The following is a 99,153-nucleotide window of genomic DNA, read 5'->3' as shown; positions in this document are numbered from 1 at the left end:
CCCCTGGGGGCCTCGGGGGTGTGGGGGGGGGTGGGATGGCATTTGACGGGGGTCCTCTTTACTGGGGGGGTGGGTTCACCCGGGGGGGGGGGCCCCGGCCCCCCCCCGACGGCGGAGCGCTGGTGTTCCCCCAGGACGAACGTCCCGGGGGAACACCGCTGGTCTGTAGGCCGAGCGCATCAAGAACGGCGTCGGCTGCCCGGATCAGGGGCTGCAGCCGCAGAGGCTGCCGTATGCCCCCTCCGTGCACGCTCTGCGTGTCGAGGACCACCAGGCTCGGGTCGGCTCATCGCTTCTCCGAATCGTCCTGGCCGGCGAGCACCCGGCGTCGTGCGGGTAGCGCCGGGCGGTTCGTCGGTCAGGCTCCGGCCGCGTACCGCACGAAGTACGTCCAGCCGGTGCGGTCGAGCGTCAGGTGGGGAAGGGATGCGTCTTTCGAGTCGCGGATGAGGACCGCCTGTCCGGCGGTGGCGACCTCGATGCACTCGCCGCCCTCGTTGGAGCTGTAGCTGCTCTTGAACCACGAGTTGTCTGCCGGGTTCTGAACGCGGACGTCGGGCTTCATTGGTCTTTCAGCAACCTTTCGATCAGAGCCGAGGACTCACGCGGAGTGAGTGCCTGAGACCGGATGCATCCATATCGTGCAGCCAGGATACGGACCTCCTCCGGGTCGGTGATCAAACGGCTGATGTTTTGCACCTCAAGGTATCCGACCTGGGGCTTGCGCGTGGGTGTGAGGAGGATGAACGGACCGGCCAGGCCCGCATGTTCAGGACGGTCGAGCGGCATGACCTGGAGCTCCACGTTGCGCAGCCTGCCGAGTCTGATCAGCTCTTCGAGCTGCTCCTTGTGGACGTCCCATTCGCCGACCGGGCGTCGGAGGACTGCCTCCTCGATGACGCAGTTCACCATCGGGGCCGGTCGGTTCGTCAGAACCGCCTGTCTGGCCAGGCGCGCCGCCACGCGCTGCTCGATGAGTTCGTCGTCCAGCAGCGGCTTGCGCATGGCATACAGGGCGCGGGTGTGTGCCTCGGCCTGGAAGAGGCCGGGCACCGTGTGGTTGCTGTAGTAGGAGAGTTCGACGGCATCCGCTTCCAGCTTCGCGTAATCCTTGAACCACGCCGGATGCTTCACCCGCGCCCGTGCCTTCGCCCGCGAAATGTCCTCCTTCGCCGTCCGCAGCAGCCCGCCTGCCTCCAGCAGGTCGTCCGCCGTGTCCAGGAACTCCGGCTGCGGTGTCCTGCGCCCCCGTTCCAGCGACCGGATCAGGTCCTCGCTGTAGCCGAGCTGGTCACCCAACTCCCGCTGGGTGAGGCCGGCCCGCTCCCGCAGCAGCCGGACCTGTCGGCCGATCACCCGGAACAGGTCCGCGGCCTCCTCCGAGTCGTCGTCGCCACCGATCGCACCGTCCAGCTCCATTGCTGCCCGCTTTCGTTCCATGGGCCGACCGCGTGCGCCGTCACGTCACGGCGGACAACCGGTACCAGTTGCCGTGCGTACCGGTACGTGCACGCTACGTACCGCTGTCGTTGCTGGTCAGCGTACGGTCGCTTGGCCACTCTGAGTGGCGTGACGAGTGAATCCGTAGAGATCGAAATTCCGCAACCGGCGACTGCCGCCCCGCAGTTCACACAGCTGTTCAGTGCCACCCGCCGAGGAGCCCGCCTGGCTCGCCTGCTCGCCGTGGAGCAACTGGTGGCGTGGGGGTGGCCGCGTGACGGCGAGCGGACTGACGCAGCCGCGCTCGTCGTCGCCGAACTGGCGGCGAACGCGGTCACGCACGGGCGGTTGGACGGGCGGGGATTCCGGCTCGGGCTCGCCCTCCTCCCGACCGCACGGTTGCGGATCGAGGTCACGGACCAGCGCGGCGAGCGCCTCCCTGTCGCGCCCCGGGAAGCGGTTGAAGGCGGCCGGGGGCTGGTCATCGTCGATGCCCTTGCCGCGGAATGGGGCGTACATCCGTACCCACCGTCCGGAAAGACGATCTGGGCGGAGGTTTCCGAGACGCACCAGGGCGTTCGTCAGGGCGCGTATCGGAAGTGGATCTCGGGCGTGGAATGATCTCGATTCGGGCTCGGCTGGAGCCGCTGTTGCCCAAGGGCAGGAAGCCAGGCCGGCCGCTGGTATGGACCCGGCGGCAATTGATCGACGGCATACGTGGCGGACCCGGACCGGAGCACCGTGGCGGGATGTCCCGGAACGGTACGGGCCTGGGGCCGGGTCCTGCGCCGACGCGGGATCCGCTGCACCATCCCGGACAAGGCCGATCACGTCCGCAACCGCAAGAAGCTCGGCTCCCGCGGCGGCCGACCGCCAACGTTCGACGAGACCGACTACCGCGAGCGCCACGCCGTCGAATGTGGGATCAACCGGCTCAAGAGCCACCGGGCGGTGACCACACGCTACGAGAAATTCGCCGTCCGCTACGAGGCAACCGTCCTCGTCGCAGCCATCAACGAGTGGCTGTGACCAGCGCACGTGATACACGCCCAAAAGGACAAGGCTGGTGAACGAGGCAGCGGAGCTGCTGTGGAAGAGGTCTGTCACTCCAAGACATCCTCACCACAGGAGCTCCGCTGTTGGAACAGGCTGCCATAACGCGGTGCGGAGTTGCTGCGTCCTTCCTTCAAGCGCGAGAAGAAGCGCAGGGGCGAGAGCCTTCTGAAGTCGGTGCGGCAGCTGATCGAGTCGGTCAACGACACCCTCAAAGGCCAGCTCGACCTGGAACAGCACGGTGGCCGGACCTTCGAAGGTGTCGCCGTCCGCGTCGCCCAACGCATCCTCGCGATGGCCGCCGCAATCTGGCACAACCACAAGACCGGCCGGCCCGGTCCCTGCTGCGCCTACAGCCGGGGCAGCCTCTGCGGCAGCGGACGCGTGCGGCTGTCCCTCCGGATCCGACTGCTGCTGACGCTCCCGCCCGAGCCCGTACCGGTCGAAGCCACAGTGTGATGGTGACGTCGACCGATACTTGGGCCTCCGATCGACAGATGTGCGGCCGTCACTCACCGGATGGAATCAGTGAGGCAGGGTGCCCGGGTCGGTCGCCCAGCCGGTGTCGGCGCGGTCGCTCAGCTCGAACGACAGGGAGCCGCCTCGGCGCACGAACGAGCCGTCCACCCAGGAGGACTCGTGCTTCCTGTCGCCGAGGCTCACCGAGTCCACGTACAGGTTGGTGCGGGATGTCCGGGGAGCGTCGATCGTGATCTCCTCCCGGTCTCCGGCGCCCGCGATGACGGCGTGCGGGAAGACCGGAGCGCTCAGCAGCAGGTCGGCCGAGCCGGGCGCCTTCGGGTAGATGCCGAGCGCCGCGAAGACGTACCACGCCGACATGGTGCCGAGGTCGTCGTTGCCGGGGAGGCCGGCGGGACCCGTCCCGTATGCGGTTTCGAGGATCTGGCGGACGGTCTCCTGGGTCTTCCACGGCTTGCCGAGCGCGTTGTACAGCCACGGAGCGTGGATGCCCGGCTCATTGGTGGGGTCGTAGCGCAGCGCGTCGCCGCCGCGGACGGACCAGGAGCCGTCGGGCTTGTGGAAGAAGTCGTCCAGGCGGGCCGCCGCCTTGTCGCGTCCGCCCATGGCGGTGGCGAGCCCCTGGACGTCCTGCGGCACCATCCACACATAGGTGGCGGCACTGCCCTGGGCGAAGCCGAGTTGGGAGGCGGGGTTGAACGGGGTCACCCAGGAACCGTCGGCGTTGCGGGCCTGGATGTAGCCGGCGGTCGGGGTGGCCGCGGGGTTGAACACGTTCCGCCAGTAACCGCCGCGCTCGCTCAGCGTCCGGTACTCCTCGTCACGGCCCAACAGCTGGGCCCACTGCGCGAGAGCCGCGTCGGCGACGGAGTCCTCGAGTGTCTCGGCGGCGCCGCCCCAGCAGTGGCACTGATCCTGGGCAGCGTAGCCGGACTTCATGTACTGGGCGAGGTTGGGACGATTACCCTCGCACTGGCCCGGGCAGCCGGCGTCCGACAGCCCGGAGGGGTGCGGCACGGTGGCCTGTCGGTAGAGGGAGTCGAAAGCGCCCTGGACGTCGAAGTTGCGCACGCCCATGGCGTAGAAGGTCGCCAGGGTCGCCGCCGAGGGATCACCGGTCATCACATGGGTGGCGCCGCTGATGTGCACCCAGCGGTCCCAGACCCCGTCGTTCTGCTGCGCGAAGTTGTACAGCGACTGGGCGAAGTCGCCCGCGACGCGCGGTTCGAGCAGGGCGAGGAGCTGCACCTGGGCCCGGTACTGGTCCCAGCCGGAGAAGTTGCTGTACTGCGCCTTCTGGCCGCGTGCGAGCGCGTGGACCTTGCGGTCCATGCCCACATAGGTGCCGTCGCGGTCGCTGATCAGGTTGGGCTGCTGCAGAGCGTGGTAGAGGGCGGTGTAGAAAGCGGTACGGCGGTCCTCGTCGCCCCCGCTGATCTTCACGGACTTCAGCGCACGGTCCCAGGCACCCTTCCCGGCCTTCGCCACGTCCTCGACGCCCGCGGTCGGGGCGATCTCACCGCGCAGGTTCGCCTCCGCACCGGCCAGGGAGACGTACGAGATCCCGATGCGCATGCGGACATCGTTGTCATTCGCCGTGTCGAAGGAGACGTAACCGCCGGAGCCCCGGCCTGCCCGGGCCGCGCCGGTCAGGTAGCCCTCGCCGCCGTCGGCGCTGGTGGACCCGGGGGAGAGCCGGTCGTCGTGCCAGGTCCCCACGCCGGAGAAGCCGCGGTCGAAGGCGGCGGTGAAGTACAGGCGGTAGTAGCTCTTGCGGTTGTTGTTGGGGGTGCCGCCGTTGGCGCGCCGGCCGCAGAACGCGCCGGTCTCCACCCAACCGGTGACCTTGTTGTGCGCGGTGTCGATGTCGACGTGGGCGTCCTCGCTGCCGTTCAGGGAGTTGGAGACCCGGAACAGCAGGCTGGCAGGCTTGTCCGCGGGGAAGGTGAAGTCGGCCACGCCGGCCCGCTCGCTGACCGCCAGGTCGGTGGTGACACCCGAGTCGAGGCCCACCCGGTAGCGGCCCGGATCGGCCGTCTCGTTGGTGTGCGAGAAGTTCGCCGCGTACTTCGCGTCCTTGGTGTCGGCGGTGGGTGAGGAGTCGACAGCGCCGGCGAACGGCATGATGGGCACGTCACCGGCTGCTCCGGGGTGACACCCCGCACCGTTGACGTGAGTGAGGGAGAAGCCCCGCAGGCGGGTGGTGTTGTAGGAGTATCCGTTGGCGGCGGCGGTGTTGGTCTGGTCGCCCGCGGTGCTGGTGGGCGACCATGCGATCATCCCGAACGGCACATTGGCGCCGGGGTAGGTGTTGCCGCCGTTGCTGGTGCCGATGAGCGGGTCCACGTACTGAACGGGGTGAGGAACCGGGGCCGCCGCGGCGGAGTCGGCGATTGCTGCGGGACTTCCCAGGAGCGGGAGGAGCAGCCCGGCCGTGATCACGGCGACGCCGACGGCGGTGGCCGGACGACGGTCCCGTGTTCTCCGGAACTTTTGCATGATGAAGCACTTCCTTTTCGTGCGTACTTGGTATTCCGGGCTGCCCTTGTGAAGTCCAGTTCCCGGAACGATCATGAAGATAGAAAGGGCGCGCAAGTACGGCAAGGCCCCTGGTGCTACTTCGGATGAATTCGTCGTGAACCGTGGCATGTCGAGGTGCGAGGGGACTCGTTAAGGGGTTGCGTGAGCGAGTCCGGCCGTAGCGCGGAACACCTTTCCCTCTCCGCTGAGCCGGAGTGCGTCGCCTGCGGGAGCGTACACAGCGCGGCCGGGACCGAGCCCCACCGAGCGCTTTTCCGAGGCGACGGTCGCTTCACCTCGGACACACAGCACGATCTGGGGCGCGTCGACCGTGAGCGCGCGCGGCGCGTCTGTTCGTACGAGGTCGAACCGCGAGAGTCTGAAGTCGTCGACAGGGGCCGGGTACACGTGCTCCCCGGTCGCCGCGTCCCACCACGCAGCGACGGCTCGGACAGGGAACGCGGTGGAATGGACGATCTCAGCCAGCGAAGAGGACGTACCGGACGAGCTCCATCAGCGGGCTGTCCGGATGGTGTCTGACTTAGCTTTGGGTGCGTTTCGAAAGTGCTGGTCGCAGCCATCAACGAGTGGCTGTGACCAGCACTTTCGAAACGCACCCTAGAACCGTCCCGCTCGTACAACGCGTCCCTCAGCTTCAGCAGGTACATCAACAACGTCTAGTCTCATCCGGGTTACGCCGTTGACCAGGCGGGAAGAACGGGGAGTCACACCACCATGAGCGGTACGAACGGAGACGGACGCGACGAGCGGGACGACAGCGTCGACGGGGGTATCAAGCCGCTCGCGGTGAGCGACCCCGCGCGCATCGGGCCGTATCTGCTGCTCGGGCGGCTTGGTGCCGGTGGCATGGGGCGGGTGTTTCTCGCGCGGTCGGACAGCGGGCGGACCGTAGCCGTGAAGGTGGTGCACGAAGAGCACGTGTCCGACGAGCAGTTCAGGGCGCGGTTCCGGCGGGAGATCGAGGCGGCGCGGAGGGTCGATGAGCGGTACACGGCGCCGGTTCTCGACGCGGGTCCGGGCGACGAGCCGCCGTGGGTCGCCACGGGGTACGTTCCCGGGCTCTCGCTCGAGCAAGTCGTGCGGCTGTACGGGCCGTTGCCTGCCGCGTCCCTGCACGCCCTCGCCGACGGGTTGCTGAAGGCGCTCAAGGACATTCACGGCGCCGGGATCGTGCACCGTGACCTGAAGCCGTCCAACGTGATGCTCACCGTGGATGGCACGAAGGTCATCGACTTCGGGATCGCGCGGGCGCTCGAGACGTCCGTCGAGTCCTTGTTGACCAGTACAGGGATGGTCATCGGCTCTCCCGGGTTCATGTCGCCGGAGCAGGTGCGCGGGCAGCGCGCGGAGGGCAAGAGCGACGTGTTCACCCTCGGGTGCGTGCTGACGTATGCGGCGACCGGGCAGCTGCCGTTCGGACAGGGGGCAAGCAATCAGCACGCGGTGATGTTCCAGATCGTGGAGGGCGAGCCCGACCTGACGCGTGTCGAGGACGCCGCGCTGCGGGCGCTCATCGCCCGGTGTCTGACAAAGGACATCGACCAACGGCCGGACGTCGACGAGCTGTTGGAGGACCCCGAGCGGCCGCGTCCCCGCGCCGCGCGCGGCGCCTGGCTGCCTGCCGGTGTCGTCGCGCACCTCGCGCAGCAGTCCGCGCGGCTGCTCGACGCCGAGGCGGCGCCGCTGCGGGAGGAGCCCGTGGACCTGGCGACCGTCGGGCTGCGGCCGAAGGGCGAGCCTCCCGAAGTCGTCCCGGCGGACAGCGACACCACGACGCGACGGCGGGAGCACGAACAGCGGCCCCGCCGGCGCCGCAGGCTCATCGTTCTGCCCATCGTTGCCGTCATCACCGTCGGCGGCGGCACGGTCGTCGTGCTCCAGCCCTTGTTGGGTGGCGGCGGGGACGGAACGCACGCCCAGTCACCGGGCAGCAGCGCGAGTGCCACTCCTGGTGGCAGCAACTCGCCGAGCATGTCCAGCAGTTCACCTTCCAAGGGAGGGAAAGGGAAGGACGGGGACGACGGCAAGGGCGCGGACGGTGGCAAGGGCGCGGACGGCGGGAAGGGCGTGGACGGCGGGAAGGGGCAGGGCGACGAGGACGGGCCGGATGGGTCGAACGCCCCTGAGAGCGGCGGAAGTGCATCCGATGGCAACAGCGGCTCCGACAGCGGCGGCACCAGCACCAGCGCCGGGTCCGGCTCTACGGGGCCGTCTCGCTCCTCGGGCTCGGACGGCGGAGATTCATCCGGCTCCGGCGGTTCGTCCTCCGGCTCGCGGCCGCCCGCCATGAAGAGCTACAAGGCTGCGTACACCAACTCCTGTGTCGGCGCATGCGACATGCCGATCAAGGTGAGCTGGTCGGCGATCTCCCGAGCGACCAGGTACGACATCCACTACACCAACAAGGGCAGCAACTTCACCGAGAAGAACCTCGACACCACCTACTCAACCGGCAGCACCAGCTACACGATCAAGGGTCCGTACTCCGGTGACAAGATCTGCGTCACGGTGCGCGCGGCCAACAAGTACGGCGCCTCTGCCTGGGCGGAGACCTTGTGCGACACGGTGCCCTACTAACGCCGGCGGGCTCAAGCGGGCAGCGCATCACCCCTGTTCAGGAGGTCAGCGGAGACCTCTGCCGGAGCGCGGTAGCCATAGGTCTTGCGCGGACGGTGGTTGAGCTCGTGGGCGATGGCGTCCAGGTCGGCCTGGCTGAACATGCGGAGGTCCGCGCCCTTGGGGAGGGATCCTGCGGTCCTCGACCTCGGCGGGGCGGGCGCTCATGGACACCATGCCGGATCTCGGCGGCGCGGCCACCGAGATCTCCCGGGTCCGCACCTTCACCACCCCGCCGTACGCGTACTCCGCCGAACCCGCCCCGACCGTGGCCGCCTCGGTGACCGCGGGGGCGGGAGCCGGGAAGTTCTGAGGGAAGACCGGGGGTGCACGGCCTGCTGGAAGGCTGTGCACCCCCTGGCCGTCCTGCCGATGGATGCCAGAAGTTCGAGGGTTCCGCGGTGATCCGACGATTTTCGGCCTCGGTGGCGCGGTGGTGGATCGGGAGGGAGTCCTGGGGCCGGTGGGCAGCCGCGGTGTCCAGGAAGGGGGCTTTTGGCGCCGCCATGTGGCCCCGCGTACCGCACTCCGGGGCCGGTTGGTCGATCAGCCGGGCGGGATGGCGACCGGGTTGATCAGCTCGACCATCACCATGTGATATTAGGCAAAACAGGCCAACATCACCGGCGAACCGTGGGAATTAATTGGCGCATGATGTGCCATCGCGCAATGCGGTCAACTACTAGATTGGCCGACGGCACCACGAGACCGGCCGTAGCCTGCCCCGTGCCGTTCACCGGCCGGGAATGCGAAAGTTGGTCACTATGCCTGGAATTCCTGGTGAACACCCGGTCCACGCAAAATGTTCGGTCCGCACCACCGCGCCCGGCCGGGCCGAATATGCCGGACGGGCGCGCCATTCGCAGTATTTCCTGACCTGATCCGGTTGTCCGGGTACACCCCTGTGGCCGGCCGAGAGTATGAGGCACGTTCTGTGAAGGTTCGTACGAGGCGGTCGAGCACCCTGATCGCCGGGGGATTAGCAGTGGTGCTGCTGACGGGTTGCGGCTCCCAGGATCAGATCTGGCCGTTCGGGTCCGAGGAGAAGATGGTCGTCGGGATGTCCGACGACATCCTCGCGACGGATCCGGCGGCGGGGTACGACCCGGGGTCCTGGCTGCTGTTCAGCAACGTCTTCCAGTCCTTGTTGAGCTTCCCGCCCGGGAGTTCCACCCCTGTGCCGGAGGCCGCCGAGGAGTGCCATTTCTCGGACGGCAGCAAGACCTATACCTGCACCCTGCGTGACGGGCTGAAGTTCAGCAACGGCAACAGCCTCACATCGGAGGACGTCAAGTACTCCTTCGACCGGGCGATCGGAATCAACGACCCGGCGGGCCCGGCGCCGCTGCTTTCCACCATCTCGTCGATCACCACCCCGAGCGAGAAGACCGTCGTCTTCCATCTCAACGTGCCCGATGCGATATTTCCCAGCAAGATCGCATCGGGTGCCGGTTCCATCGTGGACCATCGCGTCTACCCCAAGAACAGGCTGCTCAAGGGCGGCAGGACGGTTGGCTCCGGTCCCTATCAACTGGACTCCTTCGACAAGTCGAAGGCCGTCTTCTCCGTCTACTCCGGCTACCACGGAAACGCCGAGGTGAAGAACTCCGGCGTGACGCTGGAACTCTTCCGCGGCGACCAGCAGGCCCTCGAAACTTCCCTGGAAAAGGGCAAGGTCGACATCGCCTACCGTGGCCTCACCGCCAAGGCGATAGCCGCCCTGGACACCTCGCCCACCGCGCAGAACGACGGCCTCGAGGTCGTCCAGGGAAGCAGCGCCGAAGTCCAGCACATGGTCTTCAACGTCGCCGACCCCGTGGTCGGCAAGCTCGCCGTGCGCAAGGCCATCGCCTATCTCGTCGACCGCAACTCCCTGGTCAGTCAGGTCTACCAGTCCACGGCGGCACCGCTCTACTCGATCGTCCCGGTCGGCATCACCGGCCACGGCACCTCGTTCTTCGACACGTACGGCGACAGCCCGCAACCGCAACGGGCGAGGGAGGTCCTGCGGGACTCCGGTATCACCGACAAGGTGAAACTCACCCTCTGGTCCACCCCGAGCCGTTACGGACCCGCCACCGACGACGAAATACGGACCATCGCCGGTCAGCTGAACAAGAGCGGACTCTTCGACGCCAGGATGAAGTCCGTCCCGTTCGAGCAATACGAGAAGGACATCGCCGACGGCAAATATGGCGTCTATGTCAAGGGCTGGGTGCCGGATTACCCCGACCCCGACAACTTCACCCAGCCGTTCTTCGGTAAGGGAAACGTCCTGTCGAACAATTACGAGAACAGCGAGATAACCAAGCAGATCATCCCGAAGACCTCGTCCATGACCGACCGCGCGGACACCCGGCAGGAGTTCATGAAGCTGCAGGACATCGTGGCGCGCCAGCTGCCGCTCCTGCCGCTCTGGCAGGGCAAGCAGTACGCGGTCGCCCACGAGAACGTCCGGGGCCTGCAGAACTGCCTGGACACCTCGACCGTCTTCCGGTTCTGGGAACTCAGCACGGCGGACTAGGTTCTGTCGTCACATGTCACGCCCGTGCCAGCGGACAGCGCGGCGTCCTGACACTTCACTCACCGCCCCGGCAGGCTGGCGGCTTGCTCATGCGATCATACGGGCGGCTCTCGATGGACCGGTGCACAGTCAACTGATCGGACGGTCGAGCGATCGAGCCATCGGGCATCGAGCAATCGAGCGGGAACGGGAGTGCGGTGTGAGCGGGGCTGGGGGGCAGGACGGGTCGTCCGTGTCCGAAGAGGAGTGGGAGCGGTTCCTCCGTGAATCGGTGACGGGTGCGGCCGGGGCCCCCGTGGAGCCGTCGGCGCGCGCCCGTGAGGTGGAGCGGCGGCTGCGGGAGCGCTCCGGGCAGCCGGAAGGCTGGCGTACGTACTCACCGGCCCGGCCCCGGCGCAGGACAGGCTGGTACGTGACCGGGCTGGTGGCGGTCGTGGCCCTCCTGGTCGTGGGGCTCTTCCCGCAGCAGGTCATCGGCTGGTTCGGTGGCAACGACGGCGGGCAGGACGGCGCGCCGCTGGCCGCCGAGTCGGAAAGCCCGCGGGAAGCCCCCGGCGCCGAGCCGGATCTGCACCCTACCCTCGCCGAACCCTTCCGGGGTTCGCCTGCCGCCCGCTGGGCCGACGGAGCGGCAGGGATCACGGTGCCGCCGGCCAAGGCGACCGGCTGGATGGACGCCGCCCAGGTCGAGCGGGCACTGCGGCAGAGCCGGGACTTCCTGGTGGCCGCAGGGCTCAACTCCCGCGTGCTGCGCGGTGAGCGGCCCACGAAGGCGATCGCGCTGCTGAACCCGCATCAGAAGGACGTCCAGGAGTATCTCCGTACCGCCCTGTCGTCGACGGCGCCCAAGGACAAGGCCGACCCGCTGCTGTTGTTCAGCCGCTTCCGGCCGGAGCAGTCCCGGCTGGTCGGTGACGTGGTCAAGACACGCGGTCGGCTCACGTACCAGGAGGGGAAACAGGGGGCGGTCGAGGTGACGGCGGACGTCACCTTCGTGTACCCGGTCACCCCGACGGGCGACGGCGGGCGGGACGCCGAGGTCGTCCGTACGATCGTGCGGCGCGAGGTGGTGATGAGCTGGGACGACCCGGCCAAGGTCATCACCGAACCGGGCACGATGTCCCTCGTCTCGTATGCGCTCGACATGACCAACGGCGGCTGCTCCGCCCCGACTGGCTACTTCGTGCCACCCTTCGGCACGGCCGACGAGCAGCGCGCCGACGAGGCCCGCCAGGTCGATCCGTACGACCGCAGCAAGCCGATCGACACGAGCAACGGCACGATTGCCACGGGCGACAGCTGCGCGACCGCCGCCCGCTCCTAGGAGTTGTCGTCGAATGGCGCGCCCACATCAGGAGTGAGGCGAGGGTGACGGCTGCTTCGTAGGACCGGGCGGTCTTGTCGCAGCGGGTGGCGATGCCGCGCCATTGCTTCAAGCGGTTGAAGCACCGTTCCACCACGTTGCGCTGCTTGTAGATGTTGCGGTCGAAGGCCGGTGGCCGGCCGCCGCAGCGGCCGCGCCTGAGTCGGTTGCGGGCCTGGTCGGCCCGCTCGGGGATGGTGTGCGGGATGCCCCGGTGGCGGAGCCAGGTGCGGATCGCCCTGGACCTGTAGCCCTTGTCGCCCGGGGCATGAGCGCGTCGGACCCCGGGCCGACCCGGTCCGATGCGGGAGACCCGGATCGCTTCCATCGCTGCGGTGAACTGGGTGCAGTCGTTGGTGTTCCCGCCCGTGACGACGAAGGCGAGCGGCCGGCCCAGGGCGTCTCAGGCGAGGTGGATCTTGCTGGTCAGCGCGGGCGGGTTGACGGGGTGCGTTTAGGGCTGGAAGTACTCCGACATCAGGCCGCTGACCCATTCCGGCTGCTTGATGTCCACCGCGCGGAACTCCGCCATCGTCGGCTTCAGGTCAATGACCGGGGTGCCGGAGACCGCGTCGAGGCCCACCACCGTCAGTTCGCGGCCGTGGACGGATTCGATGGCGCAGCACGTTACCCCGATGCGGTTCGGTCTGCGGGGGCCGCGGCCGGCGAAGACACCAACCGGCGGGAGGTCGGAGCGGCCGCGGTAGGGGCGGGGTTCGCGGTAGTCGTCGTGTTCCGGGAACTGGTCGAAGACGAAGAGGACCTCCACGTGGGAGAAGCCCTCCAGACCCTGGAGGCACGCCTCGCCGAAGCGCTCGTCGACGGTGATCGTGCTGCGGACGGTACCCCAGTTGTCCGTGTGCTGGACGTCCGTCCGGTTGTTCCGGACTGTACCTATCGGTGTGACCTCGAAGCTTGGCATGGCAAGGTTCCATCTCTTTGGTCAGCGTCGTGCCCGGATGAGGATGGCCGCGAGGTGGAGTGCGGCCTGGTAGGCGATGGCGAGTTTGTCGCACTGTATGGCTAGGCCGCGCCACTGCTTGAGGCGGTTGACGCAGCGTTCGACGGTGTTGCGCTCACCCGGACCTCGGTACCGTCCAGCCGCAGCTCGCCTCCCTCGGCCGTCGCGTAAGCGAAGACGCCCTTCAGCGTGCGAAGCCGCAGGCCGGCGTGACCTGGTACAGCGAAGCCACAGGCCGCCGGCAACGGGCGGATTTCGTGGACGGCCCGAGTGATCGTGGAACGGTCCACCCCGTAGAGCACGGCCACGGCCGCGTGCGGGAGCTGCAACTGCAGGACGACCAACGCGGCGATGACCCGGTCGGTGAACACCAACTGGTGGTTCGGTCCCGCCCCGGCCGCGCGCAGACGGTCATGACCTCGACGGTCGTACCGTCGAGGTCATGACCTCGACGGTCGTACCGTCGTCCTTCTTCGGCGGCCATCCACACCTGAGCCAACTCGCCGATCAGCGTGCCGAGCCGACGGTGTCGAAGGCCGGTGAAGATGCGATGGGACAAGGCCGCGCGACCAAGGTATTGCGTCACAACAACACCAACCCGCACAGCCCTCTTCACGTCACGTCGCGTCCAACGACCGTGGCCCAGCGGGATATCAACTCGCCCGCCGCCTCTTGCGATTGGGGCGACGTGGGCGGACGAAGGTGTCGAGCGCGCCCACGGCCGCACGGATATGGGCCGGGCCGCGCCGCAACCGCTCTCCCGCGCACCACCAGGACAGCTGCCCGTCCGCATCCCGCGGATGCATGCCGAGGCCGTGCTCGGCGCACAGAGGCCACGCCTGCCACAGACGCTCGGTGACGGTCTCCTGCGCGGCATCGGCGACGATCGCCGGCGCAGAGGCAGGATCGTCTGCCGAGTCCGGATGCAGGTAATCGCCCTGCCACTCGCCGTTAGCCGGAGCGACATGGACGTTCTCCGGCTCGTCCGCATCGTAGGGCGAAATGGCCAGCAGTTGCAGGGGTTCCTGCTCGGGAGGGGGTCACCGCCAGGTCCCGGTTGAGGAGGGCGAGAGACCGGTCCCACCTGGGGTACTCGCCTGGCGAGACGCGACGGGGCTCGGGGTGGTCGAAAGGAGCGCGCACGGACACCATCCTCCGCCACGTAAGGACAGCCCCAATCGTGCACCACGTCGTAAGAGACACGCCCTGGCCGTGGCGCGTCCGCAGGGCAGCGGGGCGCGTCCGCAGCCGGGGAATGGGAGAGTCCGCTCGCGCGTTGTGTGTGGGAGCGGAGGGTGGCTCCGCGTCGCCTGAGCTGTACGTACGGAACACGGAGAGAAGAAGAGACATGCGCGTCGAGATCTGGAGCGACATCGCCTGCCCCTGGTGCTACATCGGGAAGGCCCGCTTCGAGAAGGGGCTGGCAGGGTTTGCCCACCGCGACGACGTCGAGGTCGTGCACCGGTCCTTCGAGCTCGACCCCGCGTACCCCAAGGGCGACACCACGCAGGTGATCGACATGCTGGCGCAGAAGTACGGGCGCACCCGTGAAGAGGCGCGGGCCATGGAAGCGAACGTCGCGGCCAACGCGCAGTCCGAAGGGCTCGGCTACCTCACCGAGGGCCGTGACCACGGCAACACCTTCGACATCCACCGGCTGCTCCACCTGGCCAAGGCCCGGGGCCGCCAGGACGAGCTGCTGAGCCGCGCCTACCGGGCGAATTTCGCCGAGGAGCGTTCCGTCTTCGACGGTGACGTGCTGGTCGAGCTCGCCGTCGAGGCCGGTCTCGACGCCGACGAGGCGCGGGCCGTTCTCGCCGATCCGGAGGCGTACGCCGCCGAGGTGCGGGCCGACGAGCGGGAGGCGTCCGAGCTGGGGGCCAACGCCGTGCCGTTCTTCGTGCTCGACCGGCGGTACGGGATCTCCGGCGGCCAGCCCGCCGAGGTGTTCGCCCAGGCACTCGAACAGGCGTGGAAGGACCGGCCGCTCACCGCGATCGGCGGGGACGCCGCGGCGTGCGACGCCGACGGCGCCTGCGAGGTCCCGTCGGCCGGAGGCCATGCCTGAGCCCGTCGGCCGGAAGCTACGACTGAACCCGCCCGCCGGGCTTCGTGCCTGAGTTCGCGGGGCGGCTGCACCGCCTGAGCCCCCGGCACCGTTGGGGTGCGCCCCTTGACTCTTCGTAATTGACGAGGAGTCAACGGCGCCGCACGCTGGGCTCATGGAGACTACTTCGCTCAGCCGTACGGTGGACGACGAGTTCGCACCGGAGACCACGTACCTCAACACCTCCACCTGCGGGCTGCTGCCCCGGCGCACCGTGGCGGCGGTGAACGCGCTCGCCGGGGCGATCGCCACGGGCCGCAGCGCCGGCTCCGGCGACTTCGAGGCGGTGGAAGCGGCCCGGGCCGGCTTCGCCCGCCTCGCCGGTGTGGACGCCGACCGGGTCGCCACCGGCAGCTCGGTCTCCGTGCACGTCGGGCTGATCGCGGCCGCGCTGCCGCCGGGGGCCGAAGTCCTGGCGCCCGAGGGGGAGTTCAGCTCCGTCGTCAGCCCGTTCGCGGTCCGTGGCGATCTCAAGGTGCGCTATGTCCCGCTGGACGGACTGGCCGACGCGGTACGGCCCGGTACCGCGCTCGTCGCCTTCTCGGCCGTGCAGTCCGCCGACGGCCGGATCGCCGATCTCGACGCGGTACGCGCGGCCGCAGCCGCCCACGGCGCCCGGATTCTGCTCGACGCCACCCAGTCGGCCGGCTGGCTGCCGCTGGACGCCGGGGCGTACGACTACACCGTCACCGGCGGCTTCAAATTCCTGCTGTGCCCGCGGGGCGCGTCGTTCCTCACCGTCACCGAGGAGGCGCAACGCACCCTGCCGGCCGTCTTCGCCGCGTGGGTCGCCTCCGACGACCCGTGGAACAGCACGTACGGCCCGGTCGGGCAGCTCTCCCCGACCGCCCGCCGCTACGACGAACCGCCCGCCTTCCTCTCGTACCACGGCGCCGAGCGCTCCCTCGCGCTGCTCGGCGAGGTCGGCATCGACGCCCTCCACGCCCACGCCACCGGGCTCGCGGCCCGGATGCGGGCGGGGCTGGCCGGGCTGGGGCACGAGGTGGTGCCGGGGGAGTCGGCGATCGTCGTCGTGCCCGGACTCGGCGGGCGGGAGCCCGAGCTGGCGCGGGCCGGGGTGATGGTCTCGAACCGGGCGGGGAACCTGCGCGCGGCCTTCCACCTGTACAACACGGAGGCCGATGTGGACCGGGTGCTGGACGTGCTCTCCGGCTGAGGCCGCCCGGATGCCCGGCTGATCCCCCGGGCGCCGGGGATCAGCGGAGGCCGGGGCAGTTCTCGGTCTCGTGACAGAGGTTCTCCTCGACCTTGGCGAGCAGCCGGGCCAGCTCCTCGCGTTCGGCCGTGTCCAGCCCGGCGAGGGTGTGCTCCTCCAGGCTCGTCCAGGCACGCTGGACGTCGGAGTGCAGCGCGCAGCTGTCGTCGGTGGCCTCGACCAGGACGGCCCGGCGGTCGCCGGGGTCGGGGCAGCGGCGGACGTGCCCGGTCTGTTCGAGGCGCTGGAGCATCTTGGTCACCGTGGAGGGGTCGAGCTCCATCGCCTTGATCAGCTCGGACTGGCGCACCGCACCCGCGTCCCACAAGTACATCATCAGGAACTCCTGGCCGGGGTAGAGCCCGAGCCCCTTGAGCAGCTTGCCCGCGGCGATCCGGTGCAGCCGGGCGACCCGCGAGACGGCATGGCTGACGGGGCCGCCGAGCGCGGCGCTCGGCAGTCGCGTACAGGCGGGATCCGCGGAATCGGTCGATTCGGCGGGACCAGCCGGTGCGGCGGACTCGGTGGACTCGGCTCGTTCGGCCTTCATCGGGACTCCTCGGCATTCCTCGGCAGCGCTCCGGCCGGCTGCTCCGATGCCGGTCCGGCCGCCTTCCGACAACTTTACCTTGGTCGGCCAAGTAATGGGTTACAGTGGCCGAGGCAGAGATACTTGGCCGACCACATAATTCCCCCGGGAGCTTCCATGACCACCGCATTCGACCCGATCGACCTGTCCGGCGCCCAGCTCGCCAACCGCATCGCGATGGCCCCGATGACCCGCAGCCGGGCCGGTGAGGGCGGCACCGCCACCGATCTCGTCGCCGAGTACTACGCCCAGCGCGCCTCGGCGGGCCTCATCATCACGGAGGGCATCCAGCCGTCGGTGGTGGGCCAGGGCTACCCCAACACCCCGGGACTGCACAGCACGGAACAGGTCGCTGCCTGGCGCAAGGTCACCGACGCGGTGCACGCGGCGGGCGGCCGGATCTTCGCCCAGCTCATGCACGCGGGCCGGATCGGCCACCCGGTCCTGCTCCCGGACGGGCTCACCCCGGTCAGCGCCTCCCCCGTCAAGCCCGCCGGTCAGCTCTACACCGGCACCGGACTGGTGGACTTCACCGCACCGCGCGAACTGACCGGTGACGAAGTCCGCCGGACCATAGCCGACTTCGCGGCAGCCGCGCGCAACGCGGTCGACGCCGGCTTCGACGGGGTCGAGCTGCACGGTGCCAACGGCTACCTCATCCACCAGTTCCTCGCGCCCAACACCAACCTCCGCACGGACGAGTGGGGCGGCTCCGAGGAGGCCCGCATCCGGTTCGCCGTCGAGGTGGTCAAGGCCGTCGCCGCCGAGATCGGCGCGGCGCGAACCGGGCTGCGCATCTCGCCGGGAAACGCGTACAACGACATCGACGAGCCCGCGCCGGAAGCCGTCTACACCGCGCTGGTACGGGAGATCGGGCCGCTCGGCCTCGCCTACCTGCACGTCCTGGAGTCGGTGGAGATCCGCGAGCTGACGCTCGCGCTGCGCAAGCAGTTCTCCGGTACCTTCATTCTCAACGCGCTGACGGACGGGCCGACCGGACCGGACGACCACTCGGTGATCGACGACGGGATCGCCGACATCATCTCCTACGGTGCGCTGTTCATCGCCAACCCGGACCTGCCCGCCCGGCTGAAGGCCGGCGGCCCGTTCAACACCCCGGACCCGGCGACCTTCTTCGGCGGGGACGCAAAGGGGTACGTCGACTACCCGGCGCTGGACGCCGTGCGGTCCTGAGACCGTGAGGGTTGCCGGACCGCACGACCTCCGGCCGGTCGCGACGGCGGCTACGGCGAATCGCGGCGTACCGGCTCGGTGGGGAGCATCACCGGGGCCGGGTCCTCCCCACCGATCCGGGCCGGCCGTATCCGTACTGTCCTGGCGCCGATCCGGCCCCACGGCTGCGGATCGGCGTCGGAGCCGCCGCGCGGTCCCGCCCCCGAGCGAGCCCTGACCGCACGCACCTTCGACCTCGCGGTGCTACAAAGGGCACTGTGGTCAATCGTTTCGGCCGATTCCGGAGCGCGCAGGTCCGGTCACTCACGGGCAAGTATCCTCGGAGCGTCGCAGGCCAGGTCTTCGCCCTGCAGGTGGCTGTCGTCGTGCTCCTCGTGGCCGCCGCGGTGCTTGCGCTCGTAGTGCAGTCCCGGCACGACAGCAGCGCGGAGGCCAGAAGCCGTTCCATCGCCGTCGCGCAGACATTCGCGCACTCACCGGGCCTCCTGGCCGCGCTGAAGTCCCCCGATCCCTCCAAAGTGCTCCAGCCGCTCACCGAGGCGGGGCGGAAGGCGGCCGGCGTCGACTTCATCGTGGTGACGGACACAAAAGGGATCCGCTACACGCACCCCCGGCCGGACCTGATCGGGAAGAGGGTCGTCGGCACCATCGAACCGTCGCTGGCCGGCCGCGTGTACACCGAGAGCGTCAACGGCCCGCTCGGCCGCGAGGAGCAGGCGATCGTCCCCGTCCACGATCACGCGCGGGTCGTGGCCCTGGTGGCTACCGGCATGAAGGTCAAGCACGTGACAGGCGTGGTGGCACGGCAGATTCCGATCATCCTCGGTGCAGGAGCGGTTGCGCTCGGAGTGGCCACGAGCGGGACGGCGCTGGTGGCCAGGCGACTGCGGCGGCAGACCCACCGTCTGGGCCCTGCCGAGATGACTCGTATGTACGAGCATCACGACGCGGTGCTGCACGCCGTGCGCGAAGGCGTGCTCATCACCAGCGGAGACGGTCGACTGCTGCTGGCCAATGACGAGGCCAGACGGCTGCTGGATCTGCCGCTCGACGCCGAGGGGCGATACATCCCGGACTTGCCCAGCCTTGATCCCGGCATGGTGGAGCTGTTGACCTCGGGGCGCGCGGCCACGGACGAAGTGCTCCTCGCGGGGAGCCGACTGCTCGCGGTGAACCAGCGGTCCACGGACCGTCACGGTGGCCCCCAGGGAACAGTCGCGACCTTGCGTGACTCCACGGAGCTGCGGGCGCTGTCCGGCAGGGCGGAGAACGCCCGCGAGCGGCTGCGCCTCCTGTACGACGCCGGTCTCGGCATCGGTACCACCCTCGATGTGGTGGCTACGGCCGAGGAACTGACCGAGATCGCGGTACCCCGGCTCGCCGACTTCGTCACCGTCGATCTGGCCGACCCGGTCCTGCAAGGGGACGAGCCGACCGGTACCGACACGGCCATGCGCCGCACCGCTGTCCGCGGCATCCGGGACGACCATCCCCTCTACGAACTCGGGCAGCTGATCCGCTTTCTTCCCTCCACGCCGCAGGCACGGGCCTTCGCCACCGGCCGGCCGGAGCTGGTGCCCGACCTGTCCGCCGCACCCGGCTGGCTCGCCCAGGACCCGGAGCGGACGCGGATGATCGTCGGTTACGGCATCCATTCGCTCATCACGGTGCCCCTCCAGGCACGGGGCGTCATCCTGGGCATGGCCGAATTCTGGCGCTCCGAGAAACCCCAGCCGTTCGAGGAGGACGACCTGTCCCTGGCCGAAGAACTGGTCGCCCGGGCGGCCGTCTCCATCGACAACGCCCGCCGCTACACCCGTGAGCACGTCATGGCCGTGACCCTGCAACGCAGCCTGCTCCCGCGGGCCCTGCCCGAACAGAGCGCGCTCGACGTCGCCCATCGCTACCTGCCCGCACTCTCCGGGGTGAGCGGCGACTGGTTCGACGTGATCCCGCTCCCGGGCAGTCGGGTGGCGCTGGTCGTCGGGGATGTCGTCGGCCACGGCCTGCACGCGGCCGCCACGATGGGACGGCTGCGCACGGCCGTGCACAACTTCTCCACGCTCGACCTGCCGCCCGACGAGATCCTCAGCCACCTGGACGACCTGATCGGGCGCATCGACCAGGAGGAGGCGGAGAGCACCGCCGACGCGGGGATCATCGGAGCCACCTGCCTGTACGCGATCTACGATCCCGTCTCCCGCCACTGCGCCATGGCTCGGGCCGGGCATCCCCTGCCCGCACTGGTCCGGCCCGACGGCGGTGTGTCGTTCCCCGACCTGCCGGCCGGCCCGCCCCTGGGCCTGGGCGGTATGCCGTTCGAGACGGCGGAACTGGAAGTGGCGGAGGGCACGCAACTCGTCCTCTACACCGATGGGCTCATCGAGGACCGCACCCGGGACATCGACGTGGGGATCGAGCTGCTGCGTCAGGCCCTGGCGTGCCACCCCGACCGGTCGCCGGAGGAGAGCTGTCAGGCGGTGCTCGACGCGCTCCTGCCCAGCCGGCCGAAGGACGATGTGGCGCTGCTCATCGCCCGGACACAGGCGATCCCGCCCGACCGTGTCGCCGACTGGGACGTACCGTTCGATCCCGCCGCCGTGGCGGGGATACGTGCTGTCGTGGCCGAGAAGCTCGACGACTGGGGTCTGTCCGAACTCGCGTTCGCCACGGAACTGGTGCTCAGCGAGTTGATCACCAACGCGATCCGCTATGCCTCCGCGCCGGTCACCGTACGACTGCTGTACGACCGCACCCTGACCTGCGAGGTGGCCGACAGCAGCAGCACTTCGCCCCATCTGCGCCATGCCGCCGTGATGGATGAAGGAGGCCGCGGTCTGTTCCTCGTCGCACGACTGACCGAACGCTGGGGCACCCGTTACACCCCCCAGGGAAAGGTTCTCTGGGCGGAGATGTCGCTGCCCCGGTCCGGCGGGGGCGCGGACGCCGCGGCGTGGTCGGACATCCTCGACGCGGAACTCTGACCGCTGGATCGGCAAGCCCCGAGAGGGACACCTCCGCGGCCGTCCCGGCAGGGTGGACGGGACAAGGACCGTCGTGCGATCGACGCCGACGGTCTCATTCCAGAGCTTCTGCCGGACCGTGGGCCAGAAGCTTCTGCCGGACCGTGGGCCAGAGCTTCTGCCGGACCATGGGCCGGGCGTCCGGCGAAAAGTCCCCGCACACCCTCCTCCAGGATCTGCTGATGTTTCACAGCACCGATTCCGGCAGCGCCCCCGGCGCCCGCGCCCTCCCGCTACTCCTGGCCCGACTCCTCCAGCGGCGCACCGTGCCACTTCCACGAGGTGACCCGGGGCCGGCCGGGCAGCTCCGCGCGGCCGGTGGCCCAGAGCAGGACGGCCCACTGGTCGGCGTCCTTCGGGGCGTCCGGGAACAACCGGGCCAGCACCCGGTCGCAGAGACCGGCGGGCGGCGTCCAGGGGACGCCCAGGCCGGCGGCGAGGTCGTGGGTGTGGACCAGGGTCTCCACGATCCCCATGGCGGCGAAGCCCTCCGGGTCGGACACCCCGTAGGAGTGGTACGAGCGGACCTCGGGCGAGGCCGTCCGTACCATCGCGGCGAGCAGCGCGCCGCTCGCCTCCAGCGTCTGCAGCAGTCCTGCCGGACCGGCCGACCGGTCAGCGAAGACCGCGTTCGCCGGACCCTCCTGGTGTTCGGCGTTCCAGCGGTACGGGACATACGCGTCCAGCGGCGGCCGCTGCGGGCCCAACTGGGCCGCGTAGGAGAAGAGATCGTCGCTCAGGTGCTCCGTGGTCTCCCAGCAGTTCCACTCCAGCGCCCCGGCCGGGACCAGCCAGTCGTCCACCGGGGACTCGCGGAGCGCGGCAACCGCGAGACGGACCGCGGTGGTCACATCGTCCGCGGTGACCGGCAGCCGGGTCCCGGTCAGCGCGGCCCGTTCCGCCGCGCTGCACTCGACACAGAACTCGTTGCCCTCCGGATCGGCGAGCGTCGCCCAGCCCCGTCCGTTCGGCTTGCGGTGGTCGGCCACGAGGGTGGCGCCCAGGCCGAGCAGCCGCTCGACCTCCTCGTCCCGGGTGCGGTCCTGTGGCTGAATGTCCAGATGCAGACGGTTCTTGGTGCTCTTCGGCTCCGGCACCGAGATGAACAGCAGCGCGGCGCCGGGGGTTTCGACGAGCGCCTCGGGATCGCCGGGGGCGTCCTCGTCGGAGAGCGGCGCGCCGAGTACCCCGGACCAGAAGCCGGCGAGCTCGTAGGCGTCGGCGCAGTCGATCGTGATGTGACGTACGAGTGAGGTCATGGGCCACACTGTTGCTGGTGACGGCCTCGCGGTCCACCAATTTCGGGTTGAGGTGAGGGGGTGGGCGACGGACGTCGCCCACCCCCTCACCGGATCACCTCACCGGAGTGAAGTCCCGCGCGCCGATGAACTCCGGACGCCGTGCCGGTGCCGCGAACGGCTCCTCGGCGGCGTTCTCCACGCTGTTGAAGACGATGAAGACATTGCTGCGCGGGTACGGGGTGATGTTGTCCCCCGAGCCGTGCATGCAGTTGCAGTCGAACCAGGTCGCCGAACCCGCCCTGCCCGTGAAGAGCTTGATGCCGTGCCGGTCGGCCAGCTTCGTCAGCGCCTCGTCCGACGGGGTGCCGGCATCCTGCATCTTCAGGGACTTCTTGTAGTTGTCCTTCGGCGTCTCGCCCGCACAGCCGAGGAACGACTTGTGCGAACCGGGCATGATCATCAGCCCGCCGTTGGTGTCGTGGTTCTCGGTCAGCGCGATCGACACGGACACCGCCCGCATGTTCGGCAGGCCGTCCTCGGCGTGCCAGGTCTCGAAGTCCGAGTGCCAGTAGAACCCCGAAGCACCGAAGCCCGGCTTGACGTTGATCCTGGACTGGTGGACGTAGACGTCCGAACCGAGGATCTGACGGGCCCGGCCCACCACGCGCTCGTCACCGACCAGGCGGGCGAAGACCTCGCTGATCCGGTGGACCTCGAAGACCGAGCGCACCTTCTGCGACTTCGGCTCGATGATCGAGCGCTCGTCGGCCCGCACCGCCGGATCGGCGATCAGCCGGTCCAGTTCGGCGTGGTGGACGGCGACCTCGTCCGGGGTGATCAGCTGGTCGACGGTGAGGTAGCCGTCGCGCTCGAAGCCCTGCAGATCCTTCACGGCGGCCGGCCCCGGGGCACCGGGCGCCGACCAGATGACCGGGTCCTGGCGGGGAGTGATCATCTCGGCCGCGCCGCGGGTGGGGTACAGATCGGTGCGTACACCGGTGCGTACATCGGTGGTCATGGTTCAGTCCTCCTCGGTCAGCAGGGGGTAGACACCGTTCTCGTCGTGCTCCTCCCGTCCGGTGACCGGAGGGTTGAAGACGCAGACGCAGCGGAAGTCGGTCTTCGGCCGCATGGTGTGGTGCTCGTGGCCGTTCAGCAGGTACATCGTGCCGGGGGTGATCCAGTGCTTCTCGCCGGTCTCGTCATTGGTGAGCTCGGCCTCGCCCTCGACGCACAGGACGGCCTCGATGTGGTTCGCGTACCACATCGACGTCTCGGTACCCGCGTACATCGTGGTCTCGTGGAGCGAGAAGCCCACCTTCTCCTGGGCGAGCACGATGCGCTTGCTCTCCCAGGTTCCGGAGGCGGCCTTCACATGCCGGTCGGTGTTCTCGATGTCACTGAACGATCGGACGATCACGGTGGTTCGGTGCCTTTCTCTCTGCGGGGGTGTTCTCGTCGGACCCACGCCGGGGTGGTCCGGGTCCGGGGCGGGTTCAGGTGGTTTCGCGGACTGCGCGGGCTAGCGTCCGCAGGCCCTCGTCCAGTTCCTCGGGGGTGACGGTCAGCGGCGGCAGCAGCTTCACGACCTCGCTCCGCGGACCGGAGGTCTCGACGAGGAGGCCCAGTTCGAAGGCGCGGGTGCAGATCGCCGCGGCGCGCGCCTTGTCGGTGAACTCCATGCCCCAGACCAGTCCACGGCCCCGGAACTGCGCGCCGAGCCGGGCGTGTTCGTCGCAGATCGCCAGCAGCGCCTGCTCGATCTGCTCGCCGCGGGCCAGGGTCTGCTTCTCCATCTGGCCGTCCGCCCAGTAGGCGTCCAGCGCGGCCGCGGCCGTGACGAACGCCGGGTTGTTGCCGCGGAAGGTGCCGTTGTGCTCGCCCGGCCCCCAGATGTCCAGGTCCGGTGTGAACAGGCAGAGCGACATGGGCAGTCCGTAGCCGCTGATGGACTTGGACAGCGTCACGATGTCGGGGGTGATGCCGGCCTCCTCGAACGAGAAGAACGCGCCCGTGCGCCCGCAGCCCATCTGGATGTCGTCGACGATCAGCAGCATGTCGCGGCGGCGGCACAGATCGGCGAGCGCCCGCAGCCACTCGGGGCGCGCCACATTGATGCCGCCCTCGCCCTGCACCGTCTCGACGATCACGGCGGCGGGCTTGTTGAGACCGGAGCCCTGGTCCTCCAGGAGCCGTTCGAACCAGAGGAAGTCGGGCACCCGGCCGTCGAGGTAGTTGTCGAACGGCATCGGGGTGCCGTGCACCAGCGGGATGCCGGCCCCGGCCCGTTTGAAGGCGTTGCCGGTGACGGCGAGCGAGCCCAGCGACATGCCGTGGAAGGCGTTCGTGAAGGAGACGATCGACTCCCGCCCCTTCACCTTGCGGGCCAGCTTCAGCGCCGCCTCGACCGCGTTGGTGCCGGTCGGGCCGGGGAACATCACCTTGTACGGGAGGTCACGCGGGCGCAGCACGTTGTTCTGGAAGGACTCCAGGAAGGCCCGTTTCGCGGTGGTGGCCATGTCGAGGCCGTGGGTGATGCCGTCGCGCTCGATGTAGTCGATCAGCGCGCGTTTCAGCACCGGGTTGTTGTGGCCGTAGTTGAGGGATCCGGCGCCGGCGAAGAAGTCGAGGTAGCTGTGGCCGTCCTCGTCGGTCAGACGGGCGCCCTGCGCACGGTCGAACACGGCGGGCCAGCTGCGGCAGTAGCTCCGTACCTCCGACTCCAGGGTCTCGAAGACACTCAGCGCGGGCGGGGTGATGGTCACAGGGAATCTCCTGCTTGAGGGGGGTGTGTGGCGGTGCGGGTGTGCTCACGCGTGGAACGGGCCGATGCGGTACAGCACTTCGGGCAGGTGCGTTCCCTCCGGGAACAGCCCGCCGTCGAAGAGCACCTCGCGCTCCAGGGCCACGTCGTGGCGGAGCGCGTAGGAGGTGAACAGCCGGTCCGACGCGGTGTTGTCCGGGGTGACGGTCGTCTCGACCGAGGCCAGGCCCTGCTCGGCCGCGACCCGCGAGGTCAGCGCGTCCAGGAGCTTTCCCGCAAGGCCGGTCCCGCGGTGGGCGTGGTCGACGGCCACCTGCCAGACGACGAGCGTCTCGGGACGGTCCGGCCGGAGGTACCCCGTCACGAAGGCGACGGGCTCGCCGGTCTCGTCGCGGCCGACCACGGAGGTGGCCGCGAAGTCACGGCACCACAGCAGGTAGCTGTACGAGGAGTTGAGGTCCAGGACCTCGGAGTCGCGGGCGATGCGCCAGATCGCGGCTCCGTCCTCCACTCGTGGGGTGTCGATGGTGAGGAATTCGCTTCGGGCACGTGCAAAATCTGCGGGTGCGGCGGTCATGGGAATTGAATTTACCCAGCAAATTTCGAAATTGCATCGATGTGAGGGGTTGGGTGGAGTGATCCGCTGTGTTATCACGCGGGCGCGTGCCCCGGCGCGATCCGGCCGTGCTTTCCCCTGTTTTGGGTGCTATTTATCTGGCATAACGGGCGCGATGTGGAGTCGGTCACAAGGCCATAACTCTCGGATGGCGCACCGGAATTGTGTGGATCGAGCCCGGATCGAGGTCCTGGAAACTCGAGTGTTTAGGGTCCGGGAAAGCGGGCAGAAGAATGCGGGGAGCTGCTCTGAACAAAGCAGCTCCCCGCATTTATGAAATACCGGTGTTCCGCTGTGGATTTATTCGCTCGGCCAGGTTTCCGAAACGGCTTTGCGGGCAGTTTCGAAGTCGACCTGCCGGCCCGCATCGGCCAGCGCCGCCCCCAGAGCCGCGAGCGAGGACTGCACCGAGCCCCGCGTCGCATCCACACCGTAGTGATTGACCCGGATCATCTCCTTGGACAGCGCGCCCCCGCCCGCGATCAGCGGCAGCGACGGGTCGGCCGCGAGCGCCCGCGCGACCAGTTCGGCGGCATCGACGCCCTCGGGGGCGCGCAGCGTCGTCGCGACCGGCGCCGCGTCCCCCGCCTCGTGCACATACGGCGACAGGCCCCCGCCGAGCGCCACCGCGCCCGCACGCGTCGCCGCGGCGGCCGAGGCGTGGCGGGCCATGAGGGCGTCCAGGCCCTCGGTCTCGATCCGCTCCACGCAGGCCTCCAGCGCCAGCATCTCCAGCTGGGCGGGGGCGTGCAGCAGCATCTTGCGACCGCCGTCGATCCAGCGCTCCTTCCAGTCCAGGAGCGAGAGGTACGAGCGGCGCGGGGCCTGCGGGTTGGCCGCGATCCGCTCCCAGGCGCGCTCGCTCACCGACACCGCCGACACCCCGGCCGGGCCGCCCATCGCCTTCTGCGCGCCGATCACGCAGAGGTCGACGCCCCACACGTCCGGCAGCAGCGGCTCCGCGCCCACCGAGGCGACGGCGTCCAGCATGAACAGCGCCCCGTGCGAACGGACCACCTCGCCGATCTCGGCGACCGGATTGGTGTTCCCCGTCGCCGCCTCCGCGTGCACCAGGGAGACGAAGTCGATCTCCGGGTGCTCGGCCAGTGCCCGCGCCACCTGGTCGGCGGTGACCGCCGTGTGGAACGGAACCGCCAGATCGACGACATGGGCACCGCAGTCCCGCAGCCAGTTCCCGAAGGTCTGCCCGTACGGACCGGTGACCACGTTCAGCGCGGTCGAACCGGGCCGGGCGCCGCCCCGGATACAGCCTTCGAGGGGGAGCAGCGCCTCGCCCTGCATGATGACGACGTCCTGCTCGGTGGCGAGGAGGCCGGCCACCCGCTTCTCGATGGCCGCGAAACGCGCGGCGGTGAGCGGGGCGAGGTCGAGGAAGGGGTGCGTCACGGTGGTGCTCTCTTCGGATCGGGTCGGGTCGGTGCGCTGCGGTGCCGCGTACGGACGGTGCTTCCGTCGAAGCGTACCCAGGGCGCCGGACAGTGCCTCGTACAGTGCTGTTCATGAGCGATCACAGGGCACCGCAGGTGCTGCACGTGAAGGGGCGGGTGCTCGTCGGACCCGAGGAGGTCCGGGACGAGCTCTGGGCCGTCGACGGACGGATCTCGTACGCGAGGCCGCCCGGCGCGGACGAGGCGGTGACCGTCACCGGCTGGGTGCTGCCGGGGCTGGTCGACGCCCACTGCCACGTCGGGCTCGACCACCACGGCGCCGTCGACGAGGCGACCAGCGAGAAGCAGGCCCTCGCCGACCGGGAGGCGGGTGCGCTGCTGCTGCGGGACGCCGGTTCGCCGGCCGACACCCGGTGGATCGACGACCGCGAGGACCTCCCGAAGATCATCAGGGCCGGCCGTCACATCGCCAGGCCCCGCAGGTACACCCGGAACTACGCGTACGAGATCGAGCCCGACGAGCTGGTCGCGTACGTCGCGCAGGAGGCGCGCCGCGGCGACGGCTGGGTGAAGCTGGTCGGCGACTGGATCGACCGGGAGGTGGGCGATCTGACCGCCTGCTGGCCGCGTGAGGCGGTCGAAGCGGCCATCGCCGAGGCGCACCGGCTCGGCGCCCGGGTCACCGCGCACTGCTTCGCCGAAGACTCGCTGCGCGATCTCGTCGAGGCCGGGATCGACTGCATCGAGCACGCCACCGGGCTGACCGAGGAGACCATTCCGCTCTTCGCCGAGCGCGGTGTCGCGATCGTCCCCACGCTGGTCAACATCGCCACGTTCCCCTCGCTCGCCGCTGGCGGCGACGCCAGGTTCCCCCGTTGGTCGGACCATATGCGGCGGCTGCACGAGCGGCGTTACGACACCGTGCGCGCCGCGTACGACGCCGGCATTCCGGTCTTCGTCGGCACCGACGCGGGCGGGGTGCTCGCCCACGGGCTGGTGGCGGAGGAGGTCGCCGAACTGGTCAAGGCGGGCATCCCGGCCCTGGACGCGCTGTCGGCGACCACCTGGGGCGCGCGTCGGTGGCTGGGGCGGCCGGTGCTGGAGGAGGGCGCCCCGGCGGACCTGGTGGTGTACGACGAGGACCCGCGGGCGGACGTACGGGTGCTGGCGGCGCCGCGACGGGTGGTGCTGAACGGGCGGGTGATCGGCTGAGGGCGGCTCACGGGGCCGCCTTCCGGCCGGGGTGTGCCGTGTTGACAGGCAGTTACCGCATCGCTGCCCGGTCGTTGAAACACCATTGCGCGCACCCCGGCACAGTCGATGCCTGCGCCGTCCGCGCTCAGCGGATCGGGTGACTCCGAGGAACGAACGTACCGAGATATTCGAATACAGGAGCGGAAACCCCCCTTTGGGGTGAACTCACGTCAGGTGTCTGACGGTTCACCCTCTGTGCGTAAAGCTTTCGGGGTCGAGGTCACCGGTGCCAGCGATGTCCCCCATTGGACGGCGCCGGTGGCTCCATGTCTCTTGTGGGGGTTCCACCATCTTGAACAGCAACACCTTCCGCCTGGCCGCCCTGGCGGTCGCCGCCGCTCCCGTCGCCCTGCTGGTCGCCGTCCCGGCGCACGCCACCACCACGACCACCACGACCACCGGCGACGGGAAGGCGAGCGCGGTCGTGCTCCGTACCGCACTCGATGTCTCGCTCCTGAACAAGACGATCGATGTGCCGCTCAAGGCCACGCTCAATGAAGTACAGGCACCCGCCAGTGCTGAGAAGACCGCGCTGAGTGTGCGGCTCGACGGGGTGGACGGCGGACGGCCGTTCAGCGTCCTGAGCGCCGATGTGGCCACCGCGAAGGCCACCGTCGGCAAGCACCGGGCCGAGGGCTACAGCAATGTGGCGAAGGCCCGGGTCCATGTGCCCGGACTGCCGCTGCTCTCGCTGATCGAGGTCGAGAAGGTCACCTCCAAGGCGGTCTGCGAGGTGGGCAAAAAGCCGGTCGCCGAGTCGAACGTGCTGGGACATGTGTCGGTCCTCGGCAAGCGGATCACCCTCACCGCGGGCGGTACAACGCAGCTGAAGGTGCCGGGCGTCGGCGAGGTGACCCTCGACCTGTCGAAGACGCACACCACCTCGCGCACCGCAGCGGCGGCCGCGCTTCAGCTGAAGGTCTCGGTCAACCCGCTCAAACTGAATGTCGCCGATGTGCAGGGTGAGGTCACGCTTGCCGAGGCGACCTGCGAGACCCCGAAGGGGACCGGACCGGGCGGCGGCGACAACGGCGGTACGAGCAACGGAGGTTCCAGCAACGGTGGTACGAGCAACGGAGGTTCCGGCAACGGCGGCGCGACCGGCGGGAGCACCTCCGGCAGTACGTCGGGCAGCACCTCCGGTGCCACCGGTGGCGGTGACGGCGGCAATGTGAAGCCTCAGACCGGCACCGGCCACGCCCCGGCCGTCGACTCCAACCTCGCGGAGACGGGCGGCAGTTCAGCCACTCCGTACATCGCGGGCGGCGCCGCCCTGCTGCTGGCGGCGGGCGCGGGGGCGATGGTCGTGGCCAGGCGCCGCGCCCAGGGCTGACCCCGCACGGCTCAAGGCCCGAGGGGGGCAGACGTAGCCAGGAGGGGAGCGGGGAGCGGCGTTCGTGTGACGGAGCGCCGCTCCCCGTGGGCCGACCGGTCAGCGTATGACCGCGGTCAGCGTCTGCAGCGCCTGGTCGAGTGCCTGAAGGAAGCGGTTCGTCGTCGCCCGGTCGCGTACCGCCAGCCGCAGCCACTGCGGGCCCAGCCCCGGAAACGTATCTCCACGCCGTGCCGCGAACCCCAGCGCCCGCAACCGCTCCCGTACCTCGGCGGCCCCCTCCAGTCGCACCAGGACGAACGGCCCCTCGGCCGGCTCCGTCACCCGCACCTCGGTGAACTCCCGCAGCCCCGCGACCAGATGGTTCCGGTCCACCGCGATCCGCTCCGCCGCGGCCGCCGCCTCGCCCAGGGCCCGCGGCTCCGTGCACGCCTCGGCCGCCGCCAGCGCCGGGGACGACACCGGCCACAGCGGCTGCGCCCTCTCCAGCGCGCGGATCGTCTCCGGGGCGGCCAGCACGTAGCCGATCCGCAGCCCCGCGAGCCCCCAGGTCTTGGTGAGGCTGCGCAGCACCACGAGCCCCGGGACGTCCGTACGCCCGCACAGCGCCTCGCGCTCGCCCGGCACCGCGTCCATGAACGCCTCGTCGACCACCAACGTCCGCCCGGGACGCGCCAGTTTCTCCAGCACGGCCGCCGGATGCAGGACCGACGTGGGGTTGGTCGGATTGCCGACCACCACCAGATCCGCGTCCTCGGGCACGGCCGCCGGGTCCAGCCGGAAACCGTCCTCGGCCCGCAGCAGCACCCGCCGCACCTCGTGCCCGGCCGCGCGCAGCGCCGCCTCCGGCTCGGTGAACTGCGGATGGACGACGACCGGACGGCAGGCCGGCAGCGCCCGTGCGATCAGTACGAACGCCTCCGCCGCACCCGCCGTCAGCAGCACCCGCTCCACCGGCAGCCCGTGCCGGACCGCGACCGCCGCCCGCGCCGGACGGCCGTCCGGATAGGCGGCGAGCGAGCCCAGCGACGCGGCGATCCGCGTCCGCAGCCAGGCCGGGGGCGTACCCGTCCGTACGTTGACGGCGAGATCGGTCAGATCCCGGCCCCGTCCCCGTACTTCCGCGTCACCGTGGTGCCGCAGATCGTGCGTGCCCGCGCCTGCCGCGTCGGGGCTTTCAATGGGAGTGTGCATGACCGCCATGAGGGTGGTGGTGATGGTGGCCGTCGTCGTCGGGGTGGAAGTGCGGCTGCTGCGGCAGCCCCACCTTGTCCTCGAAGCCCGGCAGCGCGATTCGGTACACGCATGAGTCGCAGTTCATCCGCAGATCGCCCTCGACGGCCTCCCGGTAGCGCTCCATGACCAGGTCGTACAGTTCCTCGGCACCACCGATGACCTCGGCCGGGCGGACATCGAGCTCCGGGTGGGCGGCGGCCCACTCCTCGGTCTGATGACGCACCCGGTCCGGCAGGATGCCGGTGAAGAGGAAGTACGGCAGAACGACTATGCGCCCGGCACCCAGCTTCACGCAACGGTCGAGACCGGACGGTACGTTCGGCGCCGCGAGCGACACGAACGCCGTCTCCACCCCCGCGTAACCCCGGCCCTCCCAGAACAGCCGCGCCGCCTTGTACACCTCGGCGTTGGCGTCCGGGTCGGTCGAACCCCGCCCCACCAGCAGCACCGTCACCTCGGACCGGTCGGTGTCGCCCAGCACCTCGTCGACCCGGCGCTCCAGCACGTTCAGCAGCGCCGGGTGCGGGCCGAGCGGACGGCCGTAGGTGTACGAGATGCCGGGGTGGCGCTCCTTCTCACGGGTCAGCGCCGCCGGAATGTCCCCCTTGGCGTGCCCGGCCGACACCAGCATCAGCGGCACGGCGGCGAAACGCCGGACACCGCGCTCCACGAGCTCGGTCACGGCGTCACCGAGGGGCGGCGGGGACAGCTCGATGAAGCCGCCCGCGACGGGCAGTTCGGGGTGGCGCTCGCCCAGTTCCGTCACGAAGTCACGGAACGCAGCGGCCCCGCCCTCGTCCCTGGTGCCGTGGCCGGCGATGAGCAGTGCGGGCTGGGTGGCCGGGGTGGTCACAGGTTCTCCTCGGTGGTCGTGGGGGGTACGGGGTGGTACAGCAGGGCGTTGAGGGCGGCGGCCGCGACGGCCGAGCCGCCCTTCTCGGACACATTGCTCACGGCGGGCAGACCGCTCTCGCGCAGCGCCGCCTTCGACTCGGTCGCGCCGACGAAACCGACCGGCAGCCCGATGACGAGCGCGGGCGCGGCATCGAGGACGAGCAACTCCTCCAGCGCGGTCGGCGCGTTGCCGATCACCCAGATCGCGCCGGACCCGACCTGCTCGTACGCGAGCCGGATCGCATGGGCCGAACGGGTCAGCCCGGGGCCCGACCGGGCCTCCTTCAGCCGGCACACGGTCTCGCGGCGGGTGATGCCCGCCGCGACCATCTCCACATCGGTGACGACCGGCGCACCGGCGTGCAGCGCCGCGTGCGCGACGACGAGCGACGCCTCGTCGCAGACCAGATCGGTCGCGTACGCCGGATCCGCCGCGGAGTGGACGACCCGCTCCACGACGGCCCGGGTCAGCGGTGCGAAGTGCGAGGTGTCCAGCCGGGCGCGCAGCCGCCGGTACGACTCCTGCTCGATGGGGTGGACGGTCCGCTCCCAGGGCCGGTTCACTTCGCTCCTTCCCGCGCCGTGGTGGCCGACTGCCAGCGGTAGCCGCGCGGTGTCACCATGCGGCCCGCGATCTCCCGGGTGGCCGTGTTGCCGACCGTCACGACCGTCATCATGTCCACCGCCGCCGGGTCCAGAGCGGCCAGCGAGGTCACCCGGCTGCTCTCGTCCGGGCGCGAGGCGTTGCGTACGACACCGACCGGAGTCGCCGGTTCCCGGTGCTCGGACAGGATCGACAGGGCCTTCGGGAGCTGCCAGTCGCGGCCCCGGCTGCGCGGGTTGTAGAACGTCACGACGAGGTCGGCCTCGGCCGCGGCCCGGACCCGGCGCTCGATGACCTCCCACGGCGTGTGCAGATCGGAGAGGCTGATCGACACGTGGTCGTGGCCCAGCGGGGCGCCCAGGAGCGAGGCAGCCGCCAGCGCGGCCGTCACACCCGGCACGCCCACCACGTCGATATCTGCGCCGGCCTCGGCGAGCGCGGGCGACGCCATCGCGTACACGCCCGCGTCACCGCTGCCGATCAGCGCCACCGCATGCCCCTTGCGCGCCTCCGCGACCGCGGTGCGGGCCCGCGCCTCCTCGGCGCCGAGCCCCGACTCCAGGACGGTGGTGCCGGGCCGCAGCAGGTCCCTGATCTGGTCCACGTACTGATCGAGCCCGACCAGCACCGAGGCCCGCCGCAGCTCCTCGCGGGCCCGCGGCGTCAGCAGATCACGCGCACCCGGCCCGAGACCGACGACGGCCAGCCGCCCGCGCGGCCTGCGGCGCACCACCGCGCACGTCGCCATCGCGGCCCGCCCTTCAGGCCCAGGGGGTGGCCAGCCGGACAGGCCGGGCTCGCGTGCCCCGGGGCGCGCATCTGCGGCGTTGTCGTCGGTCTTCCCCAAGGTCTCGGCTTCGCTCGACCAGGGAGAGGCCCCATCCGCTCCGCGTCGACTCCCTCCTCCGCCTTGCAGCTGCACACCCCGGACCCCGCTCCCTGGTCCGGCCTGCCCGGCCGGCCACCCCCTCGACTTCCGCTTCGGCACGAGGAGTTCGCCCCCGGCGGCGAGTGCGGCGGCCTCCGCCACGGACGGCGTGCCGACGGCGGCGAGCGGCGCGCCCGACGGGTTGGGCACCTCGATACGGGCCAGCTCCTCGGCGGCGTACGTCCGCAGCGGTACGCCGAACCGCGCGGCCGCCGCGACGATGCCCGGCTCGGCCGCCTTCGCGTCGACCGTCACCAGCTCCGCGATGCTCAGCGGCGAGAGCCCGGCCTCGTCCAGGGTGTCGCGGATCAGCCCGACGACCTCCTCGACCGGTGCGCCCTTGGACGCACCGATCCCGACGGCGAGCGACGCGGGCCGCAACACGGCGGCCAGGGAACCGGGTTCGACGATCCGGTCGGTGACATGCAGCACCGCCCGGCCCCCGGCACCGGGGGACACGTTCGGCGGCAGCGGCGGCAACGGCCGCACCGCGTCCGCGCGCAGCTCCACCGGAGCCCCGTCCAGCATCGCGCGCGACACGCCCGCCACGTCCCCCTCCACGGGCAGGCCCAGCATGTCCAGCCCCAACACCCCCGTCGCGTCCGTCGCCGTCGTCACGACCGGTGCCGCGCCCAGCACCTCACCGACCGCCTCCGCCAGCGCGTTCGCCCCGCCACCGTGCCCGCCGAGCAGTGCCACCGCATGGCGGCCCGCCTCGTCGACGCAGACGACACCCGGGTCCGAGGACTTGTCCGACAGCAGCGGCGCGAGCAGCCGCACCACGGCCCCCGTCGCCAGGAAACACACCAGCTGCTCGCACTCGGCGAACGCCCGCTGCACGGCCTCGCGCACCGGTCCCTCGTAGACCGCGGTGCGGCCGGGCCACGCCGCGGCCAGCCGGTCGCGGGCGACGGTGCCCGCCGCCGTGGCGGAGATCAGGCCGATCACTGGGTTGCTCCTTCACTTGCACGAACCGCGGGGCGGGTGCCCCACAGCAGAAAGACCGGGTTGGCCGCGGCGAGCCGCGTCACCTCGCCCGGCAGCGGCCGCAGCCGGGAGGACTGCAGCAGCACGCCGTCGGGCACGAGCCCGGCACCGGCCAGCGCCGCCCGCACCTGCGGCGCCCGGTCCAGCGCCGCCAGCGCCACCACCACCGAGCGCCGCGCACGCCGGGCGCACGCCGTCACGATGGCGGGCAGCTCACGTCCGCCGCCCCCGATGAATACCGCGTCCGGCTCGCCCAGACCGTCGAGCACGGCGGGCGCCGAGCCGTGCACCGCACGGACGTACACCCCGTGCGCCGCCGCGTTCGCCCTGATCCGCCCGACCCCGTCCGGGGTCTTCTCCACGGCGACGACCGCCGCGCCGAGCCGCGCGCACTCCACCGCCACCGAACCCGAACCCGCGCCGATGTCCCACACCAGGTCACCGGTGCGCGGCCCCAGCCGGGCCAGCGCCAGTGCCCGCACCTCGAACTTGGTGATCATCGAGTCGCGGTGCTCGAACTCCGCCTCGTCCAGGGCCCATTGCCCCGGCCCGGCGGACGCTCCCGCGACGGTCCGTACGGGGGAGAGCACCCGGGACTCGTCCAGGCACAGCACCACACTCACCGGATCCGGCCAGTCACGGGCCAGCGCCTCGGCGGGAGTCAGCCGCTCGACGCGCTCCCGCTCCGGATCGCCGAGCGCCGTCGCGACGACCAGGGTGCGTCCCCCGGCTCCGTGCACCAGACCGGCCGCCAGCTCCGCGGGCCCGGCGCCGGGCCCGGTCAGGACGGCCACCTTCGGATGCGCCAGACACACGTTCACGGCGGTCCTCGGCTCGCGGCCGTGCGCGCTGACCACGACCGCGTCGTCCCACGCCAGCCCGAGCCGGGCGAACGCGACCGCGACGGACGGCGCACCCGGCCGCACATCGAGCGCATCCGGCCCGAAACGCTCCGTCAGCGCCCGTACGATCCCGAAGAACCCGGGGTCGCCGGAGGCCAGCACGACCACCCGCTCACCGGCCTCGGGCGCGCGCTCCGCGATCCGGTCGAGCGCGGGCGCCAGCGGACCGAGCACGACGCGCCGCACCCGCTCCGGCAGCCCCGCGGCTTCCAGATGGCGCCGGGCGCCGACCACCAGCGTGGCCGCGGCCAGCGCCTCCCGGGCCTCGCGGCCGAGCGGCTCGCCCGTCCCCGTACCGAAGACCCGGATCCGCACGGCGGTACCCGTACCGAAGTCCCCGGTCACGAGCCGGACCGCTGGGCGCGCAGCTCGGCCCGCGCCGCCTTGTCGGCCTTGCGGAAGCCGTGGAAGTGCCCCGGGTGGTAGAGGTGCGAACGCGTTCCCGACGCCGACAGCGCCGGACCGACCAGGAAGAGGGTGTGCTTCCAGAGCTTGTGCTCCTTGACCGTCTCCTCCAGGGTCCCGATCGTGCAGTGCAGGATCAGCTCCTCCGGCCAGGTCGCCTGGTACGCGATCACGACCGGCGTCGACGTCGGATAGCCGCCCTCCAACAGTTCCTGGGTGAGCTGTCCGGACCGGGCCGCCGACAGGAACAGCGCCATCGTCGTGCCGTGACGCGCGAACTCCCGTACCTCCTCGCCCGGCGGCATCGGCGTCTTGCCGCCACCGAGACGCGTCAGGATCACGGACTGCGCGACCTCCGGAATCGTCAGCTCCCGCTGAGCGATCGCCGCGACCGCCGAGAAGGACGACACCCCCGGCACGATCTCGACCGCCACCCCCAGCCCGGCACACCGGTCGACCTGCTCCTGCGTGCCGCCCCACAGCGCCGGGTCGCCGGAGTGGATACGCGCCACCTTCAGCCCCTCGGCCGCCGCACGTTCGTACACGGCGACGACCTGCTCCAGCGACATCTGCGCCGAGTCGAGGATCTCCGCGCCCTCCCGGGCGTGCTCCAGGACCTCCGCCTGCACCAGGCTCGCCGCCCAGATGACGATGTCGGCATCCGCGATGGCCCGCGCCGCCCGGAAGGTCAGCAGATCGGCGGCGCCGGGGCCGGCACCGACGAACGTCACTCTGCCGTGGGTGGGCGCGGCGACCGGGCCGGCTGCGTCGACTGCTTCGGACATGGGACGGGGTCCTTTCGGGAAAACGGGAAAACTGGACAGAAGGGTGGGACGGACGGCAGGGCGCGGTGAGATGCGCGCACCGGGGTCAATCGGCTAGCAAGAGCGCATGGCGGTGTTCGTGGCGCTCGGCGCGTTCCTGATGACCCTGGCCGGCGGCTGGGTCGCCCAACGCGTCACCGACCGCCGCCACCTGGTGCTCGGCTTCGCCGGCGGACTGATGCTCGGCGTGGTCGGACTGGACCTGCTGCCGGAAGCGGTCGACGCCGCGGGCGACCCCGTCTTCGGCGTCCCCGCCGCCCTGCTGCTCTTCGTGGGCGGCTTCCTCGTCGCGCACCTGGTGGAGCGTCTGCTCGCCGTACGCCAAGCGGCACACGGCGCGGGCGAGGAGCGGGTGCCGCAGGTCGGACTCACGGCAGCGGCCGCGATGGTCGGCCACAGCCTGATGGACGGCGTCGCGCTCGGCGCGGCCTTCCAGGTGGGCGCCGGCATGGGAGCCGCCGTCGCCCTCGCCGTCATCACGCACGACTTCGCCGACGGCTTCAACACCTACACGATCACCAGCCTCTACGGGAACGCCCGCCGCAAGGCCCTGCTCATGCTGTTCGCGGACGCCCTGGCACCGCTCGTGGGCGCGGCGACGACGCTGCTGTTCACCCTTCCGGAGGAACCGCTCGGCTGCTATCTCGGCTTCTTCGGCGGCGCACTGCTCTACCTCGCCGCCGCCGAGATCCTGCCCGAGGCACACCACGAACACCCGGCCCGCTCCACGCTGCTGTGCACGGTGGCCGGGGTGGGCTTCATCTGGCTGGTGGTGGGCATCGCGGACTGACCACCGGGCCGCACCCGGGCGCCTCACAATTTCCCGCCCCGCCCGCCGTCGCGCGGAGCGGGCGCGATCAGCGTCGACAGATACGGCAACGGCCCCTCGGCCAGCTCCGCCGCCGGCCGGATCGACTCCTCGGGCAGCCCGAGCGCCGAACCCCACACCGCGTCCTCGGTACGCCCCGTCTCCCGCAGCGCCGTGGCCACCTCCGCGGCCAGCCGCCCGAACTTGTACGCGACGACCGTCCCGGGACCTTCCAGAGCCTCCTTCAGCACCGCGGCCCCGGCGGTCACCGGCACCAGTGTCAAGGGCTCCGTGCCCTCCGTCAGCACCGCACCGCTGCGGGCGGCCAGATCCTGCATGGCCGTGATCCCCGGCACGGTCTCCACGGCCGTACCCGGCAGCAGCTCACCTATCGTGTGCGCGAGATACGTGAACGTCGAGTACACATTGGGGTCGCCGATCGTCGCGAACGCCACCGAACCATGCGTACGCAGCAGCTCCGCGACCCGCTCACCCGCCGCGTCCCACGCCGCCTCCCGGCGCGCCCGGTCGGTCCGCTCATTGAGCGCGAACACCACCCGTACGACCTTGTCGGCCGCCACGTAATGCAGCACGGTCGCCTCGGCCCGCCCCCGCTCACCGGTGTCCATCACCGGTACGACGACGACCGCGGCACCACGCAGCGCGTTCACACCCTTGACGGTCACCAGCTCCGGGTCACCGGGCCCGACACCGACGCCGACCAGCCTGCTCGTACCGTGATCGTGGTTCATCCCTTGCACCTCTCAACGAATCGGCGGGCCATACCGGGTGCCGAAGCCCCATGCGTATGCAGATAACTCGCGTGCACGCCCTGCTGTACGAACCCCTCCACGCGACGCTCCGGCTGATGCAGACCCCACGCCGGTTCGGCCCCGGCGCCCGGCTCCAGCACGGTCCGGTGGAACTCGTGCCCGCGCACCCGCGTCCCGGGCGCAGCCAGCACACTGTCGGAGACCGCCACGGCCTCCCGGTAGCCGAGCGTCAGCCGCTCGGACATCAGCCCCTCGGCATCGAGGACCCCGCACATCGGCAGCCCGTCGAGCGAACGCGCCAGATAGAGCAGCCCCGCACACTCGGCGGCCACCGGAGCCCCGGAGGCCGCCAGCTCCGCGACCGCCTTGCGCAACGGCTCGTTGGCCGACAACTCGGGGGCGTACACCTCCGGGAACCCGCCCCCGATGACGAGCCCCCGAGTCCCTTCGGGCAGCACCTCGTCCCGCAACGGATCGAACGGCACGACCTCGGCCCCGGCGGCGGCGAGCAACTCGGTCTGCTCGGCGTAGGAGAACGTGAACGCGGCCCCGGACGCGACGGCGACCACCCCGGAGCCCAGGTCCGGCTTCCCCGCCCCGCCTGCGCCCACCGCCTCCACCGCATCCCACGCCTCACCCGGCACCGCGGGCGCAGACCGCGCCAGCGCCATGACCGCATCCAGGTCACACCCCGCCCGCACCCGATCAGCCATCGCCGCGACAGCGCCCACCGCATCGCCCCGCCGCTCGGCCACCGGCACCAACCCCAGATGCCGCGCCGGCACAGCCACCTGTTCGGCCCGCCGCAACACCCCCAGCACCGGCACACCCGACTCGTCCAACGCCTCGCGCAACAGCACCTCGTGCCGCTGGGAGCCGACCTTGTTCAGAATCACGCCACCGATCCGCACCTGCGGATCCCACGAGGCGAAGCCGTGCACCAGCGCGGCCACGGACCGCGACTGCGACGACGCGTCGACCACCAGCACCACAGGCGCCCGCAGCAGCTTCGCGACCTGAGCGGTCGACGCCAGCTCGCCCTGCCCCGACGCCCCGTCGTACAGCCCCATCACGCCCTCGACGACCGCCAGATCGCAGTCGCGCGCCCCATGCGCGAACAGCGGAGCGACCAGCTCAGGACCGCACATGTACGCGTCGAGATTGCGCCCCGGCCGCCCCGTGGCCAGTGTGTGATAGCCGGGGTCGATGTAGTCGGGCCCGACCTTGTGCGCGGACACGGCAAGTCCCCGGCCCGCGAAGGCCGCCATCAGCCCCGTGGCCACGGTCGTCTTGCCGCTCCCCGACGAGGGCGCGGCGATCACCAGACGCGGAACGTTCACCGCGGACCCCTCACCATTCGATGCCCCGCTGACCCTTCTGACCGGCGTCCATCGGGTGCTTGACCTTCGACATGTCGGTCACCAGGTCGGCGGCCTCCACCAGTTCCTGAGGCGCGTTGCGCCCGGTGATGACCACATGCTGCGTACCGGGACGGCTCCGCAGCACCTCGATCACCTCGTCGGTGTCGACCCAGCCCCAGTGCATCGGGTACGCGAACTCGTCGAGGACGTACAGCCGGTACGTCTCGGCGGCCAGGTCGCGCTTGACCTGCTCCCAGCCCTCGCGCGCCGCCTCCTCGTTGTTCAGCTGCTTGTCGCGCTGCACCCACGACCAGCCCTCGCCCATCTTGTGCCAGGCGACGGACCCGCCCTCGCCACTGGCTCCGAGGACCTTCAGGGCGTTCTCCTCGCCGACCTTCCACTTCGCCGACTTGACGAACTGGAAGACCCCGATCGGCCACCCCTGATTCCAGGCGCGCAGCGCGAGCCCGAAGGCCGCCGTCGACTTCCCCTTCCCGATGCCGGTGTGCACCACCAGCAGCGGGCGGTTGCGGCGCTGACGGGTGGTGAGCCCGTCGTCCGGCACGGTGGTCGGCTGTCCCTGCGGCATTACGCGGCCCTCCTGCTGGTTCCCTGAACGTCCTTGACGAGCCCGGCGATCGACTCGGCCCGCAGCTCGTCGAGCGTGACGGCGGTGCCGCCCAGATCGCGCGCGAGGCTTCCCGCGAGACCGAGCCGTACGGGCCCCGACTCGCAGTCCACGACGACGGACGCGGTGCCCTCGACCTCGTGCAGCCGCGCCGCCCGCGCCGCCAGCGCCACCGGCTCGGGCCCCCCGGTCGCCCGCCCGTCGGTCACCACGACCAGCAACGGCCGCCGCGACGGATCACGCAGCCGCTCCACCCGCAGCACGTCATGGGCCTTCAACAGCCCCGCCGCGACGGGGGTACGCCCACCGGTCGGCAGCATCTCCAGCCGTGCCGCCGCGGCGTCCACCGACGAGGTCGGCGGCAGCACCACCTCGGCGTCCTTGCCCCGGAAGGTGATCAGCCCGACCTTGTCCCGCCGCTGATACGCATCCAGCAGCAGCGAAAGGACCGCACCCTTCACGGCACTCATACGCTGCCGGGCAGCCATCGATCCGGACGCATCCACCACGAAGAGAACGAGGTTTCCCTCCCGTCCCTCCCGGGTCGCCTGCCGCAGATCGTCCCGCCGGACCACCAGTCCCCGCCCCGTCCGCCCCCGCGCCCGCTGATGCGGGGCAGCGGCCTGCACGGTCGCGGCCAGATGCAGTTTGGTCAGGGCGCCCTGCGGGCGCCGCGCACCGGTCGTACGCCCGTGCTCGGTACGCGCCCGGGACCGCCGCCCCGCCGCGCCCTCGCCCAGACCCGGCACGCTCAGCATCTTCGTACGGAACGGCTCGGCGGCGCGTACGGGCTGTTGCTCGCCGCCCCCGGATGACTGCCCCTGTCCCTGCTCCTTGCCCTGCTCGGGCACGGACTGCGCGGGCGTGTCGTCGGCTCCGCCCTCGGGCTGCGGCGGTGTGTCGGGCCCGTCGCCCTGCGGGGGCCGGCCGCCGCCACCGGGGCCGTCCGGGTCCGGATCGTCGTCCTCGCCGCTGTTCTGCTCCAGCGTGTCGTCGAGCTTGTTCTCGTCCAGGCCCGGCGCGTCGAAGGGATTGCGCCGACGCCGGTGGGGGAGCGCGAGCAGGGCGGCCTGCCGCACATCCTCGGCGAGCACGTCGGTCCGCCCGGCCCACGCGGCGAGTGTGGTCGCTGTACGCGCCATCACGATGTCGGCCCGCATCCCGTCGACCTCGAAAGCCGCACAGGTGGCCGCGATCTGCCGCAACGCCCCATCCCCGAGCCGCACCGACGGCAGCAACGCCCGTGCCGCCATGATCCGTTGGCGTACGGCGTCCTCCTCGTCCGCCCACCGCGTGGCGAAACCGTCGGGATCGTCGTCGTACCCGAGCCGTCGTCGTACGACCTCCACTCGCTGTTCCGGTTGCCGTGAGGCCGCGACCTCCACGGTCAGCCCGAAACGATCGAGGAGCTGAGGCCTGAGCTCCCCCTCCTCTGGGTTCATGGTCCCGACCAGGAGGAATCGAGCCGCGTGCCGTACGGAGACCCCTTCGCGCTCGACATACGAGGCACCCATCGCGGCGGCGTCCAACAGGAGGTCGACCAAATGGTCGTGCAGCAGATTGACTTCGTCGACGTAGAGGATTCCGCGGTGCGAATCGGCGAGGAGGCCCGGTTCGAAGGACTTCACCCCTTCGGCGAGTGCTCGCTCGATGTCGAGCGCGCCGACGAGCCGGTCCTCCGAGGCACCCACGGGCAACTCGACCATACGGGCGCGGCGCAGCGTGCCCGGCCCCGGCTCGTGCGGCCCGTCCGGGCACGCCGGGTCGGGTCCGGCCGGGTCGCACGAGAAGCGGCACCCGGGGACGACGTCCACCTCTGGCATGAGCGCCGAAAGGGCGCGTACGGCGGTGCTCTTGGCGGTCCCTTTCTCACCCCGCACAAGAACGCCGCCCACCTGCGGTGACACTGCGTTGAGCAGCAGTGCCAACCGCAGATCGTCCTGTCCGACGATGGCAGTGAAGGGATAGGGCGTGCTCATGCGGTGATCACTCCTTCGGCTGATTCATGGCAGCGCGTTGCGGGCATAGGCTGTGAGTTCGCCATGGTGGAAGCCTGGTCCCCGCCCCAGTGGGGATGGTCCGCGGTCCAGCAATTGCGGACGCAGTTCGCCGTCGTGCTCCCCGCCGCCGCGGGGATTTCATGGGAGATCACTCCTCTCCCTCCAGATCACCCTCGAGCTCGAGGTAGGTCTGCCGGAGCCGGTCCAGGGTCTCCTGGTCCGGCTCCGCCCACAGCCCCCGCTCCGCCGCCTCCAGCAACCGCTCCGAAATCCCGCGCAGCGCCCAGGGGTTGGACTTCTGCATGAACTCCCGGTTCTCCGGGTCGAACACGTACTCCGCCGACAACTTCTCGTACATCCAGTCGTCCACGACCCCCGCCGTCGCGTCGTACCCGAAGAGGTAGTCCACGGTCGCGGCCATCTCGAAGGCGCCCTTGTAGCCATGCCGTCGCATCGCCGCCATCCACCGCGGGTTCACCACGCGCGCCCGGAACACCCGGTGCGTCTCCTCGCCCAGCGTCCGCGTCTTCACCTGGTCCGGCGTGGCGCTGTCGCCGACGTACGCCTCGGGCGATTCGCCGGTCAGATGCCGCACCATGGCGACCATCCCGCCGTGGTACTGGAAATAGTCGTCGGCATCGTGGATGTCGTGCTCTCTCGTATCCACGTTCTTCGCCGCCACCGCGATCCGCCGGAACGCCGTCTCCATGTCCCCGCGCGCCGCCCGCCCGTCGAGCCCGCGCCCGTACGCGTAACCGCCCCACACCGCGTACACCTCGGCCAGGTCCGCGTCCGACCGCCAGTTCCGCGCGTCGATCAGCGGCAGCAGCCCCGCACCGTACGCCCCCGGCTTCGAGCCGAAGACGCGTGCCGTGGCCCGACGCCGGTCGCCGTGGACCGCCGTGTCCTCGTCGGCGTGCGCCCGTACGTAGTTGGCCTCGGCCGGCTCGTCCAGCTCCGCCACCGCCCGTACCGCGTCGTCGATCAGCCCCACCACATGCGGGAACGCGTCCCGGAAGAACCCGGAGATCCGCACCGTCACATCGATGCGCGGCCGGCCCAGCTCGCTCACCGGCACGACCTCGAACCCGGTCACCCGCCGCGACGCGTCGTCCCACACAGGACGGCAGCCGAGCAGCGCCAGGATCTCCGCGATGTCGTCGCCCTGCGTGCGCATGGCCGAGGTGCCCCACACGGTCAGGCCGACCGACTTCGGGTAGTCGCCCGTGTCGGCGAGGTACCGGGCGATCAGCGAGTCCGCGAGGGACTGGCCGACCTCCCACGACAGCCGGGACGGAATCGCCTTCGGGTCCACCGAGTAGAAGTTGCGCCCGGTCGGCAGCACATTGACCAGACCGCGGGTGGGCGAACCCGACGGGCCGGCCGGTACGAAGCCGCCGTCCAGCGCCCGCAGAATGTGGTCGATCTCGTCCGTCGTCCGGGCCAGCCGCGGCACGACCTCCTCGCACGCGAAGCCCAGCACGGCCACGGCGTCCGGGAGTTCGAAGCCGAGAACGTCCCGTACCAGCCCCGCCACGGTCGCGAGGTCCCAGCCGCGCTCCTCCATGCCCTCCGCGAGCCGGCGGCACAGCTGCTCCAGCAGATCGATCGCGTCCGCACCGGTGCGCGCCGGTCCGTCGACCAGTTCGGTCAGCTCGGCCGGCACCTTCACCGCGGCGCCCGGCTCGGCCAGCAACTCCTTCTCGCTGAGCCCGAAGTGCTCGGCGATCGAGGCCCGCAGCCCCGGCAGCGCGTTCGCCGTGCCGCCCCACACCTGGGAGGCGCGCAGCACGGCCAGCACCAGGTTGACCCGCGCCTCGTCGACGGGACCGCCGCCCAGGATGTGCAGGCCGTCGCGGATCTGGACGTCCTTGATCTCGCAGAGGTAGCCGTCGATGTGCATGACGAACGAGTCGAAGTCGTCGTCGCCGGGCTGCTCGTCGACATGGAGGTCGTGGTGCAGCTCGGCGGCCTTCACCAGCGTCCAGATCTGCGCCCGCACCGACGGCGCCTTCGTCGGGTCGAGATCGCTGACCAGCGCGTACTCGTCGAGCAGCTGCTCCAGCTTGGCCAGGTCGCCATAGGTGTCGGCACGCGCCATCGGCGGCACCAGATGGTCCACCACGGTGGCGTGCCCACGCCGCTTGGCCTGGGTGCCCTCGCCCGGGTCGTTGACGATGAACGGGTAGATCAGCGGCAGTTCGCCGAGCACGGCATCGGGGCCGCACCCGGCGGACAGGCCGAGGCCCTTGCCCGGCAGCCACTCCATCGTGCCGTGCTTGCCCATGTGGACGACGGCATCCGCACCGAAGGAGTTCTCCAGCCAGCGGTACGTCGCCATGTAGTGATGCGACGGCGGCATGTCCGGGTCGTGGTAGATCGCGATCGGGTTCTCGCCGAAGCCGCGCGGCGGCTGGATCAGCACCACCACATTCCCGAACTGCAGCGAGGCGAGGACGATGTCGTCCCCGTCCACGTACAGCGAGCCCGGCGGCTCGCCCCAGTGCTCCAGCATCGAGTCGTGCAGCTCCGGTTCCAGCTTGTCGAACCAGGCCCGGTAGTCGGCGAGCGGGACGCGTGCGGGGGCAGCCGCGAGCTGCTCCTCGGTCAGCCACTCGACGTCGTGGCCACCGGCGTTGATGAGGCGGTGGATCAGCTCGTCGCCGTTGTCGGGGTGCCCGTCGACCCTGTAACCGGCGTCGCGCAGGGCGTCCAGGACCCGCACCGCCGACGCGGGCGTGTCCAGGCCGACGGCGTTGCCGACGCGGGAGTGCTTGGTCGGGTAGGCGGTGAAGACGAGGGCGAGCTTCTTCTCGGCGTTCGACTTGTGCTTGAGGACGGCGTGGCGCACCGCGATTCCGGCGACGCGCGCGGCGCGTTCGGGGTCGGCGCGGTAGACGGGCACGTCGTCCGGGCCCTGCTCCTTGAAGGAGAACGGGACGGTGATCAGACGGCCGTCGAATTCGGGGATCGCGACCTGCATCGCGGCATCCATGGGGGAGAGCGCGGCGTCGGAGGCGTCCCACGCGGCGCGCGAGGAGGTCAGGCACAGGCCCTGCAGCACGGGGACGTTGAGATCGGCGAGCGCGCCGATGTCCCAGGCCTCGTCGTCGCCCCCGGCGGAGGCGTCCGACGCGCGGGTGCCGCCCGCCGCGAGGACCGTGGCGACCAGGGCGTCCGCCCTGCCGAGCAGCTCGTAGAGACCGGCGTCCGCGCCGCGCAGCGAACCGCAGTACACGGGCAGGGCGTTGGCGCCGCGCGCCTCGACCGCGTCGCACAGGACGTCCACGAACGAGGTGTTCCCGGACAGCTGGTGCGCCCGGTAGAAGAGCACCCCGACGGTCGGGCGGCCCTCGACGAACGCGCGTCCGCCGTGCAGGCCCCACTCGGGCATCTGCTGCGGCTCGGCGAAGCCGTGACCGGTCAGCAGAACGGTGTCGGACAGGAAGCGGGCCAGCTCCACGAGGTTTCCGGGGCCGCCCTCCACGAGGTAGCGCAGCGCCTCCGCGACCACACCGGCCGGTACGGACGACTCGGCCATCAGCTCCGCGTCCGGCACGGCCTCGCCGCCCAGCAGCACGGTCGGGATGCCGGACGCCTTGAGGACGGCCAGCCCGTCCTCCCAGGCGCGCTTGCCGCCGAGGAGACGGACGACGGCGACGGAGGAGCCCTCGATCAGTGCGGGAAGTTCCTCGCGGGCGTCGATGCGGGTGGGGTTGCCGATCCGGTACGGCGCGCCGGAGCCGCGGGCGGCGAGGAGGTCCGTGTCGGCGGTCGACAACAACAGCACGGTGCTCGTAGAGGCGTTCATGCGCGTGCTCCAGGTGCTCCGGGGGCGATGAAGGGAAGTCCGGACGGTGCGCCCGACTCGATGAGCCGCAGCAGCGCGTCGGTGTCCGCGTGTTCTTCGATGAGGTCGCCGAGGCGGTCGAGTTGTTCCTCGCGCAGTTCGGCGAAGCAGGTGTCGGGGGCGGGGACGAAGCGCCGGCCGGCGGCCCGCGCGACCTCGGCCAGGTAGCGGCGGCGGAATTCGTCGCTCTCCAGCGAGCCGTGCCAGTGGGTGCCCCACACGGCGCCGACCCGGCAGCCGTCCAGGAACGGTTCGCCGCCGCGTACATCGGCGACGCCGTGGTGGATCTCGTACCCCTCGACAGATGCGCCGAGCGCCTCGCCGACGGGGCGGGCGAGGGTCTTCTCGCGGTTGAAGCGGATGCGTACGGGCAGCAGGCCGAGGCCGTCGATGTGCCCGGCCCTCGACTCGACGTCGTCCTCGATGTGTTCACCGAGGATCTGGAAGCCGCCGCAGATGCCGAGGACCGGCCGGTCCTCGGCGGCACGCCGCACCAGGGCGTCGGCGAGGCCGCGCTCGCGCAGCCAGGCCAGCGCGTTCACGGTGCCGCGGGTGCCCGGCACGATGACGAGGTCGGCGTCGGCCAGCTCCTCGGCGCGGTCCACGAACCGGACGACGACGCCCGGTTCGGCGGCCAGTGCGTCCACATCGGTGAAGTTCGACATCAGGGGTACGGCGCACACTGCGACGCGCAGCACGTCGTCGCCGAGCGGCGGCGCGACGACCGATTCGCGTACGGCTCCGCGCAGCGAGACCCTCAGACCGTCCTCTTCGTCGATGCCCAGGCCGTGGGTGAAGGGCAGCACCCCGTACGTCTGCCGCCCGGTGATGTCGCGCAGCATCTCCAGGCCGGGCTCCAGCAGCGAGACGTCGCCGCGGAACTTGTTGACGAGGTAGCCGGCGATCAGCGACTGGTCCTCGGCGTCGAGCAGCGCCGTCGTACCGAAGAACGAGGCGAAGACGCCGCCGCGGTCGATGTCACCGACGACCACCACCGGGAAGCGCGCCGCCCGTGCGATGCCCATGTTCACGATGTCCGTGCGCCGTAGATTGATCTCGGCCGGACTGCCCGCCCCCTCGCAGATCACTGCGTCATACGTGCCCCGAAGCTGCTCCAGACAGTCCACGACCGTGGAGAGAAGCGCTTCCTGCCGGCCCCCGTGGTAGCCGCGCGCGCTCATCTCGCCCACCGGTCTGCCCATCAGGACGACCTGGCTGGAGCGGTCGCCGCCGGGCTTGAGCAGGACCGGGTTCATCAGCGCGGTCGGCTCGACCCGGGCGGCCTGGGCCTGCATGGCCTGGGCGCGGCCGATCTCGGCACCCTCGCGGGTGACGAACGAGTTCAGCGACATGTTCTGCGCCTTGAAGGGCGCCACCTTCACGCCTCGGCGTACGAGCCAGCGGCAGATGCCCGCGGTGACGACGCTCTTGCCCGCGTCCGAGGTGGTTCCGGCGACCAGCAGTCCGCCGCTCATGTCCGTCTCCGTCCTGCGATCGAACGTCCTGCCATCGAATGTCCTGCGATCGAACGTCCTGCCTTCGGGCGTTCCGCGATCCGCCGGGCGGCGAGGGCCACGCCCAGCCGGCCCGCCACGCACACGCCGAGGGCCAGCGCGCTCACCCGGCGCGACAGCCGTACCGCGCGTTCGATGTCCTGGGTCTCCACCGCCCGGCCCGTCTCCCCGTTGAGGACGGGACGGTGCTCGACGCGGCCGCCGTACGCGAGCGTCCCGCCGAGCCGTACGCCGAGCGCACCCGCGAACGAGGCTTCCACCGGGCCCGCGTTGGGGCTCGGGTGCTTGGCCGCGTCGGCCCGCCACGCCCGTACCGCTCCACGTGGCCGCCCCCCGGAGGCCACGGCGAGCAGGGCGGTGAGCCGGGCACCGGGCCAGCCCGCGAGGTCGTCGAGGCGGGCCGAGGCCCAGCCGTAGCGCCGGTGGCGGGGCGACTTGTGGCCGACCATGGCGTCGAGCGTGTTCGCGGCCCGGAAGCCGACGAGCCCGGGGACACCGGCCAGCGCACCCCACACCAGGGCGCCGACCACGGCGTCCGAGGTGTTCTCGGCCACGGACTCCACCACGGCGCGGGCGATCTGCGGCCCGTCGAGGGAGTGCGGATCGCGCCCGCACAGATGCGGCAGCCGCTCGCGGGCGCGGTCGATGTCACCGGCGGCCAGGGCGTCGCCGATGGTCCGGGCCTCACGCCCCAGGGAGGTACCGCCGACGACGGACCAGGTGGCGGCCGCGGTCAACGCGACGGAGACGGCGGGGTGGCCACGTACGGCACGGGTGATCAGCGCGGCACCACCCGCGGCGCCTCCGGCGCAGACAAGGGTGTGCAGCGCGCCCCACCCGCGGTGGTCGCGCCACAGCCGGCGCTCGACGCCCGCCGCGGCCCGCCCGAAGGCGGCGACCGGATGCCCCCTGCGGGGGTCACCGAGCAGCAGATCGCCGATCAGACCGGCTGTGGCGCCGTACGCGAAGATGCGGTCGGCACGCACGGCTCAACCGGCCGTCACGCCTCGAAGGAGGTTCGTACAGGCGGCTCTCGACGAGAGCGCCACAGCAACGGACGCACGGCAGCCAGGCATGGCGATATGTCCTCACTCAGGGTCCGCGCCCTGGTTCGACGTGACCGGCGACGAGAGTCTCCTGGCTCCCGGATCCGCAGTTCCCCCGGCCTTCCAGCCCGCTCGCGCGTGCCGTGACTTCCGGTGTGGGGGACTGCTCCCCGGTGACAGTGGCGGGACCGCGCCGGATTCGCACCGGCTTCCTCTGCTGTCGCCGTAATTGGCTCCGGCAGTCCACCACGCTCCGCGAACGCCCGTCAACTTGCCGTTGACCTGCGACGGCGCAGTGTGCTGAGGCCCACACCGGGCCCGGCGCAGCACTTCGGGCCGGACACACGTCGTGTGTCCGGCCCGAAGAGGGAGTGCGCGGGGCGGGGCTCAGGCGACGATCAGATAGATCCCGTACGCGACCGCCGCCGCGCACAGCGCGAAGCAGACGTACGCGCCGGTGCGGGCCAGCAGCAGTGAGCCGCCGGAGCCGCCCTGCGTGGCCGGTTCGGGCTGCTTGGAGAGGCCGACGATGCCCAGGGTGAAGAGGCCGACCAGCGCGACGGTGGCGACGAGGGAGACGCCGAAGACGGTGCCGAGGGCTGCCCAGTCGATTTTCATGCTGAATCCTTAAGACGGCGGGCCTGGACGATGGGCCCGGACGGCGGGCCCGGGCGGACCGGCCTGGACGGTCGGCCTAGACGGTGGCGGGTCGCGCCGGGTCCGGGGTGGCTCCGGCCGGGGCCGGAATGGTGGTCTTGAGGTCCTGTGCCGCTGCCTGGGCCGCGGTGAGCGGCGGGCTGACGGCGGCGATGGCCGTGGTGACGACGCCCGCGGGCTCGGCGACGCCGTCCGCCGGTGCGACATCGCCGTGGCCGACCGGCTTGCGGCGCGACAGCATCCAGATCGCCCCGGAGCCCGCGACCAGCAGCGCCGCGACGACCACGACCCCCCAGGTGCCCTGCTTGGTGAGGAATTCCGCGCCCGCGCCGACCAGACCCGCGGCCGGCAGGGTCAGACCCCAGGCGACGAACATCCGGGTGGCGGTGGACCAGCGGACCACGCCGCCCTGGCGGCCGAGGCCCGCGCCCATCACGGCGCCGGAGCAGGACTGGGTGGTGGAGAGGGAGAAGCCGAGGTGCGAGGAGGCCAGGATGACCGTGGCCGCACTGGTCTGGGCGGCGAAGCCCTGCGGCGGCTTGAGGTCGGTGAGGCCGCTGCCCATGGTGCGGATGATGCGCCAGCCGCCCAGATAGGTGCCGAGCGCGATGGCCAGACCGGCGGAGACGATCACCCAGACCGGCGGGTTGGAGCCGGGGTGCAGGACGCCACCGGTGACCAGCGCCAGGGTGATGATGCCCATGGTCTTCTGCGCGTCGTTGGTGCCGTGGGCGAGGGAGACGAGTCCGGCCGAGGCGATCTGACCGGCGCGGTAGCCCTTGGCGGTGGCCTTCTCCTGGGCGTCGTTACGGATCTTCCCGCCGATCCGGTACGTCAGCCTGGTGGCCAGCAGCGCGGCCAGACCGGCGACGACCGGGGCGGCGACCGCGGGGAGCAGCACCTTGGTGACGACGGTGCCGCCGTTGACCGACGACCAGCCCGCCGACATCACCGCCGCGCCGATCAGGCCGCCGAACAGGGCGTGCGAGGAGCTGGACGGCAGCCCGACCAGCCAGGTCAGCAGATTCCACAGGATGGCGCCGACGAGTGCCGCGAAGATGACTTCTGTTCGCAGCCCGCTCTCGTTGACGATCCCGCCGGAGATCGTCTTGGCGACCTCCACGGACAGGAACGCGCCGACGAGGTTGAGAACGGCGGACATGGCCACCGCTGTCTTCGGTCTGAGTGCGCCGGTCGAGATGGTCGTCGCCATCGCGTTGGCGGTGTCATGGAAACCGTTCGTGAAATCGAACACTAGAGCTGTCACGATCACAATCGCGAGGAGCAGCGTGATGTGTTCCATTTACCCAGGCAATCGTTCGACGTCATTGGCACGTGGACCGTAGGCAATCTGAGTGAACAGAAGATGAACTGAACAGGGCGTCACGGTGACTGCAAACGGAGTCGGGTCGCTCTTTTCGTACCCCGCTTGTCCCGCGCGCGCGGCGCGAGTCGGGCGCAGGGCCCTGCGAGGCCTGTTTCGGCCCCTCATTGCCCCTATTTACGAACGTTTCCGATTTGTGATGGTGACGACTTCGGTCGACCGCATGTCTGTTCGCCTTCCGGGCTGACCCGGGCCTCCGTAGCTGACAGGATCTCCGCATGAGCGATCAGCAGCGGGACGCGATCGAACGGGCCTGGGAGGGTGTTGTCGCCACCGCCCGCAGGACGGCGGCGGACGGCCTCGTCGTCGGGACCTCGGGCAACGTGTCGGCCCGGGTCGGCGGGACGGTCCTGGTCACCCCGAGCGGAGTGCCGTACGACCGGCTCGGCCCCGAGGACGTCGTCGGCGTCGATCTGACAGGCAACCGGGTCCTAGGCGAACTGGCCCCGACCAGCGAACTCCCGCTCCACCTCGCGGTCTACCGGAACAGCGACGCGGCCGCCGTCGTGCACACCCACGCAGTGCACGCCACGGCCGTCTCCACCCTGGTTCCCGAGGTCCCCCCGGTCCACTACGCCGCCGCCATGCTCGGTGGCCCCGTCCGGGTCGCGGCCTACGCGCGCTACGGGACCGCGGAACTGGCCGAGAACATGCTCGCCGCCCTGCGGGACCGTACGGGCTGCCTGCTCCAGAACCACGGAACCGTCACCTACGGAGCCACCCTGGACGAGGCGTACGACAGGACCGCCCAGCTGGAATGGCTCTGCCGGCTCTGGCTCACCGCGAGCTCCGTACCCGGACACACGCCGAGCCTGCTCTCCCCGGCCCAGCTGCGGGACGTACAGGAAGCCCTGAAGGGATACGGACAGCCGGGCTGACCCGCTCCCGGCTGTCCCGCCACCCCCTGCCGGGACACCGGACGGCCCCGTCCGCTGGCAGGGTGCGGCACACCCCCCGACACTGGAGCCGTGCGCCCGGCAACAGTCACGGCAGCAGCCGTCACCACGATCCTCGGCGTCGGTGCGGCAGCTGTCGCGGCCGGCCGGTACGCCAGCGACGCCGCACTCAGGGCGCCGTCCGGACGACCGCTCCCCGCCGACCGCAGACTCACCGTGCACTCCACGGCGGCCGGGCAGATCACCCTGACCCGCTCCTTCGCCGCGCTGCGGCCCGGCAGGTACGGACTGGTGGGCGACGACGTCCACGCGGTCGTCGGCCCGGTGATCGAACACGCCCATCACGCCCCCGACACCGTCGTCCGCCGACTGGAGCGGGTCAACCGCGGCAGCCTGGAACCCGGCGCCAAGGTCCGGATCACCCCGCAGCTGCACAGCGGCGACCCCTGCTCGGCCCTCGGCCTCGACCACAAGGAAGTCGAGATCCCCGGCGAACTGGGCGCGCTGCCCGCCTGGTTCCTGCCCGCCGCCCGCGACACCTGGGTCATCACCGTGCACGGACTCGGCACGACCAGGGAACACCCCATGAACGTCATGGAGTTCCTGCACGACCTGCGCCTGCCCGTCCTCGACCTGGCCTACCGCGGCGACGCCGGAGCCCCGCGGTCCCCCGACGGCCTCGCCCACCTCGGCGAATCCGAATGGCGCGACCTGGACGCGGCCGTCCGCTTCGCCGTGCGGTACGGAGCCGACAAGGTCGTCCTGCACGGCTGGTCCACCGGCGCCTCGATGGCACTGCACACGGCCGTCAACTCCGCGCTGCGCAACCGGATCCGCGGTCTCGTCCTCGACTCCCCGGTCCTGGACTGGGTCACCACGCTGCGCGCCCTGGCCGTCGCGCACGGCGTCCCGGCGGCGCTGCTGCCGCTCGCCGTCCGTGCCGCCCAGGGGCAGACCGGGCTGCGTGGCGCCCGGCTCCTGGACGGTTCCCTCGCATCGGCGCTGCGCGTCCCGACCCTGATCTTCCACGGCCCGGACGACACCCTGGCCCCCTGGCAACCGTCCCGCGATCTCGCCGCCCGCCGCCCGGACCTGGTCGCCCTGCGTGCCGTACCGCAGGCTCCGCATGCGGCGATGTGGAATGCCGACCCGGTCCACTACGAAGAGGCCCTGCGGCGCTTCCTCACGCCCCTGATGTGACCTGATGAGAGGGATCGGCCGATTGGTGCCGGACCCCGCCGGACACCCCTCCCCCGCGAATTCGGGTTCCGTTTGGGCTTTCGGGCCGTCAGAGGCAAGACTGCTCCCCGTGACGTCCCGTACTCCGCGCGACTCCAGGCTGCGACTTGTCCGCCCCCGACCCATCGCCACCGCTCGCAAGGCGGTGACCACCCGGCGCACCAGGCCGGCGCCCCGCCCTCCGGAGGGCACCCCGCCCCGGGCGGAACTGGCCCGCCAGGCCAGGACGGTCCTCGCCGACGCCGTACGGATCGCCCACTGGGCAGCCGACGGCGCGTTCCCCGGCGCGCCGCCACCGGCCGCCCAGGCTCTCGAACGGGCCGCGACGGCCCTGGAGTTGTCCCCGGCCCAGGTGCGTTCCGGCTGGGACCGGGCCCGCCTGGCCGGTCTCGTCGAACTGCACGGCGGCACCGCGCGCCCCGGCTGGCGGCTGCGCGCCTGGGACCGCGACGACTCCGCCGTGCTCCGCGGCTGGGTGGCGCTCTTCGACGCCTGGTCGCTCGTCCACCCCGCACCCGAGGGCATCGAGTCCACCGCGGTCGCCGAGGCCGTCGAGGCCGTGCCCCAGGTGCTCTCCCTCCTCCAGCTCTCGGCCGGCCCGGTCACCGTGCCCGCCCTCCTGGACCTGCTCGGCCAGCGCGTCGCCGAACTCCACGAGGAGCGCTGCGAGGTGCCCTACGGACCGCAGCCGCTGCCCGCACCGGCCGCATCCGCCCCCGCCGCACACCCCGCTGCCCTGGTCGCCCTTCTCCTCGACTGGGCCCTGGAAGGACTGGCCGCCGTCGGCGCGCTCACGCTCGGCGCCGGACACGCCACCCTCACCCCGCTCGGCAACTGGGCGGTCTGGGTCAAGCTGGAACAGATCTGCGTCGCGGCCCAGAGCCCCGCCGGGAACATCGAGCAGTCCGCCGCCGACATGCTGCTCGGCTGCGCCCGGCTCACCCCCGGCCCGGCCCGCGGCGAATACCGCGCCTGGCTCGCCGCCCGCCCCGTCGGCAGCGCCGTCGCCGAACTCCTCGCCGTGGCCCGCGGCGAGGACGCACTGCTGCGCGGACTCGCCTTCGAAGCCCTCCGGGTCGTCGGCGCCCCGGCGGAACCCGAGGTGCGCTCCGTCGCCGGCGACCCCTCGCTGCGCCCCTACGCGCTGCTCTGGCTGGCCGAGTACGACGGAACCGACCCCGAGGACGCCCAGGACGTCCTCAGCCGGGATGAGGCCACCTGGCTCTGGGTCGACACCGCGGCGGCCGTCGCCGACCACGGCGAGACCGGCCTGCTGGTCCGCCACCTCGACTCGGCGGTCCAGGGCACGGTGCCGGCGCTGCTGGACGAAGTACGGGCCGTCGGCCACCCGCGCACCGTGCAGGTCCTGGTGGCCCTGGCCGCCGCGCACCCGGACCCCGCACTGGCCAAAGCGGTGCGCCGGGCCGCGTTCCAGGTACACACGGGCGGCGCGTAGCGCGCGTACGACCACGCCGGACGGGCCCGCCCCGAGCCCGTCCGGCCGCGCGTCCTTCGGTGAGCCGGCCACCCCGGCAGGCCGGTCCGCGCGACCGTCCGCCCGGCCGTCAGCCCGCCGACCCCGGTGCGTACGTCCCGAAGGTCCAGACATTGCCCTCCCCGTCCCGCGCCATGTAGTCGCGCGAGCCGTAGTCCTGGTCCGTGGGCGGCATCAGGATCTCCACCCCGTGCTCCACGGCCCGCGCGTGGTGCGCATCGACCTCGTCCACCACGACGTAGACACCGGCGGGGCCCGCCCCCTGCATCGCCTTGGCGAAGACGCCCTCGCGGCCCTTGGAGCCGAGCATCACTCTGCCGTTGCCGCAGGACAGCTCCGCATGGAGAACCTGGCCGTTCTCGCCCTCGTAGACCGCCTCCTCCTTGAAGCCGAGGCCCTCCGTCAGCGTCTTGATCGCGGCCTTCGCGTCGTCGTACAGAATCGTCGGATAGATCGTCGGAACTCCGGCCGGTGTGCCTGCCATGACGCTCACCCCTTCTCGTGCTCCCGTGACCCGTTTCTGCGATTTCTGTGATCTGCGTCTCAGTCTTCCACCCGCCGCTGACAACGGCCCGATTCGGCCCGGCCCGGCTCGGAGCGGCGGCGCCGGGCGAGTGCGGGACACGTCCTGTGAGCGCATGCGGGAAAGCAGTTGCACACCGCCAGTAGAATGACCCGTATGGCAATTCTCCTTGTGCATTAGACGGCGTCGAGACGACTCCGCCCTCGTACCGTCCGCAGTCCACCCGCCTTGGAGTTTTACCGTGATCACCGCTTCCGGCATCGAGTTGCGCGCCGGCGCCCGCATCCTCATCGAGTCCGCCTCCTTCCGTATCGCCAAGGGCGACCGCATCGGCCTCGTCGGCCGCAACGGAGCGGGCAAGACCACCCTCACCAAGTGCCTCGCCGGCGAGGGCAACCCCGTAGGCGGCACCATCACCCGCGCCGGTGAGGTCGGCTATCTCCCGCAGGACCCGCGCACCGGCGACCTCGACGTACTCGCCCGCGACCGCATCCTCTCCGCCCGCGGTCTCGACGAGATCCTGCGCAAGATGCGGGAGAACGAGGAGCGGATGGCGAACGGCAAGGGCGCCACCCGCGAGAAGGCGATGAAGAAGTACGAGCGCCTGGAGACGGAGTTCCTCACCAAGGGCGGATACGCCGCCGAGGCCGAGGCCGCCACCATCGCCGCCGCGCTCAGCCTGCCCGACCGGGTGCTCGGACAGCCGCTCCATACGCTCTCCGGCGGTCAGCGCCGCCGCGTCGAGCTGGCCCGCATCCTGTTCTCGGACGCCGACATCCTGCTGCTCGACGAGCCGACGAACCACCTCGACGCCGACTCGATCGTCTGGCTGCGCGACTACCTCAGGACCTACCGCGGCGGCTTCATCGTGATCTCCCACGATGTCGAGCTCGTCGAGACGGTCGTCAACAAGGTCTTCTACCTCGACGCCAACCGCTCGCAGATCGACGTCTACAACATGGGCTGGAAGCTCTACCAGCAGCAGCGCGAGGCCGACGAGAAGCGCCGCAAGCGCGAGCGGCAGAACGCCGAGAAGAAGGCCGCGGCCCTCAACTCGCAGGCCGACAAGATGCGCGCCAAGGCCACCAAGACCGTCGCCGCGCAGAACATGGCCAAGCGCGCCGAGCGGCTGCTCTCCGGTCTGGAGGCCGTCCGGGTCTCCGACAAGGTCGCCAAGCTCCGCTTCCCCGAGCCCGCGTCGTGCGGCAAGACCCCCCTGATGGCGGAGGGCCTGTCCAAGTCGTACGGCTCCCTCGAAATCTTCACCGATGTGGACCTCGCCATCGACAAGGGCTCCCGGGTCGTCATCCTCGGCCTCAACGGCGCGGGCAAGACCACCCTGCTGCGGCTCCTCGGCGGCGCCGAGAAGCCCGACACCGGCCAGGTCATCGAGGGCCACGGACTCAAGCTCGGCTACTACGCCCAGGAGCACGAGACCCTCGACCCGGACCGCACCGTCCTGGAGAACATGCGCTCCGCGGCGCCCGACCTCGATCTCGTCGAGGTCCGCAAGACGCTGGGCTCGTTCCTCTTCTCCGGCGACGACGTCGACAAGCCCGCGGGGGTGCTCTCCGGCGGCGAGAAGACCCGTCTCGCGCTCGCGACCCTCGTGGTCTCCTCCGCCAATGTGCTGCTCCTGGACGAGCCGACGAACAACCTCGACCCGGCGAGCCGCGAGGAGATCCTCGGCGCGCTGCGCACGTACAAGGGTGCTGTCGTCCTCGTCACGCACGACGAGGGGGCGGTCGAGGCCCTCCAGCCGGAGCGCATCATCCTGCTGCCCGACGGTGTCGAGGACCTGTGGGGCGCGGACTACCGGGATTTGGTCGCGCTGGCCTGATCCCGGCCCGGTCACCGTCTGATCCACTCCGTATGGATCATTCGGCCCATGCGTGATCCATCATCTGCGTGAGTACGTCTCGTACCTCGGCGCGGCGCCCGGCAGGTACCTGCCGGGCGCACCCATGAGGGGCCGCATTCCCCGTGTGGCCCTGACCTGGAGGTTCATCCCGAGGCTGTCCCCACCCGCCCCCGAAGCCCCGCGGAATGAGGGATTCCGGTCGTGCCGGTCCGTTCCCCGGACCGGAATCCGGTTGCACGGACCTTGCCGAATGGGTGGCCAGGAAGCCCCCGAGGGGTGATCATGAGAGTCCAGAGCGCACTTCCCATGAGGAGGCACGGGTGGCCGAGACTCTGAAGAAGGGCAGCCGGGTTACCGGCGCCGCGCGCGACAAGCTCGCGGCAGACCTGAAGAAGAAGTACGACTCCGGTGCGAGCATCCGGGCGTTGGCCGAAGAGACCGGCCGCTCCTACGGATTCGTCCACCGGATGCTCAGTGAGTCCGGAGTCACGCTGCGTGGACGCGGCGGAGCTACGCGGGGCAAGAAGGCCGCCACGGCCTGACGGCCTTCGGCGGATCGGGACAGGTCGTCCGGACCCGTCCCGGGGCTCACCGGTTTCGGCGGTGGCCACCCGGTCGACCAGGTTGTCGACCGGGTGGTTACTGTTCAGTCACTTAGTTCGACATGCTGACTGAACCGATCCGGAGGCGCCCCATGACCTCGTTCGACTCTGTGCTCGACAAGGACGGCGTACGACTCACCGTCGACGACGCGGTTGCCACGGTGACCCTCACCAATCCGGCCAAGCGCAACGCTCAGTCCCCCGCTCTGTGGCGGGCGTTGACCGAGGCCGGACGGGCACTGCCCGGCAGCGTGCGGGTCGTCGTGCTCCGCGGCGAGGGCAAGTCCTTCTCCGCGGGCCTCGACCGGCAGGCGTTCACCCCCGAGGGGTTCGACGGTGAGCCGTCCTTCCTCGACATGGCGCGTGGCCCGGAGTCCGAGCTCGACGCGACCATCGCCGAGTACCAGGAGGCGTTCACCTGGTGGCGCCGCAACGACATCGTGTCGGTCGCGGCCGTCCAGGGGCATGCGATCGGGGCCGGCTTCCAGCTCGCCCTCGCCTGCGATCTGCGCATCGTCGCCGAGGACGCGCAGTTCGCCATGCGTGAGACCAGCCTCGGCCTGGTCCCCGACCTCACCGGCACCCACCCCCTGGTGAACCTGGTGGGGTACGCCCGCGCGCTCGAAATCTGCGCCACCGGCCGCTTCGTGCACGCCGAGGAGGCCGAGCGCACCGGCCTGGCCAACCTGGTGGTCCCCGCCGGTGAACTGGACGCAGCGGCCCGCGACCTGGCCGCCGCACTGCTCGCCGCCCCGCGCGACGCGGTCGTGGAGACCAAGGCGCTGCTGAGCGGCGCCGTCTCCCGTGGTTACGAGGAGCAGCGCATCGCCGAACGCGCCGCGCAGGGCCGCCGCCTGCGCGACCTGGCGGGCATCACCGACTGAGCGGCGGCGGGACCCGCCCCGGCCGCCGGACAGGCGTGATCCTCAGGCGCCCGGCGGGTCGGCCGCGCCCGGCGGTCACGGCCCGGCCCCATGGGGCAGCCGCCCGGTGGGGCAGTCCCGGGGCCGGTCGTCAGTCCCGCTCCACCACCGCCGTGACCAGCACCGTGACCGAGGGATGCCCCTCCACCGCAGCCGCCACCGCGCCCCGCACCGCGCGAGCCACGTCGAGCGCCCGGTGACCCGAGTCCGTCGCCAGCTCGACCCGTAGCCGGCCCGGGCCCGTGTGCACCGCGTTGCCCAGCACCCGGGTCAGCGCCACAACACCGGGAACACCTGCGGCAGCGGCCCCCGCCGCCCCCTCCGCCCCAGGGCCTCTCGTTTGGATCATGCCGGGCTCGCGTGCCCCGGCACCGCGCCTCGCCGCGTTGTCGTCGGTCGCCATGACTCCTTCCCCAAGTTCTCGGCTCCGCTCGTGCAGGGGAGACCCCGTCCGACTCCTTCCTCCGCCTTGCGATGCACGGCCGCGCACCTCGCGGGCCGGTTCGGGTGTCGGCCGTACGGGTGATGTGTCCAGCAGTTCCGTCACCCGGAGATCCACCTCGGCGACCACCAGGCCCAGCCGCTGCCCGGCCGCCGTCAGCAGCGCCGAGCGCAGCTCCGCGGCAGCGGCGGGCAGCGGCACGCCGGACATCGCCGACATGGTCGCCTCCATCCGCAACGGCCCCGGCGGCAGGGCACTCGGCGGTGGCTCCACCTCCGGAGCCGGGGCCCCGTCCGGATCCGCCACCGAGATCCTGAGCTTCCCGAGCACCGGCCCCGGTCCCGGCCCGCCCACCGCGCCGCGCAGCACAGCGACCGCGGCCCGCTCCGAGATCCAGGCCCCGTCCGCCGGAGCGCCCAGCGGAAGCAGCCGGCCGAGGCCGAGCCGCTGCCGTACCGCCGCTGTCCATCCGTCGGCCCTGTGCGGACCGTCAGCCGTCGTCATCTCCCCAGCCTGCCGCATCCACGGCGCGAGACGGGGCAAGCGCACTTAGTGTGGGCAACGAGGTCCAACCTGCCCGAAGGGAAGAGTGGCGATGACCGAGACTCCGCAGCGGAACCGGGCCGAGAGCCCCGACAAGGAAGCGACCCCGCTCATCAAGCGCGGTGGGGGAGACCCGGCCACCCGAGGCCGCACGACCATCGCCGACGGCGTGGTCGAGAAGATCGCGGGAATGGCGGCCCGCGACGTGGTCGGTGTCCATGCGATGGGCAGCGGTCTCTCGCGCACGTTCGGCGCGGTGCGCGACCGGGTCCCCGGTGGTGGCAAGTCCGTCACCCGCGGGGTGAAGGCGGAGGTCGGCGAGTCACAGACCGCCCTCGACCTGGAGATCGTCGTCGACTACGGCGTGTCGATCATCGACGTCGCCCGTGACGTACGGGAGAACGTGATCGCGGCGGTCGAGCGGATGACCGGCCTGGAGGTCGTCGAGGTCAATATCGCGGTGAGTGATGTGAAGCTGCCCGACGAGCCCGATGAAGAGGACCAGTCCGAACCACGTCTTCACTAGCCCTCCGAACCCGTAGGCCTCGGAACCGAGGCAGTTGAGGAGCGCACGATGAGCATGGCGGTGGCCGGCATGGTGGCCGGCATGGCGCTCGGTTTCGCCGGGTACTTCGGCGGATTCGGGGCCTTTCTCCTGGTGGCGGCGTTGGGGGCGGTCGGCTTCGTCGTCGGCCGGTTCCTGGAAGGTGACCTGGAACCCGGCGACTTCTTCCGAGGTCGCGAGCGCGGCGACCGACGGCGGTGACGGCGGTGACGGCGTTGTCGGGGGTGGGCGGCCGGATCGCCTCCGGTGAGCGCGGGGAGACCCGGATCGCCGACCGGGTGGTCGCGAAGATCGCCGCACAGGCGGCGAAGGAGGCGATCGACGAGCCGCCGGAGCAAGGTGCCTCGCCGCGCGCCACGGTCACGGTGCAACGTGACACCGCCCGGGTACGGGTGAGCCTGGAGCTCGGGTACCCCACCGACATCGGCCGCCAGTGCGGCGGGGTGCGTCGGCATGTCGCCGAACGGGTAAGGGCGTTGGCGGGAATGGAAGTGCCCGAGGTCGCCGTACAGGTCGAGCGCCTGCACCCGACGGGAGCGGGCATCGTGGCACAGGGGAGGATCCGATGACCGAGCCCCATGACCCGGAACACCGTGAACAACGGCTGCCCGCCGCCCGGCCCGTCGAAAAAGGGGACGTGCTCGAACTCGACCAGTCCGCCTCGTCCGCCGCGTACGACCCGGTGCCCGCACAGCAGGGGAGCGGCGACAGGGCGGGCCGATTCTGGTCCCCGCGCCGCATCCCCGCGGCGGTCCTCGCGCTGGTGACCCTCGGCGGCGCCGGCCTCCTCCTCTACGACGTGGCGGCGGTACGGGCCGACCGGCCGGCGATGCGGTGGCGCCGCGTGCTGGCCGACGAACTCGCCGAGCGGCCGCTGGACGACGTATGGGTGCTGGCCGGTGCGGCGGCCACCCTGGCGATCGGCCTGTGGCTGTTCGTGCTCGCCGTCACCCCCGGACTCCGCGACCTGCTGCCGATGCGCCGCGACCGTCCCGGCGTACGCGCCGGTCTCGACCGCACCGCGGCGGCACTGGTCCTGCGCGACCGGGCCGTCGAGGTGTCCGGCGTGCAGTCGGTACGGGTCCGGATGGGCCGGGGCAGGGCCGGGGTGCGCGCGGTGTCGCACTTCCGCGAACTCGACGACGTACGGGCCGATCTGGACACCGTGCTCTCCACCGCCATCAGGGAACTGGGGCTGGCCAGGCCGCCCAGCCTGTCCGTGCAGGTCCGCCGTCCGGCGAAGAAGGGGTGAGCCCGTTGCTCAGGACCGTCAACCGGGTGCTGCTCGGCCTGGCCGGGCTGGTGCTGATCTGCGTCGGCGGCGCGGTGCTCGCCGCGGGACTCGGCCTCTCCGTACCGTCCTGGTGGCCCTGGTACGGCAAGGGCGATGTGCTCCTCGGCCAGGCCGACCGGGACCGCTGGCGCGGCGAGGGCTGGTGGTGGCCGACGGTGATCGCGGTCCTCGCCGTCGTGGTCGTCCTCGCCCTGTGGTGGCTGCTGGCCCAATTGCGCCGGGCCCGCCTCGCCGAGGTGCTGGTGGACAGCGGCGACGGCGAGGGCGCGCTGCTGCGGGGCCGGGCCCTGGAAGGGGTGCTCGCCCAGGAGGCGGGGACCTTGGACGGGGTGGCCCGCGCCCAGGTCACGCTCACCGGCCGGCGCAGTGCGCCGCATGCCAGGATCCGCCTGCTGATGGAGCCGCACGCGGCGCCGGACGAGGCGCTCGGCCGCCTCACCGACGAGGCGCTGGCGCATGCGCGGGATTCGGCGGGGCTGGCCGAGCTGCCGGCCGAGGTGCGACTGCGGGCAGTCAAGCACCGTGCGGAAAGGGTGAGTTGACGTACCGTCGGACGGGCTTGAACGGCCGGCCCCGCCCGACGGTACGGAACGAAGCCGGGCCGCTTCGGAGGCCGGTCCGGCTCAGGGCGGTGCCGGCTCGGAAGCCGGTCCGCTTCGGGAAGGCGCGGGTTCAGAAGCCGTGCCGGTAGCCGCCGTCGATCGGCAGCATGATGCCCGTCAGATACGACGCCGCGGGCGAGAGCAGGAATGCCGCGGTCCGGCCGAATTCCTCCGGCGTGCCGTACCGCCGCAGCGGAATGCGTGCCTCACCGGCCGCACGGGAGGCTTCCGCGTCGCCCGAGAGCGTATCCAGCTCACGCACCCGGTCCGTGTCGATCCGGCCCGGCAGCACGCCCACCACCCTGATCCCCCGGGGACCGAGCTCGTCGGCCAGGGACTTGGCGAAGCCGGCCAGGCCGGGGCGCAGCCCGTTGGAGATCGTCAGCCCGGCGATCGGCTCGTACACGGAGCCGGAGAGCACGAAACCGATGACCCCGCCCTCGCCGAGCGTGGCCGCCGCGGCCCTGGCGAGACGTACCGCACCCAGGAACACCGAATCGAAGGCCGACTGCCACTGCTCGTCGGTGTTGTCGGCGAGGAAGCCGGGCGCCGGCCCGCCGACGCTGATGAGAATGCCGTCGAGCCGCCCGAACCGCTCGTGCGCGCTGTCCACCAGACGCTGAGCGGCGGTGGGGTCGGCATTGTCGGCGGCGAGGCCGACGGCGTCCGGCCCCAGTTCGGCGGCGGCCGCCTCGACGCGCTTCTCGTCCCGCCCGGTGATGATCACCCGCGCCCCGTCCTCGGCCAGCGCCCGGGCCGTGGCGTTGCCCAGCCCCCGGGTCGCTCCGGTGACGATGTACACGCGGTCCTTCAGTCCAAGATCCATGGGCCCTATCCTGCCGCCTCGGCCTCCAGCGTGTTCTCCCCGGCCAGGGCCATGGCCGTGCCCACCAGTCCGATGTGGCTGAACGCCTGCGGGAAGTTGCCGAGCTGCCGGCGCCCGACGGTGTCGTACTCCTCGGCCAGCAGCCCCACATCGTTACGGAGCGCCAGCAGCTGCTCGAAGAGGTCTCGGGCCTCCTCGGTGCGCCCCGTCAGGTGCAGGGCGTCGGCCAGCCAGAACGAGCACGCCAGAAAGGCCCCTTCGCTGCCGGGCAGCCCGTCGATCGAGGCGCCGTCCGTGCTGTAGCGGCGGACCAGGCAGCCGCTGCCCAGCTCCTCCCGGACCGCGTCGACCGTCCCGATCACCCGGGGATCGTCCGGCGGCAGGAATCCGGTCCGGGGGATCAGCAGTGTCGCGGCGTCCAGGTTCCGGGAGCCGTAGGACTGCGTGAAGGTGTTCCGTACCGGGTCGTATCCCTTCTCGCACACCTCCCGGTGCACGGCGTCCCGCATCGCCCGCCACCGGTCCGCGTCGCCGGCCAGCGAGGGGTTCTTCTCCAGGGTGCTCACGGCGCGGTCGGCGGCGACCCAGGCCATCACCTTGGAGTGCACGAAGTGGCGGCGCTGGCCCCGGATCTCCCACAGCCCCTCGTCCGGCTCGCGCCAGGTGGACTCCAGGAAGCCGAGCAGGCTGAGCTGCACATTCCAGGCGTGCGGCTTGTCGTCCAGGCCCGCCTCCCGCGCGAGCCGCAACGAGTCGATGACCTCCCCGTACACATCGAGCTGACGCTGGCGGACCGCGGCGTTGCCGATCCGGACCGGGCCGGAGCCCTCGAATCCGCGCAGCCACGGCAGCTCCGCCTCGGGCAGCCTGCGCTCGCCCGCCAGGCCGTACATGATCTGCAGATCGGCCGGATTCCCGGCGACGGCCCGCAGCAGCCAGTCCCGCCAGGCGGCCGCCTCCTCCAGATAGCCGGCCGAGATGAGCGCGCCGAGGGTCAGCGTGGAGTCCCGCAGCCAGCAGAAGCGGTAGTCCCAGTTCCGTACGCCGCCGATCTCCTCGGGCAGCGAGGTGGTGGGCGCCGCCACGATGCCGCCGGTCGGGCCGAAGGTGAGCGCCTTCAGCGTGATCAGCGAGCGGATCACCGCCTCCCGGTACGGGCCCCGGTACCTGCACCGGGCGGACCACGCGGCCCAGTCGGCCAGGGTGTTCTCCAGCGCCTCGAACGGGTCGACGAGTTCGGGGCGGGGCGAGTGAGAGGGGTGCCAGGTCAGGACGAACGCCACCTGCTCGCCCGCGGAGACGGTGAACGACGAGCAGGTCGAGAACTGCTGGCCCCAGGTCTTGACCGACGGCTCGCTGCGCAGCCAGGCCGAGTCCGGCCCCGCGACCGCCACCCGGTGCCCCTGCGAGCGGCGCATCCACGGCACGACCGAGCCGAAGTCGAAGCGCAGCCGGATCACGGAGCTCATCTCGACCGTCCCACTGACGCCCTCGACGATCCGCATGACATCGGGTTCCCGGTCGCGCTGCGGCATGAAGTCGATGACCTTGACCGTGCCGGTACGGGTCTCCCAGTACGTCTCCAGGACGAGGGAGTCACCCGCATAGCCGCGCCGGGTACAGGCGTCGGCGCCCTTCGGGGCGATCCGCCAGTGGCCGTTCTCCTCGTTGCCGAGCAGGGCCGCGAAACAGGCGCCCGAGTCGAAGCGGGGCAGACAGAGCCAGTCGACAGAACCGTTCCTGCCGACCAGGGCGGCTGTCTGCAGATCACCGATGAGGGCATAGTCCTCGATGTGTGGGGTCACGTTCTGGCGTGTTCCCGAACCTGGGCCTCGTTAAGCAGCCCAGCCCCACGAGAGGCAGGGGTCACGTCGGTACGCCGGCCCACGAAGGCGTTCCCGCACCCCGCCGGAGACGGCGTCAGGCCGTCGCGGGCTCCGGCTTCTCCGGCTGTTCCGGCGTCTTCGGCTCGGAGGTGTCCGGTTCCCCGGCGGCGGCCTCCACCCGGTCGCGCTTCTCCCGGCGGGCGAGGACCACGAAGCCCACCGGGACCCCGGCGGCGAACAGCCACCACTGCACGGCGTACGCCATGTGCGGGCCGATCGAGCCGTCGTCGGGGGCGGCGATCAGTTCCGGGGAGTCGCCGGACGGTTCGGGTCCCGTCTGCTCGATGTAGCCGCCGAGCACCGGCCGGGAGAGCCTCTTGGCCTCCTGGGCGCTGTTGATCAGCATCACCTGGCGGTCCGGCAGGTCCGCAATGTCCTTGATGCCGCTGGTACCGGTCGTCTCGTCGGCCTTGAGCCGCCCGGTCACGGTCACTTCGCCCTTGGGCACGGCCGGTACGTCGGGGAACGCGCGCTGGCTGTCGGCGGAGGGCACCCAGCCGCGGTTGACCAGGACCGTGCCGCCGCCCTTGAGGTCGAGCGGGATCAGCACATGGACGCCGATCCGGTCGTCGGTGGAGGTCCTGCGGCGGACGACCACCTCGTGCGCGGTGTCGTACGTGCCCGTGGCCGTCACCGCGCGCCAGTAGTCGGAGCGCGGGACCGTGTGACCCGGCGAGGTGATCGAGGCGACCGGAACCGGTTTCGCCTTGAGGTTGCGGGAGATCAGGGAGTTCTGCGCGACCTTGTGCTCATGCCGGTGCAGCTGCCAGAAGCCCAGCTCGACCATCGTGGGAATCAGTACGAGGGCGAGGAGGGCGAGGATCAGCCACTGCCGGGTCAACAGGAAGCGGTACACCCCATGACGGTACAACTGCGTCATGGGGTGCCTCGCGGAGGGGTGGGGGAAGGGGGCGCGGCGACGGCCGGTGCTCAGACTTTGTCGATGATGCCCACCCTTCCCTCGGCGCGGGCACAGTGACCGCCGCAGAACCAGTGGCCGTCGACCTCGACGCCCTGGCCGATGATCTGGACCCGGCAGTGCTCGCAGATGGGTGCCATGCGGTGAATGGCGCAGGAGAAGCAGTCGAAGACGTGCACCGCGCCCTGCGCGTGCACCTCGAAGGACATGCCGTAGTCGTTTCCGCAAACCTCGCAACGTGCCATGCGCCACAGGGTGGGACGCCGGAGCGGCGGCGGGCGAGCGGCGGGCGGGCGAGTCGCCGCCGGTTCACTCCGATGACCGCGCGGCCGGCTGCGCCGCCGCCGGCGCCACATCGCGCAACAGATGGGTGAACGCGCTCTCGTCCAGGATCGGTGTCCCGAACGACTTCGCCTTCGATGTCTTCGACGTCGCCGCGTCCGGGTCGTTGGTGACGAGCAGGCTGGTCAGCCGGGACACGCTGGTCGCCACGTGCAGCCCGGCCTCCACGGCCCGGTCCTCCAGCAGCTCGCGGTCGATGGAGGTGTCCCCGGAGAACGCCACCCGCATGCCCTGCATGAGGGGTTTGTCCTTCTCGTACCGCCCGGGGTTCGGATACGGGCATGCCGGACGCTTGCGCGAGGGACGCCAGCTGCCCTGACCGTACGAGGGCTGGTAGCCGATCCGCGGGGTGACCGGGGAGTCCGACCACTCGGTCAGCGGCCGGCACTCCAGCAGTGGCAGCCGCACCCCGCCCCGCGCCGCCGCGTGCAGACTGGGCCGGAACGCCTCGGCCAGCACCCGGGCATCGTCCAGCGCGTGGTGGGCGCGCTGCTGCACGACCCCGAAGTGCGCGGCCAGCGACTCCAGCTTGTGGTTGGGCAGTGGCAGCCGCAGCTCCTTGGAGAGCGCGATGGTGCACAGCCGCTGCTCGACGGGGGCGGTGACCGAGGCCCGTGCGTACTCCCGGGCCAGCATCGACCAGTCGAAGGCCGCGTTGTGCGCGACGAGCACGCGGTCCGCGAGCCGCTCGGACAGCTGGGCGGCGACCTCCCGGAAGAGCGGAGCGCCGTCCAGGACCTCGCTGGTCAGCCCGTGGATCCAGACCGGACCGGGATCACGCTGCGGATTGACGAGGGTGTACCAGTGGTCCTCGACATTGCCCCGCGCGTCCAGGCGGTAGACGGCCGCGGACACTATCCGGTCGTCCCGTGCGAGTCCGGTGGTCTCCACGTCGACGACCGCGTACCCCTGCGGGTAGGCGGTCGGCCACGGTGCTGCGGTCTGGCGGTCGTCGAGCATGGTCACAGAGAATACGGGCCGCTGCTGACAGTCTCCTATTCGGCCGTCTCCCGCCCGGGCGCCCGGCGTACGGGGCCGGCCAGCAGCCCCTCCACCAGGGCCCGTACGGAGTCCGCGAACAGCCGGTCCGGATCGGCGGGCCGGGCCAGCGCGCGGGCCAGTGCCGGGTCGTCGTCCGCGGTGGACGCGGCCCACAGATCGCCCTCGCCGGGGGACTGGACGGGGGACCGCTCCCGATTGCGTTCGACGAGCAGGAAGCCGACGGTCTGGAACTGCACCGCCCGCACAGCTGCCGCGGCCCGCGCCCCGCGCAGCCCCGCGGCGTGCACCTCGTGGACGAGGGCCCGCTGTGCGGGGAGGAACATCCGCTCGGTGAGCCCCCGTTCGTGGACCATCGCGATCAGATGCGGCCGGGCGCGCAGTTCGCGGCGCAGGCCGCGGGCGACGGAGACGATCCGGGCCGCCGGGGTCCGGCCGGCCGGGCGGAGGGTGCCCATCTCCTGCACGGTGCGCTCGACGAGGGCGTCCAGCAGCGATTCGCGATTGCCGACGTGCCAGTAGATCGACGTGACCGCGGTGCCCAGTTCGGCGGCGAGCCCGCGCATGGTGAGAGCCTGCGGGCCGTGCCGCCTCACCAGGGCGGTGGCGGTGTCCAGTACCTCTTCGCGGGTCGGCGACGATCGGGCCACAGTGCTCCCAGTGCTTCGAACTCCGTTACGTGCACGCCTATTTACCGTTCCTAGCCAGTGTGCATGAGTGAGTCCTGGACCCACCGCTGCGTACTGGGCGCATCCCGAACGGTGTTGGATGCACTTGGTCCCCGCTTTCGCGTCCCGCTCGGCGGCACGTCTCTGGGGGCGTGGTCCGTTGCGGGTGGGCGTGGTCCGTCACGCCCCGGTGCACCTGGCCTGGCCTGGGCGGTCCGATGCCCCGCACGATCTCTCTGGTCGTGTGGGGGCGGTGCCGTCCTTCCCCAAGCTCTCAACTACGTTCGAGCAGGGGATACCCCATCCCGGACCGGGTGTCCGAGAGCGCGTCGTCCGATCGCGATGCCGGCAGCATCATGACGGGACATCTTTCGCTTGGGGGTGGCCAGCGGTTTCTGCCAGTGCTGGGCACCCCACATCGAGGTGTAGGCGGGGTCGACCGCGACGATGCTCAGGCCGTGTTCGGCGGCCATGGAGACGAGCCGGGCCTTGAGCTTGCCGGTCGGGATACCGGAGATCAGCTGCCGGAACCGTTTCCTGCGGCCGTGCTTCTCGCGGGTCTTCTCGGTGGTGAGGTCGAGGTCTTCGATGGCGATCGCGGTGACACCGGCCTGTTTGGCCCAGTTGATGAGGCGGGTCAGGGCGTGGCGGATCTGGGCGTCGCGGTGGGCGGTGGTGCCGGACAGGTCGTAGGGGAAGCGGTGCGGGTCGCCGACGGGGTTGCCGTGTGGGTCGAGGTGGTAGGCGGCGAAGTGGTCGGCGTTGGTGTCGACGCCGACCACGCCCCGGACCCGGGCCGCCTCCAGCGGGATGGTCTGCACGACGGGGCGTTGCCAGGACGCGGTGAGGTACCAGCGGCCACGGTCCACGTCGAGGTGGATGCGGTAGGCGACGGCCCGGTTCGCGGCGATTCGGTCGGCCCACTCCTGGCCCCGGTGCGCGAACGCCACGGTCGAGGTGAGGGTGTACCGGCCGTGACGGGTGTTGGCCAGGTGCGCGAGCGGGGCAGGCAGCTTGATCGATACTTCGCCGTCCGGGGTGACGCGGATCGTTTCGTTCCCGAACCGTTTGCCGGATTCGCCGTCGGCGGCGATGAACCAGCGTTCCGCCTCCCAGCCTTCCCGCCACTGCTCCTCGGTGAGGTGGGCGTCGGCGAGGTGGTGGCGGGTGTTCAGGAGACGCTTGCCGCCCCGCACGACCCGGACGCGTCCGGCCTGCCGGTCGGCGACAGCGGCATCATGCCGGGCTTCCAGCACCGCGAGACGGCGGGACTTGCGAAACCACTCACCCCGGGAGCGGTAGCCGCCCGCGGCTCGCTTCGTACCCGGCGCGCCGATGGGGAGGGACAGGCGGTGCCGCAGCGTCCCGATCCCGGCCTCCAGATTCCGGATATACGCCGCCTGACAACGGCGGGCCAGCGCCCACTGATCGTGCGTGGCCTTGGTGATCGCACCCGCGATCCGCGACGACGACACCCCGGTCAGGTCCCGCTTACGCGACGCCCAAGAGTCCGGACCGTGCTCCAGGCCATCCGCGCAGCGAACCTTGAGATCACGGGAAGCGAGCGCGCCCTGATACGCGCCGACCGCGCGCAGAACCTTCTCGTCCTGGGGCGTGAGGTGCTTGAGACGGTCCCGGACCGCCACCCCGCACGGCCCCGGCACCACGAAGGCCGCAGCCAACTTCCTTAAACCACCCACCACATCACCTCCCCCTCCAGGCCGGGCAACTGTCACCCAGCCCAACGAGCACCAGCCGCCGAGGTCACCCATTCGAGCCCAGAACTTCCGTTCCCGCCCCGTGAAGCCGCCGACAGGACTCACTCCTGCTCACTACAACGCACCTCAACGCAGCAAACCGACAGCAGCTCACAACCCTTCATTCGCATCGGTGTAGCTGTGTTACAGAACCCGGGCATCGGACAACCGAGAAGGGCGGCTAACCCTCAGCATGCGCGTCTTCGAGTGCGACAACTGCGGACTCGTCATCGACCGGGACGCAAACGCCGGACGCAACCTGGTCGCCCTCGCGGCCCGCACCACAGGTACCGGAGTGGCCGGAGACCTGGACCCCGCCAAGGCGGAGTCGAAGCCCCGTGGAGCCGACCGCAAGACCCGCAGCACCCGCCCGCGCCACAAGGCTGGGACGGGGCGGGCAGGTGCTGCGATCCCCAGCCCCCGGGCCGGGAAGGAAACGGGAGACCGTCAACAAGCCACCAGGACACAACTCACGCCCTGGTGACCCGTTACGGACCATTCCGACGGAATCGCCGGGATCGCTGAGATCACTTGATGATCAAAACAACGGTGAGACCATCCTCGGGTGACGGATACCCAGGCGCATGACGAACCGCACGGCAACGGACTCGGCGCGCGGCTGAACTGGCTGCGCGCCGCGGTCCTCGGCGCCAACGACGGTGTGGTCTCCACCGCCGGCCTGGTCGTCGGTGTGGCCGGAGCCACCGCCGACCGCGGCATCCTGCTCACCGCGGGCCTGGCCGGACTGCTGGCCGGATCCATGTCGATGGCGGTGGGCGAGTACGTATCGGTCTCCACCCAGCGCGATTCGGAGAGGGCCGCACTGGCGACGGAGAAACGGGAACTGAAGGAGGCCCCCGAGGCGGAACTCATCGAGCTGACCGCCCTGTTGGAGGGCAGGGGCCTGAGCCACGAGGTCGCCCGCGAGGCCGCCGTCCAGCTCACCGAACGCGATGCGCTGCGCGCCCACGCGGTGGTCGAGCTGGGCATCAACCCGGACGAGCTGACGAACCCCTGGCATGCGGCGGCAGCGAGCTTCCTGGCGTTCACGGTCGGCGCGCTGCTGCCGCTGCTGGCGATCGTGCTGCCCCCGGCGTCGCTGCGGCTGCTCGTGACCGTGCTGTCGGTGCTGGCGGCGCTGGCAGGGACGGGCTGGTGGAGCGCCCGCCTGGGCGAGGCGACGGCAGGGCCCGCGGTGCTGCGGAACATGGGCGGGGGAGCGCTGGCGATGGCGGTCACCTATGTGGCGGGGGAGTTGCTGGGGGCGGTGGGGGTCTAGCCGGTTGTCCTGACGGGTGCGCTGCTGCGTCCATGACGTCGACCGGTGAGTTCGGCGTCGAGCGTCGGCTGAGCCACGCGCGCATGGCCGCCCTCGACGCCGCGCCGACCAGCGAGGGAACGTGGACGGGCGAACGGCCCTCCGGCCCTCTCGCCCGTCCATCCCGACCGGACCTCCGCTCAGAAGGCCGACGCCGGGAACGTTTCCGCGGCGACGTCGGCGACCGCGTACTACTTGCTGACGGCGAACCGCATCAGGGCATGCTCGTCACCCTGCTTGATCTTCCCCGTCACATTGATCACTTCGAGCTTCCACGTGCCGCCGACCCGCATGGCCTTGGCCACCGCGCAGCCGTTGTCCTGGGTGAGCAGGCTGGGCCATATGTCGGCGACCTGCTGTGAGCTTCCCCCGGTCGCGTCGTAGACCTTGAAACTGATGTTGCGGGCCTTCTGGAAGGAGCTGCCCTTCTTGAAGGCGGCAGCGACGAACACGATCGACGTGATGTTGCTCGGGATGCGCGCGAACTCGACCGTGACGGTCTCGTCGTCGCCCTCCCCGCGCCCGGTCTGGTTGTCGCCGCTGTGCACCAGCGAGCCGTTGCCCATGGGGTCCAGCGAGTCGAGGCCGGCCAGGCGCACCGGGTCCCCGCCCTGCGTGGCGATGGCGATCAGGTCGAGGTCCGTTCCGGCCTTGCGGCGGAGCAGGCCCATGACACCGCCGCTGCTGCCGGCCGTGGGGTCCCAGGACACGCCGATGGACAGATGGGTCACCCCGTCCAGGTCTGCCGGGCCGTCTTCCTTGGTGAGCGTGATCATGCGTGGATCATCCTTTTGTCAGGGGGATTGTCGGAGGGACTACACCACGCAGAGTGTGCCTGGGCGCCTCGGTGGTTCCATGTACGGGTCCCCATGGGCGAGGCGCGTATGAACCCTCTCGGGCTGTCCGGGGGCGGCAACTTTCGGACCCTGCAAGGGGAGTTGGGCGTCCTCGGGAGCTCCGGTGCGGGGATCGCGCGACGCCCGCGTTGGCGGAAGTCACCAAAGACTGCTGACACCGCGTCTCGCATACTTGTTGGTAACAACGTCTGGTGCGCGGCCGATCGGCGGCTCTACGGTGCTCCCATGCCGCCGAACCTGCCCGATGTCGTGCTCTGGTCCATACCGGCCTTCGTCCTGCTCACTGTCCTCGAAATGGCCCTCCACCACTTCCATCCCGATGAGGAAGCCGCCGGGTACGAGACGAAGGACGCCGTCACCAGCATCACCATGGGGCTCGGCAGCCTGGTCTTCGACCTGCTGTGGAAAGTGCCCGTCGTCGCGATCTACAGCGCCGTCTACGAGCTGACGCCGCTCCGTGTCCCCGTGCTGTGGTGGACCGTCCTGCTGATGCTGCTCGCGCAGGACTTCTTCTACTACTGGTCCCACCGCGGCCACCACGTCATCCGGATCCTCTGGGCGTGCCATGTGGTCCACCACTCCAGCCGGAAGTTCAACCTGTCCACCGCGCTGCGCCAGCCCTGGACGTCGCTGACCGTATGGCCCTTCTACGTGCCGCTCATCGCCTGCGGTGTCCATCCGGCCGCGCTCGCGTTCTGCTCGTCGGCGAACCTCGTCTACCAGTTCTGGGTGCACACCGAGCGCATCGACAAGCTCCCCCGGCCCTTCGAGTACGTACTGAACACGCCCTCCCACCACCGGGTGCACCACGCGTCGCAGGGCGGCTACCTGGACCGGAACTTCGGCGGCATCCTGATCCTCTGGGACCGGCTCTTCGGGTCCTTCACCGCCGAGACGGAGCGGCCCGTGTTCGGCCTCACCAAGAACATCGACACGTTCAACCCGCTCCGCGTCGCCACCCACGAGTACGCTGCGATCGCCCGCGACGTGCGCGCGGCGGGCAGCTGGAGCGAGCGAGCCGGACGGATCTTCCGCGGGCCCGGCTGGCAGCCCACCGGAGCGGTCGCCCGGACGGCCGTCCTCGCCCCGGAGCGCACCGGATGAGCGCCGACGCCGTCGGGAGCGCCGACGCCGTCGCGGACCGGCGGGAACGTCTCGTACGCCCGCTGCTCATCGCCTTTCTCGTGGCCTCGGCCGTCGACCTCGTCGGCGTCCTCGCCGACATCCCGGTCGCCCACCTCCTCGCCAAGCCCCTGCTGATGCCGCTGCTGGCCGGGTACGCCGCCGCCCGGCGCGGCCCCCGGCTGCTCATCGCGGCGCTCCTGTTCGGCTGGGGCGGCGACACGCTGCTGCTGCCCGACGCCGATGCCGCCTTCCTCATCGGGATGGGCTCCTTCGCCGCGGGCCACGTCTGCTACCTGTGGCTCTTCGGACGCGCCCGCAGCCCACTGCCCGCCGGGATCGTGTACGCCGCCGTCCTGGCCACCTTCGTCGCGCTGCTCTGGAGCGGGCTGCCGGCGGACATGCGGATCCCGATGACCGGCTACAGCCTGCTGCTCACGTCGATGGCGTACCGCGCCGGCACCCTCGGCCCGTACGCGGCCGTCGGCGGGGCGCTCTTCCTGCTCTCCGACGCGCTCATCGCCACCGGCATCGCCGACTGGCCGCAGCTGCCCGCCCCCGACTTCTGGGTCATGCTCACCTACATCGCCGCGCAGTTCCTGCTGACCGTCGGAGCGCTCGCACCCGGCGGGCGCACGAAGGTCCTCATCGAGCCGTGAGCCAGGCGGCCGCGTCCGCCCCCAGCCGGCCGGGCGGACGCGACCAGTCGGCGGGGGAGCCGTCGAAGGCGACCGGCGGCAGGGTGTGACGCAGCCGTCCCAGCGGGCTGTCCGTCTCCGTGAGCCACTTCTCCGGGTCGTACGACGAACCCGCGGCTTCGGCCCCCCGGCCGGCGGGCAGCTCGTCGAGGAGCCAGGCGGCAGTACGGGCGAGCGAGAGCGTGGCCAGCCGGGAGCCGCCCTCGTCGTGCTGCTCGGTCAGGGCGCGCAGCACGGCGGCGGCCAGCAGATAGCCCGTGCCGTGGTCGAGCGCCTGGGCGGGCAGCGCACCGGGCGGGTGCTCCGCCCCTGCCGCGGCCTCGACCGAGGCGATACCGGTGGCCACCTGCACCAGACTGTCGAAGCCGCGCTGCCGCGCCCACGGGCCGTGCCCCCACGCCGAGAGCCGCCCGATCACCAGCCCCGGCCTGCGCGCGGCCAGGGCCTGCGGGGTCAGGCCGAACCGCTCGACGGCCCCGGGCCGGTAGCCGATGACGACCACGTCCGCGCCGGCCAGCAGCTCGTCGAAGGCGGCCGCGCCGGAGCGGCTGCCGAGATCCAGATCCACCGACCGCTTCCCGAAACCGGTGTCGCGGTGCGCGTCCTGGCTCTCCGGGAACTGCGGGGCGTCGATCCGCAGGACGTCCGCGCCGAGCAGTGCGAGCGTACGGGTGGCGACGGGCCCTGCGATGACCCGGGTGAGGTCCAGCACGCGCACCCCGGCGGCGGGCAGCAGCTGTTCACCGGTGAGCGGCGTCGTCCGGCGGACGGGCGCGCTGTCGATACGTTCCCTGCCCACCAGCGGCGTACCCGCGACGGCGGCGCCCCGGGGGTCGGCAGCCCACTCCTGCGGCGTACGGGCGGCGACGGCCAGGCCACCCGCCGCGTACACCGTCTCCTCGATCTCGCCGCCCGGACGCCCGGCGAACGAGGCGGCGACGGCGTCCACGGCGATGTCGTCCGAGGTGTCCGCGGGCAGCCCCAGCGTGGCGAGCAACCGGGCACGGTGGTGCGGGTAGTTGGCGTGCGTACGGACCCAGCCGTCCGCCGTGCGCCAGAACCGGGACAGCGGGGCGAAGTTGGTCGGCGCGCGGCCGTCGATCCGCAGATGGCGCTCGCTGGTGAACGCCGTGGCCACCGCGCCGTCGTCGACGCGGACCTGCGGCACGGGGCGCGCGGTGCGGCGGGCGGCCAGTTCGGCGGCGGCCAGTGAGCAGACCGCGACGGCGGAACGGGCCAGTTCCATCACAGGCAGCCGGGCGGGCAGCAGCCCCTCGGGGCCACCCGTTCCGAGGGGCGCGAGAAGCGCGGGAGCACCGCCGAGCGCCGCCCAGGCCTGCTCCGTACCGGACATTCGTGCATGACTCATTCCCGCACTATGGCACTGAGTGCCACCAGCCGGGAAGAGGCGGCGGGAGAGCTGCCCGAAGGCCCCGGACCCTCCCGCCGCATCGCACGTCCCGGCGGACTCCTACCGGCGGACCGCGTTCAGCGCGTTCACCACACCGGCCCCGTAGAAGCCGTTGTGGTTCTTGTCGCCCTCGCAGACGGCGTCGATCTTGCCGTCACCGTTGATGTCGTACGGGGCGCCGCACTCGGTGGCGTCGGCCCCGGACGTCAGGAGCGCCTTCACCTGGGCCGCCGAGGCGTACGGGTGCGTCGACTTGATCAGGGCCGCGACGCCCGCGACGTGCGGGGAGGCCATCGACGTACCGTTCTTGTAGCCGTACTTGCCGCCCGGCAGCGTGGACAGGATCGCACCGTTCGTGGCGGGCGGTGCGGGCGTCTGGTAGACCGTCGAGTCACCGCCGGGAGCCGCGACGTCGATGACGCCGTTCCCGTAGTTCGAGTACGAGGACTTCAGCCCCTTCGCACCGGTCGCCGAGACGGTCACGACGCCCGGCAGCATCGCCGGGATGTCGAGGCACTCGCGCGGGTCGATCGTCCGGGTCACGGCCGTGGTGTCGTTCGGGCTGGTCGTGTCGTCGATCGCGCCGGAGGCCAGGTCGAACTTGCTGTTGCCGGCCGAGGCGACGTTCACCGTGCCCTTGCGCTCCGCGTACCCGGTGGCGCGGGCGACGGCCTCGACCAGGGCGCCCTGGTCGAGGTCGTTCTTGCAGTTGAACATCCACGGGTCGGTGTAATAGCTGTTGTTGGTGACGTCGACGCCGTGCTCGGCGGCCCAGACGAAGCCGCAGACGATCGACTCGGTGTAGAAGAAGCCGTCCGGGTTCGCGACCTTGATGCCGGCGACCTTCACGCCCGGCGCGACACCCGTCACCCCGATGCCGTTCTTCGCGGCGGCGATGGTGCCCGCGACATGCGTTCCGTGGTCGCTCTCGCCGGCCTTGGGACGCCAGGCGCCGTCCGTCGTGTCCGGCGCCCCGGACACGCAGCTCGCGGAGGCCCCGCGGTCGAAGTTCGGCGCCAGGTCCGGGTGGGTGTCGTCGACACCCGTGTCGATGACCGCGACGGTGACCTTGCTGCTGCCCAGCGTCTTCTGGTGCGCCTGGTCCGCCTTGATGGCGGGCAGATCCCACTGCAGGGGCTCCATCGGATCCTGGTCCGCCGTCGCCTCCGCCGCCGCGCTCCGGGCCTGCTCGGCGGTGAGCGGCTGCGCGACCCCGATGTCCGTGGTGGCCTGCGGAACGATGGGGTTGGTGCGGGTGGCCCCGGCCGAATCGACCCCCTTGACCCGGCGGATCGACTTCGCGAAGTCCGGGTTCTGCGACTCGACGACGATGACGCCGATCTGCTCATAGGCGACCACCACCGTGCCACCGGCCTCGGCTATCGCCTTCTTCACCTGCTTGACGGTCCCGTGATTGCTCCGCGTGTTGACGACGTACGAGAGCTTCGGGCCGTCCGTCGAGACCGCCGCCGTGGGCTGCGCGTCCACCGGTGCGGCAGAAGCGGCACCGGTCGGCAGGAAGCCGAGCGAGGCCGTGAGTGCCAATCCGACGGGCAGCGTCAGTGCGCGCGTCCGTCTGGATCCCAGATGAGCCATGGGGTCTCCACATCATCCGTGCCTGTCGACCGGACACAGGATGTGCCCAGTCGCGTACATGACGAGTGAAGTTATCGCTGATCAGCCCCACTATTCAATGAGTTGGGGGCACTTGGTTCGACCGGATGGGTGCGAAGAGGCGAATTCGAGAAGTGTGAACCCGCGGTGAACCGCTTCGCCGCGCTCTCCGTGCCGTTGTCAGGGGAGACGCACCACCATCCCCGACAACGAGGTTCCCCAGTGAAATCCGCCGTCCCCACCACCACCGCACCCGCGTCGCGAGGAGATTCTGTGGCTACCGATGCACCGCCACCCGAGGTCAGTACGGCCACCCGCCCTGCCGAACCCACGACCGAGGCGTTCATCGCGACGCAGGAGAGCGGGGAGTTCGGCGAACTGCGCCGCTCACACCGTTCGTTCGCCTTCCCGCTGACCATCGCCTTCGTCCTCTGGTACCTGCTGTACGTGCTGCTGTCCAACTACGCGGGCGGCCTCATGGGCACCAAGGTGTACGGCAACATCAACGTGGCCTTCGTGTTCGGCCTCGCCCAGTTCGTCACCACGTTCCTCATCGCCTGGTTCTACTCGCGCCACGCGGCCGCGAAGCTGGACCCGAAGGCCGAGGCCATCAAGTCCCGTATGGAGGCCGACGCATGAGCGCCGCGTACCACTCGCACCCCGCCCTCCAGCTGGCCGCCTCCTCGACCACCGAGCACCGGCCGCTGATCATCACGCTCTTCGCGGTGTTCGTCGCCGCGACCCTGGGCATCACCGTCTGGGCCGGCCGGCAGACCAAGAGCGCCGCGGACTTCTACGCGGGCGGACGGCAGTTCACCGCGTTCCAGAACGGGCTCGCCGTCTCCGGCGACTACATGTCGGCGGCGTCGTTCCTCGGGATCGCCGGAGCCATCGCCCTCTTCGGCTACGACGGCTTCCTGTACTCCATCGGCTTCCTCGTCGCCTGGCTGGTGGCCCTGCTGCTGGTCGCCGAACCGCTGCGCAACTCGGGCCGCTACACGATGGGCGACGTTCTCGCCTACCGGATGCGGCAGCGCCCGGTCCGCACCGCCTCCGGCGTCTCCACCATCGTCGTATCGATCTTCTACCTGCTGGCACAGATGGCGGGCGCGGGAGTCCTGGTCTCCCTGCTGCTCGGCATCACCAGCGACGCGGGCAAGATCCTCATCGTCGCGCTGGTCGGCGTGCTGATGATCGTATACGTCACGATCGGCGGCATGAAGGGCACCACCTGGGTCCAGATGGTCAAGGCCGTGCTGCTCATCGCCGGTGCCCTCCTGATGACCTTCCTGGTGCTGCTGAAGTTCGACTTCAACATCTCCGACCTGCTGGGCACGGCCGCCGCGAAGAGCGGCCACGGAGCGGCGTTCCTGGAGCCCGGACTCAAGTACGGCGCCACCGGCACCTCCAAGCTGGACTTCCTCTCCCTCGGCATCGCCCTGGTCCTCGGCACCGCCGGTCTCCCGCACATCCTGATCCGCTTCTACACGGTGCCGACCGCCAAGGCCGCCCGTAAGTCGGTCAACTGGGCCATCGGCATCATCGGCGCCTTCTACCTGATGACGATCGCGCTCGGCTTCGGCGCCGCGGCGCTCATCGGCCCGGACGAGATCAAGGCGAAGAACCCGGCCGGCAACGCGGCCGCCCCGCAGCTCGCCGAATACCTCGGCGGGGTCGGCTCCACCGGTGGCGCCGTGCTGCTGGCCGTCATCTCGGCCGTCGCCTTCGCCACCATCCTCGCCGTCGTCGCGGGGCTGACCCTCGCGTCCTCGTCCTCCTTCGCGCACGACATCTACGCCAACGTCATCCGCAAGGGGAAGGCTACCGAGAAGGAGGAGATGCGGGCCGCGCGCTGGGCCACCGTCCTCATCGGCGCGGTCGCGATCGTCCTGGGAGCCTTCGCCCGCGACATGAACGTCGCCGGACTGGTGGCGCTCGCCTTCGCCGTCGCCGCCTCCGCCAACCTGCCGACGATTCTCTACAGCCTCTTCTGGAAGCGCTTCACCACCCAGGGCGCTCTGTGGTCGATCTACGGCGGTCTGGCGAGCTCGGTGATCCTCGTGCTCTTCTCGCCGGTCGTCTCCGGCAACCCGAAGACCTCGATGTTCAAGGGCGTCGACTTCGCCTGGTTCCCGCTGGAGAACCCGGGCCTGATCTCCATCCCGCTGGGCTTCCTGCTCGGCTGGATCGGCTCCCTCCTCTCGAAGGAGAAGCCGGACAAGGGCAAGTACGCCGAGCTGGAGGTCAAGTCCCTCACCGGTGTCGGAGCGCACTGAGCGGGAACGAACCGGGTACGGCAACGGCCGTGTCGTAGGGTCCTACGACACGGCCGTGCCGCTCCTCGTGTCATACGGGCCCCTGCGATGTCACAGGTCTCGCGTAGTCTCGGAGAAGTCAGCCCGGAGAACCGGACACGGCGGCCGGGAAGCAACCGCGGGAGGGGGCCCACATGCTCATCGACACCTACGACAGGGTCGCCACCGACCTGCGCGTGTCACTGACCGACCGCTGCAATCTGCGGTGCACGTACTGCATGCCGGAAGAGGGCCTGCAATGGCTGGCCAAGCCCGACCTGCTCAGCGACGACGAGATCGTCCGCCTGGTCCGCATCGCCGTCACCCGGCTGGGCATCACCGAGGTCCGCTTCACCGGCGGTGAGCCGCTGCTGCGCCCCGGGCTCGTCTCCATCGTCGAGCGCTGCGCGGCACTGACCCCGCGCCCCAGGATGTCGCTCACCACCAACGGCATAGGGCTCAAGCGCACCGCGGCCGCACTCAAGGCCGCCGGCCTGGACCGGGTCAACGTCTCGCTGGACACCCTGCGTCCCGACGTCTTCAAGACACTCACCCGCCGCGACCGTCACCACGACGTGCTGGCCGGCCTCGAAGCCGCCCGCGACGCCGGTCTCACCCCGGTCAAGGTCAACACCGTCCTGATGCCGGGACTCAACGACGACGAGGCCCCCGACCTGCTCGCCTGGGCCGTCGAGCACGGCTACGAGCTCCGCTTCATCGAGCAGATGCCGCTCGACGCCCAGCACGGCTGGAGGCGTGACGGCATGATCACGGCAGGCGACATACTCCAGTCGCTGCGCACCCGCTTCACCCTCACCGAGGAGGGCGACACAGAGCGCGGTTCCGCCCCCGCCGAGCGCTGGCTCGTCGACGGCGGACCCCACCGGGTGGGCGTCATCGCCTCCGTCACCCGACCCTTCTGCCGGGCCTGCGACCGGACCAGGCTCACCGCCGACGGCCAGGTGCGCACCTGCCTGTTCGCCCGCGAGGAGACCGACCTGCGCGGCGCCCTGCGTTCCGACGCGCCGGACGAGGAGATCGCCCGGATCTGGACGCTCGCGATGTGGGGAAAGAAGGCCGGCTCCGGTCTGGACGACCCGTCCTTCCTGCAGCCCGACCGTCCGATGTCGGCGATCGGTGGCTAGGACCTGCCCGATCGGTCCTAGGACCTGGCCGATCCCGGTCCTTCGGACTCCCATTCCGTCAGCGCCACGACATCCTTGAGAAAGCCCCGGATGTCCAGGAACGAGGAGAGATGCTCCCGGTGTTCCTCGCAGGCCAGCCACGTCTTGCGGCGTTCCGGGGTGTGCAGCTTCGGATTGTTCCAGGCCAGCACCCACACGGCAGCGGCCCGGCAGCCCTTGGCGGAACAGATGGGTGCGGCGGCAGCGCTCTCGGCCGCGGATTCAGGGGAGTTCACGGACTCAACCCTAGGTCAGCGCCCGTACGGCCGAGCGGACCGGCTGTCCCGGACAACCCCCACCGGAGAGAAGCCGGAGAGGACCGAAGAAAAAGCGACGCCGAGCAGCCACGGGGGGAGCTGCCCGGCGTCGGTCTGTCGCTCCGACGGGGGATGCGGAGCGCTTAGGAAGTATGTCACGCAGACCGGGGTGCGGTGCACCGTAACTTCATGATTGGTCTGTCGTTTTCACGAGCCTTGGGTGTGGCGCGGCCTCAACTGTGCTTATGCCGATTTTCTCGTGGCTCATGCCGATTCCCCGGCGCGCCGGACCCCGTCGGCCTCCGGACCGGATTCCGCGGAACCCGCCCCGGGCGCGGCGTCGAGCATCGGCCGCACCGGCGTCGGGACGAAGGTCGAAGGAAGCGAAGGGGTGTTCTCCCGGCCCGCGTTGGCGATGACCACCGCCACGTACGGGAGCAGCACCCCGAGCGCCAGCGCGACGATCGCGACGTACCGCTCGACGTTCCACAGCACAGCGGCCAGGATCACCGAGACCGTTCGCACGGACATCGAGATCACATAGCGCCGCTGCCTGCCGCGGACATCGTCCGCGAGCCCCTGCCGCGCCTCCGTGATCCGGAAGACCTCGACACCGCTCTGCTTCCGCATCACGCCTCCACCACCCATCCCCAGCACCTCACGGGTCGGGGAAGACCACATACCCGTGCCGGACGCTCCCCGGACCGGACTGGATCCACGGTACGCCCGGTGTCCGACGGCTTCGAGGCCGGGGCGCGCCGTATTCCGTGGGATCGGAAGCCGGGCCGCGCATACGGACGCGTCCGGCGTGCGGTGCATGGTCCACGGGCCGAGACTGGGCCCACATGCGCGACATCACGTCGCACGAGGAGGCGACATGGGCTGGTTGTGGGCAATCATCGTGGGTCTGGTACTCGGCCTGATCGCGAAGGCGATCCTGCCCGGCAAACAGAGCATCCCTCTCTGGCTGACGACGATCTTCGGCATCCTCGGCAGCGTCCTCGGCAATTCCGTCGCCACCTGGATCGGGGTCAACGACACCAGGGGCATCGACTGGACGCGCCATCTGTTCCAGCTGATCGGCGCCGTGGTCATCGTCGGGGTCGGCGACATGCTGTGGGCGTCGTTCCGCGGCAGCAGACAGAAGGCCTGAAACGACGAGCCGCGGCCCTGAGTCGACGAGCCGCGGCCCTGAGCCAGGAATGAAGGCGGGCCCGAACCGACGGGCAGCTCGGGCGGCGCCGGGCCCGGGGCCACAACGCGACCGCGGCCGGACACGCGTCACGCGTGCCCGGCCGCGGTGCGACGTCCGGTCTCCAGGATCAGCCGGTGACCTCGACGGCAGCGAGGTTCTTCTTGCCCCGGCGCAGCACCAGCCAGCGCCCGTGCAGCAGCTCCTCACGGGCCGGTGCGCTCTCGCCGTCCGTGACCTTGACGTTGTTCACGTACGCACCGCCCTCCTTCACCGTGCGGCGGGCGCCCGACTTGCTCGGCGCCAGGCCGACCTCCACCAGGAGGTCCACCAGCGGGCCGAGCTCGGTGACCCGCGCGTGCGGCACCTCGGACAGCGCGGCGCTCAGCGTCGCCTCGTCCAGCTCGCCGAGCTCGCCCTGGCCGAAGAGCGCCTTCGACGCCGCGATGACCGCGGCGCACTGGCCGGCGCCGTGCACCAGCGTCGTCAGCTCCTCGGCCAGCGCGCGCTGCGCCGTCCGGGCCTGCGGACGCTCCTCGGTGACCTGCTCCAGCTCCTCCAGCTCCGCGGGGGTCCGGAAGCTGAGGATGCGCATGTACCGGGAGATGTCCCGGTCGTCCACGTTCAGCCAGAACTGGTAGAACGCGTACGGCGTCGTCATCGTCGGGTCGAGCCAGACGGCCCCGCTCTCGGACTTGCCGAACTTGGTCCCGTCCGCCTTCGTCATCAGCGGGGTCGCCAGCGCGTGCACCTCGGCGCCCGGCTCCAGCCGGTGGATCAGGTCGAGGCCCGCGGTGAGGTTGCCCCACTGATCGCTGCCGCCCTGCTGGAGGGTGCAGCCGTGGCGCCGGTACAGCTCCAGGAAGTCCATGCTCTGGAGCAGCTGGTAACTGAACTCGGTGTAGCTGATGCCCTCGTCGGACTCCAGCCGCCGGGCGATGGAGTCCTTGGTCAGCATCTTGTTGACGCGGAAGTGCTTGCCGATGTCCCGGAGGAACTCGATCGCGGACATGCCCGAGGTCCAGTCCAGGTTGTTCACCATGACCGCCGCGTTCTCGCCCTCGAAGGACAGGAACGGCTCGATCTGGGACCGCAGCCGCGTCACCCAGTTGGCGATCGTCTCAGGATCGTTCAGCGTGCGCTCGGCGGTCGGCCGCGGGTCACCGATCTGACCGGTGGCCCCGCCCACCAGGGCGAGCGGCCGCAGACCGGCCAGCTGGAGCCGGCGCATGGTGAGCACCTGCACCAGATGGCCGACGTGCAGACTCGCCGCGGTGGGGTCGTAGCCGCAATAGAACGTGACCGGACCGTCCGCGAGAGCCTTGCGCAGTGCGTCCTCGTCAGTGGACTGGGCGAACAGCCCACGCCACTTCAGCTCGTCGACGATGTCCGTCACGGTTCCGTGTCTCCTCAGCTACATGTATCGAAAGGCACCAGTCAGTCTAGGCGGGTCACACGCCCGCGCTCACCGAGCTCATGTTGAAGTCCGGGATCCGCAGCGCGGGCATGGCGGCCCGGGTGAACCAGTCGCCCCACTCGCGCGGCAGCGTCTTCTCCGTACGGCCCGCTTCCGTGGCCCGCGACAGCAGATCCACCGGCGACTCGTTGAACCGGAAGTTGTTCACCTCGCCGACGACCTCGCCGTCCTCGACGAGATACACCCCGTCGCGGGTCAGCCCGGTCAGCAGCAGCGTCGCCGGATCGACCTCCCGGATGTACCACATGCAGGTCAGCAGCAGCCCGCGGCCGGTCGTCGCGGCCACCATCTCCTCCAGCGACCGCTCACCGCCGCCCTCCAGCAGCAGATTGTCGATCGCCGGCGCGACCGGCAGCCCGGTCAGCCCCGCCGTGTGCCGGGTGGTCGTCAGATGCTCCAGCCTGCCGTCCCGGATCCAGTCGGTCGACGTCAGCGGCAGACCGTTGTCGAATACGGAAGCGCCGTCCCCGGAAGCATGGGCGATCACGAACGGCGCCGACTCCAGGCCCGGCGCGTGCGGGTCGCTGCGCAGCGACAACGGCAGCTCGGACAGGGTCTCGCCGATCCTCGTTCCGCCGCCCGGCTTGGAGAACACCGTCCGGCCCTCCGCGGCGTCCCGTGCCGTCGACGACCACAGCTGGTAGACCAGCAGATCGGCCACGGCGGTCGGCGGCAGCAGCGTCTCGTACCGTCCGGCGGGCAGCTCGATACGGCGCTCCGCCCAGCGCAGCCGCTGCGCCAGCTCCGCGTCGAGCTCGGCCGGATCGACGTCCTTGAAGTCGCGCGTGGAACGGCCCGCCCAGGTCGACCGGGTCCGGTCGGGGGACTTTGCGTTGAGCTCCAGCGTTCCGTTCGGCTGGTCGTGGCGCAGCCGCAGCCCCGTCGACGTACCGAGGTACGTGGAGGTCAGCTGGTGGTGGGCGAAGCCGTACAGCTCACGGCCACCGGACCGGGCCCGGGCGAAGGCGTCGCCGAGCGCCGGGGCGAACTCCGCGAAGACGTCCGATCCCGTCTCGGCCGGTGCGTCCGCGAAGTCGGGCGAGGCGGGTACCCCGCCGATAAGCGGCTGCGCGTCCTCCGCAGGCCCGGCCCCGCGCGCGGCGGCCTCGGCGGCCCGCACCAGCGGCTCCAGATCGTCGGCGGTCACCGCGGACCGCGACACCACCCCGGACGCGGTGCCCTGCGCACCGTCGACGGTCGCGATGACGGTCAGGGTCCGCCCCCGCGTCACGCCGTTCGTCGTGAGCGCGTTGCCGGCCCAGCGCAGATTCGCGGACGACTCCTCGTCGGCGATGACCACACAGCCGTCGGCGGTGGACAGTTCGAGCGCCCGCTCGACGATCTCGTGCGGCTTGCTGACGCGGATCATCGTCCGGCCTCCTGCGTCGTGTTGAGACTGTGCTGTCCCGGGTGTCGACCCCCGGACCCCCAGCCGGTTCCGTGGTGACCGCTCATCGTCCGGCCTCCTGCGTCGTGTTGAGGATGTTCACGCCCCGGAAGAGGGCGGAGGGGCAACCGTGCGAGACCGCCGCGACCTGGCCCGGCTGTGCCTTGCCGCAGTTGAAGGCGCCGCCCAGGACATACGTCTGCGGGCCGCCGACCTTCTCCATCGAGCCCCAGAAGTCCGTCGTCGTCGCCTGGTACGCGACGTCACGCAGCTGCCCGGCCAGCTTGCCGTTCTCGATGCGGAAGAACCGCTGCGCGGTAAATTGAAAGTTGTACCTCTGCATGTCGATCGACCAGGACCGGTCGCCGACCACATAGATCCCGCGCTCCACCCCGCCGATCAGATCCTCCGTGGACAGCCCGCCCGGATCCGGCCGCAGCGACACGTTCGCCATCCGCTGCACGGGGACATGCCCCGGCGAGTCGGCGTAGGCACACCCGTTGGACCGGCCCAGACCCGTCAGCTTCGCGATCCGCCGGTCGAGCTGGTACCCGACCAGCTTCCCGTCCTTGATCAGGTCCCAGGACTGCGCCTCGACCCCCTCGTCGTCGTACCCGATGGTCGCGAGCCCGTGCTCGGTGGTGCGGTCGCCCGTCACATTCATGACGGGGGAGCCGTACGCCAGCTTCCCCAGCCGGTCGAACGTGGCGAACGAGGTCCCGGCGTACGCCGCCTCGTATCCCAGCGCCCGGTCCAGCTCGGTGGCGTGGCCGATCGACTCATGGATGGTCAGCCAGAGATTCGACGGGTCGACGACCAGGTCGTACGTCCCCGCCTCGACGCTCGGCGCCCGCATCTTCTCGGCCAGCAGCCCGGGAATCCGCTCCAGCTCGTCGTCCCAGTCCCAGCCGGTCCCGGTCAGGTACTCCCAGCCGCGGCCCACCGGCGGGGCGATCGTCCGCATCGAGTCGAACTCACCCGTGGTCCCGTCCACGGCGACTGCGGTGAACTGCGGATGCAGCCGCACCCGCTGCTGGGTGGTGACGGTGCCCGCCGTGTCCGCGTAGAACTTGTTCTCGTGGACGGTCATCAGCGAGGCGTCCACATGCGCGACACCCTCCGCGCCCAGAAGCCGGCTGCTCCACTCGGCGAGCAGACCCGCCTTCTCCTCGTCCGGTACGTCGAAGGGGTCGATGTCGTACGCCGAGACCCAGGTCCGCTCACCGTGCACCGGCTCGTCCGCCAGCTCCACCCGCTCGTCGGACCCGGCCGCCGCGATCACCTTCGCCGACAGCTTCGCCATGGCGACGGCCTGCGAGGCGACCTTCGCCGCGGCATCCATCGTCAGATCCACGCCCGACGCGAACCCCCACGCCCCACCGTGCACCACACGTACCGCGTACCCGAGGTCGGTGGTGTCCGAGGTCCCGGCGGGCCGGGCGTCCCGCAGCCGCCAGGACGCGCTGCGTACCCGCTCGAACCGGAAGTCGGCATGCACGGCCCCCAGCGCACGGGCACGGGCGAGCGCCGCGTCGGCGAGGGCCCGCAGGGGCAGGGCCAGGAACGACTGATCTACCTCATGAGGCATGTAGCACTCCGTCTTTTCGGCATGTGCCAGCAGTGAACCATGCCGTGCGTCGAGGGCGACCGGCCATGGGTTTCCCCGGACGGGCGCGCCGGGCTCGCCAACCGGTTGGGCGTGGGCCACCCGAGTCCTGGATCCGATGGCGGTTCCTCGAACAGAGTTTTATCTCCTACGAGATGGCCCCTCGGGCAAGCCGTCTCGGCCGACGTACAGCTCGACTTCCTCGGGGGCGAGGAGGAGACACGTACTCGCGCACAGCAACGGCCGCCCGCCCGGACGGCATCCTCGGGCGGACGGCCGTTCGCGTGCCGCAACCGATCACAGTTCGCCGTCGATCACGCCCGCCCTGAACGCGGCCCACCCCGAGGCCGTGAACCGTAGGGGGGTGCGTGCAGGGTCTTTCGAGTCGCGTACCGCCGTTGCTCCTCCGGGGAGGTTGGCGATTTCTACGCAGTTGTTCTCGGCTCCACTGGCGGAGGACCTGCGCCAGGCCGCGATCGAGAGGTCGTGTCCGAACAGTTCCGCCTCGGGCGCGTTCACCTTCTGTGGCCTTCTTCCATCTCAGCTATGCGTGCGGCCGAGTCCTCCGTGGACAGCGCCGTGGCACGAATCCGCTCGAACGCCTTCGCGAAGGGCGACGCTCCTTCGCCCTCAAGGTAAGTCTCTCCGCTGAGGTTTTCCAGCAGAACCACGTCCGGGGCGGGGCCGGGGAAACCGACCATACTGAAGCCGCCTACGACTCCAGGGTGCGCGGTTGAGTCCAACGGCATCAATTGGATGGTCACGTTGGGCATCTCTGCCGAATCGAGCAGGCGTCGCAACTGCTCGCGCATGGTGGCGGGACGGACGGCGAATCGCTGGTGGAGCGCGGCCTCGTGGATGATGGCCCACAGCTCCAACGGCTTTCCCGGTCGAGTGAGTACGGACTGCCGGGCCAGCCGCACTTCGGCAAGGGCCGCAACTTCGTCGGTGGTGCGGAAAGTTGTGATTCCCGCGATGTTCTCACGCGCGTACGCAGCGGTCTGCAACAAGCCCGGGATCACCAATGGCGACCATTCGCAGATCTGCGAGGCGTCGGACTCCAGCGAGATGTAGTCGGCGTAGGCGGGGGACACGATTCCGCTGTAGGTCTGCCACCACCCCTTCTTGCTGGCGTCCTTGGCCAGATTGTCCAGGGCGTTGAGCGTTTCCGGATCGTTGATCCCGTAGGCCTTGAGCAGCGCCACGACATCGCCGGGCCTGATGGCCTGATTGGCGCTCTCGATCTTCGACAGCTTCGGGCCTTTCCAGCCCATGGCGACGGCAGCCTCGTCGAGCGTCAGACCTGCGCCGTTCCGTAGACGTCTGAGCGTGGATCCCAGGCGTCGGCGCCGGACGGTCGGTACCAGGGGAGAGTTGGGCATGTCGCAGTCATACCTCAGTAATTGGTGCTGCTGATTACCTTCCGGGAACTCGTAACCGAAAGAGGTAGAAAACTTGCTACCCAGGGTGGAGGGGGCGCATCATCGCTACTCATCGCAACCCACCGTGCATGGGCAATTGCCAAGCGTGGTGGAAGTCAATACTTCGCGCGGCCTCACGCCGCAGGCTGGAGGCGTCATGTTCGGCATGGCCGACGAGGAAGACCAGGACCCGCAGTCCCCGCCACCCGCCGTCGGGCGCTACGTGCGCTACCGGAGCCGCGGCTTCGCGGCACACATCAACGCCTCCGGCCCGAACCTCTGCTCCGTACGTGAGCTCACCGCCAAGGCCCTGGCCGAGCTCGGCGTGCAGGGCGACGTGGCCGACACCGCGCAGCTCGTCGTGTCGGAGCTCGTCGGGAACGCCGTCCGGGCCTGCGGGGATCACGTGCCCGTGGTGGTGGGGGTGTACGCCGCGGCCTTCGGGGTCGCGGTCAATGTCCATGACCCCGACCCGCGTACCGTTCCACGCCGTCGAGGTATCGCGCTGGACGACGCGGAGGCCGAGGTCGGCCGCGGCCTCGCGCTGCTGGATCTGCTCGCACCGGGCTGGCACGTGGTGCGGTCGTCGATCGGCAAGCAGATCCGGTGCCGGGTCCCCTGCCCGACCGGGTGAGCCTCGCGAGGGCAGCGGGTCCGGTACTCGCTCGCTGGTAGCCACAACCGATCGAACGTGAGCCCAATTGCCGCAATGACGTGCGATTTCGTCGATTGTCGGCCCCGCGGGGTAGTCTCTCGGTCACGCCGAGTTGACAGTCAACTGGCCTGACGGCGGCGAGTGTTGGGGAGATGGTGGATGGTCGGGCGCGAAGTGTCACCGGCGGATCACCAGGACAAAGAGATCCGAGAAGTCCTCAAGCGGCTCGTGGCTGCCGGATGGATCCTGCGCAAGGAGGGTCATTGGGCGCGGCTGTACTGCCCGTGCGTCGGAGGAGGCTGTCTCACCATCCCGGTGCCGGGCACGGCGAGGAATCCGGGGCGTACGGCGCGCAATCTCGCGCGGCGCGCGAAGCTCTGCCCGCTCCCCGAGGGGGATCCGCGCCGCACCCTCGGCGGCGGTGTTGTCGTTTGACAACGTACCCGTGCTGGGTAAGTCTGCCCTCATGAGGGTGGCGAACCCCGGCGCGGAGGTTTGTGAAGGCACGGACAAGGGGGATCGAGGGCGCGATGGAATACGAGTTTCTCTTCGTCGTGGACGGCGTCGGCGTGGACGACGATGTGGCAGTCGGCATCATCTTCGACGAGTTCGACGGGCTGCTCACCCGGCATCGGGGCAAGCATCTGCTCGATGTGTCCGAGACCGGTGACAGTGCCATCGACGCCGCGCACCGCCTGGTGGTCCGGCTGTACCAGGAGCTGCCCTCGCTGCGGCTGCTACGGCTGGATCCGGATCTGGTCGGAGTGTCCGACATCGCCGAGCGGACCAGCCGCAGCCGTCAGAACATCCTCCAATGGGTGAACGGCGAACGGCGTCATGACGCCCGGGTGTTCCCCGATCCTGAAGGTACGGTCGGGCGCTCCCTCGTCTGGCGCTGGGCCGAGGTCAACGCGTGGCTGGCCGGGATCGGCGAGAGCGTCGGTGATGCGGGAGCGACGCGGGAAGACGCCCTGCACATCGACTTCATGCTGCCCCGCTGGCGGCAGGTGCTCGACGACGGGCTGCCGATCGTGCGTGTTGTCGACGCCGTGCCGGAGGACGAGCGCTCGGGCGACCGCGCCGCCGTCGCCCAGCTTCTGGAAGGCACGCTTTCCGCGCCGGGTGTGCTGGAGATGATCTCCGCGTTCCCCAGGGCCGAGCACCAGCGGCTCACCGTCATCTGTGCCGTACTGCCGGACCGGCTGGACGAGGTGGCCGCACGCATCGGCAGTGACGAGAGCGCCGTGATTCTCGCCTACCAGGGCCGGGAGAATGAACTGCACCTGACTCCCGTCACCGCACGCGACGTGCCGGGTGCACGCCCCGTCTCGGAACTGGGCCTGGGGACGGACGCGACCGTGGGCGATCTGCTGCTCGTCATCACCAACGGAGAGGTGGCACCGACCACCCCGGTGACCGTCGCCGTGTGACGGCAGGTACGTCCGGGGCCCTGCCATGCCCGACCGGCCCGGAGTCCCGGCCGTACGCACCGTACGGGAGGGAGCCGCGTCAACTCCCTTCGAGGCCACCGCCCGAGCGCTCAGTCAGGCGTATCGCGTACGGCTCGGGCCGGCCGACGGCCACCTGGTTCATGAGTCCAGGCACCCGACACCGTACGGGTGCCGGTTGCCGGAGAAGAGTCGGAGGAGATGGGGCGCCGCTGCTGTCCCGTCGGGCAGGCCGCGCCCGGCGGCTCGGCGATCGATCGATGAGTACACGACTGTAGGAACCCCACAGAGCCCCGCGGAAGGCGCTGTCAGGGGCCGATTGCTCGCGGAGCGGGTGGTACCGATAGGTTTTCGAGGTACCAGACCGCTATCGAAAGGGTGATCCGTTGAGCCGCTCGGTTCTCGTCACCGGAGGAAACCGGGGCATCGGCCTCGCCATCGCCCGCGCTTTCGCCGACAACGGCGACAAGGTCGCGATCACCTACCGCTCGGGCGAGCCCCCCCAGATCCTCACCGAGGCGGGCGTTCTGGCCGTCCGGTGCGACATCACGGACGCCGAACAGGTGGAGCAGGCCTACAAGGAGATCGAGGACAAGCACGGCCCCGTCGAGGTACTGGTCGCCAACGCCGGTATCACCAAGGACCAGTTGCTGATGCGGATGTCCGAGGACGACTTCACGTCCGTGCTCGACACCAACCTCACCGGCACCTTCCGGGTCGTCAAGCGCGCCAACCGCGGCATGCTGCGCGCCAAGAAGGGCCGCGTCGTCCTCATCTCCTCCGTCGTCGGGCTCCTCGGTTCGGCCGGACAGGCGAACTACGCCGCCTCCAAGGCGGGTCTGGTCGGCTTCGCCCGGTCGCTGGCCCGTGAACTCGGCTCGCGGAACATCACCTTCAACGTCGTCGCGCCCGGTTTCGTCGACACCGACATGACGCAGGCGCTCACCGAGGAGCAGCGCAAGGGCATCGTGTCCCAGGTGCCGCTCGGCCGCTATGCGCAGCCCGAGGAGATCGCCGCCGCGGTGCGCTTCCTCGCCTCCGACGACGCGTCGTACATCACTGGAGCCGTCATCCCCGTTGACGGCGGATTGGGCATGGGTCACTGATCACCATGAGCGGAATTCTCGACGGCAAGCGCATCCTCATCACCGGTGTGCTGATGGAGTCGTCCATCGCCTTCCACACCGCCAAGGTGGCTCAGGAGCAGGGTGCCGAGGTCATCCTGACCGCGTTCCCCCGGCCCACGCTGACGGAGCGCATCGCCAAGAAGCTGCCGAAGCCGGTCAAGGTCATCGAGCTGGACGTGACCAACGCCGAGCACCTCGACCGCCTCGCCGGGCTGGTCCGTGACGAGCTCGGTTCGCTCGACGGCGTCGTGCACTCCATCGGTTTCGCGCCGCAGGACGCGCTCGGCGGCAACTTCCTGAACACCCCGTTCGAGTCCGTCGCCACGGCGATGCACGTCTCGGCGTTCTCGCTGAAGTCGCTCGCCATGGCCTGCAAGCCGCTGATGAACGAGGGCGGCTCGATCGTCGGCCTCACCTTCGACGCGCAGTACGCCTGGCCGCAGTACGACTGGATGGGCCCGGCCAAGGCCGCGCTCGAGGCCACCTCCCGCTACCTCGCCCGTGACCTGGGCAAGGACGGCATCCGCTGCAACCTGATCTCGGCCGGACCGATCGGCTCCATGGCCGCGAAGTCCATCCCGGGCTTCTCCGAGCTCGCGGACGTGTGGAACACCCGCTCCCCGCTGGCCTGGAACATGGCGGACCCGGAGCCGGCCGGCCGCGGTGTCGTCGCCCTGCTCTCGGACTTCTTCCCGAAGACCACCGGCGAGATCGTCCACGTCGATGGTGGCGTGCACATGATGGGTGCCTGAACCCGCGCCGACAGGCTGTGACACGGCCGTGTACCGCCTCTGAGCAGGCGGTACGCGGCCGTCGTGCGTCTGGGCCCGACCCCGACCCGCTCAAGTCGAAAAGATGGTCGATCCACCGCAGAATGTGGTGGAACCGAACTTTTGGTCAGGCTGCGGGGAGGAGGTCGCTGTGCGCTCCACACGTCGCCGAACCTGGGCCCTGCCGGCGGCCTCCGTGCTCATCGCCGGACTGATCGCCCCCCTGGGCATATCCGTCATATCCATGGCGGGGCGGGGTGGAACCGGGGCATCCGCCCCCGACGCTCCCACCCCGGAGCCCGCCGGATCCGAATGCCGTACGTCGGTCCTGGGCTCCCGGGTCGTCGCCTACTGCCACAACCCGTACCCCTCCACCGACCGCGTGCAGCTGCACACCGAATGCCGCCGCTGGTGGGACATAGACGCCGACGCCACCCCGGTCGATGTGGGACCGGGACAGACCGTGCGGCTCGACGACCGCTGCTGGAAGGAAGTCGGCTCGGTCTGGGTCACACACCGGGTGCAGAGTTCCGTTTGACGCGCGACGCGAACCCGGTCGACCCGGAGTGACTGCGGTCGACGCGACGCGACACCGGTCGACGTGAGGTGACTTCGACCCTCACTCCTGGTCCGCCGGACAGCCGCGCCCCTCACACCCGGTCCACCAGGCAGCTCAGCGCATGACTCGCGGCCTCGGCCGCCGCCGTCTCCGTGTCCCCCGCCCGGATCGCCTCCACCAGCCGGCCGTGGTCCATGAGGCTCTCCGGCCCCAGCTCATGGCCGACATCGACCCTGAGATAGTCGCGCAGCAGATCGCCCAGGTCGGCGTAGAGGCCGGTCAGCACGTCATTGTGCGAGGCCGCGACCACGGCCAGATGCAGCGTCGCGTCCGCCGCGACGAACGCCTCGGCATCACCCGCGGCCCAGGTCTCCTCCCGGCGTGCCATGAGCGCGTCCAGCTGCTTCAGATCCCGCTCGGTACGCCGGGCGGCCGCCAGCCGTGCCGCCGACGACTCCAGGGTGGAGCGCAGCTCGGCGACATGGCGCGGATCGGCGGCGGCGAAGCGGCGGTGCATCACCCCGGCCAGTTCACTGGTGGCGATGACATAGGTACCCGAGCCCTGCCGGATGTCGAGCAGGCCGTTGTGCGCGAGCGCGCGCACGGCCTCGCGGACGGTGTTACGGGCCACGCCCAGCTGCTCCACCAGTTCGGGCTCGGTGGGAATCCGTGACCCCACGGGCCACTCGCCCGAGGTGATCTGATTCCTCAGCTGGGCAATCACCTGGTCGGCGAGTGCCGAACGCCGCGGAGACGTCAGCGCCATGGTGCTCCTTGCTCGGGTTGCTTCGGTGACGGGTTGCTGCGGTGATGAGAGGGGAGAGGGGTACGGGGTGGGCCTGACGGGGTGGGTCTGGATGGTCTCAGAGGAGTATGCGCAGGATTGGACAATCAATCATCCCATGATTCTATGATGACTTCATGCCCGACGACGAGACCCAGCCGCAGCCCCGGACCCCGACCCGGACCCTGAGCCCCGCCACCACCGCGGACACCCCGACGAAATCCCCGGCCCCGGAAGCCCCGCAGACCGCACAGGCCGTGCAGACCGCTCCCGGGCCGTCCCCATGGCTGCTCCGTCTCGTCGCCATCGGGCTCGTCCTCGCCGCGCTCAACCTCCGTCCCGCCATCACCAGCCTCGGCCCCCTCCTCGAAGAGGTGCAGGACGGGCTGCACATGAGCGGCAGCGTCGCCGGTGTCGTCGGCTCCGTACCGCCGCTCTGCTTCGCGGTCTTCGGCGTCATGGCGCCGCGCCTCGCCCGCCGCTTCGGCCCGGGCGCGATCGTCTGCGCCGGCATGATCGCCATCACTGCCGGTCTGGTGATCCGGCCGCTCGTCGGCGGCACGGTCGGCTTCCTCGCCGCGAGCGCCCTCGCTCTCATGGGCATCGCCGTCAGCAACATCCTGATGCCGGTGATCGTCAAGCGCTGGTTCCCGGATCGCGTCGGCTCCATGACCGGGCTCTACTCGATGGCCCTGGCCCTCGGCACCTCGCTCGCCGCCGCCGTGACCGTGCCGATGACCAGTGCGCTGGGCGGCAGCTGGAGGGCGGGCCTCGGCATCTGGGCCGTCCTCGCCGCCGTTGCGATCCTGCCCTGGATCCCGCTGGTACGGGACCGGCGCGGCGCCCCCGGGCGGCTCGCCGCCCGCCACCAGGAGGCCCCGGCGCTCAGGATCACCCGGAGCCGTACGGCGTGGGGCCTCGCCTGCTTCTTCGGCCTGCAGGCCACCGCCGCGTACATCACCATGATGTGGATGCCGCAGATCTTCCGCGACGCGGGGGTCTCGGCCGGTACGGCGGGCTTGCTGCTCGCCGTGACCATGGCGATGGGCGTGCCGCTCGCGTTCGTCATCCCCCGGGTCGCAGGCGGCATGAAGAGCCAGGGCCCGATCGTCGTCGTCCTCGGCTCCTGCGGCCTCATCGGATACGCCGGCCTCTACCTCGCACCGACCGGCGGCGCCTGGGCCTGGGCGCTGCTGCTCGGCATCTCGAACTGCGCCTTCCCGCTCGCGCTGACCATGATCGGCATGCGGTCCCGCAGTGGCGCCGGAGTGGTCCGGCTGTCCGCGTTCGCGCAGTCCACCGGCTATCTGATCTCGATCCCCGGCCCGCTGCTCATCGGCGTGCTCCATCAGCACAGCGGTGGCTGGGGGCTGCCGATCGCACTGATGGCGGGCCTCATGGTGCCGCAGATGCTGGCCGGGGTTCTGGCCGGGCGGGACCGGACGATCGAGGACGAATGCTGAGATGCGAGACTGGGCCCATGTCTCCTGTGCTTGATCCGAATCCCCAGAACGGTCAGAAGAAGCTTCTCCTCGTGCTCGGGGCGATGCTGCTGGTCACCGTGATCATCGCGGTGATCGCCTCGGTCGCATCTCCCTGAATGCGCCTGAACCTGCCTGAATCCCCCTGAACCGCGTGGCCGGCGACGGCCGGTGGTAGGGCTGGCACCACCGTCCCCTAGGGGGACAGGGTCAGGGTGAAGTGGGTGGGTCACCGGATGGGACCGGCACCCCCGAGTCCGTAGGTTCTGGGTATCGGAACCGATGACTGACGGAGGCGGACATGCCGGCCTGTACGCACACCCGGTCCACCCACCCGGCCACGGGCAGCGTCGAGGTCCGGCTGCCGTGGTGGGCCGTCGCGCTGCCCGCGATCGCGTTCGCCGCGCTCCTGCTGATGATCGTGGGATCCGGTGACGCACACGCGGCTACGGCCGACCCCGCGCTCGGCCGGTTGCTTGAGCGAATCGTGGTCCTGATGACCGGCTGACGGTCTCCGCGCAGCCCGTGGAAGCCCTTCAACACCCTGCGCCGGGCGGCACATTTCGTGCGAAGCTGAGGTGTATGAGCGTCGATACACCTCGCAGGATCGTCCTTCTCAGGCATGCCAAGGCGGAATGGTCGCAGGACTCCGACCATGAGCGGCCGCTCGCGGAGCGCGGCCGCAAGGATGCCCCCGTCGCAGGCCGCAAACTCGTCGACTCCGGGATCGTCCTCGATCTGGCCCTCTGCTCGACCGCCACCAGGACGCGCGAAACGTGGAAGCTGGCGGTGCACGAGATGCCGCACCGCCCCAGGACCGTGTACGAGGAGCGACTGTACGAGGCGTCTCCCGGCGAACTGATCGCCCTGATCAACGAGACCCCTGACGATGTGCACGACCTTCTTGTCATCGGCCACAACCCCGGGATGCACGCGGTCGCCGATGCCCTCTCGGAATCGGCCGAGGGCGACGCCCTGGCCCGGATGAACCGCGGCGGCTTCCCGACCGCCGCCTTCGCCGTCGTGGAGTTCTCCGGCTCCTGGAAGGGCGTGGAGCACGGGGTGGGCAAGCTGGTCGAGTACTGGACCCCCAACGACTGATCCCGCTGGCGTACGGTTCCCGCCGTCGCGCAGCTCCCGCCGTCGTACGAACAGGGCCCCGGTGCGGAAACCACCGGGGCCCTGCTCATACGCGGGTAAGCGGGTGCGCGTCAGTCGACGAGACCGTCGGCGGCCTCGACCTCCTCGCGGGTGATACCGAGCAGATACAGCACGGTGTCCAGGAACGGCACGTTCACCGCGGTGTGCGCCGCCTCGCGGACCACCGGCTTGGCGTTGAAGGCCACCCCGAGCCCGGCGGTGTTCAGCATGTCGAGGTCGTTCGCGCCGTCGCCGATCGCGACGGTCTGCGCCAGCGGCACTCCGGCCTGCTCGGCGAAACTGCGCAGCAGCCGGGCCTTGCCGGCCCGGTCGACGATGTCGCCGACGACCCGTCCGGTGAGCTTTCCGTCGACCACTTCCAGGGTGTTGGCAGAGGCGAAGTCGAGCCCGAGCCGTTCCTTCAGATCGTCGGTGACCTGGGTGAACCCGCCCGAAACCACGCCCACTTGGTAGCCGAGCCGCTTCAGCGTACGGATCAGCGTGCGGGCCCCCGGGGTCAGCCGCACCTCGGCGCGCACCTTGTCCACCACCGACACATCGAGACCCGCCAGCAGCGCCACCCGCGCGTGCAGCGACTGCTCGAAGTCGAGCTCGCCGCGCATCGCCTGCTCGGTCACCTCGGCGACCTTGTCCTCGCAGCCGGCATGGGCGGCGAAGAGCTCGATGACCTCGTCCTGGATGAGCGTCGAGTCGACGTCCATGACGACCAGCCGCTGCGCCCGGCGGCTCAGTCCGGCCGACACGACCGCGATATCGACGCCGATCCCGGCGGACTCCGTTGCCAGCGCCGTCCGTAGTCCCTCGGTCCCGGTGCCGGAGACCGCGAACTCGACTGCGGTGACCGGGTACTTCGCGAGCCGGAAGATCCGGTCGATGTTCCCGCCGGTCGAGGTGATCGTGGCCGCTATGGCGGCGGTCGACTCCGCGGTCAACGGATGCCCGAGCACCGTCACATGGGAACGTCCGGAGCCACGCGGGCGGTTGTCACCCGTACCGGAGATGATCTCGGCCTGCAGCTTCAGTGAATCGGCCCAGCTGTGCACGGTCGCCCGCAGGTCGCCCTCGGTGGTGCCGCCCGCGGTCGGGGCGGTGACCAGTGCGCACAGGACGATACGGCCACGGGTGACGACCTGCTCGATGTCGACGACATCGACCGAGTAGGCGGCGAGGGTGTCGAAGAGCCCGGCGGTGATCCCGGGGCGGTCCTTCCCGAAGATCTTCACGAGAAGGGTGGGGGTGTCCGTGCCCTGACGGGACTCAGGGGGCTCAGGAGACGGGGAAGACTGAGGTGGCTGAGGTGCGCTCATGGTGTTCCCACCGTATCGGTCCGCTCCATGGCCTCGGAGGCCCGTCCCGAGGACCGGACAGCGCGTGTCGCCCCGTCTCCGCACGTCACCGACACGCAACACAGTGCGACGGCGGACCGGACACGCTCGGGCACGCCCGACGACCACGGACGGACCCGAGCGGATCCGGCCCCCAGCAGGCAGAATCACCCGGAATTGAACGTTCGCTCACAATTCGTACGCACTCATACGTGCCTGCTGATCTCCGTACCGATTCATCCTGGGACGACGGCACAACACCACAGGCCTCGGCAGGGTCTTCACTCTGCCCGACTTTCGTATCGGGGACTGCTCCTGGAATAGTTCCCCACGATGTTCAGCATCCCTAGACCCCCTGCGATGGGGGTGACTCGGGGGACAACTAGTGGGGCGCGGAGTGCCGGAACTCGTACTGGAATTGAATGGCAGGACCTGGACGCTCGATCCGTCCAGGTCGTACACCCTGGGGCGTGATCCGCAGGGCGACCTGACGATCGACGACGCCAGGGTGTCGTGGCGGCATGCCACGATCAGCTGGGGGGGCCACAGTTGGTTCATCGAGGACAACGGCAGCACCAATGGCACCTATGTGCAGGGCCGGCGAATCCATCAGCTTGAAATAGGGCCCGGCTCCGCCGTGTACCTCGGCAACGCCACTGACGGACCGCGGCTGAGCATCAGCGCCGCTGGCGGTGCCGATGTGTACAGCGGGCAGGGCGTGGGTGCGCAGCAGGCCCCCGCCCAGCAGCCCCAGCAGGATGGCGCGGGCTGGCCCGGCCAGCAGGCCGCCCCCATTCCACCGCAGCCGCAGCCGCACCAGCAGGGCTGGCAGCAGGCCCCCCAGGCCCAGCCGCAGCAGCAGCCCGCGCAGCCCCAGCAGCCCCAGCAGCCCCAGGTCCCGTACCAGAAGGGCGTGGCGAATACACCCGGTACACCCGGCGCGGGCGCGCCCGGCGGTGCCGCGGGGGCCTCGCCGGTGTACGGCGACCGCAGCCCGACCACGTTCCACCAGCTGGCCCTCGGCCGCGTCATGCGCATCGGTCGTGCGCTCGAGAACGAACTGGTCGTCTCCGACCTCCAGGTCTCGCGCCACCACGCCGAGTTTCACGCGACGCCCGACGGCCGCTTCGAGATCCGTGACCTCGGATCCCACAACGGCACCTACGTCAACGGTCAGCCGCTCTCCAAGTCCGGCTCCGCGCTCATCGGCCCGAACGACATCGTCGGCGTCGGTCACTCGACCTTCCGCCTGGTCGGGGACCGGCTGGAAGAGTTCGTCGACACCGGTGAGGTCTCCTTCTCCGCCCGCCACCTCACGGTGACGGTCGACGGCGGGAAGCAGATCCTCAAGGACGTCTCCTTCGGCGTCCCGGAGAAGTCGCTGATCGCGGTCATCGGCCCGTCCGGCTCCGGCAAGTCCACCCTGCTCAAGGCGCTCACCGGCTACCGGCCCGCCAACCAGGGTGACGTCCTCTACGACAACCGGAACCTGTACAAGCAGTTCGCCGAGCTGCGTCAGCGCATCGGTCTGGTCCCGCAGGACGACATCCTGCACAAGGAACTCACTGTCACCAAGGCCCTCAAGTACGCGGCCAAGCTCCGCTTCCCCGCGGACACCACCGAGGCCGAGCGCCAGGCCCGGATCCACGAGGTCCTCGCCGAGCTCAAGCTCGACATCCACAAGGACAAGAAGGTCACCTCCCTCTCCGGCGGCCAGCGCAAGCGTGTCTCCGTGGCCCTGGAGCTGCTCACCAAGCCGTCGCTGATCTTCCTGGACGAGCCGACCTCCGGCCTCGACCCGGGCATGGACCGCGATGTCATGCAGCTGCTGCGCGGCCTGGCCGACGACGGCCGTACGGTCCTCGTCGTCACGCACTCCGTCGCCGAGCTGGCGATCTGCGACAAGCTGCTCGTCATGGCGCCCGGCGGTTCCGTCGCCTACTTCGGCCCGCCGGAGGAAGCGCTCAACTTCTTCGGCTACACCACCTGGGCCGACGTCTTCTCCGCGTTCGAGAACTACCGCGACTACGACTGGGCGGGCCGCTGGCGCGGTTCGCAGCACTACCAGATGTACGCCGCGGACATCGACGCCGTCGCCGTACAGTCCGTACACATGCCGCAACAGCAGCTGCGCCCGCCGAAGCCGCAGAGCTGGACGGCCCAGCTGTGGACGCTGATGCGCCGCTACGTCTCGGTGATCGCGTCCGACAAGGGCTTCATGGGCCTGATGGTGATCCTGCCCGCCGTGCTCGGCGTAGTCAGCGTGGTCATCCCCGCCAACTTCGGCCTGGCCCCGCCGGAGCCGCCGTCCCGGTTCAACGGAGCCGCCGGAACGATCATGCTGATCCTCGCGGTCGGCATGTGCTTCTCCGGTGCGGCCAACTCCGTACGAGAACTGATCAAAGAACGCGTCATCTACGAACGGGAACGGGCCACCGGTCTCTCCCGCTCCGCCTATCTGATGTCGAAGGTGATCGTCCTCGGCGTGATCACGGCCATCCAGGGCGTCATCATCTGCGGCATCGGCTTCGCCACCCGCGAGCTGCCCGCAGAGGGCCTGATCATGCCGCCGGCCGTCGAGCTCTGCGTGACGATCATCGCGCTCGGCTTCACCTCGATGATGTTCGGCCTGGTGATCTCCTCGCTGGTGAAGACCGCCGAGAAGACCATGCCGCTGCTGGTCATGTTCGCGATCGTCCAGGTCGTCTTCACCGGCATCCTCTTCCAGGTGTTCGGATCGCCCGGCCTGGAGCAGTTCGCCTGGCTGATGCCGTCCCGCTGGGCCATCGCGGGCGCGGGCACGACGCTCGACCTGTCGCACCTCATGGCGCCGTGGGACCCGAAGAACCCGACCGACCTGGACCCGCTGTGGGAGCACTCGGCCGGTCAGTGGGGCATCAACATCTCGGTGCTCCTGGTGCTCGGCATCATCTGCGGCGTCGTCGTCGCGCGACTGCTGCGCCGCCACGAGCCGGAGGTCATGCGCAAGTAGGCGCGGACACCGGCATGCGTATACGCCGAAGGGCGGCACCCCGCGCGGGGTGCCGCCCTTCGGCGTATACGCATGCGGATTCGTAGGTACTCCGAGGACGTCCGGA

At 70.5% G+C, this 99,153-nt stretch carries 88 protein-coding genes, 7 pseudogenes and 1 riboswitch; of the genes and pseudogenes, 44 read left to right on the top strand and 51 right to left on the bottom strand.

The window, feature by feature from the left end; all coding sequences use genetic code 11:
- Positions 1 to 358: 358 nt before the first annotated feature.
- Both ACFVV1_RS17085 and ACFVV1_RS17080 read right to left on the bottom strand, forming a co-directional pair.
- Positions 359 to 565, bottom strand: a complete 207-nt coding sequence (locus ACFVV1_RS17085) for a DUF397 domain-containing protein (RefSeq protein ID WP_389990003.1) — start codon at positions 563 to 565, stop codon at positions 359 to 361.
- The gene (locus ACFVV1_RS17080; protein WP_389990002.1) at positions 562 to 1,440 is read right to left on the bottom strand and encodes a Scr1 family TA system antitoxin-like transcriptional regulator; all 879 of its coding nucleotides are present in this window, start codon (positions 1,438 to 1,440) and stop codon (positions 562 to 564) included. The genes ACFVV1_RS17085 and ACFVV1_RS17080 overlap by 4 nt, the downstream gene beginning before the upstream one ends.
- Before the next feature lie 129 nt (positions 1,441 to 1,569).
- Here ACFVV1_RS17080 and ACFVV1_RS17075 point away from each other — a divergent pair, with 129 nt between their 5' ends.
- The 3 genes and pseudogenes from ACFVV1_RS17075 to ACFVV1_RS17065 form a co-directional block, all read left to right on the top strand.
- Positions 1,570 to 2,061 carry an ATP-binding protein gene (locus ACFVV1_RS17075; RefSeq protein WP_389990001.1) on the top strand — a complete coding sequence of 164 codons (492 nt, stop codon included), beginning with the start codon at positions 1,570 to 1,572 and terminating at the stop codon, positions 2,059 to 2,061.
- Positions 2,058 to 2,469, top strand: a pseudogene (locus tag ACFVV1_RS17070) (transposase). The gene ACFVV1_RS17075 and the pseudogene ACFVV1_RS17070 overlap by 4 nt, the downstream one beginning before the upstream one ends.
- Before the next feature lie 132 nt (positions 2,470 to 2,601).
- Positions 2,602 to 2,811 (top strand): annotated as a pseudogene (locus ACFVV1_RS17065) (IS982 family transposase); the annotation flags it as partial.
- A gap of 207 nt (positions 2,812 to 3,018) precedes the next feature.
- Here ACFVV1_RS17065 and ACFVV1_RS17060 read toward each other — a convergent pair.
- Positions 3,019 to 5,472 carry a GH92 family glycosyl hydrolase gene (locus ACFVV1_RS17060; RefSeq protein WP_389990000.1) on the bottom strand — a complete coding sequence of 818 codons (2,454 nt, stop codon included), beginning with the start codon at positions 5,470 to 5,472 and terminating at the stop codon, positions 3,019 to 3,021.
- Positions 5,473 to 6,228: 756 nt separating this feature from the next.
- Here ACFVV1_RS17060 and ACFVV1_RS17055 point away from each other — a divergent pair.
- Positions 6,229 to 8,091 (top strand): protein kinase, encoded by a 1,863-nt coding sequence (locus tag ACFVV1_RS17055; protein ID WP_389989999.1) that lies wholly within the window; start codon positions 6,229 to 6,231, stop codon positions 8,089 to 8,091.
- Between the two features lie 11 nt (positions 8,092 to 8,102).
- Here the strand turns inward: ACFVV1_RS17055 and ACFVV1_RS17050 are convergent, their stop codons facing one another.
- Positions 8,103 to 8,234 carry a hypothetical protein gene (locus ACFVV1_RS17050; RefSeq protein WP_389989998.1) on the bottom strand — a complete coding sequence of 44 codons (132 nt, stop codon included), beginning with the start codon at positions 8,232 to 8,234 and terminating at the stop codon, positions 8,103 to 8,105.
- Between the two features lie 77 nt (positions 8,235 to 8,311).
- Between ACFVV1_RS17050 and ACFVV1_RS17045 the strand changes: the two are divergent.
- From ACFVV1_RS17045 to ACFVV1_RS17035, 3 genes and pseudogenes are all read left to right on the top strand, one after another.
- Positions 8,312 to 8,443 (top strand): annotated as a pseudogene (locus ACFVV1_RS17045) (pectate lyase); the annotation flags it as partial.
- Between the two features lie 621 nt (positions 8,444 to 9,064).
- Entirely contained in the window at positions 9,065 to 10,654 is a 1,590-nt protein-coding gene (locus ACFVV1_RS17040) for an ABC transporter substrate-binding protein (protein WP_389989997.1), read from the top strand.
- Between the two features lie 232 nt (positions 10,655 to 10,886).
- Positions 10,887 to 11,978, top strand: coding sequence for a hypothetical protein (locus tag ACFVV1_RS17035; RefSeq protein ID WP_389989996.1), 1,092 nt, complete (start codon positions 10,887 to 10,889; stop codon positions 11,976 to 11,978).
- On the opposite strand, the pseudogene ACFVV1_RS17030 reads toward ACFVV1_RS17035, so the two are convergent.
- The 3 genes and pseudogenes from ACFVV1_RS17030 to ACFVV1_RS17020 form a co-directional block, all read right to left on the bottom strand.
- Positions 11,965 to 12,447, bottom strand: a pseudogene (locus ACFVV1_RS17030) (IS5 family transposase); the annotation flags it as partial. The gene ACFVV1_RS17035 and the pseudogene ACFVV1_RS17030 sit on opposite strands and share 14 nt — an antisense overlap.
- Before the next feature lie 24 nt (positions 12,448 to 12,471).
- The gene (locus tag ACFVV1_RS17025) at positions 12,472 to 12,939 is read right to left on the bottom strand and encodes an SAM-dependent methyltransferase (RefSeq protein WP_389989995.1); all 468 of its coding nucleotides are present in this window, start codon (positions 12,937 to 12,939) and stop codon (positions 12,472 to 12,474) included.
- A gap of 101 nt (positions 12,940 to 13,040) precedes the next feature.
- Entirely contained in the window at positions 13,041 to 13,349 is a 309-nt protein-coding gene (locus ACFVV1_RS17020; protein ID WP_389990176.1) for a transposase family protein, read from the bottom strand.
- Positions 13,350 to 14,326: 977 nt separating this feature from the next.
- Between ACFVV1_RS17020 and ACFVV1_RS17015 the strand changes: the two genes are divergently transcribed.
- Both ACFVV1_RS17015 and ACFVV1_RS17010 read left to right on the top strand, forming a co-directional pair.
- A complete protein-coding gene (locus ACFVV1_RS17015; RefSeq protein WP_389989994.1) occupies positions 14,327 to 15,046 on the top strand; it encodes a DsbA family oxidoreductase in 720 nt (239 codons plus the stop codon).
- 154 nt (positions 15,047 to 15,200) lie between these two features.
- Entirely contained in the window at positions 15,201 to 16,262 is a 1,062-nt protein-coding gene (locus tag ACFVV1_RS17010) for an aminotransferase class V-fold PLP-dependent enzyme (RefSeq protein ID WP_389989993.1), read from the top strand.
- A 40-nt stretch (positions 16,263 to 16,302) separates the two neighbouring features.
- On the opposite strand, the gene ACFVV1_RS17005 is transcribed toward ACFVV1_RS17010, so the two are convergent.
- Entirely contained in the window at positions 16,303 to 16,851 is a 549-nt protein-coding gene (locus ACFVV1_RS17005) for a MarR family winged helix-turn-helix transcriptional regulator (RefSeq protein WP_389989992.1), read from the bottom strand.
- 156 nt (positions 16,852 to 17,007) lie between these two features.
- On the opposite strand from ACFVV1_RS17005, the gene ACFVV1_RS17000 reads away from it, so the two are divergent.
- Both ACFVV1_RS17000 and ACFVV1_RS16995 read left to right on the top strand, forming a co-directional pair.
- On the top strand, positions 17,008 to 18,084 hold the full coding sequence (locus ACFVV1_RS17000; RefSeq protein WP_389989991.1) for an alkene reductase: 1,077 nt from the start codon (positions 17,008 to 17,010) through the stop codon (positions 18,082 to 18,084).
- 257 nt (positions 18,085 to 18,341) lie between these two features.
- Positions 18,342 to 21,068, top strand: a complete 2,727-nt coding sequence (locus ACFVV1_RS16995; protein WP_389989990.1) for a SpoIIE family protein phosphatase — start codon at positions 18,342 to 18,344, stop codon at positions 21,066 to 21,068.
- A gap of 272 nt (positions 21,069 to 21,340) precedes the next feature.
- Here the strand turns inward: ACFVV1_RS16995 and ACFVV1_RS16990 are convergent, their stop codons facing one another.
- From ACFVV1_RS16990 to ACFVV1_RS16965, 6 genes are all read right to left on the bottom strand, one after another.
- Positions 21,341 to 22,366, bottom strand: a complete 1,026-nt coding sequence (locus ACFVV1_RS16990) for a VOC family protein (protein WP_389989989.1) — start codon at positions 22,364 to 22,366, stop codon at positions 21,341 to 21,343.
- Positions 22,367 to 22,460: 94 nt separating this feature from the next.
- Positions 22,461 to 23,366, bottom strand: coding sequence for an ectoine hydroxylase (gene thpD / locus ACFVV1_RS16985; protein WP_389989988.1), 906 nt, complete (start codon positions 23,364 to 23,366; stop codon positions 22,461 to 22,463).
- Between the two features lie 3 nt (positions 23,367 to 23,369).
- Positions 23,370 to 23,768: an ectoine synthase gene (locus ACFVV1_RS16980; protein WP_389989987.1), complete on the bottom strand. Its 399-nt coding sequence runs from the start codon at positions 23,766 to 23,768 to the stop codon at positions 23,370 to 23,372.
- A gap of 76 nt (positions 23,769 to 23,844) precedes the next feature.
- A complete protein-coding gene (ectB, locus tag ACFVV1_RS16975; protein WP_389989986.1) occupies positions 23,845 to 25,113 on the bottom strand; it encodes a diaminobutyrate--2-oxoglutarate transaminase in 1,269 nt (422 codons plus the stop codon).
- A 45-nt stretch (positions 25,114 to 25,158) separates the two neighbouring features.
- A complete protein-coding gene (ectA, locus tag ACFVV1_RS16970; RefSeq protein WP_389989985.1) occupies positions 25,159 to 25,689 on the bottom strand; it encodes a diaminobutyrate acetyltransferase in 531 nt (176 codons plus the stop codon).
- 339 nt (positions 25,690 to 26,028) lie between these two features.
- Positions 26,029 to 27,135 (bottom strand): pyridoxal-phosphate-dependent aminotransferase family protein, encoded by a 1,107-nt coding sequence (locus ACFVV1_RS16965; protein ID WP_389989984.1) that lies wholly within the window; start codon positions 27,133 to 27,135, stop codon positions 26,029 to 26,031.
- Positions 27,136 to 27,272: 137 nt separating this feature from the next.
- Here ACFVV1_RS16965 and ACFVV1_RS16960 point away from each other — a divergent pair, with 137 nt between their 5' ends.
- A complete protein-coding gene (locus ACFVV1_RS16960) occupies positions 27,273 to 28,349 on the top strand; it encodes an amidohydrolase family protein (protein ID WP_389990175.1) in 1,077 nt (358 codons plus the stop codon).
- 334 nt (positions 28,350 to 28,683) lie between these two features.
- Positions 28,684 to 29,724, top strand: coding sequence for an SCO1860 family LAETG-anchored protein (locus ACFVV1_RS16955; RefSeq protein WP_389989983.1), 1,041 nt, complete (start codon positions 28,684 to 28,686; stop codon positions 29,722 to 29,724).
- Between the two features lie 99 nt (positions 29,725 to 29,823).
- On the opposite strand, the pseudogene cobC reads toward ACFVV1_RS16955, so the two are convergent.
- The 6 genes and pseudogenes from cobC to cobM all read right to left on the bottom strand — a co-directional run.
- Positions 29,824 to 30,972, bottom strand: a pseudogene (gene cobC / locus ACFVV1_RS16950) (Rv2231c family pyridoxal phosphate-dependent protein CobC); the annotation flags it as partial.
- Positions 30,902 to 31,813, bottom strand: coding sequence for a sirohydrochlorin chelatase (locus ACFVV1_RS16945; RefSeq protein WP_389989982.1), 912 nt, complete (start codon positions 31,811 to 31,813; stop codon positions 30,902 to 30,904). The gene ACFVV1_RS16945 and the pseudogene cobC, both read right to left, overlap by 71 nt.
- A complete protein-coding gene (locus ACFVV1_RS16940; RefSeq protein ID WP_389989981.1) occupies positions 31,810 to 32,418 on the bottom strand; it encodes a precorrin-8X methylmutase in 609 nt (202 codons plus the stop codon). The genes ACFVV1_RS16945 and ACFVV1_RS16940 overlap by 4 nt, the downstream gene beginning before the upstream one ends.
- The gene (cobJ, locus tag ACFVV1_RS16935) at positions 32,415 to 34,334 is read right to left on the bottom strand and encodes a precorrin-3B C(17)-methyltransferase (protein ID WP_389989980.1); all 1,920 of its coding nucleotides are present in this window, start codon (positions 34,332 to 34,334) and stop codon (positions 32,415 to 32,417) included. The genes ACFVV1_RS16940 and cobJ overlap by 4 nt, the downstream gene beginning before the upstream one ends.
- Positions 34,331 to 35,620 carry a precorrin-6y C5,15-methyltransferase (decarboxylating) subunit CbiE gene (gene cbiE, locus ACFVV1_RS16930; protein WP_389989979.1) on the bottom strand — a complete coding sequence of 430 codons (1,290 nt, stop codon included), beginning with the start codon at positions 35,618 to 35,620 and terminating at the stop codon, positions 34,331 to 34,333. The genes cobJ and cbiE overlap by 4 nt, the downstream gene beginning before the upstream one ends.
- Complete coding sequence (gene cobM / locus ACFVV1_RS16925) at positions 35,617 to 36,465, bottom strand: precorrin-4 C(11)-methyltransferase (RefSeq protein WP_389989978.1); 849 nt, start codon at positions 36,463 to 36,465, stop codon at positions 35,617 to 35,619. Before cobM ends, cbiE begins: the two co-directional genes overlap by 4 nt.
- A gap of 106 nt (positions 36,466 to 36,571) precedes the next feature.
- Between cobM and ACFVV1_RS16920 the strand changes: the two genes are divergently transcribed.
- A complete protein-coding gene (locus ACFVV1_RS16920; RefSeq protein WP_389989977.1) occupies positions 36,572 to 37,294 on the top strand; it encodes a ZIP family metal transporter in 723 nt (240 codons plus the stop codon).
- Positions 37,295 to 37,317: 23 nt separating this feature from the next.
- Here ACFVV1_RS16920 and cobI read toward each other — a convergent pair whose 3' ends face one another.
- The 9 genes from cobI to ACFVV1_RS16875 all read right to left on the bottom strand — a co-directional run bounded on the left by cobI (position 37,318) and on the right by ACFVV1_RS16875 (position 50,444).
- On the bottom strand, positions 37,318 to 38,064 hold the full coding sequence (gene cobI / locus ACFVV1_RS16915; RefSeq protein WP_383067861.1) for a precorrin-2 C(20)-methyltransferase: 747 nt from the start codon (positions 38,062 to 38,064) through the stop codon (positions 37,318 to 37,320).
- Positions 38,061 to 39,425, bottom strand: a complete 1,365-nt coding sequence (locus ACFVV1_RS16910) for a cobyrinate a,c-diamide synthase (RefSeq protein WP_389989976.1) — start codon at positions 39,423 to 39,425, stop codon at positions 38,061 to 38,063. Before ACFVV1_RS16910 ends, cobI begins: the two co-directional genes overlap by 4 nt.
- Before the next feature lie 10 nt (positions 39,426 to 39,435).
- A complete protein-coding gene (gene cobO / locus ACFVV1_RS16905; RefSeq protein WP_389989975.1) occupies positions 39,436 to 40,035 on the bottom strand; it encodes a cob(I)yrinic acid a,c-diamide adenosyltransferase in 600 nt (199 codons plus the stop codon).
- On the bottom strand, positions 40,035 to 42,053 hold the full coding sequence (locus ACFVV1_RS16900) for a putative cobaltochelatase (RefSeq protein WP_389989974.1): 2,019 nt from the start codon (positions 42,051 to 42,053) through the stop codon (positions 40,035 to 40,037). The genes cobO and ACFVV1_RS16900 overlap by 1 nt, the downstream gene beginning before the upstream one ends.
- 169 nt (positions 42,054 to 42,222) lie before the next feature.
- Positions 42,223 to 45,885, bottom strand: a complete 3,663-nt coding sequence (gene cobN, locus ACFVV1_RS16895; RefSeq protein WP_389989973.1) for a cobaltochelatase subunit CobN — start codon at positions 45,883 to 45,885, stop codon at positions 42,223 to 42,225.
- Positions 45,882 to 47,399 (bottom strand): cobyric acid synthase, encoded by a 1,518-nt coding sequence (locus tag ACFVV1_RS16890; RefSeq protein WP_389989972.1) that lies wholly within the window; start codon positions 47,397 to 47,399, stop codon positions 45,882 to 45,884. The genes cobN and ACFVV1_RS16890 overlap by 4 nt, the downstream gene beginning before the upstream one ends.
- Positions 47,396 to 48,424: a cobalamin biosynthesis protein gene (locus ACFVV1_RS16885; RefSeq protein ID WP_389989971.1), complete on the bottom strand. Its 1,029-nt coding sequence runs from the start codon at positions 48,422 to 48,424 to the stop codon at positions 47,396 to 47,398. The genes ACFVV1_RS16890 and ACFVV1_RS16885 overlap by 4 nt, the downstream gene beginning before the upstream one ends.
- Before the next feature lie 144 nt (positions 48,425 to 48,568).
- Positions 48,569 to 48,700, bottom strand: a riboswitch (cobalamin riboswitch).
- A gap of 171 nt (positions 48,701 to 48,871) precedes the next feature.
- Positions 48,872 to 49,102, bottom strand: coding sequence for a hypothetical protein (locus ACFVV1_RS16880; RefSeq protein ID WP_389989970.1), 231 nt, complete (start codon positions 49,100 to 49,102; stop codon positions 48,872 to 48,874).
- 76 nt (positions 49,103 to 49,178) lie between these two features.
- Positions 49,179 to 50,444, bottom strand: a complete 1,266-nt coding sequence (locus tag ACFVV1_RS16875; protein WP_389989969.1) for an anion permease — start codon at positions 50,442 to 50,444, stop codon at positions 49,179 to 49,181.
- A gap of 299 nt (positions 50,445 to 50,743) precedes the next feature.
- Here ACFVV1_RS16875 and ACFVV1_RS16870 point away from each other — a divergent pair, with 299 nt between their 5' ends.
- From ACFVV1_RS16870 to ACFVV1_RS16860, 3 genes are all read left to right on the top strand, one after another.
- Positions 50,744 to 51,403 (top strand): class II aldolase/adducin family protein, encoded by a 660-nt coding sequence (locus ACFVV1_RS16870; RefSeq protein ID WP_389989968.1) that lies wholly within the window; start codon positions 50,744 to 50,746, stop codon positions 51,401 to 51,403.
- Positions 51,404 to 51,493: 90 nt separating this feature from the next.
- Positions 51,494 to 52,621, top strand: a complete 1,128-nt coding sequence (locus ACFVV1_RS16865; protein WP_389989967.1) for an alpha/beta hydrolase — start codon at positions 51,494 to 51,496, stop codon at positions 52,619 to 52,621.
- Positions 52,622 to 52,805: 184 nt separating this feature from the next.
- The gene (locus tag ACFVV1_RS16860; protein WP_389990174.1) at positions 52,806 to 54,116 is read left to right on the top strand and encodes a hypothetical protein; all 1,311 of its coding nucleotides are present in this window, start codon (positions 52,806 to 52,808) and stop codon (positions 54,114 to 54,116) included.
- Between the two features lie 109 nt (positions 54,117 to 54,225).
- Here ACFVV1_RS16860 and ACFVV1_RS16855 read toward each other — a convergent pair whose 3' ends face one another.
- The gene (locus ACFVV1_RS16855; protein WP_389989966.1) at positions 54,226 to 54,639 is read right to left on the bottom strand and encodes a VOC family protein; all 414 of its coding nucleotides are present in this window, start codon (positions 54,637 to 54,639) and stop codon (positions 54,226 to 54,228) included.
- Between the two features lie 280 nt (positions 54,640 to 54,919).
- Between ACFVV1_RS16855 and ACFVV1_RS16850 the strand changes: the two genes are divergently transcribed.
- The 3 genes from ACFVV1_RS16850 to ACFVV1_RS16840 all read left to right on the top strand — a co-directional run bounded on the left by ACFVV1_RS16850 (position 54,920) and on the right by ACFVV1_RS16840 (position 58,025).
- The gene (locus tag ACFVV1_RS16850) at positions 54,920 to 56,518 is read left to right on the top strand and encodes an ABC-F family ATP-binding cassette domain-containing protein (protein ID WP_389989965.1); all 1,599 of its coding nucleotides are present in this window, start codon (positions 54,920 to 54,922) and stop codon (positions 56,516 to 56,518) included.
- A gap of 341 nt (positions 56,519 to 56,859) precedes the next feature.
- Positions 56,860 to 57,081, top strand: coding sequence for a helix-turn-helix domain-containing protein (locus ACFVV1_RS16845; protein WP_018518904.1), 222 nt, complete (start codon positions 56,860 to 56,862; stop codon positions 57,079 to 57,081).
- Positions 57,082 to 57,233: 152 nt separating this feature from the next.
- Positions 57,234 to 58,025 carry an enoyl-CoA hydratase/isomerase family protein gene (locus tag ACFVV1_RS16840; protein ID WP_389989964.1) on the top strand — a complete coding sequence of 264 codons (792 nt, stop codon included), beginning with the start codon at positions 57,234 to 57,236 and terminating at the stop codon, positions 58,023 to 58,025.
- Positions 58,026 to 58,155: 130 nt separating this feature from the next.
- Here the strand turns inward: ACFVV1_RS16840 and ACFVV1_RS16835 are convergent, their stop codons facing one another.
- The gene (locus tag ACFVV1_RS16835) at positions 58,156 to 59,010 is read right to left on the bottom strand and encodes a hypothetical protein (protein WP_389989963.1); all 855 of its coding nucleotides are present in this window, start codon (positions 59,008 to 59,010) and stop codon (positions 58,156 to 58,158) included.
- Between the two features lie 91 nt (positions 59,011 to 59,101).
- Between ACFVV1_RS16835 and ACFVV1_RS16830 the strand changes: the two genes are divergently transcribed.
- Genes ACFVV1_RS16830 through amaP form a run of 5 tightly spaced genes read left to right on the top strand, consistent with a single transcriptional unit; the run spans position 59,102 to position 61,450 of the window.
- Positions 59,102 to 59,575, top strand: coding sequence for an Asp23/Gls24 family envelope stress response protein (locus ACFVV1_RS16830; RefSeq protein ID WP_389989962.1), 474 nt, complete (start codon positions 59,102 to 59,104; stop codon positions 59,573 to 59,575).
- A 48-nt stretch (positions 59,576 to 59,623) separates the two neighbouring features.
- Positions 59,624 to 59,815 (top strand): hypothetical protein, encoded by a 192-nt coding sequence (locus ACFVV1_RS16825; RefSeq protein ID WP_389989961.1) that lies wholly within the window; start codon positions 59,624 to 59,626, stop codon positions 59,813 to 59,815.
- Between the two features lie 14 nt (positions 59,816 to 59,829).
- Entirely contained in the window at positions 59,830 to 60,183 is a 354-nt protein-coding gene (locus ACFVV1_RS16820; protein ID WP_389990173.1) for a hypothetical protein, read from the top strand.
- Complete coding sequence (locus ACFVV1_RS16815) at positions 60,180 to 60,866, top strand: DUF6286 domain-containing protein (protein WP_389989960.1); 687 nt, start codon at positions 60,180 to 60,182, stop codon at positions 60,864 to 60,866. The genes ACFVV1_RS16820 and ACFVV1_RS16815 overlap by 4 nt, the downstream gene beginning before the upstream one ends.
- Positions 60,867 to 60,871: 5 nt before the next feature.
- Positions 60,872 to 61,450 carry an alkaline shock response membrane anchor protein AmaP gene (gene amaP, locus ACFVV1_RS16810; RefSeq protein ID WP_389990172.1) on the top strand — a complete coding sequence of 193 codons (579 nt, stop codon included), beginning with the start codon at positions 60,872 to 60,874 and terminating at the stop codon, positions 61,448 to 61,450.
- A 130-nt stretch (positions 61,451 to 61,580) separates the two neighbouring features.
- Here amaP and ACFVV1_RS16805 read toward each other — a convergent pair whose 3' ends face one another.
- From ACFVV1_RS16805 to ACFVV1_RS16775, 7 genes and pseudogenes are all read right to left on the bottom strand, one after another.
- Positions 61,581 to 62,336 carry an SDR family oxidoreductase gene (locus ACFVV1_RS16805; RefSeq protein ID WP_389989959.1) on the bottom strand — a complete coding sequence of 252 codons (756 nt, stop codon included), beginning with the start codon at positions 62,334 to 62,336 and terminating at the stop codon, positions 61,581 to 61,583.
- Positions 62,337 to 62,341: 5 nt separating this feature from the next.
- Positions 62,342 to 64,141 carry a glycoside hydrolase family 15 protein gene (locus tag ACFVV1_RS16800; RefSeq protein ID WP_389989958.1) on the bottom strand — a complete coding sequence of 600 codons (1,800 nt, stop codon included), beginning with the start codon at positions 64,139 to 64,141 and terminating at the stop codon, positions 62,342 to 62,344.
- Positions 64,142 to 64,256: 115 nt separating this feature from the next.
- Positions 64,257 to 65,078, bottom strand: a complete 822-nt coding sequence (locus tag ACFVV1_RS16795; protein ID WP_389990171.1) for an SURF1 family protein — start codon at positions 65,076 to 65,078, stop codon at positions 64,257 to 64,259.
- Positions 65,079 to 65,152: 74 nt separating this feature from the next.
- Positions 65,153 to 65,386 carry a hypothetical protein gene (locus ACFVV1_RS16790; RefSeq protein ID WP_389989957.1) on the bottom strand — a complete coding sequence of 78 codons (234 nt, stop codon included), beginning with the start codon at positions 65,384 to 65,386 and terminating at the stop codon, positions 65,153 to 65,155.
- 64 nt (positions 65,387 to 65,450) lie between these two features.
- The gene (locus ACFVV1_RS16785) at positions 65,451 to 66,449 is read right to left on the bottom strand and encodes a DEDDh family exonuclease (RefSeq protein WP_389989956.1); all 999 of its coding nucleotides are present in this window, start codon (positions 66,447 to 66,449) and stop codon (positions 65,451 to 65,453) included.
- 29 nt (positions 66,450 to 66,478) lie between these two features.
- Positions 66,479 to 67,132, bottom strand: coding sequence for a TetR/AcrR family transcriptional regulator (locus ACFVV1_RS16780; RefSeq protein ID WP_389989955.1), 654 nt, complete (start codon positions 67,130 to 67,132; stop codon positions 66,479 to 66,481).
- A 50-nt stretch (positions 67,133 to 67,182) separates the two neighbouring features.
- Positions 67,183 to 68,850: pseudogene (locus tag ACFVV1_RS16775) on the bottom strand (IS200/IS605 family accessory protein TnpB-related protein).
- 196 nt (positions 68,851 to 69,046) lie between these two features.
- On the opposite strand from ACFVV1_RS16775, the gene ACFVV1_RS16770 reads away from it, so the two are divergent.
- Together ACFVV1_RS16770 and ACFVV1_RS16765 are read left to right on the top strand one after the other, a co-directional pair.
- The gene (locus tag ACFVV1_RS16770) at positions 69,047 to 69,391 is read left to right on the top strand and encodes a zinc ribbon domain-containing protein (protein WP_389990170.1); all 345 of its coding nucleotides are present in this window, start codon (positions 69,047 to 69,049) and stop codon (positions 69,389 to 69,391) included.
- A gap of 81 nt (positions 69,392 to 69,472) precedes the next feature.
- Entirely contained in the window at positions 69,473 to 70,186 is a 714-nt protein-coding gene (locus ACFVV1_RS16765) for a VIT family protein (RefSeq protein WP_389989954.1), read from the top strand.
- Here ACFVV1_RS16765 and ACFVV1_RS16760 read toward each other — a convergent pair.
- Together ACFVV1_RS16760 and ACFVV1_RS16755 are read right to left on the bottom strand one after the other, a co-directional pair.
- Positions 70,183 to 70,266, bottom strand: a pseudogene (locus tag ACFVV1_RS16760) (VOC family protein); the annotation flags it as partial. The gene ACFVV1_RS16765 and the pseudogene ACFVV1_RS16760 overlap by 4 nt on opposite strands.
- 150 nt (positions 70,267 to 70,416) lie before the next feature.
- Entirely contained in the window at positions 70,417 to 71,001 is a 585-nt protein-coding gene (locus ACFVV1_RS16755; protein ID WP_389989953.1) for a TerD family protein, read from the bottom strand.
- Positions 71,002 to 71,307: 306 nt separating this feature from the next.
- On the opposite strand from ACFVV1_RS16755, the gene ACFVV1_RS16750 reads away from it, so the two are divergent.
- Both ACFVV1_RS16750 and ACFVV1_RS16745 read left to right on the top strand, forming a co-directional pair.
- Entirely contained in the window at positions 71,308 to 72,186 is an 879-nt protein-coding gene (locus ACFVV1_RS16750; protein WP_389989952.1) for a sterol desaturase family protein, read from the top strand.
- Positions 72,183 to 72,863, top strand: coding sequence for a lysoplasmalogenase (locus tag ACFVV1_RS16745; RefSeq protein ID WP_389989951.1), 681 nt, complete (start codon positions 72,183 to 72,185; stop codon positions 72,861 to 72,863). The genes ACFVV1_RS16750 and ACFVV1_RS16745 overlap by 4 nt, the downstream gene beginning before the upstream one ends.
- Here ACFVV1_RS16745 and ACFVV1_RS16740 read toward each other — a convergent pair.
- Complete coding sequence (locus ACFVV1_RS16740) at positions 72,850 to 74,256, bottom strand: CoA transferase (protein WP_389990169.1); 1,407 nt, start codon at positions 74,254 to 74,256, stop codon at positions 72,850 to 72,852. The two genes, ACFVV1_RS16745 and ACFVV1_RS16740, sit on opposite strands and share 14 nt — an antisense overlap.
- Before the next feature lie 117 nt (positions 74,257 to 74,373).
- Positions 74,374 to 75,909 carry a S8 family serine peptidase gene (locus ACFVV1_RS16735; protein WP_389989950.1) on the bottom strand — a complete coding sequence of 512 codons (1,536 nt, stop codon included), beginning with the start codon at positions 75,907 to 75,909 and terminating at the stop codon, positions 74,374 to 74,376.
- 291 nt (positions 75,910 to 76,200) lie between these two features.
- On the opposite strand from ACFVV1_RS16735, the gene ACFVV1_RS16730 reads away from it, so the two are divergent.
- From ACFVV1_RS16730 to moaA, 3 genes are all read left to right on the top strand, one after another.
- Positions 76,201 to 76,566, top strand: coding sequence for a DUF485 domain-containing protein (locus tag ACFVV1_RS16730; RefSeq protein ID WP_389989949.1), 366 nt, complete (start codon positions 76,201 to 76,203; stop codon positions 76,564 to 76,566).
- Positions 76,563 to 78,203 carry a cation acetate symporter gene (locus ACFVV1_RS16725; protein ID WP_389989948.1) on the top strand — a complete coding sequence of 547 codons (1,641 nt, stop codon included), beginning with the start codon at positions 76,563 to 76,565 and terminating at the stop codon, positions 78,201 to 78,203. The genes ACFVV1_RS16730 and ACFVV1_RS16725 overlap by 4 nt, the downstream gene beginning before the upstream one ends.
- Positions 78,204 to 78,376: 173 nt before the next feature.
- Positions 78,377 to 79,366, top strand: a complete 990-nt coding sequence (moaA, locus tag ACFVV1_RS16720) for a GTP 3',8-cyclase MoaA (RefSeq protein ID WP_389989947.1) — start codon at positions 78,377 to 78,379, stop codon at positions 79,364 to 79,366.
- A gap of 17 nt (positions 79,367 to 79,383) precedes the next feature.
- On the opposite strand, the gene ACFVV1_RS16715 is transcribed toward moaA, so the two are convergent.
- Together ACFVV1_RS16715 and ACFVV1_RS16710 are read right to left on the bottom strand one after the other, a co-directional pair.
- A complete protein-coding gene (locus tag ACFVV1_RS16715; RefSeq protein ID WP_389989946.1) occupies positions 79,384 to 79,641 on the bottom strand; it encodes a hypothetical protein in 258 nt (85 codons plus the stop codon).
- 285 nt (positions 79,642 to 79,926) lie between these two features.
- Positions 79,927 to 80,292, bottom strand: coding sequence for a DUF3099 domain-containing protein (locus ACFVV1_RS16710; RefSeq protein WP_389989945.1), 366 nt, complete (start codon positions 80,290 to 80,292; stop codon positions 79,927 to 79,929).
- 247 nt (positions 80,293 to 80,539) lie between these two features.
- Here ACFVV1_RS16710 and ACFVV1_RS16705 point away from each other — a divergent pair, with 247 nt between their 5' ends.
- Positions 80,540 to 80,815, top strand: coding sequence for a GlsB/YeaQ/YmgE family stress response membrane protein (locus ACFVV1_RS16705; RefSeq protein WP_389989944.1), 276 nt, complete (start codon positions 80,540 to 80,542; stop codon positions 80,813 to 80,815).
- A 169-nt stretch (positions 80,816 to 80,984) separates the two neighbouring features.
- On the opposite strand, the gene tyrS is transcribed toward ACFVV1_RS16705, so the two are convergent.
- From tyrS to ACFVV1_RS16680, 5 genes are all read right to left on the bottom strand, one after another.
- Positions 80,985 to 82,250, bottom strand: coding sequence for a tyrosine--tRNA ligase (gene tyrS, locus ACFVV1_RS16700; protein WP_389989943.1), 1,266 nt, complete (start codon positions 82,248 to 82,250; stop codon positions 80,985 to 80,987).
- A 55-nt stretch (positions 82,251 to 82,305) separates the two neighbouring features.
- Positions 82,306 to 83,700 carry a metallopeptidase TldD-related protein gene (locus ACFVV1_RS16695; protein ID WP_389989942.1) on the bottom strand — a complete coding sequence of 465 codons (1,395 nt, stop codon included), beginning with the start codon at positions 83,698 to 83,700 and terminating at the stop codon, positions 82,306 to 82,308.
- An 82-nt stretch (positions 83,701 to 83,782) separates the two neighbouring features.
- A complete protein-coding gene (locus ACFVV1_RS16690) occupies positions 83,783 to 85,306 on the bottom strand; it encodes a TldD/PmbA family protein (protein WP_389989941.1) in 1,524 nt (507 codons plus the stop codon).
- 315 nt (positions 85,307 to 85,621) lie between these two features.
- Complete coding sequence (locus ACFVV1_RS16685; RefSeq protein WP_389989940.1) at positions 85,622 to 85,843, bottom strand: DUF397 domain-containing protein; 222 nt, start codon at positions 85,841 to 85,843, stop codon at positions 85,622 to 85,624.
- Positions 85,840 to 86,706, bottom strand: coding sequence for a helix-turn-helix domain-containing protein (locus tag ACFVV1_RS16680; protein WP_389989939.1), 867 nt, complete (start codon positions 86,704 to 86,706; stop codon positions 85,840 to 85,842). The genes ACFVV1_RS16685 and ACFVV1_RS16680 overlap by 4 nt, the downstream gene beginning before the upstream one ends.
- A gap of 205 nt (positions 86,707 to 86,911) precedes the next feature.
- Between ACFVV1_RS16680 and ACFVV1_RS16675 the strand changes: the two genes are divergently transcribed.
- The 6 genes from ACFVV1_RS16675 to ACFVV1_RS16650 all read left to right on the top strand — a co-directional run bounded on the left by ACFVV1_RS16675 (position 86,912) and on the right by ACFVV1_RS16650 (position 91,283).
- Positions 86,912 to 87,379 (top strand): ATP-binding protein, encoded by a 468-nt coding sequence (locus tag ACFVV1_RS16675; RefSeq protein ID WP_389989938.1) that lies wholly within the window; start codon positions 86,912 to 86,914, stop codon positions 87,377 to 87,379.
- 180 nt (positions 87,380 to 87,559) lie between these two features.
- Positions 87,560 to 87,835 (top strand): hypothetical protein, encoded by a 276-nt coding sequence (locus tag ACFVV1_RS16670; RefSeq protein ID WP_389989937.1) that lies wholly within the window; start codon positions 87,560 to 87,562, stop codon positions 87,833 to 87,835.
- 95 nt (positions 87,836 to 87,930) lie between these two features.
- Positions 87,931 to 88,830, top strand: a complete 900-nt coding sequence (locus ACFVV1_RS16665; protein WP_389989936.1) for a helix-turn-helix transcriptional regulator — start codon at positions 87,931 to 87,933, stop codon at positions 88,828 to 88,830.
- A gap of 404 nt (positions 88,831 to 89,234) precedes the next feature.
- Positions 89,235 to 89,954 (top strand): 3-oxoacyl-[acyl-carrier-protein] reductase, encoded by a 720-nt coding sequence (gene fabG, locus ACFVV1_RS16660; protein WP_266745396.1) that lies wholly within the window; start codon positions 89,235 to 89,237, stop codon positions 89,952 to 89,954.
- Between the two features lie 5 nt (positions 89,955 to 89,959).
- A complete protein-coding gene (gene fabI / locus ACFVV1_RS16655) occupies positions 89,960 to 90,727 on the top strand; it encodes an enoyl-ACP reductase FabI (RefSeq protein ID WP_389989935.1) in 768 nt (255 codons plus the stop codon).
- 169 nt (positions 90,728 to 90,896) lie between these two features.
- Positions 90,897 to 91,283, top strand: coding sequence for a hypothetical protein (locus ACFVV1_RS16650; protein ID WP_389989934.1), 387 nt, complete (start codon positions 90,897 to 90,899; stop codon positions 91,281 to 91,283).
- A gap of 112 nt (positions 91,284 to 91,395) precedes the next feature.
- On the opposite strand, the gene ACFVV1_RS16645 is transcribed toward ACFVV1_RS16650, so the two are convergent.
- A complete protein-coding gene (locus ACFVV1_RS16645) occupies positions 91,396 to 92,070 on the bottom strand; it encodes a FadR/GntR family transcriptional regulator (protein ID WP_389989933.1) in 675 nt (224 codons plus the stop codon).
- A 155-nt stretch (positions 92,071 to 92,225) separates the two neighbouring features.
- Here ACFVV1_RS16645 and ACFVV1_RS16640 point away from each other — a divergent pair, with 155 nt between their 5' ends.
- The 4 genes from ACFVV1_RS16640 to ACFVV1_RS16625 all read left to right on the top strand — a co-directional run bounded on the left by ACFVV1_RS16640 (position 92,226) and on the right by ACFVV1_RS16625 (position 94,670).
- Complete coding sequence (locus ACFVV1_RS16640; protein WP_389989932.1) at positions 92,226 to 93,551, top strand: CynX/NimT family MFS transporter; 1,326 nt, start codon at positions 92,226 to 92,228, stop codon at positions 93,549 to 93,551.
- A 26-nt stretch (positions 93,552 to 93,577) separates the two neighbouring features.
- Positions 93,578 to 93,688: an SGM_5486 family transporter-associated protein gene (locus ACFVV1_RS16635; RefSeq protein WP_266365722.1), complete on the top strand. Its 111-nt coding sequence runs from the start codon at positions 93,578 to 93,580 to the stop codon at positions 93,686 to 93,688.
- Positions 93,689 to 93,870: 182 nt separating this feature from the next.
- Complete coding sequence (locus tag ACFVV1_RS16630; protein ID WP_389989931.1) at positions 93,871 to 94,077, top strand: hypothetical protein; 207 nt, start codon at positions 93,871 to 93,873, stop codon at positions 94,075 to 94,077.
- A 74-nt stretch (positions 94,078 to 94,151) separates the two neighbouring features.
- Positions 94,152 to 94,670: a SixA phosphatase family protein gene (locus ACFVV1_RS16625; RefSeq protein ID WP_389989930.1), complete on the top strand. Its 519-nt coding sequence runs from the start codon at positions 94,152 to 94,154 to the stop codon at positions 94,668 to 94,670.
- Between the two features lie 110 nt (positions 94,671 to 94,780).
- Here the strand turns inward: ACFVV1_RS16625 and serB are convergent, their stop codons facing one another.
- Positions 94,781 to 96,037, bottom strand: a complete 1,257-nt coding sequence (serB, locus tag ACFVV1_RS16620; RefSeq protein ID WP_389989929.1) for a phosphoserine phosphatase SerB — start codon at positions 96,035 to 96,037, stop codon at positions 94,781 to 94,783.
- Positions 96,038 to 96,440: 403 nt separating this feature from the next.
- On the opposite strand from serB, the gene ACFVV1_RS16615 reads away from it, so the two are divergent.
- A complete protein-coding gene (locus tag ACFVV1_RS16615) occupies positions 96,441 to 99,047 on the top strand; it encodes an FHA domain-containing protein (RefSeq protein ID WP_389989928.1) in 2,607 nt (868 codons plus the stop codon).
- The last annotated feature ends 106 nt before the right edge of the window (positions 99,048 to 99,153 follow it).

Origin of the sequence: Streptomyces sp. NPDC058092 (assembly GCF_042884935.1) — a bacterium.
Taxonomy (GTDB): domain Bacteria; phylum Actinomycetota; class Actinomycetes; order Streptomycetales; family Streptomycetaceae; genus Streptomyces.
Note: the sequence above shows the minus strand (reverse complement) of the source record. Positions and strands in the feature narration are given on the sequence as shown.

Coding starts and splice junctions, on each gene's coding strand:
- ACFVV1_RS16920 (WP_389989977.1), top strand. CDS start 36,572: ATGGCGGTGTTCGTGGCGCTCGGCGCGTTCCTGATGACCCTGGCCGGC.
- ACFVV1_RS16870 (WP_389989968.1), top strand. CDS start 50,744: ATGAGCGATCAGCAGCGGGACGCGATCGAACGGGCCTGGGAGGGTGTT.
- ACFVV1_RS16900 (WP_389989974.1), bottom strand. CDS start 42,053: ATGAGCACGCCCTATCCCTTCACTGCCATCGTCGGACAGGACGATCTG.
- ACFVV1_RS16855 (WP_389989966.1), bottom strand. CDS start 54,639: ATGGCAGGCACACCGGCCGGAGTTCCGACGATCTATCCGACGATTCTG.
- ACFVV1_RS16645 (WP_389989933.1), bottom strand. CDS start 92,070: ATGGCGCTGACGTCTCCGCGGCGTTCGGCACTCGCCGACCAGGTGATT.
- ACFVV1_RS16630 (WP_389989931.1), top strand. CDS start 93,871: ATGCCGGCCTGTACGCACACCCGGTCCACCCACCCGGCCACGGGCAGC.
- ACFVV1_RS16670 (WP_389989937.1), top strand. CDS start 87,560: ATGGTCGGGCGCGAAGTGTCACCGGCGGATCACCAGGACAAAGAGATC.
- ACFVV1_RS17060 (WP_389990000.1), bottom strand. CDS start 5,472: ATGCAAAAGTTCCGGAGAACACGGGACCGTCGTCCGGCCACCGCCGTC.
- ACFVV1_RS16745 (WP_389989951.1), top strand. CDS start 72,183: ATGAGCGCCGACGCCGTCGGGAGCGCCGACGCCGTCGCGGACCGGCGG.
- ACFVV1_RS16825 (WP_389989961.1), top strand. CDS start 59,624: ATGAGCATGGCGGTGGCCGGCATGGTGGCCGGCATGGCGCTCGGTTTC.
- ACFVV1_RS17055 (WP_389989999.1), top strand. CDS start 6,229: ATGAGCGGTACGAACGGAGACGGACGCGACGAGCGGGACGACAGCGTC.
- ACFVV1_RS16805 (WP_389989959.1), bottom strand. CDS start 62,336: ATGGATCTTGGACTGAAGGACCGCGTGTACATCGTCACCGGAGCGACC.
- ACFVV1_RS16705 (WP_389989944.1), top strand. CDS start 80,540: ATGGGCTGGTTGTGGGCAATCATCGTGGGTCTGGTACTCGGCCTGATC.
- ACFVV1_RS17005 (WP_389989992.1), bottom strand. CDS start 16,851: ATGAAGGCCGAACGAGCCGAGTCCACCGAGTCCGCCGCACCGGCTGGT.
- ACFVV1_RS16890 (WP_389989972.1), bottom strand. CDS start 47,399: ATGAGCGGCGGACTGCTGGTCGCCGGAACCACCTCGGACGCGGGCAAG.
- cobN (WP_389989973.1), bottom strand. CDS start 45,885: ATGAACGCCTCTACGAGCACCGTGCTGTTGTTGTCGACCGCCGACACG.
- cobI (WP_383067861.1), bottom strand. CDS start 38,064: ATGAACCACGATCACGGTACGAGCAGGCTGGTCGGCGTCGGTGTCGGG.
- ACFVV1_RS17085 (WP_389990003.1), bottom strand. CDS start 565: ATGAAGCCCGACGTCCGCGTTCAGAACCCGGCAGACAACTCGTGGTTC.
- ectA (WP_389989985.1), bottom strand. CDS start 25,689: ATGACCGCCGCACCCGCAGATTTTGCACGTGCCCGAAGCGAATTCCTC.
- ACFVV1_RS16840 (WP_389989964.1), top strand. CDS start 57,234: ATGACCTCGTTCGACTCTGTGCTCGACAAGGACGGCGTACGACTCACC.
- ACFVV1_RS16790 (WP_389989957.1), bottom strand. CDS start 65,386: ATGGCACGTTGCGAGGTTTGCGGAAACGACTACGGCATGTCCTTCGAG.
- ACFVV1_RS16830 (WP_389989962.1), top strand. CDS start 59,102: ATGACCGAGACTCCGCAGCGGAACCGGGCCGAGAGCCCCGACAAGGAA.
- ACFVV1_RS16640 (WP_389989932.1), top strand. CDS start 92,226: ATGCCCGACGACGAGACCCAGCCGCAGCCCCGGACCCCGACCCGGACC.
- ACFVV1_RS17010 (WP_389989993.1), top strand. CDS start 15,201: ATGGAGACTACTTCGCTCAGCCGTACGGTGGACGACGAGTTCGCACCG.
- ACFVV1_RS16675 (WP_389989938.1), top strand. CDS start 86,912: ATGGCCGACGAGGAAGACCAGGACCCGCAGTCCCCGCCACCCGCCGTC.
- ACFVV1_RS16815 (WP_389989960.1), top strand. CDS start 60,180: ATGACCGAGCCCCATGACCCGGAACACCGTGAACAACGGCTGCCCGCC.
- ACFVV1_RS16835 (WP_389989963.1), bottom strand. CDS start 59,010: ATGACGACGGCTGACGGTCCGCACAGGGCCGACGGATGGACAGCGGCG.
- ACFVV1_RS16875 (WP_389989969.1), bottom strand. CDS start 50,444: ATGGAACACATCACGCTGCTCCTCGCGATTGTGATCGTGACAGCTCTA.
- ACFVV1_RS16750 (WP_389989952.1), top strand. CDS start 71,308: ATGCCGCCGAACCTGCCCGATGTCGTGCTCTGGTCCATACCGGCCTTC.
- thpD (WP_389989988.1), bottom strand. CDS start 23,366: ATGACCACCGATGTACGCACCGGTGTACGCACCGATCTGTACCCCACC.
- ACFVV1_RS16880 (WP_389989970.1), bottom strand. CDS start 49,102: ATGAAAATCGACTGGGCAGCCCTCGGCACCGTCTTCGGCGTCTCCCTC.
- ACFVV1_RS17025 (WP_389989995.1), bottom strand. CDS start 12,939: ATGCCAAGCTTCGAGGTCACACCGATAGGTACAGTCCGGAACAACCGG.
- ACFVV1_RS17050 (WP_389989998.1), bottom strand. CDS start 8,234: ATGTTCAGCCAGGCCGACCTGGACGCCATCGCCCACGAGCTCAACCAC.
- cobO (WP_389989975.1), bottom strand. CDS start 40,035: ATGCCGCAGGGACAGCCGACCACCGTGCCGGACGACGGGCTCACCACC.
- ACFVV1_RS16665 (WP_389989936.1), top strand. CDS start 87,931: ATGGAATACGAGTTTCTCTTCGTCGTGGACGGCGTCGGCGTGGACGAC.
- serB (WP_389989929.1), bottom strand. CDS start 96,037: ATGAGCGCACCTCAGCCACCTCAGTCTTCCCCGTCTCCTGAGCCCCCT.
- ACFVV1_RS16680 (WP_389989939.1), bottom strand. CDS start 86,706: ATGCCCAACTCTCCCCTGGTACCGACCGTCCGGCGCCGACGCCTGGGA.
- ACFVV1_RS17015 (WP_389989994.1), top strand. CDS start 14,327: ATGCGCGTCGAGATCTGGAGCGACATCGCCTGCCCCTGGTGCTACATC.
- ACFVV1_RS16625 (WP_389989930.1), top strand. CDS start 94,152: ATGAGCGTCGATACACCTCGCAGGATCGTCCTTCTCAGGCATGCCAAG.
- moaA (WP_389989947.1), top strand. CDS start 78,377: ATGCTCATCGACACCTACGACAGGGTCGCCACCGACCTGCGCGTGTCA.
- ACFVV1_RS17000 (WP_389989991.1), top strand. CDS start 17,008: ATGACCACCGCATTCGACCCGATCGACCTGTCCGGCGCCCAGCTCGCC.
- fabI (WP_389989935.1), top strand. CDS start 89,960: ATGAGCGGAATTCTCGACGGCAAGCGCATCCTCATCACCGGTGTGCTG.
- ACFVV1_RS16725 (WP_389989948.1), top strand. CDS start 76,563: ATGAGCGCCGCGTACCACTCGCACCCCGCCCTCCAGCTGGCCGCCTCC.
- ACFVV1_RS16755 (WP_389989953.1), bottom strand. CDS start 71,001: ATGATCACGCTCACCAAGGAAGACGGCCCGGCAGACCTGGACGGGGTG.
- ACFVV1_RS16710 (WP_389989945.1), bottom strand. CDS start 80,292: ATGCGGAAGCAGAGCGGTGTCGAGGTCTTCCGGATCACGGAGGCGCGG.
- ACFVV1_RS16690 (WP_389989941.1), bottom strand. CDS start 85,306: ATGCCTCATGAGGTAGATCAGTCGTTCCTGGCCCTGCCCCTGCGGGCC.
- ACFVV1_RS16735 (WP_389989950.1), bottom strand. CDS start 75,909: ATGGCTCATCTGGGATCCAGACGGACGCGCGCACTGACGCTGCCCGTC.
- cobM (WP_389989978.1), bottom strand. CDS start 36,465: ATGTCCGAAGCAGTCGACGCAGCCGGCCCGGTCGCCGCGCCCACCCAC.
- ACFVV1_RS16695 (WP_389989942.1), bottom strand. CDS start 83,700: ATGATCCGCGTCAGCAAGCCGCACGAGATCGTCGAGCGGGCGCTCGAA.
- ACFVV1_RS17080 (WP_389990002.1), bottom strand. CDS start 1,440: ATGGAACGAAAGCGGGCAGCAATGGAGCTGGACGGTGCGATCGGTGGC.
- ACFVV1_RS16740 (WP_389990169.1), bottom strand. CDS start 74,256: ATGTCCGGTACGGAGCAGGCCTGGGCGGCGCTCGGCGGTGCTCCCGCG.
- ACFVV1_RS16990 (WP_389989989.1), bottom strand. CDS start 22,366: ATGACCTCACTCGTACGTCACATCACGATCGACTGCGCCGACGCCTAC.